We start from the raw sequence: 112,124 nt of genomic DNA, 5'->3' as shown, positions 1-112,124 counted from the left end.
GAAATAGGTCTGGATAGCGAATTGTCTTTTGATTCAATGAATGAAAAAGGTGTCATCGAATTATTTAATAAAGGAATAATCGAACCAATTAGAGGTGACTATATTAACGAGCCTAATTGCAGATATAGGATTACTAGAAATTACCTTAAAGATATAGAATACGCTCTAGTAAATAACACTAAAATACGTAAAGCATATGAAGAGGTAAGGTAAGCCCATCCGTGGGCTTTATCTCGCCGTAACCCCGAACTCACTGCTCGGCTGTTTTGTTTTAACTCCTGAAAATACTGCTACATTAGGTAAGCAACAGTTATCTACCGATGGTTTGAATTTAGGTTCAATATTTCTAGTAACTGGTATGTGACTTAATGACAGTGTTTTTTCTACTGATGTAAGTCTTTTCTCCTGAGGGAATACTGATTCTAATTTCAATTCAATATTCTTTTTTGCAATAGCTTCTGCTTTCCGTCTGGCGTGACGTCTATTTGCAGATGCTCCACGTAAAAACTCAGGCTTGCGTGACTTTTTAACTGTAATAGTTGCCATATATCCTCCAAACAGTTGGCTTTGGTGATTGGCATAGTCATGTGACTAATCATGATCCGCTATGCGAAAGTGGCTACGTCACGCCATCTTCTACACCAATCCCAAAACCTTCTGAGAAGGTTGACGCTTTATCAGCGTCACCGTTCTGATAGCTAATACACAGCTCGCCATCATCGTTGTTAAAGAACATCAACGTGCTGTGTTCCGTTGATGGATAGTATATTCACAAATTGTGATTTTAATGTCAACCACAAAATGTGTTTATTTATTTGTTTTTAAATTAAGTCGATGATTTGAAATATAAAATAAATGGTAAATAAACACGGAATGTGTTGTTTGTCACATAAGATTGGAATGGAGATCACTTCTTTGGAGGGGAGAGGGTACAAAAAAGCCCTCGCGGGGAGGGCTGGTACGGAATTACTGTTGTGAAAGAATAAACTGAACCTGAAAATCTCTTAAAAGCTCATTTGTCCGGATAGTTTTCACATTAAAATAGTCGCATATGTCAGGTATTTTAGGTTTGCATCCATTGTTTTTATCTCTAACCTCGTGAGTAACTACGGTGGCATTTGTTGTTTTTGCCTTAGCGATAATCCATGGGTCTGCTACTGATAAGAATTTTTGAATGTGTGGTAGGCTATTTTTATGTCTTGGGGCATATTCTTGTTGAACATAATTAGCTATAGCTCTAAAGTTCATTTGAGTTTCTTGATCATCAACACTTTGAAAACAATGCATTATACCTTTTGACCAAGTACATATTTCATCGTCCTGCTTTTGTAATTCATCAAAGACATTTCGAATGCTTATTAATTGTCCGTCCATGAATTTAGACCCCATAAACTCCCAAAATCCAGGGCATAAGTCAAAGCAGTAATAATCTTGTTGCGCTTGAATAAATATGTTTGCATCAATTAGATAGCTCAAAGCCCAAACTCCTTCTGAGCAAATTCATACAGTTTATTAGGTTGTATTCCTGTTAAGCTCTGAGCTTCTCTTAAAAGCATTTTTCCTTCCAATGCTTGAGTCACAACAGCAACAGTTAGCCTCTCACTACTTCTAACTTTCTGGTTTCGATTATAATCACCGCCACTAGAGGTGCTTTTCTCATTTATTAAACTTACGTACCGACTATATTCATGTTTGGATATTAGTTTTAAGTCTAAGGCTCGTCGCACTATCACCCAACTACTTACTCTGAAAATGCTTCTTAGATCATCAATGTTCTCTTCAATAGATAAGGATTCGTTCCATTTTTTTAAGAATATTACTTCAGGAGTTAAATACTCTGCCGCAGCTGCATTACAAATCATTTCCTCTTTCTCTCTGGAGTTTATAGATAGATCGGATATAGCGGATTGACCTAAAACCAGATGAGCAAGTTCATGAATCAGCGTAAATATTTGAGCTGCCTTTGCATCATTAGTGTTAATGAAGATAACAGGGGCTATCTTATCTGCTATACAGAACCCTCTAAAATCATCAACGCTAATCGGTCTTGTATTATTGTTTTTTACAACACCGCTTCTCATCACAAGGATCCCTTGAGATTCTATCTTTTTTACTAATGCAGAGAAAAAATCCTTCCACTTACCTTTTGTTGGTGGAATTTGAATATCAATATGCTCTTTAATTGTAGCTACAATTTGTTTGGGGTTACTATTAGGAGGAAGCTTTCCTACCAACTCTACTTCAGGAAGGCCGTTGGACAAGGCGTAGTCTTTGTACCAGTCTTGTTTAATTAACACATCACTAATAGTGTCTTTTAGTGCTACGCTTATCTCATTATTCCGGCTACCTACCGTTCTTCTATCTGGAATAGGTAGTTTTTCCTCTGGAGGTGTATTTAGGTATAAATAGCCAAATGGTATTTTTGTTATATTTGCATACCTTTGAGCTTGGGCAAAAGTAATTGGTTCCTTACCTTCTTCCCAAGCAATTATTGCATCGACAGGCTTTTTGAATTTTTCAGCAATATAATCCACAGAGAGAGATGCTCGGCATCTCGCCCATGTAAGTATATTATTGTTTATAAATGCCTGAGCCATTGCATGCCTTGATGTATTATTCGCTATGTTATTAAGATAAGTATGTGTTTGATTAAATAAAATATCAATTCGGTTATACCTATTATTCCAAGTGCATCACACCAACCACACTCTAAAACGTGTCGTCACCCAAAAAAGCAACCTCGCACATCATCTTCAACGAGCCTAATGGCGTCAGAGAAACTACCTAGCATTATTTCATCGTAGTTGTGCCAGTTACTATTTTTATCCATCCAAAGCAGAGACCATGAATTCGAATATCTATTATGTGTGATTTTTGCTATAGGTTCTTCTACTCTGCCATCACTCCATATTAGTTGCCTAATTTCAAAGATAATTACTGAGTCGTCCTCGATGCGATACTGTAAATCTAATTCATCCCTTAGGTGTTCTGCTGGGCGACGCTTTTCCATGAAAAATTCCATACACCGTCTAATATTTGCTATCTCAATATTACTAAACGCCATATTTCCTCCTAAAACGTGTCGTCAGGCCATTGTGATTTGATTACCTTACCTATGATTGTGCAATTCCCGTTAATAGGGATCAGATCGAAGCGAGGGTTTAATGGCTCTAGATACTCAATTCCACCATCTCTAATCAATCGTTTGAATGTGAATTCATCATTCAGTAAACGCGCGACGCAAAAATCTCCGAACTCAACTTCTTCCTCTGGATCAACCAAGATAAGCATTCCTTCTGGAAAGCTTGGCTTGCCTCCTGGTGGTGCTGTCATTGATTGACCTTCAACTTCTAACCAGAAAGAACGTTCACTAGCTTTCTTAGCTGTAGGTATCCACGACACAGCATCTTTCTGGGTGTATGAGTTAAATTCTGTTGAGAAAGCGCCGGCCTGTACCTTTGTGAATAGAGGGTATTCATAATTTTTGATCACTTGCTCACTTTGACTGCCAAACATTAATTCGGCAGGTGATATACCAAGAGCTTCACTTATAACAATCGCATCATCAGCGCTAATCTTGCGCTCTCCAAGCTCATAGTTTCCTATTCTGGACGCAGCAGAGTAGCCGCACAATTTAGCTAATTGAGCTTGACTTAGCCCTCTTGATTCACGAATGGATTTTAACCTTTCGCCAATAACTTCATTTACTTTTTTCATGTATACCTTTTAACACAAACCGTGATAAATGTATTTAAACGTTTTGTGGTTGACAGTTAATCACATATTGTGTGTAATATTGGAATAAACAAGGAGGATACACACATGAACAATATCGCAGAACAGCGAAAAAAACTGGGAATTTCTCAAGCTGTTTTAGCTTCATCAATAGGATGGGGGCAGTCACGAATTGCTAACTATGAGTTAAACATTAGAACTCCTAGCTTAAATGACTGCCGAGCTATTGTTGAAGCATTACAAAAATTAGGGGCAAATTGTTCTTTAGACGACGTTTTCCCTCCAAAAGTAGCTTGATTTCACCACGTTCTTTAACAACCGCAGGGTTCTTGACTGCTACGGAGTCGCTGATAAAGCGACAACTCTTCCCCCAATATCAACTCATACGGAATGAGTCACGGATCATTATTGTCCCTTAGTTAACTCATAAGGACTTTAAACAATGGAATGCGCAAATACACGCAAACAATTCAATCAATTTATCTCTAACCACCTAATAGCTTCAGCATTACAAGCATTGAGAAATAAAACTCAGTCTGCCGTGGCTAGAACGTTAGGTGTTCATGATTCAACTATCCTACGTCGAACTGAAAAATATCCTGAAATATGCGAAACGCTTGTCGCATCGGGAATTATTGATTTTGTGATGGAAGGAGAACGAAAAATCTCAGAAGAAGAGTACCGATTTTTGTGGAAACAAATGGGTGAACTTTCTCAAATGAAAATAAAAGAAAACGCCTCGATTGCGGCAACAAACGAGGCGTGTTGTTCAATGGAATTCACCATTTAACGTACAAATACACTGTATCAATATCCAGTTTTTATCACAAGGGGAAACTTCGGTTTCCCTTTTTTGATACAGCTTTGGAATGGAGAAATTATACCATGAGACAAAGAATAAATCATGAATTTAATGGCTGTGATGAGCATAAAAACATCATGGAAAATAGGTTGTTACAAGAAATAACCCCACTGGGTTGTCAGCGTTTAAAGGAAGCATTGAAAGACGCAAAATTAAGGAAAGCACATCGGGATAAGTTATTAGGAGAGCGAAAATGAGTATGCTTCTCATGGCAAAAGCCATGCAATTACAGGTGGGGAGTACAGCACAAAAAATGGTGCTACTGAAACTTGCTGATAATGCCAATGATAAAGGTGAGTGTTTTCCTTCTTATGAAACTATTGCACGTCATTGCGAAATTAGCCGTCAAAGTGCGATAAACCACATTAAAAGTTTATGTAAAAAAGGGTTTGTTCGTAAAGTTACGCGAAAAACTGATAAGGTGCATACTTCCAATTTATATATTCTGGATTTGGAGGCTAAATCTCTTGATGACGGTAGTCAAAATACAGTACCACCTAGTCAAAATTCTGTACCAGAGGTAGTCAAAGAATTTGACCACGGTAGTCAAACGGTTGGACTAGGGGGTAGTCAAAAATTTTTACCCAGAACCAGTCAGTCTTTTAACCAGTCAATTAACCTTAAAAAACTATCGTCTGACGACTCGAAACCTGCAAAGCAGATTTCAATTAATCGACAAGCTAAAATTCCTTATCAGGAAATCATGCAAGCCTTCAACGAATCGGTAGGGGATAGATTACCCAATGCCGAATCACTGAATGACAAACGCAAACGAGCAATATCCAAATTCCTGAAAGAGCTCAAAGAACCCACAGTTGAATCAGCTAAAAATTATTTTGATTATTTTATGGAAACGGCGAGTGCTTGGTATTTTGGCGAAAATAATCGGGGTTGGCGAGCGAATTTTGATTATTTACTCAGACCTGAAACGGTACTCAAAACAAGGGAAGGAGCACTGTGATGAACCAAGTTCCGAATAATTTAATGGCGGAACAAAATGTTATTGGAGGACTACTGCTTGACCCGCAAAGTGATAATGCGCAATCAATTTTTTCACTGCTAAAACCTGAAGATTTTTATGCCCGACACCATCAAATTATTTATCTCACCCTGCGAGAAATGTATACCCAACGTATGCCAATAGACATCATGACGGTGACGGATTGTCTGGAGTCAAAAGGCCGAATTAATCAATCAGGTGGTTTTGCCTATCTTGCTGAGATGGCAAGAGAAACACCGAGTATTGCTAACATTATGGCTTATGCGAAAAAAATCCGAGAGTGTTCCGCACAGCGTTTTGTTATCGAAAAGACGGTTGAAATTCAAAAGCTCATGATGGCGCCAAGTGAGTTAGGTTTTACAGATAAAATTGAACAAGCACAACGCTTGCTTGATGAAGCCACTTCGTTTGGAAAAATGGGAAAAAAACAGGGTTGCGCCGAATTGATGATGTGTTGGATGATGTTTTTACCGACATTTGTGACCGACAAGATAACCCAGAGAAACATCGAGGATTAAAAACGGGATTTAAAGATTTTGACCGCCTATTAAGCCCGAAACAGATTGTTATCGGTTCACTGTTCGTGATTGGTGCTCGTCCAAAGATGGGGAAAACAACCGTTCTCACTGAAATGGCAAAGAATGTTTCACAACAAGGTAAGCCTGTATTGCTGTTCAGCATGGAGATGACAGATAAACAGCTTGTTGAACGGACACTAGCCCAACAAACCCAGATTAATTCAGATAAATTTTACCAAAAGTTAGAGGAGCATGAATGGGATAGGCTTTGCAGTGCCATCGGTCGCCTTAAAGATGAGCCCAATATTTGGGTGGATGATACACCCGGTATGTCCTTACAACACATTCGTTCTGAAAGTCGGAGAATTAAGCGCAAAGTCGGTGATATTGGGTTTATTGGTGTCGATTACCTCACTCTGATGCAAGCGGGAAAAGCTGACCGTAATGATATTGCCTATGGTGAAATCACTAAGGGGCTAAAGATATTGGCAAAAGAGCTCAATACGGTGGTTGTGTTGCTTGTACAATTGAATCGGGGATTGGAAAACAGGGCAGATAAACGCCCCGTACCAAGTGATTCAAGAGACACAGGACAAATCGAGCAAGATTGTGATTATTGGTTAGGCATTTATCGTGATGCGGTGTACCACGATAATGCGGATGAAACGCTGACCGAGATGATTTTAAGGCTCAATCGACACGGTAAAACAGGCACCGTGTATGTTGATCAACAAGGATTGAGTATTACACCGGTTGATCAATATATGGCTGCTTATCGCGCTCAACCGAAACGAGAACCCAAAAAATATTGTGAAAAATCGTTTTAATTCGATAGAGGGATTTTAGATATGACAATAAAACAACTACAGAAAAAAATTCATCAACAAAACATTGAGGCTGGATGGTGGGATATCCCAAGGGAAAAAGGAACCTTACTTTGCTTGATCCATTCTGAAATTAGTGAAGCAATGGAGGGAGAGCGTAAAGATCTAATGGATTACCATTTACCACATAGAAAAATGGCAGAAGTTGAACTTGCTGATGCTGTTATTCGTATTTTGGATTATGCGGAAGAGTTCGGTTACGACATCGAAAGCGCTATTACAGAGAAACTCGAATACAACAAACATCGAGTAGATCATCAGCGAGAAAATAGAGTTAAAAAAGGAGGTAAACGATTTTAATTTAGCAATTTCCGAGATGAAACTAGGTGTTTGTATATTTAAAAAATAATGATGGAGAGGTTGTTTAGTGACAGATGATATCTGTCTCCATAAATCCAATCTCAACAGTATTTTCAAAGTGCTCTCCGAAATCGTGACAACAGGTAAACGCTATCGCATCAAAATCACCGAGTGGCGTGATTTAAGAACCATACCCATGAATAAAACATGGCGTATGTGGATGGAAACCACAGGCGAGTGGTTACGTGCGCGTGGCGTTGTTATCGATATTAAAAATGGTGTTGGTGAAATCGTTTTATCAAAGCCCATCACTAATGAGGAAACTCATGAATATTTCGTTGGACATTGGCTAGGGCGCAATGAAAACGGTGAGCGTGAAAAAACCAGCAAGATGGATAAAGCAAGGATGCTTTACATGATGGAGAAACATGAACAATGGTGCATTGAGAAGGGAATTCCGATCATCATTCCTCGTAATTCTGAATATATGAGTTTGAAAAGAAAGCAAGAAGAATAGGAAATAGTGATGATTATTTCAGTTAATAACATGATCGTTTTTATTTTAAAGTGATAAAAAATAGTAATCAGGAGGCTCATGATGAATTTACGCAATGAGGCAAAAGGGCGTGAATGTCAGATTAGAATACCTTCAGTTTGTAATGGTAACTCTGAAACGGTTGTTTTAGCCCATTACAGAATGTCAGGTCTTTGTGGCGTCGGAATAAAATCGCATGACTTATTTGGCGCTTGGGCTTGTAGTGCATGTCACGATGAAGTTGATAGACGAACACGATTTACGGATATGGAGTATGCAAAACAATGTCACCTAGAAGGTGTTTTGAGAACGCAAGCCATATTGATCCAAGAAGGGAAGTTGAACGTGTGAAGGTCTTTAATATCGAACCAGTACCTAAACCAAGGATGACTCAGGCTGATAAATGGAAAAAACGTCCCCCAGTTTTAAAGTATTTTGCGTTTAAGGACGAAGTAAAGTTAAACAAAATCACCCTACCTGAATCACATTACCACATTACATTCATTCTACCCATGCCGAAGAGTTGGAGTAAAACTAAACGCTCCGAAATGAACGGTAAACCCCATCAACAAAAACCGGATAAAGATAATCTCGAAAAAGCATTACTTGATGCTATTTTTGACGATGATTCACGTGTATGGGATGGGCGGGTAACAAAAGTGTGGGGAAAAAGGGGGCAGATAATTATCCAAGAGGTGCGATAGTGAATATTGAGTGGATACGCGAGCGAGTAAGTACAGCGTTGATGAATGTTTGTATTATAGAAAATGGGCCGTTAAGTGCCATGGAGGAACAAGCAATACTTGTAACCGATAGGTTTAAAAGGAACCCAATACGCTATGCGGGTGAAAGAAAGTCTCGATACAGACTCCCCTCACATCCACTCAAAATTAAGCAAAAACATGCCAAAGGAAAATCAAAACCATTAATTAATGAAGTTACTTATCGCACTTCATCATGGCGCAGAGGTATTCATCAATTGCCTAACGAAATGCGCTTATGGTTACTCTATTGCTATGGTGATTATCAATATTATCGTGAGCAAATACTCATTGTTCCCTATATTTGGCATGAGTTTCAGCGATTAAATAGTAAAAAAAGGATAACGAAAAAAGTTAAGCAACGACTTCAATCTCTTACCTTACTAGCCATTCAGGCGGTAAAAGCAGAAATTAATCAAACAGCAAAAAAATATACGGATGTTAAGCTCGCTGGATTGTTGGGCGTCAGTGCTGATGCTTGGCGAAAGAGCTATAAACTGTATTGGATTTGTTTATTAGATTGTTGCTATCAATTAGATAGAGATTCGCTATTCAAAATTAGCGCTTTAAGCTGATTAAAAAAGTTGCAAAACTCCGTTTTTTTCTATAAATTAAATGCAATATTTATATAATATTATAAATGTAAGTATTTCAAACCTCGCTTCGGCGGGGTTTTGTTTTTTTTTAAAATATATTTATAATTATTAATTAAAAAATTTGTTGGAAGTTTTTCGTTTTCATTGATTGTTTGTTTATATTTAAGATGAAATTTATTGTTATCCTATAAGAATAAACCTGCAGTGTTTAACTAATAATTAAAATAATAAACAGGTATTCTTATCTCTACTATACTCATAATATTCAATTTATAGAGCGAGTATATATAATGATTGATTTGTTTAAGTTAACGAAAAAAAGTTCTAGGCATATTGGTATAGCAATATATGTTGGTATTATAGCGGGTATCTTTTCAGCTTTAGTTAAATCTGGTTTTGAAGACCTAATTCCCCCGAGAACACTTGAAACGACACCCCCGCCAGTCGTCTTACTCGAAAAGCTTGGATTAAATATAGATACTATGACTTATCATTGGATGGGATATAGTATTAATTGGGGCGGTAATGGTGTTCATATATTATTCTCAATAGTTATCGCTGTGATATATTGTGTTATTGCTGAATTCTTGCCAAAGGTTAAATTATTACACGGTATTTGTTTTGGTATTGGCGTTTCTGTTTTTGCTCATGGTTTAGTCGTACCTCTACTAGGATTGTCTGGCTGGCTTTGGACAGCAGGTTATCAAGCATTAATTTCTGAGTTTGTTGGAACCGCTTTTTGGATCTGGTCAATTGAAGCGATTAGACAAAATTTGCGTTATTGTTTAACTAAAGAAAATGATGCTGAGTAGATAAGGAAGTTCAACCTTAATCTGTTATAAATTTCTTAAAGATCGCTTAGGCGGTCTTTTTTCGTATATGCCGACCACAGAATCAATCACCCTCGTTATCACGTTCACACAAGAGCTGTGAGTCGGCACCTTATTAACTAAATAAATTGGTAAATGTTATGTCAAAAGAGATAAGCGAATTACAGTTTAGTCTTCACTATGCCTCAGAAACAGACAGTGAAAAGAATACCTCCATCATTTTAACGGCGAATATCCATACGGCTGATGGTGAAACTCAACAACTGACACAATTAATTTGCACGACATCTTCCGCAGGTAAAAAGCAATATCGAATCGGCTTGCAAAAAATTAGTGATGCTGGTGCTCCATTGCTGGTGGCGATTGAATCCTATTGGCGCAAAAACACACAAGAGAGTTGTGTTTATTTGTTAGAGAAAGCGAAGCAATTTATTCAAGGACACTTACAACAAACGAATACATGGATATCTATGTATGGTCTTGTGATTGTTTCTAATGCGTCACTGGAAGAACAGTTGCCTGAAGGTTTATTAAAGGCACTTAAAGTATCAATCCCCGCCTAATTTTTTTAACACTTTCACACTAATCATCAACGGACACTCCTCTGGGGGTGACTATGCGTATGGAAAAATTAACCAATGTAACTTATGGAACAGCAGGCCTAACGGCCTTTTTTGCCAGTCTTTCGTTATATGAATGGGGATTTGTTATCGGGATGGCGTTCAGCATGGTTCTCGGTTTAGCCACTTACTTTATGACTCGTCGAGAACAACGAAAACACACTCAATTATTTGAAAAGCTTGTTCGTCATGTTGACCCACAAAACCCGACCGAAACCTTAAAAAAGCTTGCTGAATTAATGGTGAAAGCGCCAAAGGATATTTAATGTCTCTCAAACAGAAAATAGCGGTGATAACAACAGCAGGAGCAACAGCCATCGCGTTAGTAGTAATAGCCCATTTTGAAGGTGTACGTTATGAACCTTATCGTGATGTGGCAGGTGTTCTAACTGTTTGTTATGGACATACAGGCAAAGACATTATTCAAGGCAAGAGATACACACAACAAGAATGTGATGAGTTACTGCAGAAAGACTTTATCAGAACGCAACAGCAAGTTGATATCCTGGTTAAAGTGCCGGTCGATGATAAAACAAAAGCTTCTCTATATTCCTTTGCCTTTAATGTGGGTACAACCGCATTTGCTCGCTCAACATTACTCAAGAAGCTAAACGCTGGTGATAGAGCGGGTGCCTGTGAAGAAATGAAACGTTGGATATATGCAGGCGGAAAGGTCTGGCGAGGGCTTGTCAGTCGTCGAGAGGCGGAGTCAGCACTATGTCATGGAAAACTTTAATCATCATTATCGGCTTTATTCTTGCATTACTCATTACAGTCGCTGGTGGCATTTATCTCTTGATTGATAACTCATGTACTAAAGACCAAGTGAGTTTAGAAAAGCGCTGTCAGATTGCACTCTCATATCATCGGTACTAATCATGAAATACGGAAAACTCTATGCCGTCATTGCGATGGTAGGCATTATCGTGGGTAGTTATTGGGTGATTAACTGGCAAGCTAATAGGATTAATTCACTGACAGATATCAACAAAAAACTGGCCGTGGCTCTCGAAGAACAGAAGTCTATTAATACTGACTATCAAGCACGCATAATGCGATTAAATCAGTTGGATATTCAATATACGCAGGAGCTAGCGAATGCTAAGAATGAAATTAGTCACTTGCGTGATATTAGTGAGCGTCATCCAGAGCGGGTGTACATCAAAGCCGAGTGCCCCAAAGTCAAAACCACTCCCTCCACCAGCTTGGCTTATGCAACCACCGCCCGACCTACTGACACCGCTATCCGAAATTATTGGTTACTCAGAGAGCGAATTGCAGAGTCAGAACAGATGATTAAAGGGTTGCAGGATTATATCAAACAAGAATGCATGGAATAAAAAAAGCCCAGCATGGGTGCATGGGCAAACTAACAGGATATTAATCAAAGTATAGTGATAATTACTTAGTATAGCTTAAGTAAATATATATATCAGCAATTAGATAAGTCGTTTATCCATTAAGGAGAGTGATCATATCTTGACTGCTAGGAACAGACTAGAAGTGGCTTGGCAGTGTATCGCTAAGCTGCGAACTCTACGCATTTCATTCTGTGCATTCACCGCGCAATTAAAAACACTCACAGAACCTTACAGAAAGTCGAACCTGAGAAAAACCGTTAATGGTGTTTTCTGTGGGGCGGTTATTTCTGGTGAACAGGTTCGCTTTTCTATAAGGATTTACACCATGAGCAAATCATTAGTTTTCAAAGGTAATGAAATTACTCCATTTGATAATGGTGATAATAAGATTTGGTTTACCAGCTCTCAGATGGCTAAGCTACTCGAATACAAAAATGAGAAGTCAGTAACCAATCTATATAACGCCAACAAAGACGAGTTTTCTGATGATATGACAATGGTCACTGAAACAATGACCAATGGAATAAACAACAACTTACGTAAGAAAAAGGTCAGGATCTTCTCTGTTAGAGGTGCACATCTAATCGGAATGTTAGCTAATACAGATGTAGCGAAATCCTTGCGTCGATGGTTACTTGATCTAGCTGAAAAAGAGTCAAAACCACAAACAGGGTTAGCAAACCTTGACATGAATGAGCTTAAAACCCTGACTATCAATGAGATGCAAAATAGATTAGTAGCAGCCGATAACTGGTCGTTCGAGAACTTTGGCAGGAAAGGTAGTGACTTAATGAATTTACGCAAGCGTCACTTAAAGAAAATACGCAAAGCGAAGAAGGCAATTAAAGAACTATCACAATTAACCTTGCCTGATATGGGCGAATTTCCAGATGGAGAAGAGCCAGCATGAACCACGAACAATTCATAGAGCAGAACGTACTAGCCGAGTTAAAAAAGCTCGGCTTTTCTTTACCTGTTTGTCGTAGAGCAAGTTACATGGCGGTAGATCATTATCGCCGAAGCTCTCAAGCAAGTAGAAAAGGGCGAATGTTTGACGACTGCTTACATATTGCCAAAGTGTGGGCGAGTAAGTTCGCTAAGGAGAAAGTATGACCAAACAAGAAAAAGCAAACTTATCCATTCTCTATCGTCAATTACAGCAATCACTTGAATACTTACACTGTGGAAGAGTTGATGATGGGAGAATAGTTGCTGAAATCGTCGAGCGCGAGTTAGGCAAGTTAGTCAACAAACAGAAAACCAAATAGGCCCTAGCGGCCTTTTTTATTTAAGGAATGGATATGGTTAAAAGACCAGATTGGGAGGCCATCGAGTCGGCTTACCGAGCTGGCGTGATGTCCATAAGGGAAATAGCCTCTCAATACGAGATAACCCATCAGGCGATAAGTAAGCGTGCCAAGAAAGAAGGATGGGAGCGAGATTTAAAGGCAAAGGTTAAGGCTAGGGCTGAAAACTTGGTTGCCAAAAGGGAGGTTGCCAGTCTGGTTGCCACCGAAAAGGCTATTTCAGAACGGCAACTTATTGAGGCTAATGCCGAGGTTATCGCTAATGTCCGCATGGAGCATAGAGGCGATATTCGAAGGGCTAGAGAATTAACCAACAACTTATTTGATGAACTATCTGCTGAATGTGCTGATGTGCCAGCCTTAAGAAAACTTGGCGAGTTAATGTTTAGTCCTGATGATAACGGACGCGATAAACTCAATGAAATTTATCATTCAATCATATCTCTCCCTGAGCGCGTTAAGTCAGCCAAAGCATTAAGTGAAACACTCAAAAACTTGGTTGGGCTTGAGCGTCAAGCATACGGCCTTGATGATGTTCAGCCGAATAAGACAGCTAGTCAGCTATCAGAACTAATGGACGACTTATCTAAGGAATAATCATGAAGCCAGAACATCTTGCATTATTAAGAGATAAGCTCTGGCGATTGAATCACCTCTACTGGATCACAAACAAAGAAGGTAAGCCAGTTCGATTTAAAATGACGCCTGAGCAACTCGAATATTTTGAAGGGATGCACACGCGAAACATTATCCTGAAAGCTCGTCAGCTTGGCTTTACTACAGAAGTCTGCATTATCCAATTAGACGCAGCGTTATTTGAGGCGGCTAAATGTGCATTGATAGCCCACACACTTAACGATGCTAAGCGACTATTCAGGGAAAAGATAAAGTATGCCTATGACAAGCTACCCGATGAAATCAAAGCGGCTAACCCAGCGAGTAATGATGCGGTTGGTGAGTTGGTGTTTAGCAAAGGCGGCTCGCTTTATATCAGCACGTCATTTCGTGGCGGTACACTCCGTTATTTGCACGTTTCTGAGTTCGGTAAGATATGTGCTAAGTATCCAGAGAAAGCCCGTGAGATTGTCACTGGCGCATTTGAGGCGGTATCAAGCGATTGTTTTACGACGATTGAAAGCACAGCGGAGGGTCGAGCAGGTTATTTCTTCGATTATTGCCAGTCTGCTGAGAAAGCGCAAATTCAGAATAAGACTCTCTCTAACCTAGACTGGAAGTTCTTTTTCTTCTCATGGTGGAAGAATCCAGAGTATGCCATTAATCCTGTTGAGCCATTACCCCAGCGGTTAGTTGATTACTTTGATGAAATAGCCAGCAAACATGGTGTTCAATTAAATGAGCGCCAGAAAGCATGGTATTACGCCAAAGAGAAAACGCTTGGCGACGATATGAAACGGGAATATCCGTCAATACCGTCTGAGGCATTCCAACAATCGGTTGAAGGCGCTTACTACGCCAAGCAGTTCCGCTTCCTGTACGAAAATAAACGCATTGGCACACTTCCTGATAACTCGCACTTACCGGTTCACACGTACTGGGATATTGGTGTGGGTGACTCAACGTCAATTTGGTTTATTCGTGAAGTGGGCGAGGAGTTCCACATTATAGACCACTACTCAAACAGTGGTGAAGGTCTACGGCACTACATGAAAGTACTGAAAGACAAAGGCTACACATATGCAAGTCACAATGGCCCTCATGATATCGATAACCGTGAGTTTGGCTCGGATGCGAAATCTCGGCGTGAATTAGCGCGTGAGGGGTACGAAATCGACGGACAAATTTACTCAATCCGATTTGAAGTAGTGCCGAAGCTTTCAGTTGATGAAGGTATCGAGGCAGTACGTGAAATTCTGCCACTTTGCGTGTTTGATGAGCATAAATGTAGTGAAGGCATTGCTCATCTAGAAGCTTATCGTAAAGAGTGGGATGACAAGCGAGGCTGTTGGAAAGATAAACCGCTTCACGATTACACGTCACATGATGCTGATGGATTTAGATATTTTGCAGTGAGTCGAAGAAATACTAAACGGTTGACTAAGAAAATAGAATTTAACTGGAACTAACATGAATACAAACGTTGATTACAAGCATCCAGCTTACAATGAGTTTTTGCCTGAATGGGACATGGTTGGCGATTGTGTTGATGGCGAACGAGTTGTTAAAAGCAAGAAAGAGAAATACCTCCCTCATCCGGCAGATAACAAAGATGAAGATGATAAGGGTAATGAGCGTTATAAGCGCTATTTAGCTAGAGCATCCTTTCTGAATGCCACGGGTAGGACACTTAGTGGTTTACTTGGTATTGCTTTCAGTAAGCCAGTAAAGATTAGTATTAGTGGTGATGTTGAGTATTTAGAAACTGATATTGACGGTCAAGGTCAGCCACTTACTCAAATGATAAGGGATGCGTTATCGCAAAACTTACAGCGTGGTCGAGCAGGTTTATTAAGTGATTTTAGTGGTTCAGGTATTCAGTCAGAGGCTAATAAAGGTCGCTCCTATATTCGGTTGTTTACAGCAAAAGAAATTATCAATTGGCGTGTAACGAACGGGAAAACATCCCTCGTTGTCCTCAAATATCAGGAGCCAGTAGATACAGATGATTTTGAACTGCAAATGCAGAATAACTGGATTGAATTAAGGCTTGTTAACAATGTAGCTTGCTCTCGTCGCTGGTATGAAGATGGAGATATAAAAGTTACAGAGTGGGTTGTATTAAAGGATGCACACGGCATTCCATTAAGGGAGTTGCCGTGGTCATGGATTGGTTCAATGAACAATGATCACACCCCTGATGCTCCTCCTCTTGCAGATATTGCGTACTTAAATATCAAACATTATCAAGTTGAGGCTGATATCGCAGAGTCTGCACATACTGTCGGTCAGCCGATGATTGCACTAACTGGCCTTACTGATGATTGGGTTGAAAGACACGTGTCTGAAGGGTTTACTGTTGGTTCACGCAAAGGGGTGTTGCTGCCACAGGGTGGTGATATGAAATTTGCGCAGCCAGAAGACAGAAACATTCAAATAAACCTAGCTGAGCGCAGAGAAAAGCAGATGGCAATGCTAGGAGCTAAGCTAGTTGAACGCGGGACATCAGCAAGAACAGCGACTCAGGCACAGGATGAGGCTCAAACAGATAATTCAGTGCTTTCGTTGTGTTCAGGAAACGTCGAAAAGGCCGTTAACCGAGCACTTAATTTCTGCATTCAGTTTGAGGGGAGTGGTGAGGCAACTATTGAGATAAACAAAGTTTACGATATTGCTCAACTGGATTCGCAAGCAATCACAGCTCTCCTTGCTTCTCTCCAATCTGGGGCTATGCGATTGATTGATTTTGTTAAGTACCTGCAAAGTATCAATATCATCCCTCAAGATGAGAAAGCTGAGGATGTTATCGAAGAGATAGAATTATCGCGAGCTAACTCAATGATGTAGAGGTGAATATGCAATCGCAGTTGATGTTAGATAATTCAATGATGATCCAAATTCTCCTAGAACGACTCAAAGCTGGCATTGTTGATAGAGAGGAAATGCAAAGAGAGCTAAGGGCGGCTGTTGCTAAGGCGTTAGCTAATTTCTCAGGTCAGATAACATCGAGGTCAAAACTAAACGCCATAATTGCTGAGTTAAAGCGAGAGCTATCACCAGTTCTGACCAGTTACTCTGAGCATTTACTGCAATCTGTTCTCGATATCGGTGTTGAGTCAAGCCAACTTGAAGTTGATAGCTTATCGCAGATAGTAACAAATGAAGTAAGCAAGCCTGATGCTGAGAAAGTTAAAAAAGCCATTTTAAATGTGCCGCTGATATTAACCGCTTGGGGCGGCTCTTTATTTCTCAAGAAATTTATATCATCTTGGGTGACTAGCTCTATCCAGCAAGTAGAGAATCAGACTGTTTTGGCTATGGCTGCTCAAAGTAACATTCAAGTTCTACAGTCCACTATTAATGGGGCTGCAATTGATAAAACACAGGTCTCTACATCGACGATATCTCGAATTACTTACAACTACAGAACAATTGCAAATACGGCAATTCAGCATGCTCATACATGTGCGGCTCAGGAATTTTATAAGGAGAATGACGATTTAATTAAAGAGGAAGAATTCAGCGCAATACTGGACAACAAAACATCATCGACGTGTAGGGCTTTATCAGGAAACCGATATCCTGTTGGGGCTGGCCCAATGCCACCATTACACCCAAACTGCCGAAGTCAGCGATTGCCAATACTTAATGATAAATTTGCTAATTTGATAATAACTAAACCAATAGGAAGATCTGAATGGGGAGAAGAAAGCTATTATGAATGGCTATCTAGGCAACCGGCCAAAAGACAGGATTTAATATTGGGTCCGACTAGAGGGAAGTTGTTTCGTGATGGTGGTTTATCTCCAGAGCGATTCGCACAGTTGCAGTTACATAAAAACTTTAAACCAATGACACTTAAAGATATGCAAAAGTTTGCGCCTAAAGCGTTTGAGCGAGCAGGAATTGAATTGAAATAACACAAACCCACCACTGAGTGGGTTTTTTATTATCCGCAGTTAGAGACTGCACCATCTAAACCAGAGGTTTTACGATGTTTAAATATTTATTAACGAAAGAAGAATTTGACGCATTAACTGATGAGCAAAAGGCTCTTTACAAAGAGTCTGGTGGTAATTACCAACTTCAAATCGAAGGTATGCCAGAAATTCCAGATGTGTCAGGTCTTCAAAAGAAAGTTGATGAATTACTTTCTGAGAAAAAATCAGAGCAGGAGAAACGCCGGCAAGCTGAAGAGGCTGCAAAAAAAGCAGCAGAAGATCAAGCGCGTAAAAATGGCGATATCGAATCACTAGAAAAAAGCTGGGCTGAAAAGTTAAAGACGCGTGAAAACGAGTTATTAGCACAGCTGCAGGAGAAAGACGCGAGTCTACATACGCTATTAGTTGATAACGTTGCTCAAACTGTGGCTACAAAGCTTGCTGGTGACGCTGCTCCGTTAATCATGCCACACATTAAATCTCGATTATCAGTAGAAGACGGTAAAACGCGAGTGGTTGATGCTAACGGTCATCCTTCTGCATTTACCATTGATGATTTAGAAAAAGAATTTCGTAGTAACCCGTTATTTGCTCCAGTAATTATTGGTAGTAAAGCCACCGGAACCGGAGGGGAAGGCGGTAAAGGGAAATCACCAGCCGGAGGCAGTGAAAAACCCAAAAGCGCGAATCCGTTAGTGGACAGCGCACGTGAAATCATTGCTAATATCCAAGAGGATTAATTTATATGTCTTTATATATTTTTCAAAAACAAGTGTCTCTAGCGGCAACAGAGTTGGTTGCTCAGGCTGTCCGTCAATTTAACGAAGCATCTGGTGGTGCTTTAGTTATTGGCGATGGTGATCATATCGGTGATTACATTGAGCAAACATCATGGCAGTTGCTTGGTGGTCTGGCTCAGCGACGCAATGCATATGGTTCAGGTAATCTAACGCCACAAGAATTGGGGCAAATCCTTGACCGTATGATTAAGATTGATGGTCGTATTGGCCCTGTCTCAGTTACCCCGACAATGATGAAGCGACTAGGTAAGGACGTATCAGAAGCGGCTGCGGTAGTTGCTGCTCAATCAGCAGAAGCCATGTTACAAGATTACCTGAATACTACTGGCGCGGCATTAAAAGCAGCTATTTCTGGTAATAAAACAGCCGTTACTGTTGGAGGTGAAACACCATCATTAAGAGGTTTAAATAAAGCAACACGTCCATTCGGTGATGCATATTCGCGTATTGTTGCTTGGTTGATGGATGGTGCAACATTCAACGACTTTATGGATGAGACATTAACCAACGCAAATAACCTATTCCAAATTGGCAACGTCGCCATTAAACAAGATAACCTTGGCCGTCGTTTTGTTATCTCTGATATTCCAGCTTTATCAGATGCAGACAAACAACATTCGCTAGGTTTAGTGACTGGTGCTGCTGCGGTTCAAACATCACCACTAATCATGAAGGCTCAGGATGTATTAGGGCAAGAAAATATTAAGGCACTAATGCAAGGTGAGTACGACTTTACTATTGGTTTGCGTGGTTACCAGTGGAGCAAAGATAGCATCAAATCCCCAACTAACGAACAGATTGCCGCGGTAGCTAACTGGAAGCAAATTGCTACGGATATTAAAGATACTGCTGGTGTTATGGTTTCATTTGGCAAAGATACTAGCGTTGGTGGGTAACGTGAGGGGCCGCCGCCCCTTATTTATCCATGAGGAGTGAGCATGTCTATTGCGATTACGGTTGAGCAAGTTAATGAGCAATTAGAGGTGATGGGGTTTGAGGCAACAAGTCTTGTCATAAACTCTGCTATATCTATAGTGGACACTATTGATACTTGCCTTGATAGCGCAGGGTATTCAGATGCGGTAATTGCTTTAATTAAACTGTATTCGGTTATCCTTATATTATCATCTGCTGATGTTCGTAAAATCGCGTCAGAGCACGCACCTTCTGGCGCTTCTGTTTCATATCAGTATTTTTCTGATGGCAGAAAAACGTTGCTAAAAATGCTGTCTTCCCTAGATACCAATGGATGTACTAATAGCCTTCCTATTGAACGCCCCGTAGGTGTCATTCAGTTTGATGTAGTTCGGGGGTGATATGGGGAAAATCCTGCGACGATTTTGCAAAGGGTGGGCAACCATCTGGAAAGTTGAGGGGAAAGATAAATACGGGAAGCCTATATTTTCAGAGCCAATCCATATCCGGTGTGATTACGGAAGTAGCTTTAAAGATGGTAGTAAAACTATTGGTACTGAAATAATTATTAAGAATGTCATTTGGACTGAGTATAGCGAAGCTTCTCAAGAAGACTATATCGCCATCGGTAAGTATGAAGACAGAGAGCCATTTTTGCATGGTGCTAGTAGGATTAAGTCTATCGATAGAGACCGTGATATTAATGGCGGTCTAGATGATTACACACTAACAACGGCGGTGTAACTATGGGGGCAAAAGTAAAAGGAATAAGTAATGCGATATCTAACTTAAACTCTCTGGTTGGAAGCATAGCATCAAAGAAGATAGCTCGAGCCATGCATAGAGCGCTAGATATTGGTGGCAGGCAAGCTGCTGTATACACGCCAATTGACACTAAAACGCTCATTAATTCACAATTTAGAGATGTAAAAGTAAAAGGTGCTCTATTTACTGGTCGCGTTGGTTATTCTGCTTCATATGCTGTTTTTGTTCATGATCCTAATGTTAAACAAACTTTCCGCAGACCTACTGCTAAGAAAGAATTCCTCCTGAAGGGGTTTAAGGAAACGAAGCAAATGATTGATCAGGCTGTTGCTGAGGAACTTAAAATATGACGACCTTTGAGAGACTGAAAAACTATTTTTCTGAATCAGGGTTATCTGATGGTTTCATTCAGCAGGATTATATTTGGAATGAAAAAGAAGGTAATGATTCAGATTCATATATCGTATTTCAGCAACTAAATGGAACTGGTCGTATTGATGATTTAAGTGGCGATGATTTCTTCACCGTTTCACTCATATCTGGCAAGGCGTGGATTGATTTTATTGTTCAGAGAGCTAACGAAATACTAGAGTATGTAAGGTGTCACTCTAGAAGTCATAACATTGGTTTTATTATCAATACATCTGGTTTTGTTAATCCAATTCAAACGACAGAAGGTAGGTTTATTATCCCGCTTTCTTTCCGCTGTACATCTTAAATTAAACACATCTCAACAGGTCGCTTATGCGGCCTTTTTTATTTGCAAATAAAGAGGTTATAACATGGCACAATGCCCTGATGATAAAGGCCTAGTGATGGGTAACGCAGGTATTCTGCGCATTGCAAAAGGCTGCCCTGACCAAGTACCAGCACAAGATCAATTCTTGCGCTTAGGTGCATTAACAAGCAAGTCATTCGATTTCGGCATGGAGACCGTGACATCTAATGCTGATGACACTAAAGGCTTAACTGAGTCAATTGTTACTGGCGCTGACTTTACGATTAGTTTTGATGGTGAACTAAAGAAAGCTGGCGTAACCGGTTCTACTTCCGCGTTTGATATTGCCAAAGAAATCCTTGATGAAATCAAAGCAAGTCGTCAACCAACATATTGGGTTCAACTTGATATGAAAGGCGATGGCTCTGATGTTGTTCAGGGCTATATGGCTTTCACGTCTTGGTCAATGGAGTTTCCAACAAAAGAAATTTCCACTTATTCAGGTGAATTGAAAGTCTATGACTCAGACACCGTTGAGTGGTTGCAAGAAGAAGTTGTTGTTGAAAGTGTCGCAGTAGATCCAGCCACTCTGTCTGTAAAAGTGGGTGAAACTAAGACATTTACTGTCAAATTTACCCCAACAGATGCGACTAACAAAAACTACACCGCTGTAAGCGATAAGCCGAATTTTGCAACAGTTACCCAGCTTGTTAATGTGGTCACTGTGCGTGGTGTTGCTGAAGGTACTGCAAACGTTACTGTCACATCCGAAGATGGTAGTAAAACAGCAAAATGCGTGGTTACTGTTACCGCAGCTTAATATTACAAAGGGTGCTTTCGAGTGCCCTTGATAATATTCAGGAGGGATTATGACACCTATTTTAGAAATCGGGGAGATGGTTATCTCTACTGATAAAAAGGATTACTTATTTAGACCATCGTTCATCAATATGACAAGAATCGGTGAGCCTAAACAGATTGTGAAAGCCTACGGTCAATTAAATGGTGCTGAGGTGCAAGAGTTAATTGCACGCGCCGTAATGAGCTACAGGGTTATTCCTGAGTGGTTAATAAAAGCCATTAGCAAGCCAACATATGGGCGTAATATCCTACAAACTGCAATGATGGTTATGCAGGCGTGCTGTGATGATGATTGTTCAGAAATCATTGGTGAATGGAAATCAGGTAAACGCGGCATTGTCTACAAAAACGGCAAGATGCCAATCGCTGACATTATCGTTATTGCTAGAGAACTATTTACTCACGGAATTATCGGTAAAGCTAAGATCCGCAAACTTCAACGCAATGAAGGCAAAAACGAATTCTCAGATGAGTTTATGGCAATTGATTATATCAGTTCAGCTCGTGCGCACTTTGGTATGAATCGAGAGGAAGCCGAACAGTTAACCATGACTGAATTTCAGATGATGCTCAAAGCTAAATACCCTGATGAGAAAGGCTTCACTAAAGAAGAATATGACAACATCATGAAGCAAGATGATAGGCGTAATAATGAGTTAATCAGTGGTAAGCGCAGATTGGTGAGCAGAAAGAGAAAGTAGCCAATTATCAGACTTGAGATATTTTATAGTAAAGGTAGGAATATGAACAAAATCCTAAGGCAGTATCGACATATGAAGGTGCCTTTATTTGAATCTGGATATATTATCTATTGTGGCTCTTGGGATGATTGGCGCGCTCTACATGAAAAACTAGGCATTGATGGTGGGGATAGTTTTGTTAACGGTGCAAGTCATACAGTTACTAACACTCAGTGTGTACTCCATATTATTGGTGTGTTTAACGGTAAATTATCTACTCTAGCTCACGAATGCGCACATATAGCGTTCGACATTTGTTACCGCGTCGGTGTGAGCGTTGAAACAGGGGCCGCGAATGAAACATTTTGTCATCTTATTAGTAGGATGGTGGATTTCTGTGTTAAACCCAAAAAAGCCGACGTAGGCCGGCTTTAATTATTACAACAGGTTAAGGACGCTTACTGTTTGGTGTTCTTTTTTCAAGAACCCATGTGTTGCCAGATTGCGTTGTTGGTGGTAGCTTTTCGTTGTCTCTCACTGTGGCATAATTGTTTTTTAAACCGCCACGAGGTCCAACTTCTCGATAGATACCGCCATCTTTACCTGTGTTTTCACCGGGTTTTTTACCCATAATAAAAACTCCTTGTAATGCTCGTTATTGAGCAGAACAAATATTAGACGTGAATTTAATTAAGTCAAATATCCGTACAAAGGAAATGGGGCTGCTACTAACCTGATGACGTTTGGTCCTTTGTTCGTTTTCTGAAAGCGGTAATCCCAACCTTGTCCGAAGATAGCCGAACGGTGGATTTGAGTCGTTTTGTGGGTGATGTATACTGGTTATATAAACAGTTTTTAATGTATAACATTTAAAAAAATTGGCGTTAGGTACTGGTATACTTTGGATTACGTTGCTATAACAAATTAAATAATAAGGTAAAAAAATAAACCGTAGGATTTAAAGAGCATAATTATATTTTTATAATTGATAAATTTATATAAATAAAGATAATGAATATAACAACAATATGATTGTGTGCTTTTTATACTCCTGTGATATATTTAATGACCAAATGGGAGGATAACTATGATGGCTAAAAACTTAAAACATAAAAAACACCAATGTGAGACATCAGACAATGGTGAGTATCAGGTGTTTATGGAGCAGGTGGAGGCCCAGATAGAAAGCGCTCAATTATCCATAGCTGAGAAAAAAGCTGAATTCAAAAGGATTAAAGAGAATGGCGCTAGACTCACAAAACACCGTTTCACTATATGATTTTATATATCTAGATAAACCAAGAATTCTTACTCTTCTCGCCCAGCTTTCTAGTAATGGGGTACAGCAATCCCTAAAATTAATTAATGGCGAAAAAACCTCAATTTCTGTTGAGAAAAAAATGGGAGCAAAAGCTGGAATTCTGGGGTCAGGAGTTTCTGGGGACGGAGGTAAAAAGACACAAGATGATTCCACAGAGTCAATTGAATCTATTCATGATGTGTCTTGGTCATCACCTATACAACTGTTAGATTTGCTAAGTGAGTTGGGAGTAATACACAATGGAACTGAAGGATCTAGCCTTGGGTCTATCGTAATTGCTAAAGGTGGTGTGAGAATATTTGACGTTATGAGCTTAAAAAAAAGCACTTCCAGTTATTGGTGCAATGTTTAACGCCGGTCTTGATCAGCCATCCCTTCCTCCAAAAGCAAAGCAAAAAAAATCAAAAAATATTGAAGATATTGTGATTGAAGGTGGTTTAACTATTGGCATGGTTGGCAGCATGCTTGATTTTGTTAACGATTCATTACAGATGGATTTATTTGAAGAAAACGGCAATGCTACATGGATGACTCTATCCATAGATGGTCTAACAATAAATTCTGCTGATTTAGCTCTGAAATATGGCTCACGAATACCAGGGGAATGGATTGTAATCGGAATAATAGACTCATTACCAGATCATTACTCAGAGCAGTACATTGAGATACCAGATGACAATAACCCCATGAAGAGTGGATTATCTGGAATGCTAGATGCAATTAGAGATAACATGGGAAGGAAAAGTACCAGTTACAGTCTTACCCCGTTAATGGTATTCAGAAAAGCAATTACCTCAGAAATAGAAAGCTGAATTAGTTATTATTGCCACTAACCCGCTTCGGTGGGTTTTTTATTGCCTGAAATCTACAACCTATTGATATAGTTTGATTATAGCGAATCGCGAGAATTGATAGCCCATCCTTGGGCTGTAGTTATTTTTTTTCGGTAAGAGCATTTAGTAAATTTTCAATTCTCTGTAGCTTGGATTCCATAGTGTTTAGTTTTTCTTGTAAATTGTTATCATTACCTATTTTCGTACCAGTTGGGCTAAATTTGTTATTCGCCTTGACCCTATCAGATGTTAAGGGTAGTTGAGCCTGTAGCGCAACCCCGATTACTTGGCGTATATCTCCAATAACGCATGATGGATAGTCATCATTTAATGAGTAAAGATACCAGTCGCCTTGGTCAAATATTAATTGTTTAAAGCTACAAAACCCATCAATGTAATGAAGCACATAATCCATATGGTTAGGCTCTAAAGACGGATCTATGATAACAATAGTACCTGATGGAAAGCTGACTCCATAAGAAGAGGTCATTGAATCACCTATGACTTCATAAGCAAATGCTTTATCACTAGCTTCAGGGATTGAAGGGACAAACCTTGAAAAACTAGCAGGATTATTCAAGTCGAAAACTGAGTCAGAATAAGAGAGGACTGGAATAAGAGGTAGAGTTATAGTTTTAACAACCTTACTTAAATCTGGGGCTTCTCCAGTTCCTTCTGCTAGCCATTCTGATGTTGTACCAAGTGCAGCAGCCAAATTAGTTAAAACATTTTTTCTTGGTTTGGAGTTTCCAGCCTCATAAGCTGCAATCTGTCTGCGCACTACACCAACTTTCTCCGCTAATTCACCTTGTGTTAATTCAGCAGCTTGTCTGGCGGCGCTAATTCTATTTTTAAAACCATCATCTATTTTCATATGTGAACTCTTTAAAATTCATATTGACACAATGTGAGTCATGATATATAACTAATAATACATCATGAAGATGTGATATTGAAATACTTCACAGGAGATAAAATGGAAAAGAAAAACAGAATTATGCCGTACCCATTTCGAATGAAGCCAGATATGAGGCAATGGATTGATAATGTTGCGGAGAATAGACGGCGCTCTACTCAAGTTCAGCTTGAATATATTTTAGAGGTATTTAGAGAGAAAGTGGAAAATGGTGAACTTGAGATGCCGTAAAAAAGAAGAAACCCCAATTGTTCGAGCAATTGAGGTTTCATTATCAAATAAACTCTTGGGCGAGAATAAGTGACATGACTAATTTAGCAAATATTAACGACATGAGCAATTCAGTTAAATCCATCCCAGCAATTATGCATAACGGAATACCTGTAGTTACGACTGAACTGTTAGCTGAGTTATATGATACTAAAAGTAACAACATAAAAGTAAACCACTCCCGTAATGCAGGTCGCTTTATTGAGGGTAAGCATTACTTCAAAGTTATTGGAAATGCTCTAAAAAATTTGCGAGTTACTTTAAGTAACCTACAAATTTCACCAAAAGCGAGAAGTTTAATTCTGTGGACAGAAAGAGGTGCGGCTCGCCATGCGAAAATGTTAGACACAGACAAAGCATGGGATGTGTTCGAATTAATGGAAGATCACTATTTTAATAAAGGAAAAAATGAGGTTGTTGTTAGCACGCGCCCAATAACCCAAAGGGAAAAAGATGCTCACAACATTAACGCTCTATTTAATCACTACGATGTTTTTTATTCAGCATGGAAGTCAGAAATATATCCAATACTAAGACAACTTGAATCACCACTTGCTGGAAGGTTGGTTGATAGATTTCAAGATGGTTATGCGTTTCTGATGAATTTAAGGAGAGATATTAACGGGAGATTACAAGAAGGTGAGTTGCCAAGAATATGCAGGTAAAAACAGAAAAGCCAATAGTTGCGATCTATTGGCTAATCCCAAACAAAACCCAGAAGGAAATGTTTCATGAGTGAGATCACTTTAACAAATAGTTTTAACACTGTCACGAACAAAACTATCGATACCCAGAAGTTATTATCAATGATTAACGTGGCTCGTAAGTCATGTGGTGAAAATCAAATTCGTAATAACGTATTGATTGAAAGAGTAAAAGACGAATTAGATGGCGAGACCTACAAAATTTTTGTAGGTCATAAAAATGGCGCTCAAATTGAAATAATTGAAATGGATATCAAACAAGCGCTTCGTGTAGCCGCTAGAGAATCAAAAGCTGTTCGTCGTGTTCTGGTTGACAAGCTGGAATCAATGCATGTAGCTTCTCAAAAAAGTGGCAAAAGCCAATCAGGTTTACCTGAATACCGCCAAGCTAGAACGCTTAAAATGTCGGTTGATGCCATTACTAACTTATTCGACTTAATGCCGAACCTGAGTGATGAGGCAAAACAGTGTGCAGCAGCTAATATCGTCAATCCGATTGTTGGGTTTGAAGCCGTTCCTTTGCCGGCACTTGAACAAAAATATTATACAGCTGGTGAAGTTGGAGAAATGCTTGAAGTATCTGCCAATAAAATTGGTCGCATGGCTAATAAGCATGGGTTAAAAACAGAGGAATATGGGAAATATTTCTTAGATAAATCTGCTTATTCTTCAAAACAGGTTGAAGCATTCAGATATAACGACAATGGAGTAAAAGCATTACGACACGCCATTCATGGTGTTGAAGTAGCTTAAACACCCAAGCCAAGGACGGCTTGCTTGAGATCACATATCACGCCTCTTAACTGAGGTATTTTGTATTAATAGGTGAAACCGAATTTACTAGATATAAAATCAATCTATACTGTGTTTTTATACAGTTATTGGTTGGTGCGGGTTGTGATCATAAAACCAGTGTTTTTTTTCACAGATGTATAAATTTAATTTATGTCATAAAATCAGTGCAATTTTTATTTTTAGGAAAATGAAAAATGACGGTTGTTGCTGATGGTGAAGGAAATGATTTAATCGAGTGCCCATTATGTGGAAACCAGCATGATGATAATGAACTTTGCACTTGTGGTTATGACCCAAAATTAAAAGAAAAAAGTAAGTCTAATTATCGTGCTATTCATGCCCTTACAGCTACTCTTGATTTTGTTGTTGGAGATAAAGGTCGGGATATTAATGTAGAAATCGGCAAAGAATGGGGATTGGATTCCGATGATGTAGTGCAGTTTATATCTAGTGCGGATAAAAGGTTCATGGCGAAAAGAAAGAGCCACGGTGTCATGAAAGAAGATGCTATGCCGCACAATACCCCAAAAACATTTTCAAGATATTTAGATAAAGACCTTTCATTTGTTGATTTCGTTACAGGTATTATGAAGTTAATGAAAAGAGAGGCTTATGAAGATAGATCTACCCTATCAGGAGGTGCTTTAGTCTTTATTCATTATCAAGTAGATTTAGATGAGAGTAGTGATGGTAGGTTATTGATTATAATGGTAAATAAGAAAGGTGTTTTTGACTTCAATGAAAGCCTTGTGCCTAAAAAAATACCGTCTGTAAATTTAGACGCTTTAAGGCAGGCGGTGTTGATTGACCTAACGTTATTTAAGTCAAGTTACCCAAACAATGAGGGCGACCCATATTTACACTTTATTACAGGCATGTCAAAAAGTGGTTTTTTTAAAAGGGCGCTTGGTTGTAACCCTAAAATTGACAACAAAAGAAGTATAGAGCAGTTACATGAAGCCTTAGATGGATTCTCTAACAATATATCACTAACAACAGAGCAAAGAATCAAGGTAAGGGAATCAGTAAAAGCCTTTATTTACGTTAAAGCCAGAAGTGTTGATAAGAAAATGACCATTAGTGATGTTGGAAAAGTTATAGAGAAGTGTATACCTGAAATACAGAATGTAGCGGGTAAATTTGAACAGTATGTTGATATAAATGAGTACACAATTGATCAGTACTTCGAGCCTCATTACACATCATCGAAACCATTTGGAGAGATAAAAATCTCAGATGATGATGACGAGTATGAAGTAACGTGTAATGTTAATACAATCGGTTCCAGTAATAAATCAGACAAGAAAATAATTTACGATAAAGCAAATTCTCGCTTAATTATCCGCTTAACAGATTCGGGTATAACAGAAATAGAGAAAATTATTAAGGGGGCTTAAATGCTCAACGTTGATGAGTTTGAAAATTTTGTAAAAATAATGAAGGGCTCATCTACATCAGTTGTCAAAGGGCATTGTATAATTAAATTCGGATGCCCTCTTGATAACATTGAATATTTTGAGACTTTGTTAAATAAATACGGCGTCACTTCAATTTCTGAAAAAAGACAGGATGAATTTGTCATTAGCACTGATTTTTTAGATGAGTCCATCCTGTATCTTTCTATGGATAAGCTATGGTATAAATCTTGCTCAATAGGTAGAGTACCTGAGTTTTTTTATATTCTAAAAGGGAATCAGTCTTCATTAGAGGAATCAAAAGAAACACTATCAATATCTTTGTTTTTAAAGTGGAAAGCTATAGTAGGAAAGGTTTCAAATCATGTTATTAATGATAAATGTATTCTATATATGCCAAATGATGATGGCGGGAAAGAGTTGGTTATAACCATAAATGAGAGTTTGGATTTTGTAAAAAAAATAAACTATAAAATAGACTCAAATCTTTCTGCTGACAACATACTGAAAGTTTTAGATATAAATGACGCTCAATCTACTGAGCGTGAATCAATAATGAGAACGGCGATATTTGAATTAATAAAAGACAATGAAACCAAAAGCTTAGTTTCAGTTATAGATGTTGGAGATAAGATATATGTTCGTTATTTAAACCTACTTGAGTTATATACAAAAAGATTTTCAGTAAACAAAATACTTTCTGAACTAGAGCAAAAGCAACTTGAGTATACAACTAAAATTAATGATTTTGTCTCATCTAGCCAGAATAAAGCATTTGCCATTCCGGGGGCTTTGATTGCGGTTGGCGGGCTAGCAAAATCAGGAGGTCTTGTCGACTCAGTTCTCATATTTTTCGGTCTATATTTGATATATAGGGTCACTTATATCTCAAATGAGATATTGATTAACTCTTATGACTCATTGAAAAGTAGTCTAAATGATTTAATAAAAAGATATTCTAAGTTCGATGAAGGTGTCGAGGTGCGAGATGCTGCATCTAAAATAGATTCAGATATAAGTGGAAAAATAGAAAAGGCCAAAGAACGTATTGGTAAGATTAATGACATGGGTGTGATCATGTTAGTTGTAGGTGCTATCTACTTAATTATGAAGTGGCTGACGTCCCCATAGTATGCTTATTAATTTTGAACCTGCTTCGGCAGGTTTTTGTTTGCTTCAATTTGCACCACAAACAGCTAAACTAATAACAAATTAACTAACGAGGATGGTGTTGTGAGGAAACTATTAATTGCATCTATTGGGGTGTTATCTTCCTTGGCTATTTTATTTAGTGCTAACTCTACTGCTAAAGAAAATATAAAAATATCAGATGTTGCAAAAGCAGTTTGTATTAATCATAAAGATAAAGAACCGTGTGAAGGCCTTGTTATCGCATCAATGGGGCATGCTTTCGATCAGGGGAGGATTAGCATGGTTTGCGATTTAATGCGTGAATCTGGGGATGAGATACCAGAAGAGCAAAAGGATAGATGTGATGAAGCAAATGAAATGTTGTTAGATGTGCGAAGTGTAAAATATTAACCTGATATATTAACAATCTCAACCCTGCCAACTGGCGGGGTTTTTCATTTTAAGGAGCCGATAAATGGCACAAGTAGGCGAAATTGTTTATCAAGTTCAAATGGATGTTGAGCAATTGCTAACATCTCAGCGTCAGTTAGAGCAACGTCTTAATCGAATGGATAGCAGCTTTAACAGAACGTCTCAGTCGGTGAATAACACTGAACGTTCAATGTTATCTTTATCCAAAGTTGCCGCATCACTTGCCGGCTATCTATCAGCTTCAATGGTTGCTAGTTACTCCGAAGCATGGACTGAGTTAAACAACAAATTATCTAACTCTGTTCGTGCAAGTGAGTCACTTATTGATGTTACTCAACGAGTATTTGATATCTCTCAAGCAACGCGATCTAGTCTTGATGCCACAGCAACACTCTACGCACGATTAGAACGAGGAACGAGAGAGTACAATACATCAGCAGAAGACTTAGCAAAATTAACATCCATCATTAACCAAGGTTTTATCGTATCTGGTGCTACTGCGCAGGAAGCAGAAAACGCCATTATTCAGCTATCGCAGGGTATCGCGTCTGGCGTTCTCCGTGGTGAGGAATTTAACTCAGTAGCAGAGCAGGGTAGCCGCTTGATGGTTGCGCTTGCTGACTCAATGGGTGTTGGTATTGGTCAGCTGCGCAAGATGGCTGCGGAAGGTAAACTAACTACAGATGTTGTTGTGAAAGGATTGCTTTCTCAAGGTGATGCGATCGGTAAAGAGTTCGCTAAAACTACTCGAACAATGTCACAGGCATTTCAAGAGGCAGGGAACAACTTAACCAAGTTTCTTGGTGAAAACACAACAATAAAGACATCTATTAACGTATTCAGTGATGCTGTTATCGCCGTCAGTAGGAATTTAGATGCCATGGCTGACGTTTTAACTTTTGCAGCTGGGGTTATAGGGTCTAGATTTCTTGCTGCACTATCTCTTGCTGGTGTTGCACAATTAAAGAAAGCAAAAGATACCATAACGGCTAGTATAGCGACAAGAAACTCAGCCAAAGCAGAGGTAATTGCTGCAAAAGAGACGCTAACTAGGGTGCAGGCAGAAAAGGCATTTGCTTTAACGACTCAACAATCATTATCAGCTCAGCTTTCAGCCGCTCAGACTGAACAACAACGCTCAAGAATAAGAAATGAATTATCGGCAAATTCAGCAAGAATAGCAGCACTGACCAGACAGGAAACCCTAGAAACAAATAGATTAGCTGCGGCCCAAGCAAGAGTTGCATCAACAAGTATTACTATGGCTAGTGCAATGAAAGCTCTCAATATTGCCACGGCTCCTTTGGGTGGACCTATGGGGGCACTAATGCTTGCTGGTGCCGCAATGTATTACTTCCATCAAAAAACGGAGCAGGCGAAGCAAGAGGCTCGAGATTTTGCTGATAGTGTCGATCAGTTAACAGCTAAATTAAAAGAGCTTTCATATCAAGAGATTGCTCGTGACGCTCAGGATGCTGCTGATAAGCAAAAAGTTCTAAATGCAGAAATGAAAGAGCAAGAAAAGCAACTAGCTAGGCTAGAAGCTCGATTAAATATGCAACAAGAAGCTCTTGGTGATAATCCTGAATTAATTGAAAGAAACACTATAAATATATTAAGAGAAAAAATAAAACTAGAAGGTGATCTAGCTGAAAACAAAAAACGCTCAGAATTAATAACTAAATATCTAACAGATGCACAAAATGAGTACGATAAAAAACTGAAGGAGGCTATTGATTTAAGCGTTAAAAGCGCAACAACTCTTGATATTGAAAAATCAGCATTAGGCAGGCTCACCCAACAAATAAGAGATGCAACAGGCGCTAAAAGTGAATTTAATGCCACACAATTGGAAGTTAAATTATCAGAGAAGGCCTTGGATTTGCGTAAGACTTTAGAGAGAGAAATAAAGTTAGCAAATTCAAAAAGTGAGGTAGATAAGAGATTATTGCAAGTTCAATTTTATGCAGAAGATAATAATCTATCCAAAGAGGAGGTTTTGGTATTAAATCAGGTAGCAATTGCGGCCCAAGATGCCAAAGATGCCGCAGCCGAACGCAACAAAACGACCAAGGAATCAACCAAAGCCACAGACGCAGCATATGAGGCACTAAAGCGCCAGAGAGAAGAAATTGAGCTTTTAAACAAAGGTTACAAAGACGGATCTCTTGAAATGGCTAAGTATGATGCTGTTAAAGCATTGGGTGACAATGCATCTCCTAAGCAGATTGAAAAAGCGGAGCAACTCGCAGAAGAAAAATACAACATTGAGTGTAATCTAGCTGATAAGAAAGCTGCGCTTGAGCTTGATTTAGTCGCCAAGGCTAAGGAATCTCACGATAAGCAGTTGGCAGACTTAGAGCGGATAACAAAAGATGATGTATCTCTCACTGAACAGGCAGCAAGGCGTAAAGCTGAAATTGAGGCGGAATATCAGCAAAAGATAGCCGAAATAAAGGCTAATAACACTGTATCACCGCAAGATGACATCAAAGGGAAAGTAGATCCTGTTCAGCAACTAAAAAACGAACACGAGCGTAAACTTGCACTTATTCGTGAGTTTGAAACAGAAAAAGGCGCTATTACTCAGCGTGGCTTAGAGTTAATGAATGCCGCCAATACTCAATATGAGCAAGAACGGTTAAATGCTCAATGGGAGATATGGCGTAATCAGAGCCAAGCTAATCAATTCTTAGCTGATGGGTTGGACGCATTAGGGCAACGCTCTACCAACGTACTCACAGGGCTATTAACAGGCACGCAATCCCTTAACGATGCTTTCCGTAATGTCGCATTAACCATCGTAGACCAAGCCGTTGGCGCTCTGGTTCAAATGGGTATGCAGCAGGTTAAGAATATGGTTACTGAAAGTGCCATGCGTAAGGCTTCCAATGCACAAGCTATAGCTGAGGCTACAACTACTGGCGCAGCAATTACAAATGCTATGGCTCCGGCGGCAGCGACAACCAGTATTGCCACTATGGGCTCTGCTGCTACATGGGGTATGGCAGCAATGGCAACAGCTATTCCCGCTATGATTGCGCTTGCTGGTGCTCGTAAAAATGGTGGGCCCGTAAATGCTGGCTCTATGTATCGAGTGGGTGAGGGTGGTAAGCCTGAGATATTCAAGGCATCTAACGGTAGTCAGTACATGATACCGGGTGATAATGGTCGAGTTATTAGTAATCGACAAATGGGTAAAGGTGGTAATGGTGTCAGCATGGGTGATATGCACTTTACATTCCAAGTTCAAGCACCTAATGGCATCACTCAAAAGGAAGCACAACAGATACAGCAAATGGTGAGAGGTACGGTTTATGACGTACTTGGTAACGAAATGCGTAGCGGTGGTGCTTTGGAAAAAGTAAGAAGTTGGTAATTAAGAGAGGTGGTTATGAGTAATCAAAATTTAGAAGCGTTAGTTAGTACGTTATCAGCACAAGTGGTACAGCAAGGGCAACAAATTGCAGAGTTACAAAAACAGCTCGCGGATATGCAATTAACGAGCTGTGATTTTCAGGTGTTGCGAAAGATGACTAGTGATAATTTTGCGTATGCGGTATCTCGACTAAAATATTCCGCATCTCGTAGCTAAATTACCTCTGGAATATATAATCGAGGTATTCAATCATATCTTTTTCATAGCTATTGTGTTGTTCAGTTTTTGGGGGCGTTTTAGTGGATTCTAATAGATAGTTATAAGCTTTTTCTTTATCTTCGGGATTTAATGATAACTCAACTAAAAACCTTAGCACTTTACTATTCATTGAGCTATAGGCTAGTAATTTAGAGGTAGAGTTTGCATTTATTTCAATAGCATCGGAGTGCTCCTTAATTGTATCAGCCATTTTGTTAATAGCTTCACTTAATTTAATCGGTTTTTCGATTGGATTATTATTTTCTGACATTTCATTCCCTCACACCGAAGTAATCAGCCATTCCTTCGGCAAGTTTCTCTGGGCTGAATATATAAAATAACCTAATGGATATTTATTAATATCCTGATATTTGATCAGGCGGCTTTGTGTCGCCTTTTTTATTGGAGTAACCAATGGAAGAGTTTAAATGGCGACCTGAAACAGCTTATCAGGTGGGTAATGAGCCTAAAGTGAAAGTAGCTAAGTTTGGTAACGGTTACGAACAAAGAGTCAAAGACGGGATCAACAACCAACTAAAGACTTATCAACTCTCATTTGTTAAGCGTACTGATATTGGGAAACAGATTGATGAGTTCCTTAAGGCTCGAGGTGCAGTTGAATCATTCTTATGGCTAACCAGTGATGATAACTCTAAACGTAAATTTGTTTGCCGTGGCTGGCAGGTAACGCCAAGGGCGACGGTATGGCAGATAGATTGCACATTTGAGGAGGTTGTTGCATGAGGGATATACCTCAAGAGATGCGCATAAATGTTGCAGATTTACAGCAAAATGCAATGTTAGATTTGTATGAGGTCGATTTAAGTCGTTTTGGTGGTGATGTTTACCGGTTTCATGACGGCATGAATGGCTTATTAAAACCTATTGTCTGGCAGGGTTTACGATATGAACCTTATCCTGTTCAGGTTACAGGGTTTAGTGTAACGACTCAGGGTGCATCAGACAGACCAAAAATGACGTTTGCTAACTTTGACGGAATGTTAACTGCGATTAACAACGACTATGATGATGCGCTAGGCGCTATCGTTACTCGCAGGCAGGTTTTAGAGCAATATCTCGATGCTGTTAATTTTCCCAACGGAAACCCACAAGCAGATCCAACCAGAGAAGCCGTTCAAAAATACGTTGTCGAACAGCGAGAAAGTTCAGACTCTGATTTTGTGACGTATATATTAGCACTTCCAACAGAAACAGATAACGCCCTGATACCTAGACGGGTTATTCAGGCTGATATCTGCTCGTGGCGATACCGAGGATTTGATTGTGGTTATGATGGACCACCTGTTGCAGATGAAAAAGACCAACCAACAACCGATTCCTTAAAAGACAAATGCTCTCATAAATACAGCGGGTGCAAATTAAGACACAAAGGAAAGATGCCATTCGGCGGGTTTTTAGGTTCAAATAAATTAGGTTAATCCATGATTGAGAAAGACATTATCGCTCACGCGAAAGCAGAAGGAGTGAGGGAGTCTTGCGGCTTAATTTCGGGTGATAGGTATTTCCCTTGCAGAAACATACATCCCGATCCGCAAAACTATTTTGAAATTAACCCAGACGATTGGATGACGGCAGAGTGTTACTCAGACGTCAAAGCTATTGTTCATAGTCACCCTGATGGAAAGCCTTTCCTGAGTTCTGGTGATAGAACAATACAAAGGAAAACAAATCTGCCTTGGTGGTTGGTATGTGATGGAGTGATCCATAAGTTCAGGCCAATAGCGCCACTGTTAGGTAGAGAGTTTAAACATGGTGAGCAGGATTGTTATTCCATTATACGTGATGCCTATCATCTGTCAGGCATTCAGCTAGATGATTTTATTCGTCCCGATGAATGGTGGTACACAGAACAAAATCTCTATCTTGATAACACGGACAAGCAGGGATTTTATCAAGTAGAAGAGGCTCAAGAAGGCGATATGATATTGATTTGCTTAGGAACATCAAAACCTTGTCACGCTGCGTTGTACTTAGGTAATCAAGAGATATTGCATCACAGGCCAGACAGATTGAGTAAGCGAGATACTTACGGTGGTTACTGGTTTAAATACACTCACAGCATTTGGAGGCATAAACAATGGTCAAATTACAGTTTGCAGGCTATTTACGCAGATTTGGACGCAGGTTCGAGCTTGAGGTAAGTAATGCAGGTGAGGCCTTACGCTGTCTTTGCTATCAAATTGATGGGTTGAAAAAAGAGATTAACCAAGGTCAGTTTCGCGTTCGTATCGCAGGTAATGATATGACCGAGGATAGTATTTCCACGGGATTAAGTACGCCATTAAATGAAGGTGATGTTATTACGATCGTCCCCATAGTTGGTGGTGCTAAATCTGGCGGGTGGCTAGGCATTATTGGTGGAGCTGCTTTAATTGGCGTATCGTTTTTAATACCGGGCGGATTTTTGGCAACGATGACATCGACCGCATTATTTGCCGCTGGTGTAGGTGTGGCCGCCGCGGGATTGGCAACCATGTTAACTAAAACACCGCCAGCGCCAAGCATAGAGGGGCGAAACTCAGAAAGTAACCAGTATTTCAGTTCGTTAGCAAATAGAGTGGGGCAAGGTTATCCGGTTCCTATCTGTTATGGCGAGATGGTTGTGGGTTCAAATGTAATATCACAAGGTTTGGAGACTGTTTAATGGGCAAAGGTGGCGGTGGAGGAATCACTCCAAGGTTGCTCGATGACAACTTAAAAAACAAACAATTTCTTAATGTCATCGATTTAGTTTCAGAAGGGCCAATAGAAGGGCCTGTGGGTGGTATGTCAGGTTTTCTATTGAATGGAACTCCTGTTGTAGATGCAGATGGCAATCCAAATATTCATGGTGTTGAAGTTCAGTGGCGAGCAGGAACGCAAACGCAAGAACCATTAGAGGACTTTCCTTTTGTAGAAAAAGAAATTCCTGTCAATGTAGAGGTAAAAAAAAGCACACCAATCTTACGCACTATTTCAGATCAGGAAACTGACCGCGTTAGATTCACTTTGGGGGTTTCTGCTCTTGTTAGTCAAGATGACAAGGGAAATCAGCACGATGCTACGGTAGAAATGCTTATTGAAGTTAATGATGGTTCTGGTTGGACACATGCAGAAACAGCAAAAATAACCGGAAAAATCAGTGGCCAATATTTAGAATCATATATCATTGATGCGCCTAAAAAGAAACCTTTCCAAATTAGAGTTTCACGATTAACAGATGATAGTAAAAGTGATCTACTGAAAAACGGAACGGTATGGGCAAGCTACACAGAAATAACTGACGCTAAATTCTCTTACCCTAATTCTGCCGTCGTCGGGATGAAAATCGATAAATCCCAATACGGTGATACACCCAATCGCACCTATCATATTAAAGGGATGATTATCCAAGTTCCTGATAACTATGATCCGGAGTCTCGTACTTACACTGGCATCTGGACTGGTCGCTTCAAGCCCGCATGGACTAATAACCCTGCATGGGTTTTTTACGATTTAGTCACTAATGAACGATACGGTATAGGAGAGATGATCGGCTCGTTTGGCGTTGATAAATTCGCGCTATATGCCATTGCTCGTTACTGTGATGAATTGGTTGATGATGGGTTTGGCAACAAAGAGCCGCGCTTTACTTTTAATGCCTACATTACCTCTCAACGAAAAGCCAAAGAAGTGCTTGATGACTTAGCGTCCGTATTTCGCGGTATGCCTTTATGGGACGGACAGCAATTAACGTGCTTTCAAGATAGACCATCAGATCCAGTATGGACGTACACAAACTCAAATGTTATTGATGGAAAATTTAAATATACATCAACAGCGAAATCAGCTCGTCATAATGCTATCGAGGTGTCATGGATAAACCCGAGTAATGGATGGAGTGAAGAAAGAGAATTTATCCAAGATGATGATCTCATTCAGCGATTCGGCGGTGTAAATGTTAAGAAAGTTACTGCTTTTGGTTGCACTAGTCGCGGACAGGCTCACAGAGTGGGTAAGTGGATATTACAGACAGAAAAGCTGGAGAAAGATAGCGTTACATTCTCAACAGGAAGAGAGGGGATTAACTGCATCTCTGGCGATATTATTGAGGTAGCAGACGATAGCTTTGCAGGAGTGAAGGTAGGTGGTCGGGTTCTATCAGTTAATGGTAGCGCTATTACTATTGATGCGCCTATAGATTGGAAATATGACGATAAAGGTACTTTCTCATTTTTAGGGACATCAGGCAGGTTCGAGAAAATAGAAATTCAATCTATCGATGGTGATATTGTCACTTTGCGTGAGGTTCCTCGTGGACTGAAACAATATGGTGTATTTTCTATTACCAAAAGCATGCTAATAACAAGATTGTTTCGAGTTATTACCATTTCAGAAAATAATGATGGAAATTACTTATACAACTGTATTCAGCATGAACCTCAAAAGGAAAGCATTGTTGATAATGGAGTTGATTTTACTGGGAACCCGCCAACGCAGAATGTTATTCGCATTCCTAATATAGAGCGTCTTTCTATTGCTTACGTTGATGATAGCCCTCAAGTTCAAGCTAGGGCTATGTGGGTAACAACAGCCATTAATAGAAATATTTCATTTAATGTCACTCTTTATAAAAACAGCAAGGTTGTATCTACTGGTAATACCACAGATTTAGAGTACTACTTTAATGGGCTTGAAGCCGGTGACTATCTTGTTGGGGTGAGAGGTCAAGACGCTAATGGAATGCTTGGTAATGAATCAAAAGTCCAGATGGTTATTGGTACGCCAAGTGCACCTAGCTCAATAATTGTTGAGTCTGGTTTTTTTGAAATAAAATTAATCCCTCATATCGCTGCGCCACACACTCTAAATACCGAGTTTGAGTTCTGGTTTTCTGGTGAAATAAAAATAAATAATATCAATGAGATAGAGTCAAAAGCTGATTTCTTAAGTCGCGCTAAGTTCTGGACAAAAGGGCAATTAAAGCCGGGGCGTGATTACTGGTTTTATGTAAGAAGCGTAAATGAATATGGGAAGTCTCATTTTGTAGAAGCTAAAGGACAAGTTGACGGTAACATAGACGCTATTCTTGAAGAATTAGCGGGGCAAATCAGCCGAGACCAACTCGCACAAGACTTATTGGGTGAAATTAACAGTAAAGCTAACCAAATCGATATTACTGAATTACATGAGTTGATGAGGATAAATCATGACAAGATTTTATCTGAGTTGATGAGGCATGGAGCAACGATTGAAGAAAGTGAAAAAAAATGGGAGGAGGCAGGAAAATTACTGGCTGAGCGGATAAATCAAGTTTCAACGGCAACAGAAGCACAGGCAGCCGCAATTAAACAAGAGCAACAAGCACGTATTGAGACTGATAAAACCGAAGCACAACAACGCCAATTCTTAGCCACTCAACTTCGTGGTGATTATACCGGTAATGATTTATCGAAAGTCACCGCAGGACTCATTTCCGCAGAGAAACAAGCACGTGTTACAGGCGACCAAGCAGAAGCGAAAGCCCGACAATCACTGGAAACACGGATGAATGGGAATGTTTCAGCGATTAATAAATCATTAGAAACCCTCACCTCGAAACAGCAAGCACAAACGCAAGAGATTTCAACGCTCAATTCAACTCTAAAAGGGAAAGCCGATAGCAGTGCAGTAAATGCGTTAAATACGCGAGTAACTAATCTCGATGGCAAAGTGACGTCCGCAACCTCTCAGGTACAAACGTTATCCAGCAAATTAGAGACGGTAAAAGCTGATTTAACGGGATCTGTGGTGGTGGATTTAGATTTATCTAAACTCAATGAAAACACCTATTATCCGATTATTTTGCCATTAGTAACTTCTCGACGTTATGCCTTTAAGGTTTTTAGGACCTTAGGGCAATATAGAGACAATAAACCGAGCTATGCGACTCACAATACCAAAGGTTTTGCCATGATTGTGGAATGGCAAGTGAGTGGTTCCGGATGGGGAACCCAGTCTGAAAACCGCATCATTGATAATTTTGATTGGCGATGGACAAATCAATCCCCTGTGATGGGGCCAGCTCAATTAACGAATGGTTCTGTGGAATATATCTATTTGCGAGGAGGTGCTAAATATCAGCTCACTAAGCATAAAAGTGTTAACCATCAAATTATCACCCGCACTTATACCAATAACAAACAATCGGTGGCACCGAAAGGATTTGTGGCGAATGAAGTACCTAAGTCCAGCGAACAGAAAGCCAATGCAACGGCGAATGCGGTAAACCAACTTGAAACTAAGGTGACTGAGGTCTCAGGTAAAGTGACCTCTACCGCCCAGCAAGTCACTCGCCTTGAAAGCCAAGTGGGTACAAGTTCAGCCAAAATTGAACAAACGTCGAAAGTGGTCACCGACATAAATGGCAAAATTTCCGCATCATGGACAATGAAAGTTCAGCAAGATAGCAAAGGGAATAAAGTCATTACCGGCATTGGCTTAGGATTTAATGCGCAAGGAAATAGCCAATTTCTGGTTAATGCCCAAAACTTTGCGGTGATATCGTCATTAAACGGCAAAGTGGTGACACCGTTTGTCGTGAAGAATGGACAGGTGGTTATTCATGAAGCCTTAATGGATAAAGCGTGGATACAGAAACTAGTGGTACTCGATTATTTTAAATCATCGGGATTTGATAAAGGGAATGGCTTTTTATTGGATGCAAAAAACAATATTTTCCGCTTTACGGGTGGTAATGGGGCATTAAATATCACCAATAATCAATTGGTCGTCAAAGATGAGAAAAAACGCCTTGTGATGAAAATCGGTTACCTAGGGAATTGATTTATGTATGGTCTTGAAATTTTTCCTGTTGAAGGCGGTAAACCTTACCGTTTAACGCGTGATACGCAAATTCTCTGTTATTTAACCTCTTATCAGATAGGGCCAGAAGATTGGCCCCATTATCGACAACCGAAAAAAACACGGAGCAAAGTCATCCATGAAGCCATGGGGTATGAGGCGTTCGCCATCCCGAGAGTGGCTTCTGTGTATATGGCGGTGAATGATTATGCGTATTTTCAGGGAATAACGCATATCCGAATGGAAGGGCCTGTATTACGTTATGAGTATGTTTATGACAATGTTCAGGTTCAAGACCCACAGATGGCCAAAAGAGCCAATATGGTGGTCGATATTTATGGTATCCCGTTACCGGATAGTACAAAACCAACGTATGGTGTGGAGTGGTATGGGGCCTTTCAGGGATTTCGAAGTGCGATTACACGTAATACACAAATGACTTATTGTGTGTCTCGACAAAAAATCCACCTTGAAGGTGGGCGCTATTGGTCTTTGCCAACAACATTACCGCATTTAGATAAGTGTGTTGTGTTTTATCATGCCACCAACCCTCAAGCGGAAGTGAGCTATTTAGCGCATAAAAAGCAATTATACAGTTCAGCCCAAACAGACATTTATGTGTGTGTTTTCGTTTCAGGAATGGTTTTGACCCCGAAGAGACGTTGGGGGTTATCACTGTACAGTGAAGATGGAACACTGGTCTTTAATACGGACTATTTGCCTTTTACCCGAGGAAAATCAATGGAATTGTTATTACGGGAGGGGAGTGTAGAGACTCCATATAGCTTGCCTTTAGTCTGTGCAACCAGTCAGTTTGTGAATGCGTCTTATCAGGATGACCCTATTGATTGGGCCAAGCGCAATACGGGGATATGTTTTCGGGGAAAACAGATTTTTGTGAGCGAACGAATACGTGATGCTCATCGGCAACATCATGTAGAGCAACGTATTCCCTTTTATGTCCTTAATGGTTCACATTATTTTTAATAAAATGAATACCTGTCTATATTTATGTGGGATACATGTCGCTTTTCTTTATTGGCATAATGCTTTCTGCTGATAATGATTGTTTTACTTTAATCATTTCTTTTTCATTTGAAAATTTATAATTAGGCAATAGTTCTTTAGGTTTGACACCTAAAATAAACGCGATAGAGAATAAATGTTCTACTGTTATTTTGGTATATCCATTCTCTATACGTGAATAGTGCTGTTGACTTATTTCCAATGAATGGGCTATTTCCCTCCCTGTCATCCCTAATTCTTTTCTTTTTTGCTTTATTCTATAAGCAATAATGGAATTAATTGTACTCATGAACTTCATTCTCCAACAATAAACAGATTTTTAAGTTTAACAGAGTAAAAAGCATTTGTTATAAAAGCATTTTACTCTACTTATAAAACTCAATTAATTTTTATTGATATGAAAAAGTAATCGTTGCTACTGCTTTTACACTTCCTGGCGTAATAGTATTTTCTGTTTTTATATAATTAGCTTTTAATTTTATACGTGGATTTATCTCTCCTCTATAATTTGAAAAATGCCATTGATTTTGATTTCCTTTGTTAGGAGTGTCTGAACCATAACTAATCGCAGTTACTTCATTATTTTTATATAATCTTAGCCCAACGCCTTTTGCCGTAGAATCCGTTGCTAATGTTAATATATCAGAACGATTCCCATGTTGGGTCGCATCATTTAATGTAGCATAAACATCAATACCGTCTTGGCATTGAAGTTGTATATTAACTTCCCCTCCTTGCACTTCTTTATACAAAGACGTGAACTGGGATTGATAGACAGTATTTAATGGAACAACATAATTCTTTTGATTCATCGAGCATGTTTGGCTTTGCACTTGGATGCGCCCTCCATTTAACATAACAGGAGCTGTTAATCTTTTATTATTCAAACTTGCCCGATTAGATTCCAATAAAAGATGGCCCAGTTGTTTGGTTGGTATCGTTACATACCCATTAGGTAATCGTCCTGTTGCGACAAAAGCAACATATAAACGAGCACCAAAACTTCCAGTTGCACCATTATAAGCATTTGGATTTGTATTGGCGGCAACAGGATCAATATATATACTTGAGCTGTTTATGGGAACCAATGGCGTTGCAGGCCAATAGCCCGCCATACCAATAATGATACCTAGCCCTGGAACTCCAGTATCAAATATATCGAAATCGGAAGATTGAGTGTTATTTCCTTGGCGAAAGTTATATGTGATTTTGCCTATTTTAGGTAATGTAGGAGTAAATTTTCCACGCATTAATGCTATTAAACTACCGCCGTTAAATATATATTGATTACTTGTTCCGGTGAGTTCCCCTATCACTCGTGGGTAAGTATGGGCATCAGCAGGACCAATAACAACAACAGGGAGGGTAGATGTGTTGATTGTTATTGGAGACGGTACGTAGTCATCTGCACCAGCAACAGCTAGACTAGGGAATAGAGTTAAAAGAAATAATATGACAAAGATTCTTTTCATGGTTTGTTCCTAATTAGAGTGCGGTATACACTGAACAGGAATGGTTTGAGGTCGCATGTCAGTTTCATTGCGTGTCGCATGATATGTAAATGAGCATTTATCGTCATGATTTGGTCCCCATATCACATCAAGTTGACCTTGTTTAGGAAGACCGCGGGTAAATAAGCGTCCAGCTTGAGCCACATATCCGACTAACTGCTTATGCTCATCCAAAACCTCGGAAGCCATTGGAGGAGTACTACCATCTGGCATTCGAATATCAAATAGTAGGCTTCTCCCTGTTTGAGTATTAAATGTCACTAACGTGGCACTATTAGCGCGAGGAATGATTTCTTGTTCTGTTGCTGATAACTCAACATTCAAATCCAAATTAGTGGGGTCGATGCTAATTTGATTTTTTTCATAAGGCGTGACATAAGGCACAATACCATTTCCCCAAAAATCTAATCGGCTACCTGGTGCATTATTAATGACCGCACCTTGTGCTCCTTTTGCATGGATAATGGTAAAAGTATCACTTAAATCATTACTTAACGTCACTCCATAAGGATGTACGACAACGGCCCCCGACGCACCCAATGACATTTGACGATTATGTTGAGTATCTTGCCCGACGGTTGCGGTTACATTTACATAAGGTGAACGATAGCCTCCATTCATCGCATAGCCGGAAGGTCCACTTTCCTGACTATTACCTGAAATACCATAAGAGAATTGATTATCTTCCCCAGCGATACCGCTGATGGATGTTTGAATGCTGTTTTTCTCGCCTTTATTATAATTTAAGACAGTAGAAAAAATGGGGCTTTGAACACGCTCTCCCAAAGGAAGCGTAAAGTTCACATAAAATCTGTCATCTCGGCGTTGTTGCTCATTATCTCGTGATTGAGAAAAGCCAATCTGATAACCAAGTTTTTTCCAAAAATGGCTATATCCCATCTGATACTCATTACGACTTCCTTTATGCTCCCAGTAATTATAAGTGGTACCAGTTAAAAATATATTTCCCCATTTTTCACCTAATTCTTGATTAATTGAAACTTGGAATTGATTTTTAGGGCGATAAAATGCGGCACTTTTTATGGAAACATCATCAATAAATTCACTGTGATTAGCCAATAGCGCATCTTTCAAATGGTAAAAATCTTTAGATGAATAACGATAGGCTGCTAACGTGATATTTGTACTCGTGGTCGGAATATTGACGCTATAGCTAGTATGTAAACTGTAGCCTTTACGCGTTACGTTAGAGTGATTAAATGTTGTTCTGGACAATGTAATGTCAGATGCAATTGCCCCAATCGGCGTGTTAAAAGCAACACCAGCCAATCCTGCGGTATATTTTGAGCTTGTGGTCAGTCCACTATTTAAAGTGATATCATTTGTCAAACCATATTGATATGTGCCTTGTGCAATTAAATCATGATATGTCTCATTTGCATAACGATAGCGTCCCACTGACATTTGCCAACGGCTAAATCCGGGACGAATAAGTTGGGCAACAGAAGCAAAAGGAACCGTAAATGTTCTTGTTTGTCCATTAGATTCGGTTATTTGCACAAGAAGGTCGCCAGCATATCCACTGGGATACAAATCATTAATGACAAAGGGGCCAGCAGGCACAGTTGTTTCATAAAGGATGTGAGCATTTTGATAAATCGTAACTTTAGCATTACTATTAGCAATGCCTCGCACGATCGGAGCGTAGCCACGTAAAGAGTTGGGTAACATTCGTTCATCCGATGCTAATCGAATTCCCCGTAAGCTAAGGCTATCCATTAACTCGCCATTCGTATAAAAATCACCTAATGTGAATTGTGCCCGTAACCGAGCAATATCATGCGTCACATTTGTTTCGATATTCTGATACCCAGTAGAATGACCATTATTCCAGCTTTCACCACCACGGTGACGAAAAGCCCATCCCCATAAATTGAGTCCCGCTTTTAACCCAAGGTAAGTCTGCTCATTATTTATATCCGGAGTATTGTATTGATAATAGTTAACATCATAGTTGACAAATGCGGCAGGGACTCCACTTTGCCACTGTGCAGGGGCAATATATCCTCGAGGTCGAGTATTCACTTGTGCCTGAGGAATTTCTATATTCAGCTTTAAAGTGGATAAATCAAAATGAAATTTTGCTGAGGGGAGTCCTTCTGAGGCGGGATAACAAGTGGCTTTATAACTGTTTTCAGGAACAGTGCCTTTGACGACATCAATTAATGAAAGTAATTCCGGCGTTAGACATAACGTCGACGTATTCGCATTGTCAGTATATAAATACTGTACATTAGCTTTTCCTTTCCATTCATTATTGAGATAGATATCAGCGTAATACTTGCCCTCAGGAATAGGGGTGCCATAATTAAAGCGACGTATATCAATCGCATTTTTTCCTTGCACAGAATGCAAAAAGCTAGGGTCAAATTCAGCCTCTTCAGCAGCGAATGAAGAAATTGTTATCACCCCAATCCCCAAAGCAACACAAAACGGAAGAGAATAACGATAAGAAATGAGGTGTAACCGATTATTAAAATTCATTATATTACCTTATTCCAAAGTAGATTCACCTTGTTGGTATCCACCATAATCATTAACAACAACCCAAGTGACTTTATTTGTTAATGTTGGCTTCTCTTTAAGTGAAAATATTTTTGAAGAAAAAGGAGCTATCATCCCACTTTGTTCAACAGGCGTTAGCTGTTTATCCTGACCCACTGAGATTTTGTTGTAAGTGATGTAATAAGGTGTTGGGTTAATCGCTTTAATGCGTAGTGCTCCTTCCTGATGCCAAGTCACTTTTTGGTAAGCATCATCAGGCGTTACGTTGAGATTATCAGGGCGAAAGAAAAACTTAATGCGACTACGAACGGCTAATTGTAAGTAATTGTTATTTCCCTCTGAGTTTTCCGAATTTTCTTCCACTTTAGGTTTTGCTGGAATGTCTAAGACATTTAGATAGAAAAGAGACTCTCTATCTTGTGGTAATGATTCACCGGTATAGACAATCCGGATGGTTTGCCCTGATTTCGGCTCCATACGAAATATGGGAGGAGTAATGATAAAAGGAACGTGAATTGAATCTGGTGCTGCAGCTGCGTTTCCGGTATCTAACCAAGACTGAATTAATGCGGGGGATTCATCGTTATTATTTAATTGAACATTAATGCTTTTTTGCGTTGCGGGATAAACAACACGGGTCCCCATAATAACCACACTGGCTTGAGCCACTGTGGATACAAACAGAGTCAAGAAAATAAGAATGAACTTTAACATAATACCTCTAGAAGGAAATGGGGCAGTTTTTTCTGCCCCGTAAAATAAAAGCAATCCAATAAACCTTACTCATAGGCAATGGTGTAATGAACGGTTGCTTTTACATCCCCAGCGGTAGATTGTCCGGTTGCATAATATTGAGCAAAATATGGGAGGTTTACATTAGCATTGTCGATTTGTACTGGATGGACATCTTGTGTTGCAGAATCAGTACCTAACTGGATTGTTGTTGCTGCATCTGAGTTAAGTAATTGAACTTGAACATTATCAGCTTTAGTTTGTGCAGTATTTTTTAAGTTGTGTGTGGTTACATCAACGTCACTTGAAGGTTCAAAATATGTTTTGACACTTTGTGCACCATCCATACCAATAGCGCAACCAGTTAAATGAATAGTAAATGGAGTAAGACCTGCAGTAGCCGCATTTTCATTTAATGTAGTGGTGGATACTGTAGGTAATGTTACCGCTAAATTCTTATCATTTGTATTGACAGAGCAGGTTTGCGCAACAACTTTACCTGTAAATGTAATTGTTCCGTCATACGCCATAGATGAGCCAGCAAATGCAGCAGAAAGAATAGTAGCTAGTGCTATAACTTTTCTTTTCATATATTTATGATTCCTATTTTAAATTAAAGTTAAGTTATTTTTTGTTTTTCAAAAAAATGAAAAGTATTATTGAATAATAAAATATATATAATCCTATTAAATAGAGTTTATAGTGAGGTTTATATTTGTAGATTATATAAATAATAAAGATATTAAGTTTTTTAATGGTGATGTAGCAAATATAAAAATAAATAATTGAAATTATTATTTCAAATATCACTTAAGTAAAGATGGTTTTTTCGATCGATGGCGTTGATTTTGATAGTTACGACCTATTAATGGTTGGTGAAATGATCGTTAAAATCGATCTTGTTATTGTTGTTCAATGTGTTATATCAATGATTGATGATATATATATGAGAAGGTTATTAGTCAAAACTTGAGTTTTAATATAAATCAAATTGCTTAGCTCTTTCAGATATGGTGCAGAATTCCCATGTAGCAACTTCTTATTTTTTCACTATAAAACACTAACCCTTTATTAAAATACATTCATAAATGTGCTGGTTGTTGTCGTTCAACTTCGGACGCAACAATTGGCATGTTGAGCCGTTCTTTATATGCGACACCTGAAGCAGCCAAATCGACATTGATTTTGTCTTTTTCTTCTTGAGATAAGTTTGCGAGGTTCATAACGGATCCGGTTAGTTTTTGGAGAGTATAGCAGGGTGGGAGAATTTAACAGAAAACACACTCACTAAAACTTGTAATATATTGATTTATTTGTCTGGTATTGTCATGTTTTGTCGTGTTTTTTCTTATTAATTATATCATGGTTAAATTGTAAATAATTGATTTTAAAACAATAGCTTGATTTAAGTCTGCTTATTGGATTATAGTAGGTCAATATGCGTTTTGCTTTGAGGAAAAAATGACCATGAATGAGGCAGATGCCCGCCCAACGAACTTTATTCGTCAAATTATTGACAAAGATCTGGCTACCGGGAAACATAATAGTGTCCATACCCGTTTCCCTCCTGAACCTAATGGCTATCTTCATATTGGCCATGCAAAATCAATTTGCTTAAATTTTGGTATTGCACAAGATTATCAAGGTAAATGTAATTTACGTTTTGATGATACGAATCCAGTAAAAGAAGATGTTGAATATATCAACTCGATTCAAAAAGACGTTCAGTGGTTAGGTTTCCAATGGGATGGTAACGTTCATTACTCCTCTGACTATTTTGATCAACTGTATCAATATGCGATTGAGCTGATTAACAAAGGCTTGGCTTATGTTGATGAGTTGAGTGCTGAAGAAATTCGTGAATATCGTGGCACACTCAAAGAGCCAGGAAAAAATAGCCCTTATCGCTCTCGTAGTGTAGAAGAAAACTTAGCGCTATTTGAAAAAATGCGTGCGGGTGGCTTTGAAGAGGGGAAAGCATGCCTACGTGCGAAAATTGACATGGCATCACCATTTATTGTCATGCGTGATCCTGTTCTTTACCGGATCAAATTCGCTGAACACCATCAAACCGGTAACAAATGGTGCATTTATCCAATGTATGATTTTACCCATTGTATTTCTGATGCATTGGAAAATATCACACATTCTTTATGTACTTTGGAATTCCAAGATAACCGTCGTTTATATGATTGGGTGTTGGATAATATCACTATTCCTTGCCACCCTCGTCAATATGAGTTCTCACGTCTTAATCTTGAATATACCGTCATGTCTAAGCGCAAGCTAAATCAGCTTGTGACAGAAAATATTGTTGATGGTTGGGATGATCCGCGTATGCCGACAATTTCTGGCTTACGTCGTCGTGGTTATACGGCTGAGTCAATCCGCGAATTCTGTCAACGTATTGGTGTGACCAAACAAGATAACAACGTGGAAATGGCATCATTAGAAGCTTGTATTCGTGATGATTTAAACGAAAACGCACCTCGTGCAATGGCTGTTATCGATCCGGTACGTTTAGTGATTGAAAATATGCCAGAAGGTGAAGAGATTTTAACTGCGCCAAATCACCCAAATAAACCAGAAATGGGAACTCGTGAAGTACCATTTAGCCGTGAAATTTATATTGATCGTGCAGACTTTAAAGAAGAAGCCAATCGTCAATATAAACGTCTGGTATTAGGTAAAGAAGTCCGTCTGCGTAATGCTTATGTCATTAAAGCAGAACGAGTTGAAAAAGATGAACAAGGTGAAATAACCACCATTTATTGTACTTACGATCCACAGACGTTAAATAAAGATCCGGCTGATGGTCGTAAAGTAAAAGGGGTGATCCACTGGGTAAGCATTCCACATGCTATTCCAGCAGAAATTCGTCTTTATGATCGTTTATTTAGCGTACCGAATCCTGGTGCTGAAGAGGATTTCTTATCAACCATTAACCCTGAATCATTAGTGATCCGTCAAGGTTTTGTGGAAGCAAGCTTAAAAGATGCGGCTATTGAAAAAGCGTATCAATTTGAGCGTGAAGGTTACTTCTGTGCTGATAAGCTTTCGACAGCGGATAAACTGGTCTTTAACCGTACTGTTGGTTTACGTGATACTTGGGCGAAGATTTCGAAACAAGGTTAATACGCTCTGTTTTAGTGGCGTGTAATATCACTAAACTCACATCTTAATAAAATGCTCGATAATAATTTATCGAGCATTTTTTATTTATCAAATAAGTTTGTTTTTATCGACCAATAATTATTATTTTTTATTTTGTAATGTGAGTTTCTATAGCTATTATTTGTATCAATTCTTATTTACGTTGTGTTAAATTATTAACTTTTGTCATCATCTTCTTCTTTTATTTCATATGATTATATTGAATTTGTCTATAATAATAAAAATGTGAACCATGACACATATTTTTCTTTTCTAAAAAAGTTTATTAATTAATACGACTAATAATTCTTTTCTATAAAAACGAAACATTATCATATTAGGTGTGATAATTTTCTTTTTTAATATCAATATATTAAAAAATATTTACGTTCTACTTGTCCCTCATTGACTAAAGAAAAAATATGAAACTGTAATTAAGTAATGTGCCCTTGGTCATATTTTGATAAAAATTCTTTTTTTTAGGTTGATAATTCGCGTCGCGAAAAATAAGCTGTTGTTAACCTAATTTTAGGTTTTTTCCCCATTTGGGGTTTTATATTTGGAAATAGGCGTTGGTGCTTATTTCTTTTTTAGTCAAAGTCAAAGAGGAAACAATGCTATGGTTATGCAACATGCTAAACCAGGCAGGGTGGCACTTGCCGTTATGGGCGCATTGCTTGTAACTGCACTACCTGCGAAAATGTCTTATGCTGAAGGATTTATTGATGACTCAACCCTGACAGGGGGGATCTATTACTGGCAACGTGACCGTGATAGAAAAGAGTTAACACCAAACAGTCCTGATTACGGCAAATATAAAGCAAATTTACACCACTCTACCTTTAACGCTAATCTTGATTTTTCTTCTGGTTATCTGGGTGATTTTTTTGGTATTGATTTAGCTGCTTTTGGTGCTGTTGAACTTAACAACAGTGGGCCAGCTGCACCTAATGAAATAGGATTTAGTGATGCAAAAAGTCGCTGGGATGAAAAATGGACAGGTGATCGCAGTGGCGTGAGTATTTATAAAGCTGCTGCTAAATTTAAATTAGGCCATTTCTGGGCTCAAGGTGGATATATTCAACCTAAAGGGCAAACATTATTACGTCCTCATTGGAGTTTCTTACCTGGTACTTATCGCGGTGCAGAAGCGGGCGCTGTATTTGATTTCGATAAAAATGGTGAACTCTCTTTCTCATATATGTGGACTGATGAATATAAAGCGCCGTGGTATCGGAATATGTACAATTTCCGTAAGGCAGACTTAGAGACAAATATCAGTTATTTACACTCTTTTGGTGCCAAATATGATTTTAAAAATAGCTTAGTATTAGAAGCCGCATTTGGCCAAGCTGATGGTTATATTGATCAATATTTTGGCAAAGTTTCTTACGATTTCCCTATCGCAAATAATACATTAAAAACCTCTTATCAATTCTACGGTGCAAAAGATAAAGTCACTGGAGGGGGAATTAACGATGTTTATGATGGTTTGGCATGGTTACAAGCATTCACTTTAGGCTATACCTACAATGTATTTGATTTTAAAGTTGAAGGTACTTGGGTTAAAGCAGAAGGTAACCAAGGTTACTTTTTACAACGTATGACGCCGGGATGGGCAACCTCGAATGGTCGTTTAGATATCTGGTGGGATGGTCGTTCTGATTTTAACGCCAATGGTGAAAAAGCATTATACGCGGGAGTGATGTATGATCTAAAAAATTGGGATCTACCGGGCTGGGCGATTGGTACTTCCTATGTGTATGCTTGGGATGCAAAACCGAGTAGTAACCCTATTTATGACCAAAGTAAACGTATTAGAGAAAGCGCATGGAATGCCGACATCATGTATACCGTTCAAGAGGGGAGAGCGAAAGGTACGTTATTTAAACTCCACTACACTCGTTATGATAACCATTCCGATATACCAAGCTATGAAGGTGGTTTTGGTAATATCTTCCAAGATGAAAAAGACGTTAAATTCAATGTGATCATGCCATTTACGATTTTCTAAATAACAATAAGGATAAAGTGTATTTATTACGCTTTATCCTTAATAGTTTGAGAGTGTGATAGGAGTAAAACATGATTAAAAGCACAAATATCATGATAATAAATGGTCACCCTGCATCTGTTGTTTATGGATCAGAAATAAGTGCATTCCGAGGACAATTTTTAGATGTCAATGGGTATTGTGACTTTGTTGCTGATAGTATTGAAGGGTTGCAAAAAGAAGGCGCAATTTCCTTAGCTGAATTTATTGAGACTTGTACTGAAGAGGAGATCGCACCTTTTAAAAGTAGAAGATAAGCTGAAAGTATTTACACTACGCTATCCTGCTTGGTTAGAGGCGAGATTGAATGCTACGGTTGCTGCCCATGATATTTCAAAATGTAGTAAATCTTTACCAATAAAAAAGGAACTGCAGGCAGTTCCTTTTTTTACTGAGATATTATCCAGAATGATTACTTCTCATCATGTGCGTGGCTATCTTCTTTACAATTACCTGCGGCGCAGTGACCATATAAATACAGGCTATGATTGGAAAGTTTGATGCCATGGCGTTCAGCGATATTTCTTTGACGAACTTCGATAGCATCGTCAGTAAACTCGATAACTTTACCACAATCCAGGCAAATTAAGTGATCATGGTGATGTTGTTGAGTTAATTCAAATACTGATTTACCACCTTCAAAATTATGTCGGGTAACAATACCAGCATCATCAAATTGGTTTAAGACGCGATAGACTGTTGCCAGACCAATCTCTTCGCCGATATCGATCAGTTTTTTATAGAGATCTTCAGCACTGACATGATGGCACTCAGGATCCTGGAGCACTTCCAAGATCTTTAAGCGAGGAAGTGTAACTTTTAACCCAGCATTTTTTAACGCTTTATTATTGTCGGTCATGCGGATTTAATCCTGTTGCTAATGGTGAATTTAATATGTGCTCACAAAATACTGTATATATTCATTAATACATAGGGTATTTAATAACCTTAATGATTATAGGCATGATATTAAAAAATAAACACCCCACCTATCACACTATCTTAGCACACCATTGAATAATTATCATTCTCAATATTAAGAATTTATATTATCCCAGAATTTCGTCAAGGCTCATCTCTTCTTTGATCTGAGCAACCCAAGCGTCAACACGCTCTTCAGTTAATTCTGGTTGGCGATCTTCATCAATCGCAAGGCCGATAAAGTGATTATCATCAGCAAGACCTTTAGATGCTTCAAAATGATAACCTTCAGTAGGCCAATGACCCACAATGACTGCGCCACGAGGTTCAATGATATCACGAATAGTTCCCATTGCGTCACAGAAGTATTCTGCATAGTCTTCTTGGTCACCACAACCAAATAGAGCAACAAGTTTACCGTTGAAATCAATATCTTCTAATGTTGGGAAAAAGTCATCCCAATCGCATTGTGCTTCACCATAATACCAGGTAGGAATACCTAGTAATAGAATATCAAATGCTTCGATGTCTTCTTGACTGGATTTTGCGATATCATGAACTTCGGCATTATCCGCGCCTAATCTTTCTTGAAGCATTTTGGCAATATTTTCAGTGTTGCCGGTATCACTGCCGAAGAATATTCCTATGATTGCCATAAAGTGAGATAACCTCTTTTATTCTCTTTGTCTGTATTTTTGAACAATTACCAGTAAAAGATAAACATCATGTTTTCATAATTGAAAACTAAAGCACTATTTTGACGAAAAGAGCAGGGTAATTCTGTCGAATTTGTGTGATTTTCCTGCTGATTTTTTTAGCTTTGATGTTTTTTTAACGCATAAGTTTGTGCGAGTTGTTCTAGTAATATTTCTTCAATAAGCTCACTACGACTGACATTTTTTGCGCTCGCAAGCTCATTAAGCGCATTGACAGCATCCTCATTTAATTTCAACTCAACCCGACGTAATCCATTGACGCGATCGCGTCGTAATTGGTTTCGTTTATTAATTCTAAGCTGTTCATCCCGAGAAAGCGGGTTTGTTTTAGGTCGCCCAGGTCTGCGTTCATTTGCGAACAAATCCAGTGTGGTGCGATCAGTTTGTTCTTTTGCCATAAATTTTGCTGTGAAAGGGCGTATACCAATGACTCAATATGAAGCGCCCAATAATACCCCACATATCGGCGTATCGCTACTGCTTCCTGTGTTTAACCTATTGTCATTTGGTCTTTTTATCAACAATGACAGATTTAAGAGCAATAATTGTACGCTATAAAATAGTATTGCTGGTGATTTATAACCAACAAAGGAACATTATACTGTTTTGGCTAAGAAGCGACGAATGGCCTTAATTACTGTTTCTGGTTTTTCAGAATGCACCCAATGTCCTGTATTGGCGACAACAAAGGCGGTTGCTTGTGGAAATTGGCGAGCAATATTATCGCGATACTCATCTAAAATATATGGGGATAGTCCACCACGTATAAACAAAACAGGATGATGCCAAGCTGGCACCTCTTGCCAACCAATAATATCGGGGTAATCCTGTTTGATTGCGGGTAAATTAAATAACCATTCACCTTTTTTAAATGATTTAAGCAGGAACTGGATAACGCTGTCTTCCTCAATAAAAGGGCGCATAATAGCAATAGCTTCTGTACGTTGTGTGACGTGAGCTTTAGTGACAGCTTCAAGGGCTGCAAAAATTTTATCATGACGACGAACATTATAAGCAACAGGAGACATATCAATAACTACGATACGTTCAAGGCGAAGAGGTGCGAGAGCGGTCATTGCCATTGCAATTTTCCCTCCCATTGAATGACCTATAACGATTGCTTTTGCGATATTTAAGCTATCAAGCAGGGTTAATACATCTTGTGCCATATCGTGATAGTGCATACTTTCACTATGAGGAGAATGCCCATGGTTGCGCACATCAATTTGTATCACGGTGTGGTCTTGACGTAGATCGCGACCTAGTACGCCTAGATTATTGAGATCACCAAAAAGCCCATGGATCAACACAATAGGTAAATTGTTTATCGTTGCTGTTTCTGGTTGATGTATTTGATAGTTTAATAATGCATTGAGTTTCATATTGATGACCAAAATTAAGTCTATTTTTTCCTTATGATGACATGTGCAATCATATTAGCCAACTTGTTGTCTTTTTCGGAATATGAGATAAAGTTAATCTAACAAGAGATAGTTTAATTTATTATATTCTGAGAAAATAGAATAATATAGATTATTATTCCAAATGTAATGGAAAAAATAAAATTTTGATATAGCTCAATAAGGATAAGTCAGAGTTTTATATTATTTTAATTGCTGATGTGAAAGGGCATTGAAGAAGATGTCAACTCTATTCTATGGCAATAAATTCAAAGAATAGAAGATGATACAGATAGAAACAATAGGATAAATACCCAGCTTAAAGTTTAAAAAGATTAATTCTTTAATGAATACGCTTTAAGTTATTGAAATTTTACCTATTTTGTTTTTAAAGATTATATCTTATAATCCTAGTCACTTTTTTTTTGAAAATAGTACTGGGTAGCAATGAAAAAGATAGAAATTGATGACGAACTTTACCGCTATATCGCTAGCGAAACTAGACATATCGGTGAAAGCGCTTCAGATATTTTAAGGCGTCTATTGAAGCTTGATGCCAAACAGCCCGTACAGCCAGTCGTTGTCACTGAGTCAGTACAAGCGCCTGTCGTTAAACAGGATGCTGATCTTAAGCCTGTCGCACCAGCAAAAAATCCGGTCCGTGAAATGCGTGAACTGCTGTTATCTGATAGTTATGCAGAGAAAACAAAATCAGTTGATCGTTTTTTACAGATCCTGTCTACATTATATAGCTTAGATAGTGCTACTTTTACTCAATCTGCTGAAACAGTACATGGACGCACGCGAATTTATTTTGCCGGTGATGAAAAAACATTGCTCGACAGTGGACGTCATACAAAACCTCGCCATATTCCCGGTACGCCATTTTGGGTTATTACCAACTCAAATACTGAGCGTAAAAGAACTATGGTACAAAGCATCATGCAGGATATGCAATTCCCTGCCAATGAGATTGATAAAGTGTGTGGAACTATCTAAACACTATTGTTAATTGATGCATTGCAAAGGCTTTCGTTTAAAGCATGATTGTGATGTAAAATAGGAGAAGATTTGTGGCAATCCATTCAAGAGCTGGGCAACATACTCGTCAAAGCGATCTGATTAATGTAGCGCAATTAACCGCACAATATTATTCACTAAAACCACAAGCAAATCAGAATGCTCATCGTGTGAAATTTGGTACATCGGGTCACCGAGGCAGTGCCAAACGTCATAGCTTTAATGAAGCACATATTCTAGCAATTGCTCAAGCTATTGCTGAAGTCCGAGCTAATAATGGTGTAACGGGGCCTTGCTATGTAGGTAAAGATACCCATGCATTATCTGAGCCTGCTTTTATTTCGGTTTTAGAAGTGCTTGCTGCAAATAAAGTTAACGTGATTATTCAAGAGAATAATGGTTATACCCCAACGCCTAGCGTTTCCTTCTCTATTTTAACTTACAATCAAGGGCACCAAGACATTGCTGATGGTATCGTCATTACACCATCACATAATCCTCCAGAAGATGGGGGGATAAAATACAATCCATCAAATGGTGGGCCTGCTGATACTGATTTAACCTCTGTGATTGAAAAACGCGCCAATGAATTATTGGAAAATAATTTATCGGGGGTTAAACGTCTTTCTTATGATGATGCATTAGCGAGTGGTTATATTCACGAGCAAGATTTAATTATGCCTTATGTTAAAGCGTTAGGTGACGTTGTTGATATGAAGGCAATTAAAAAAGCGGGTTTGAAATTAGGTGTCGATCCACTGGGTGGTTCAGGAATTGAATACTGGAAACGCATAGGTGAATATTACGAACTTGATCTTGAGTTGGTAAACGAGCAGGTGGATCAAACTTTCCGCTTTATGACATTAGACCATGATGGTGTGATCCGTATGGATTGCTCATCACCTTGGGCAATGGAAGGTTTATTGCAACTGCGTGATAAATTTGACTTAGCTTTCGCCAATGACCCTGATTACGATCGCCATGGTATTGTCACCCCTTCGGGCTTGATGAATCCTAACCACTATTTAGCGGCAGCGATTAATTATCTTTTTCGCCATCGTCCTCAGTGGTCAAATGAGGTAAAAGTGGGTAAAACACTCGTCTCTAGCGCGATGATTGACCGAGTCGTGGCTGATTTAGGTCGTGAACTTGTTGAAGTACCTGTCGGCTTTAAATGGTTTGTGCAAGGTCTATTCAGTGGCGAGTTTGGTTTTGGTGGTGAAGAGAGTGCGGGAGCATCATTCTTACGTTTTAATGGTAAACCGTGGTCAACAGATAAAGATGGTATTATCTTATGTTTACTGGCTGCTGAAATAAAAGCGGTAACAGGTAAAGATCCACAACAACATTATAATGAGTTAGCGCAACGTTTTGGCTCTCCAAGCTATAATCGTATACAAGCATCTGCAACTCATGAGCAAAAAGCGTTATTGTCACGATTATCACCAGAAATGGTCACCGCAAATACCTTAGCTGGTGATCCTATTACTGCGCGTTTAACTCACGCATCTGGTAATGGTGCTGCTATTGGTGGTTTAAAAGTGATGACCGATTATGGTTGGTTTGCCGCTCGTCCTTCTGGAACCGAAGAAGCGTACAAAATTTATTGTGAAAGCTTCCGTGGCTCTGAGCATCGCGAATTAATTGAAAAAGAAGCCATTGAAATTGTTAATAATGTTTTTGCCAGTAAACAATAAACTAAATAACTTAGTCGTATAATTTATTTATCACCAAATAGAATACACTCTACCTATAGGTGGAGTGTATTTTTTTAATCATAATAACTTTTAGATCACAACATTGATATCCATCATTGATGATTGATTTAGAATTGAATAAAGAGCGGATAATCAATGCAAAATAATTATGTGTTACGCAGTGTGCGTTATATGTTAGATCTTAGCGATGGACATATTGTTGATATAATGAAACTGGCAGATTTCACCGCGACTAAAGAGCAAGTCAATCAGTGGTTAAAAAAAGACGATGATCCTGCCTTTGTTGAGTGTGATGATATGGCCTTGGGGCATTTTTTAAATGGGCTTATCTTTTATCGTCGTGGTAAAGATGAAAAATATCCTACTCCAGAAGTCGAAAAACGGATAACCAACAATATTATTTTAAAGAAATTACGTGTTGCCTTTGAATTAAAAGACATGGATATGATTAACATTTATGAACTAGCGGATTTTCGCGTTTCTAAGCCTGAACTTAGCGCGATATTTCGTAAGCCAGGACATAAAAACTACCGTAACTGTGGCGATCAACTGGTGAGATACTTTCTGAAAGGGTTAACTGAAACCTTACGTGGCAAAGGTAAAGCGGTGAAGAAATAAATATGTCTTAATTCAAATTATTCCCTCTTAATAGAAATAGAAGAATTTTTTCAAGAAAATTCTTTATAGTATGAGAACTCGTATTTAATCTTGAATTTTGATGGTGTACATTGTACACTTTCAAATGATGGATTAGAAAGGGAACTTAATGAGTCATGCTATAGAATTTATTGAAACCTCAATATTTACTCAGCAAATCAAACTATTGGCTACAGATAAAGAAATAAGAATACTTCAAAATGAACTTATCAGTAAACCTGATAAAGGCGACTTAATTAAAGGAACAGGTGGATTACGCAAAATAAGAATGGCTGTAGGTAACAAAGGTAAAAGTGGGGGGACTAGAGTTATTTATTTTTTAGCGACTAAAGAAGTTATCTATTTAGTTATGGCGTATCCAAAAACAATAAAAATTAGTTTAACTGATTCAGAAAAGATTGAGTTAAAAAAACTAACAAAAAAACTTAAAGGTGAACGGTGATATGAGTTTCTTCAATGATCTAAAAGCCTCTTTAGAAGAAGCCGTAGAAATTAAAAATGGCGATAAAAAAGCATCGAAAGTGACTCGGTTTGAAGTTGCTGATGTAAAAGCGATTAGGGAGCAACTTAACGTTTCACAAAGTGAATTTGCACATGCATTAGGGACAAGTATCGATACTGTAAAAAGTTGGGAATTAAAAAGACGTAATCCGACAGGGCTTACAGCGAAAGTACTTATTGCTATTTATAAAAACCCTAATTTATTTAAAGAGTTAGCCAATATCTAATTTCTTGTTTACTGCTAAACTTATTTTGTTTAGCAGTAAATCTCATTCTCTGATTTTCTCTTTTTTATCATTCACTCGCGAAATTATTTACTATAACCGTAATTCAATAAAGTATTAGTTTGCTTTGTTAATAGGTTTTTTGTTTTTGTTTCAATTTTGTTTTATTTTTATTTCTATTGTGAAATTTAATTACACTACAAGCAAAATAAAGGTGATTTTTCGCACAAAATAAGTGGTCTGATCAGTAGTAAAATTTCATCAAATGAGGTAAAATTTCAGCATCAATTCATTTTATGCAGGAGAACACTATGCCAGCTTATAACGAATACACTAAAAAACATGTTTTAGCCCGTCGTACTGGTGCGGTAGCGCTAGGTATTGTGGCATTTCCTGTTATGGTTTTTCATCCTAAACGCGCTCAGTTTTATAGCTATTTACATCGTGTATGGTCTAAAACAAGCAATAAGCCAGTTTGGTTAGCTAAATCAGAAATGGCATTAACTAGCCATAAATAACAGAAAATTCCATTTAACGCCTGTTGAAACAGGCGTTATTTTTTCCCCTTCTTCAAACCCTTTTTAACGTGTTATCACGTGTATTTTTCACTGTTCTATTTATTCTCTTATTTTAAGTTACAATAAAGGTTATTCACTTTGAGAAGTGCTAATTAATCTATTGTTATTTATCACATATGTACACTACGCACTGTGGCGCCGTGATAACAAGGAGAAACAGGATATGAAAAATACTGATCTAGAATTAATTATTAATGAAAAGCTAAGTATTGAGAATTTTCACGACTACGCACCTAGTGGTCTTCAAGTAGAAGGGCGCCCTCATATTCAAAAAATAGTGACAGGAGTAACGGCTTGCCAAGCTTTACTTGATGAAGCGGTACGTTTAAATGCAGATGCTGTATTAGTTCACCATGGTTATTTTTGGAAGAATGAGCCAGTTGTTATCCGTTCAATGAAACGCAATCGCTTAAAAACCCTACTATGTAATGATCTCAATCTATATGGTTATCACTTACCTTTAGATGCCCATCCTATTTTAGGTAACAACGCTCAATTAGCGTTAAAAATAGGCGTAAAAGTTGAGGGTGAGATCGAGCCTTTAGTGCCGAAAGGGATTTTTGATCTACCTGTCACAGCCAATGAATTAAAAATACGACTCGAAAAAGCCTTACAGCGTAATGTGCTTCACTGTGGTGACAATGCACCAGATGTTATTCGCCATATTGCTTGGTGTACTGGTGGAGGACAAGGATTTATTCAACAGGCGGCAGAGCAAGGTGTTGATGCATTTGTAACAGGAGAAGTCTCAGAGCAGACGATTCATATAGCAAGAGAAATGGGCGTGCATTTTTTCGCTGCTGGGCATCATGCTACCGAGCGTTATGGTATTAAAGCATTAGGTGAATGGTTAGCACAAACTCACCATTTAGATGTTACTTTTGTCGATATCGATAATCCTGCCTAAACCCAGTTATTGCTATTCTATAAGCTATCTCTCTTATTAACTAAGTGAGATAGCTTTTTATTTAACAACAACCTTGAAATTTATTCATTAAGTTGAATGGGTAGCGGGCTTTGTAATTGTTGCAGATTATCACATAGCCAAATTAACTGTAATAAAGCTTGAGAGTCACGAGCAGTTAAAGCGAGATAACGAGTTAATTGGTTAGCTATTAATGTCATACCTAAATCGTCAGCAATTTGTTTGCTTCTCTCTAATTGCTCTTTTTGCATTGCAGAAAGTTGTTCTCGCCCTGTACATGCTTGGGCTTCCAATACGGATAAAATGGGGCGACAAAATTTTTGTGCAAGGGTAGGTTCACTGTGATGCATTGCCGTTTGTCGCTTACGTTTAGCCATATATTCTTGAATATGACTAATAAAACCAGACTGTTTTTTCTTACGTGGAAATTGGTCAAAATCGAGATAAAACATTTCAATGCCTTGCTCTGTTTTGATCCAAATGGTGGTGGGTAATAAATCGATATTGAAATCACGTCGAACAGGTTGCACGGTGATCGCAACGATTTCTAATTCTCGTTTAGTGAGAAAACGTAATTCTTCTAAATTATTTTGCGTTTCGCCTTCCCAATAAAGGCGCAAAAAGGCCGAATTTCCATTATTATCTACCACTTCCCAAATAACACACTGCTCTACTTCATGCCAAATTAAGGGATTATAGCTTTTGATATGTAAAACCAGAGGGGAAAGAAATCCTTCTGGTTGATCCGTAAAATAATTGGGTAAATCTTGCCAGTTATGAATACCTAATTCTGTTTGTAGTTGATGATAATCTGTGACATCAAGAAAATCGGTTTGATTTTGCGCAAAGCTATCGCCAATAGTAGCTAGTTTCCCTTCATCAGAAATACGAGGCGCTTGTAATAAGAAAGGTCGGCGCATGAGCTTATCTGCAGTTTGTTTCCATAACGATAAACTATGCCAAACACTATAGCGATTAAATAGGGTATCAAGTTGATTAGGGCGAGCTTGTGTCGCTTGTAAAAATTGTTTTGCTTCTTTATCCCAGAAAGTAAAAGTTGTGCCTAATGCGCCACTTTGTGCTGTCCACCAATGTGCATCAATAGGAATAAGCGCGAGACTGGTTTTTTTATCATCATATTGACGGCGAAGTTGTCCTCGTAATGTTTTTAATTGTTCAGGTGTCGCATAAGATAGCTGGAAAAGATAGGCTGAGATATGAGCTAATAGACGTAAGACATTACTTTCATCCATAGTGAAATGTCTTTCTGCTAACCGCTTGACTTGAGTACTTAATGTTCGTAAATAAGAGGCTAAACGAGGTAAACCCTCGGCACGAGCAGACATATTAAGTAAATGTAATTGCGTTGCGCTACTTAAACTAATGTGTGATAGCCCTTGACGTAATAGATCATCAATAAATTGTTCAATAGTATTAATAAGGGCAATTTCTTCATCATTTAGTGGGCGTTTTGAAGATTTTAAGGGAATTAAATCTTCAGGCCACGTCCAAGGCTGTGTATTTTGCTCAAATATTTTCGCGACAATAGCAAGATGAAAAGCTTTTTTCTGAGAGCTAGAAAAAGGGGATAACATGCCATCGAAACCACTTGCTTGTAAGAAAATGACCGGTTCATCAACATCAGGGAGTTGAATTTTTAGCTGGGTTCCTGTGTCTTCTAGAACTAAAGTTTTATCTTCCCATTGTTCAATTAAGTTAATCGCAGTCCGACAGGCGGGTTTACCTGCTTTTTTGATGAGTAACTCGGGATCAAGCGTAAATAAAGAGGGTAATAAAGGCGGCGTTTCAACAGGTGCTATAATTTTTTCTGCTGATGTTTCAATGGGATTATCAGTATTAATATCATCAGTCGAATTGTTGTTGGCTTGTAACCATAAAATGGCGGCTAAAATATGTTTGCAACAACCTGATGCGGAACAATCACAACTGGCTTGCTGAATGCCTGCTTCATGTAAAACGACTTTTTGCCCATCACTGCTAAATTGCCCTGTATTTGCATCAGTAACAGAGACTTTTTCGTTATCAACATCTTTTCTTGCGCGTCTTAATAATCCGGCATTAGCAAAGACGGTAAGCGCATCTTCATCATAATGAAAATAAACGGTCTGCCAACTCATTGCATTACCTCTGCTAGCCACTGTGCGAAATGTTCTGGGGTTAAAGCTGCAACTTGCATACCTCTATCGGCGAGTTTTTGTGCGATAGTTGAGTCATAAACCGGTTGAGCCTCATCATCTAGTGCTGCCAGTCCTAATAATTTAACTTGTTGGCTATTGAGACGTTGTGTGCAATCTAATAATCGGGTTAATGATCCCCCTTCTTCAAAGTCACTGATAAGCGAAATAACAGTACGCTTAGGGTTGTTAACTAAGCTTTCGCAATATTGCATGGCACTAGCAATATCCGTACCTCCTCCTAATTGGACTGTCATTAACACTTCAACGGGATTGTCGGCTAAGTGTGATAAATCGACAACTTGAGTATCAAACACGATTAAGGAGACATTAACAGCAGGTAATGAAGCTAAAATACTCGCACACACAGCTGCATACATAATGGAACTAGACATTGATGCACTTTGGTCAACACAGAGAATGACATCCCATGGAAAATGCTGTTGCATTCGTGAATTAAAGTAAGGGGTTTCAATCACTAAACGACGATTTTGGGTATCGTAATGTTTTAAATTGGCGGCAATAGTGGCACGCCAATCAAAGTTACGACTATTTGGTACTAACGAGCGTCTAAAGCGATTACGACGGCCGGTTAATGATTGGCGAAAGTTATTACGAATTTGACGCAAAATATCTTCAACCACTTTATGAATAATGGTTTTTACTGCATCTCGCGTTTCTTCGCTCATTCGTCCGCGTAAGCTTAATAGTGTTTTAGCTAACGCTTTAGTCGGCTCCATGGCTTTTAGCGTATTGGGATCTTTAAGAAAGCTACTGATTTGATAACGTTCAATAGCTTGTGATTGCATACGTTCAAATGTGCTATTGGGAAAAAGTTTGCGAGCTTGATTTAGCCAGTTTACGGCAGTAAGTTGCGATGCATCGAGAGAGCCATGGCGACCGCGCTCTTGACGTAATCCTCGGCGCTGATATTCACGGCGATAAAGAAAATCGAGTGTACGTTCAATTTTAAGATCATCAGCATTAAACGTGGCTTGCCCTAAAGCATCATCAGCGTATTGGCCTAAAATCAAGCGCCAACGTTTGGCTTGTTGTATTTTATCTTTAGGCATATCATCATCATGCTTCTCCATGAGTATGGTCTCCTTTCTCTGTTTTCTTCGCCTCAAACCAAGAAATCATGCCTTGTGTCTTAATGCGCTGTTGCAATTTTTGATTGAGTTTAGTGGCTTCAAGCATTTGCTTGGCACTAAATTCTGATTGCCATAGTGATAAGGCTTGCGTATCTAAACCAATATCATTAGCAATATATTGTGCAAGCTCTGCATTTTGTTTGGGATTAAGTTGGCTAAAGGCAAAACGCAGATCAGGTAAAATCTGAATAAAGCGTTCTTCATCCCATTGCTGTAATAAGCTATTTAAGTGATTGACTAACAACGGCAGGTGAATGACTAGCTCTGGTGCAGTGCGCATTATACCGACAAAATAACCAATGGCATGTTCGGGAGCGCTGCCTGTACTAAAGGTCGCATTTAGCACGGCCGCTAAGGTCTTTTCGTCAATATACGAACCTAGATAACGTAATGCATCTACCGCACCTTTTAATAAAGGAACGGTATCTAACTGTCCATCAAGGCGATTAAGTTGCTGATAAAAATCACTTTTATAATCATATTGATGATCCAGTGATGGCATAAACTCAATAAGTTCACGTAAAGAGAGTAGGGCTTGCAGATTGCTTTCTTGTTGTTGCTCATCACCTTGAGCCAATTGCTCTAAGCAAAAGAAGGCTTGAGGGATCACTTGATGTAGCCTATTTTCCAATGTCAGCTCATCGGTAATATCAAGATATTGACGACCTCGCCATAAATGGATCAATTTATGTCCACATTGTGTTAATGACTCAAGGCGAAAATCTTGCTGAATATAGCTATCTAGCAGTTTAAATAGCGTAGGGATACGCTGGTGGAGCCCAATTAATGCCGCTTGAATTAACAAAGTGACCGCACTTTGGCTTGAACGGCTTTGTCCTTGTTCTGCAAGCTGTTTTTCCATTGCTAACAGTTTATTTAAGGCGATAGTTTCAAGTTGAGAGCCTTTTTCTGATAATGAGATCAGTTCACCTTCAACATTGGGGGTCCATGCATATTGCCATTCTTCAAATAATAGATCTAACTGGTGACCAGAAAGAAAATCAGGTCCATTGACACGGTGGGCAAAATGGATTTCTAAAAATGCCAATAAATGTAAAAAACGACTTCTTAAGCGATGTTGGGGGTTACGATAAACATCACATTTTGTAGTTTTTGCTAATGTATCATCAAGTTTAAAGCGAAATGCTTTGGCGCGTTCATAGGTTTCATTGACTAAAGGGGGCGTTGCTGTACCTAATGGAATTTGTCCTAATAGATAACCTGAAAAACAGGTTTTGATTTCGTCCCATAATTCGTTTTGACTGTCATCTAAACTGCCTTTAATAAAGGCGCTTTGTAACCCATCAAGCAAATCATAACGCCCCATACCAGTGTGCTCTCTTAGTAAAGCGAGGCGTAAACTCTGCTCGGCTGCTAGTTTTACGGTTAAATAACTGGGTGGATTATCAAATTGTTGTTTTCTGATAGTCTGAGCCACTGAGCTTAAAAAGGCGATGCCCATTTTATTGCGATAAACTTGCGTTGGCTGTTTTGCCGCCTCATTGTTTTCTAATTTATCATGATGTTGTTGCATTAAGCTTTGCCAAGCTTGTTGGTAAAAAGCCGGAGATGGCATACCAGATGCATAGCCATTAAGTGCATCTAATCTGTCAAAGCTATAGCGAATAAGCCAAGCTTGCTCTTTTTCGCCCATTTTTTGCATTTTAGTAAAGTGCTTTTGTTCTGAGCTAGAAATAGCGAAAGAGTGGGGTTGTGAAGAAGCTAAGCCTTCGATTAGCGCAAGGGTGTGGGCTCCCCCTGTGACGATTAATATTTTGGCATTAGGCTCGTGCTGTTTGATGGTTTTTATATGAGTGAGCATATGTGCTTCACGTTCTGAAGAGCCTTCAGATGCAAGTACTTCAGGTTCATAGTCAAGGCGTGCAAGTGCACACCAAATAAAAATGTCATTAAACAGAGTTTGCCAATCTGCTAATGCCTCAATACTGCGTAACTCAAAAAGATGCTCCCAAACATCATCATGATCACGGCAATGACATTGTTTAGCTAATTGTGCAATAAATTGGCTATGGGCTAAATAACGTTCTTTTTGTAAGCTACGGCTTTGTAGATCGCTATACTCTTCGTTATTGACTTGAGCCGCCCAAGGTAAATCGATAAAACGTGTTGTTGCATTGATGCGTAAACCACCTCGCAAAGCTTGCCACTCAGGGGAATATTCACAAAATGGGAAATAGGCAGAGTGTAGCGATTTTTCACGCTCTTCTAGGCCACTATCATGATGACAATATTCGGCTTGCCCCATAATAGCAATAGGAGGGAGAGTATCTTTATCCGTTAGGCTAGGAATAAGCGAATTAAAGGTATCCGGACCTTCAATTAAGATATAATCAGGTTTTACAGAATCAATTAATGATAAAACTGCATAAGCACAAGCTGGGCTATGGTGGCGTACAGGGGCAAAATAGAGATGTTGTTGCTGTAACGACGTCCATTTCAGTCGGGCTTGGTCAATTCTTGTTGGTAAAGATATTGAAGGTAGCGTCACCGTGTTGATCCCTTTTTTGGGTGAAAAAGCAGAGTAAGTTAACTCTGCCTTTGATAGATAAATAAATAGACTTTAATGCCTCGCTATAGCTCTTTACGTTTTATTGCCAAAAGTCTTTTGATGCATCAAAGAACGCTTTCCACTCTTTACTATTTCTGGCCCTTTCTCTGGCGACGTTGTCCATGTAATAACGAATACGCTTAATATCATCAGGATTATCTTTTAATACAACGCCGATTAATTGACGTGCAATCGCACCGGCATTCATCACGCCATCACCTAAATAATGCGCTTCTAACGCACAAGCATAAGCGATATTTACGGCTTCTGCTGTTGACATAACCGCATCAGGTGTTTTGATATTGCCACCATCTTGCGTATTACCTGAACGTAATTCTTGGAATGTGGTAACCAGTAATTCCACCACATCCATAGGAACGGTGATTTCTGTCGCTAAAGTACCTAACTCATTTTCAAGCTGTGATTGGATCAAACTGATTTCAAAAGCTGGATCACGAATAGGTTTTACTGTTTCAAAATTAAAACGTCGCTTTAATGCGGCAGACATCTCATGTACACCTCGGTCACGCAAGTTTGCGGTACCAATCAAGTTAAATCCGGGTTTTGCACTAATACGCGCACCGTCGCCCATTTCAGGGATCATTAACTGCTTTTCGGGCATTAAAGAAACCAGTACATCTTGAATTTCAGGAGGACAGCGAGTTATCTCTTCAAAACGAACAATTTTACCTTGTAACATGCCTTGATAAATCGGTGAGCCGACTAATGCTCGTTCTGTTGGGCCTTCTGCTAATAGTAACGCATAGTTCCATGAGTATTTGATATGATCTTCTGTCGTCCCTGCAGTACCTTGGATGGTTAATCCTGAATCACCACTGATAGCAGCCGCAAAAAGTTCTGAGAGCATTGATTTTGCTGTACCTGGCTCACCAACCAGCATTAAGCCCTGTTTGCCTAATAATGTAACAATTGCACGATCAACTAAGGCATCATCACCGAAAAACTTAGGTGTGATACCTAAAGTATCATCACCTAAAATAAATTGGCGCACAGCTCGAGGAGAGCGAAGCCATCCTTGGGGCTTCGGATTATTAGCATCCGCTTTTGTTAAGCGTTCTAATTCTTCAGCAAATCGAACCTCGGCACTTTCCCTAATTGCTTGTTGTTCTTTGGGTGCTTTTTTAGCCATATTCTTTCCTAATTATCCCTAAATTTTACCAAGGTGTTTTCTTTTCCCATTCAGGATCAAATCCTGCACAAGCTTCAGCGACTTTTAGATAATCCGCGTAGCTTTCTGCTAATAAAATCGGTGGTACTTGCTTTAACTCAATATTATTGCGATCCCAGTAATTTTGCTGATCCTTCTCAAAACTTAAATCGAATAAAACCGCTGGAATATTTTCTTCTGGTACATAGCTACCACTAAAACCGATATTGACGTAGTAGTTTAAGCTAGAGAAGAATTTGTAATAGTGAGAGAACGAGCCTCCATCTTCAGCAGGGCCTCGCTGATAGCCCATTTTGGTTAAAATACCCCGTAAGGTGAAGGTGTCTGTGATCCAACCTTTTCGGTCTTCAACTTCTGTTTGTGTCAGATCTAAATCAGGGATCTTATGTTCCATTTGTGAAAATAAGAATTTCACTTTGTAATCTTTGAAGTGTGCAATCCATGCTTTACGCTCATCTTCATTAACTAGGGCGGCGTGAGCTAATTGAATCAAAGAATCATTTTGTAAGGTGACTTCGTCATCTTCAAGGTTAAGTAAAGCACCATCATCAGAAGGGCGGAAGGTATTGATAACTTCACCCTCTTTTACTTCTAGCCAAACTAATTGTTCAATCAATTTATGCATAATAGGGTGAGCTAAAATATACTCTTGCCAATCAGCGCTTAGCCATTGGCGTTGCGCGCACATCGCTTCATATAAACGCACACTTTGTAATTCAATAACTTGTTTAAGTTCTTTTTTACTTGAAGTGAAAAGTTTTTTCGCTTCTTTAATCAGCTCTGGATCGTCATTTTTGCGTGCTGCAGGTAATGACTTAACTTCCTTACCTTCAGGATTAAACAGAACAATTTTTTGTTTTGCATCCATTTTGGCGGTGAAAGTACGCTCACCATATTCCAGTACTAATGTTCCTGAATCATCAAAGCCGGCGGTTGGAATGGTTCTATCGGCTAATTCATCAGCACTCCAACCATTGCGTTCAGCTATTTGCGTAACTAAATTACGCGCTTTTTCCTGCACAGATGCTGTGCGATAACGACGTGATAATGAAAGCAGAAGTTGAATGATAATAGGATCATTACTTGAAGCTACCGCATCAATCATCGCTTCGATTTGCGCACGACGCTGATAGTGATCACGCATATAGTTACGTAATACTGATACTGCAATATGCCCCTCAATTCCACAAATAAGCGCGAGCATTCCTTTATCGCTGATTGCCGAACCTAAATAACGACGTAGTACCTCGTTTTTAATTTCTTCGACGACTTGCTCTAAAGTATAGGTTTCATATTTAGCATAATATTCAGGATAACGTTTGGCCCAATCTTTGTATTGTGTTAATCGAGAAGGGGCATTTTGTTGCGCTTCAGCCATCGCTTCTTCAAGTGTTGGTCCTTTAATATCTTGAGCGACAAAAGTGTGCAGGATAAAGCTTGAAAGTTTATGTTGGCTATCAACGCAAAGTAGGCTGATATAACGTTGTAATAACGCATTACCCCCTGGCATTTTTAATTTGACGGCGAGAATAATCCACCAACGAATAATCGCGGGATCAACCGCTTTTTTGTTTTCCCATGTTAATGCAGGGATCGCCTCGAAGTTAAACCAAGCAAGGCTTGCGGGTGGTTTGGCTTTGAGACCTTTTTCAGCTTCTGCTAATAATGTCTTTGGCGATAAATAGCTTGAAATATCCTCACCTAATTGTTCTAACGCAGTGAGCAGAGCGGCTCGTACTACTTCGCGTTTCTCTTTTTTCAGTAAGGCATTAAGGGCAGGTAATGAGTCAGGGTTATTTAAACGTGCTAACCATTCAATCGCGGTGACTCGAATTTCTTGTTTACTTGAAGTTAAGCCTTCTTGTGCACTTAAGTGAATATTCGGTAAGGTTTCTAATAATTTCTGAGCTGAAACTCGGTGTGTTTTATTTTCACCTAGAGCCAATTCCATGATACGCGGAACGAATTGTGCAGGAATGGTTGGAAAACGGCTTAATACTTCAATACCTTGTGAAGTTTCAAATTGGCGATAGCGGTGTTCACTTTGATTTGGCATTAAGTTTAGCGCTTCTGCAATATAATCAGTATGTTGAGAGAAGAAAGGCCAAACTTGTTCTGGTTTACGGAAACGACGTAAGCCATCTTGATAAGATTCTAAGCACAGCGCCGCTGTGATACGCGTTGCACGTTTGAAATGACATCGTTCTAATACATTTTCAACGTGTCGTAATTCAATATCACTCAATAAACGTTCAGGAATATCACTATTAAAATAGTGAGAGGAAAAGTGATCCGCATGTTGGCGGTTATTGGTGATCACGCGCACGGCATGGAAAAAGGTGTATTCAGGTAAATTAGGAATACGGTTTTTGTGTTTAATTATTTGGATCTCATTGACTTGAATAGTGCCTTGTCCGCTATTGAGTTTATCCACTAATGCGCGACACTGTTTTTCATCAATTTTAGAGAGATCTTTATAATGGCGTTGTGCCCAATTATAAGAGTGTTTAGACGTTTTATTTTCTTCAATTTCACGTTCAGCATTTTCTTTTGCTTTTATTAACATTTCATTGAAGTTATTGACCAGAATATCGCGGGCACTATCGGGTAATGGTGTGTCTTCTAAGGGAGTAAAATCAGGCGCTTTAATGGCTTCAACGGTATTTGCATTATCAGCAACACAAAAACGTTGTAGCGCACTTTCAATGCTCTTGATAACTGCTTTTGAGGTTTCATGTTTTAATGCTTCTGCCAGCACATCACGGTTTTCACCTTGGCGCGCGAATAAATCAGCGGCTTGTGTACGTTGTTTGGGAGTACCATTCATTAAAACATGGGTTAAATTTTCTTTTACGATTTCAGCAGGTAAGGTATTTAAAATAGGTTCAGCCGTTTTTTTGACGGTTCTTAAACTGCTAGTGGCAAGTAAAACAATAATATCTGCAAAAGTATCGCGTAATATCGTATTTTTATTTAGATAATTTATTAGCTCGACTAAGCCATTCGCTGAAAGTTTTTCAACTAATTCTTTTCTAACAAATTCTTGATGTGAAAGTAGATAGTCTTTTAAATCACACAGTTCATAAATACGCTTAAGATTAGCGGCATAATATTCAGAGACATCTTTTCTATCAAAAATTGCAAATAACGCATTTTCACCGGCAATATTGGCCTCTGCTTCGACCATATTGGCGATAAACTCCATACTCCAATGTTTACGATGTTCTAAATTAAGGTTACGTGCATTATCGTAAGTGGTATAAAACGCATCAACTAACAGGTAGATAACCCAAGTGGGGACTTGCGTTGTTGTTACTTTAATATTGATATCTTGACATGCGGCAGCGATGACTTTGGCAAAACGGGCCACTTGCTCTAAGGAAAAACTTTCACCAACCTTTGAGTAGAGTTTATGGCGGGCATTAAGGCCTTGGGTGATAACCTTACCGTACTTTCCTGTATCAACATTACTGGCATACCACCACTCTAATGTTCCCGCACGATGAAAATAAACGGCGGCTTTCGCTGCATCTAGTTTATTTAATTCAAATAGAATTTCAGGGTTTGTACCTGTAAGTACATAATCTAATGCACGCTTAGGTAAACTTTCATCAAATATAGCCAGTAGGACAAGAGAGCCTTGAAGATATTGTTCAGTAATATCGACGTCTTTTTTCCCAAAAATAGGGAGAATATCTAATATTTTTTTTATCACGCCAGTTCCTTAAGCCATGTATGGATAAACAGTTTTTTTTTACCATGAAACAGTAAAACGAACAATTTTATTATTACTGGCGAAAATAAAGTCAAGGCATAACATTTGTTAAATATATGGATATAAACACTGAAAAAGCCAATCTAACTTTATTAATATTCAATTCATCATTATATAAAATGCAATCTCAGGAAAAAGTACTAAAAGTTAAGAAGTGATAATAAAGGCGTTTTTTGTGGATTTTAAAAAGATTAAGAATTGTCTGTTTAATTTGCTAAGTATTAACACTTAGTCCTGTAGACAAGTTAATCTTTCTATTCTTGATTTTTTCGAAATGTTACAAAATAAAAAGAGCTTCTTATAAATATAACAAGCTCTTTTAAATATATTATTTTGCTGTTTGGCGAGAGAAAGAGAGTAACAAAGCACCTATACTACAAATCAGCAAGGTAATCGCTAAACTTTGTCCCCATCCAGCCAGTGCTAAACCACCACCAATAAGTAAATAGTAGAATAAACCTAATAGTGCACCCGCTGTGCCTAAGCGATCTTTATATTGCGCTAAAGCCGTCGCTAAGATATTTGGAATAGCAATGCCATAGGCAACGACACTTGTCATCATTGGAATAATAAAACTAATGTGATTGCGTAATAAATAAACACCTACAGCACTAATTACTGCAATAATACTTGCAAGTAATACTAATTTCTCACATTGCCAATGATGGCTTAATAATGCTTTATTAATGTAAGAACCAATACCGACACCTATTGCTAATACAATACCACTATAGCCAAAAGTACTTGCACTATAACCTTGATTATCAAACATAAAAGGTGCTAGTTGGTAATAAGCAAATAGACTGATATTAAAAAAAGCAATTAAAAGTATAGTCTTGGCAATTTGCTTATCTTTCAGCATTTTTATCGCTGTTTCCGCTAGTGGTGCGGTTTTTATTGTTGCAGGGCGACTTTCTGGTAATGCAATAGTACTCCACAGCAATAAAACGACGGCGAGAAGAGCAAGGCCACTAAATACCCCTTGATAACCTGCATAGCTCACCAGTAAAGAACCACTTAACATACCAATAGCCGGACTTAATGCGATTGCCGCTCCCATAACGGAAAATACTTTGGCTAATTCTTCACCACTATAAACATCACGCATAATAGTTTGTGTTCCTACAGAGCCAACTGCGGCACCAAAAGCAGAAAGCATACGTAATATCAGTAATACAGAAAAATTATCGGTCATAAAGACACCAATACAAGCAATGGCATAAATAAATAACCCTGCTAACATTGTTGGGCGCCGGCCAATGACATCACATAAACGACCCCATATAATGACACCGAGTGCAAAAGCAAAAAAGTAGAGCGAAAGTGTTTGCCCTGCTTCATTGGCACTGACTCTAAAACCATTTGAAATATCAGTAAGTGCTGGGCTATAAATGGTTTCTGCAATTTGTGGAAACATCATTAACGCAATTGCTAACCATAGAGAGAGTTTTCTGTTCATTCTTTGTTTTCCTAAAGCTTGATACTTTGATGACAGAATACAGTGATAATAATTGTCTTGTTATATATATAAAGACATAATATTTACCAAATAGGACAAGTGATGGCTTGGCTTAATCAATACGACCACTTTGTGCCAGAAGAACACCTTGCATCAGTTGTGGGTATTGCCGCAGAGATGGGAAAACATGATTCAGGTTTTCACTCACATGATAGGGGGCAGTTACTGTTTACTCAATCGGGTTGTATGAGAATTACTTTAGCCTCTCGTGTATCTGTTTTGCCACCCATGAGAATTGCTTGGATCCCGCCAAAACTGGAACATCGAGTTGAGATGTATGCGGCTGTAGGTTATCGTTCAGTTTATATTGCCGATAAATTTCATCATCGTTTCCCAACTGAAAGCGAAATACTGACTATTTCACCTTTACTTAGAGAGATATTAGAGCGTATTGCCATTGCTGATTTTGACACCCAGTGGGAAGTAGGGCGTTATGCAAATTTATTAGCTGTTTTTTTAGATGAAATTCAGCAAGCTAAACGTCAACCTAATCATTTATCAATGCCCAATGATAGACGGTTAAGAAAATTATCTTTCGATGAATTACCTCCGCCACTACAAGAATTAGCGCAATATATTGGTGCTAGTGAAAAAACCATTACTCGATTATTTTATAAAGAAACAGGATTAAGCTATCAACAATGGCGTCAGCAATGGCGATTAATGAAAGCGATAGAGTTATTAGCCACACATCATCGTTATTTAGAAATTAGTCAATTATTAGGGTTTGCCAGCGATAGTGCCTTTATCACTTTTTTTAAAAAAATGACCGGGCAAACACCACAAGAGTATTTAAGAAATTGATCCATACTAATAGCATAAAGCCCCGCAAAAACGGGGCTTAGCCAGTCAATAAATCGTGTTTAAATCGATTTATTTATTTTTAAGTTCACTATGGAATTTACGCTCGTTATAGCCAGTATATAACTGACGAGGACGTGCAATTTTCAGTCCATCTTCATGCATTTCATTCCAGTGAGCAATCCAACCGATAGTACGTGCAATAGCGAAAATGACCGTAAACATATTTGATGGAATACCTAGCGCTTTTAGAATAATACCTGAGTAGAAATCGACGTTAGGATAGAGTTTTTTCTCAATAAAATACGGGTCATTTAAGGCGATGCGTTCTAATTCCATTGCCACTTCAAGTAAACTGTCATTGAGATTCAGTTCTTTTAATACTTCGTGACAAGTTTCGCGCATGACTGTTGCACGCGGATCGTAGTTTTTATATACACGGTGACCAAAGCCCATTAAACGGAAAGAGTCATTCTTGTCTTTTGCGCGTTTAATAAATTCAGGAATATGTTCAACGGTTTTGATCTCTTCCAACATACGTAAACAAGCTTCGTTAGCACCACCATGAGCAGGTCCCCATAGTGAAGCAATACCCGCAGCAATACAGGCAAATGGATTTGCACCTGAAGAGCCTGCAGTACGTACAGTAGATGTTGAAGCATTTTGTTCATGGTCGGCATGAAGAATAAAGATCCTATCCATCGCACGTTCAAGAACTGGGTTAACCACATACTCTTCACAAGGTGTGGCAAACATCATATGTAGGAAGTTACCTGCATAAGACAGATCGTTTCTTGGATAAACAAAAGGTTGTCCTATGGAGTACTTGTAACACATTGCGGCTACAGTAGGCATCTTAGACAGTAAACGATATGCTGTGATATCACGGTGAACTGGATTAGAGACATCAAGCGCATCATGGTAAAAGGCAGCTAAAGCTCCTGTCACACCACAAAGTACAGCCATCGGGTGTGAGTCACGACGGAAACCATGGAACAGGCGGGTGATTTGCTCATGGATCATGGTATGGCGAGTGACGGTTGTTTTAAATTTATCGTATTGCTCTTGGGTCGGTGCTTCGCCATAAAGCAGGATATAACATACTTCTAAGTAGGTTGACTCAGTAGCCAATTGCCCAATTGGGAAACCGCGGTGCAGTAAAATCCCGTTATTACCGTCGATATAGGTAATTTTCGATTCACAAGATGCCGTTGAGGTAAAGCCTGGATCATAGGTGTAATAACCTTTGGAGCCGAGAGTACGAATATCAATGACTTTGGAACCGAGTGTAGGGGAGAGAACGTCCAAGTCCACAGAAGTTTCACCAATCGTTAACTTAGCTTTGTTATCAGCCATTTATAATCTCCTTAGCGCTTATTATGTCTCCTAACAAAGTCGAGGGTATCTTCATAAAGATGCACTTCGATAGTGAAACTATAGTTGATAAAAAGTACCTAGCGAGTTTTATTTTATGGCTTAACACGAGTAAAACCGTAGGTCTATAGTGTGTCACTTTTGTTAAGGAGCTTTTGATGTTATGTTTTTTAGGTGCTTTTTTATGCAAGGCACTTAGAATGTGTTCTGCTTACACTTTTACATAAGTTTTCGATTTCTGGAAGCGTGTTTGCGCACAAAAAAAACATAAACATTAAAAATATGCACCAAATGTAAGAAAAATGTTGTACATGTGTCAAAAATGATAACGATTATTACATTGGATGTTTGAAAAAGTGATCCCTCTCACTGTTCGAACCAAATGTCTAGCACACAAGTTGTGTGGTAATTGTAATAAGTTTGTGAAGCACTTATACTGCGCCCAGGTCTCCGGAACCTTTGTTGTATGGAGAACCAGCGTAACGAATCCACAATTTTTGTAAAATAGACGGATTTAACATTTTACTTAAAGTGTGCCTTTGTACCCCATTCGCTGCTTAATTTCCATCCAGGTCCGGAGGAAGGAAAAATTATAAAAGCTGTGTGGGCATAAATTGTGAAAAAACAAAGACCTGTCAATCTGGATTTACAGACGATACAGTTTCCACTCCCTGCTATCGCATCGATCTTGCATCGTGTCTCAGGGGTTATCATGTTAGTCGCAGTTGGTATTTTACTGTGGTTACTTGGCACCTCTCTCTCATCTCCCGAAGGTTTTCAGCAAGCCGCTGATATCATGACTGGCTTCTTCGCGAAGTTTATTTTATGGGGCATCCTAACAGCATTGGCATACCACATTTGTGGTGGTATTCGTCATATGTTAATGGACTTCGGCTTTATTGATGAAACATTGGTTGTTGGTCGTCGTTCTGCGGCAATTTCAATGATTATTACCGTTATTTTATCAATATTGGCGGGGGTATTAGTATGGTAAGTAATTCTTCTACTTTAGGCCGTACAGGCATACAGGATTGGTTATTCCTACGTGCAACTGCCATCATTATTTTCTTATATGTTTTATATTTTGTCGGTTTTGTTGCAACAACTGATATTACCTATGAAGTTTGGCGTGGATTCTTTAGCTCCTCTCTAACCAAAGTTTTTACCCTATTAACGCTACTTTCTATTCTAATTCATGCATGGATTGGAATGTGGCAAGTGTTAACGGACTATATTAAGCCAATAGCATTACGCTTGACGTTACAACTTATTATTGTCGTTGCGCTGTTGGTTTATCTTATTTATGGAACAATTGTGGTGTGGGGTGTGTAATGAATCTGCCAGTTAGAGAATTTGACGCAGTTGTAATTGGTGCTGGTGGTGCAGGTATGCGCGCCGCTTTACAGATTTCTCAAATGGGTCTGTCATGTGCACTAATCTCAAAAGTTTTTCCTACTCGTTCTCATACTGTTTCCGCTCAAGGTGGTATTACAGTTGCTTTAGGCAATACCCATGAGGATAACTGGGAATGGCATATGTACGATACTGTTAAAGGTTCCGACTATATCGGTGACCAAGATGCTATCGAATATATGTGTAAAACCGGTCCAGAAGCTATTTTAGAGCTGGAACATATGGGACTTCCTTTCTCTCGTCTTGATGATGGACGGATATACCAACGCCCATTTGGTGGTCAGTCGAAAAATTTTGGTGGTGAACAAGCTGCCCGTACTGCTGCCGCTGCTGACCGTACAGGCCATGCACTATTACATACTTTGTATCAACAAAATTTAAAAAATCATACCACTATCTTTTCTGAATGGTATTCGCTGGATTTAGTTAAAAACCAAGACGGTGATGTTGTTGGTTGTACCGCTATTTGCATTGAAACAGGTGAAGTTGTTTATTTTAAAGCTAATGCCACCATTTTAGCGACAGGTGGTGCGGGGCGTATTTACCAATCAACAACCAATGCACATATCAATACGGGTGATGGTGTTGGTATGGCAGTTCGTGCGGGTGTGCCTTTACAAGATATGGAAATGTGGCAATTCCACCCAACAGGTATCGCAGGGGCTGGGGTGTTAGTGACGGAAGGTTGCCGTGGTGAAGGTGGCTATTTACTGAATAAAGACGGTGAACGCTTTATGGAACGTTATGCACCAAATGCTAAAGACTTAGCAGGTCGTGACGTAGTTGCACGTTCTATTATGATTGAAATCCGTGAAGGCCGTGGTTGCGATGGACCATGGGGACCTCATGCCAAACTGAAACTCGACCACTTAGGTAAAGAAGTATTGGAATCTCGTCTACCGGGTATCCTTGATCTCTCTCGTACCTTTGCTCATGTTGACCCAGTTAAAGAACCTATTCCAGTTATTCCTACTTGTCACTATATGATGGGGGGGATCCCAACTAAAGTTACCGGACAAGCTATTCGCATGAATGAGAAAGGCGAAGATGAAGTGATCCCAGGATTATTTGCTGTGGGTGAAATTGCTTGTGTATCTGTCCATGGTGCTAACCGATTAGGTGGTAACTCACTGCTTGACCTTGTGGTATTTGGTCGTTCTGCGGGTGTTCACTTAAAAGAGTCTTTGATGGAGCAGGGCACGATGCGTGATGCCAGCGATTCTGATGTTGAAGCTGCATTAACACGCTTACATCGTTGGGAAAATAATCGTTCAGGCGAAGATCCGGTTGAGATCCGTAAAGCATTACAATCTTGTATGCAACATAACTTCTCGGTCTTCCGTGAAGGGGATGCAATGGCGAAGGGCTTAGAAGAGCTGAAAGTGATCCGTGAACGCCTGCAAAATGCCCGACTCGATGATAATTCAAGTGAATTTAATACACAGCGTATTGAGTGCTTAGAGTTAGATAACTTGATGGAAACAGCTTATGCCACAGCGGTATCTGCTAATTTCCGTACGGAAAGTCGTGGTGCACATAGCCGTTTCGATTTCCCTGATCGTGATGATGAAAACTGGTTATGCCATACATTATATCAACCGCAAACCGAAACAATGACACGACGTAAAGTCAATATGCAGCCGAAACTGCGTGAGGCTTTCCCTCCAAAAGTGCGTACATATTAATTAGCGGTGTTATTGAAGTTGCGGAGACTGAATTATGAAACTTGAATTTTCAATTTATCGTTATAATCCCGACGTTGATAATGCGCCGCGTATGCAAGATTACACGCTTGAAGTACCCGAAGGGCGTGACATGATGTTGCTAGATGCATTAATTCAATTAAAGGAAAAAGATCCTACATTATCATTCCGTCGTTCTTGCCGTGAAGGTGTATGTGGCTCCGATGGAGTGAACATGAATGGTAAAAATGGTTTGGCATGTATCACACCTATTTCATCTTTACAGAAAGGAAGTAAGAAAATTGTGATCAGACCGTTACCAGGTCTACCGGTTATTCGTGATTTAATAGTGGATATGACTCAATTCTATACGCAGTACGAGAAGATCCGTCCATATGTGATTAACGACGACAAAAATCCTCCGGCTCGTGAGAATCTACAGTCACCAGAACAACGTGAAAAACTTGACGGACTTTATGAGTGTATTCTTTGTGCTTGTTGTTCAACATCTTGCCCGTCATTCTGGTGGAATCCAGATAAGTTTATCGGACCTGCTGGACTGTTAGCAGCGTATCGTTTCTTGATTGATAGTCGTGATACTGAAACAGAATCTCGTCTTGATGATTTAAGTGATGCGTTTAGTGTATTCCGTTGTCACGGTATTATGAACTGTGTCAGCGTATGTCCAAAAGGGTTAAATCCGACTAAAGCAATTGGTCATATTAAATCAATGTTGCTAAAACATAGTGCATAAATTAATAACCGCCCTAAAATAGTTAGGGCGGTTAATGAAAAAATTAAGTTAGACGTTTGCAATAAGTAGTCTGTGTATTTGTATAAGTTTGTCTTGATAGCGGTTTTTGGAGGCACCTTTAAACACTGTTAGACAGTTTTTAAAGGTTCCTTGAGAGTGAAAAACTCCAATATTTTAAGAACCTGCGAGATAGCGGGTCATAAGAGAACCTTGCAATCGACACCGTTTAATAACGGTACTAGTTATCCACGGCGAACTAAAGCTGTATAGCTTAAGGGATCATAATGCAGAACGGCGCAATGAAGGACTGGCTAGATTCCACATTTCTAGCAGGAGAGAATCAGTCTTACATAGAAGAAATCTATGAAGATTACCTAACTGACCCAAACTCTGTTGACGAAAGTTGGAGAGAAATCTTTCAACAACTACCCGTAAGTCAAGGCGCAGAACAGTCGCATTCTCAAACCCGCGACTACTTCAGACGCCTCGCAAAAGAATCCACTCGATATCATACCTCGGTAAGCGATCCTGCAATGGACTCAAAACAAGTTAAAGTTTTGCAGCTCATTAATGCGTTTCGTTTTCGTGGTCACCAAAATGCTAATCTCGATCCGCTTGGTTTATGGAAAAGAGAATCTGTTCCAGATTTAGATCCTGCTTTCCATAATCTCACCAAAGAAGATTTTGAAGAAACCTTTAATGTTGGTTCTTTTGCTATCGGCAAAGAAACCATGAAACTCGGTGATATCTATGAAGCACTGAAACGTATTTACTGCGGTTCTATCGGTGCTGAATATATGCATATTACCAATACAGAAGAAAAACGTTGGATCCAACAACGTTTAGAATCTGTCAATGTTGCAGACCAATTTACTAAAGAAGAAAAAATTCGCTTTTTAGCAGAACTGACTGCAGCTGAAGGGTTAGAACGTTACTTAGGGGCTAAATTCCCAGGAGCAAAACGTTTCTCTTTAGAAGGTGGGGATGCTCTGATCCCAATGTTAAAAGACTTAATTCGTCATGCAGGGAAACAAGATACCCGTGAAGTGGTACTTGGCATGGCTCACCGCGGACGTTTAAACGTTCTGGTTAATATTTTAGGGAAAAAACCGGCAGATTTATTTGATGAATTTGCGGGTATACACAAAGAGCATTTGGGAACTGGTGACGTTAAATATCACCAAGGCTTTTCATCTGATTTTGCAACAGAGGGTGCTCAAGTTCACCTTGCTTTAGCCTTTAACCCATCTCACTTAGAAATTGTGAGTCCGGTTGTTATCGGTTCTGTCCGTGCTCGTCGTGACCGCTTAGATGAAGCGCGCAGTAATATGGTTCTTCCGATCACCATTCATGGTGACGCAGCAGTGACAGGGCAAGGTGTTGTTCAAGAAACACTGAACATGTCACAAGCTCGCGGTTATGAAGTTGGTGGTACGGTTCGTATCGTTATTAATAACCAAGTTGGTTTTACCACATCAAATCCTAAAGATGCCCGTTCAACAGAATACTGCACTGATATTGTGAAAATGGTTCAAGCACCTATTTTCCATGTAAATGCAGATGATCCTGAAGCGGTAGCTTTCGTCACCCGTTTAGCGTTGGATTTCCGTAATACCTTTAAACGTGATGTGATGATTGACCTTGTTTGTTATCGTCGTCATGGACATAACGAGGCGGATGAGCCAAATGCAACTCAGCCGTTGATGTATCAAAAAATCAAAAAACATCCAACACCTCGTAAGATCTATGCTGATAAGTTAGTAGAGCAAGGTTTAATCGAAGCTAATGATGTTACTGAGTTAGTTAATCTCTATCGTGATGCTCTCGATCGTGGTGATTGTGTCGTTGAAGAGTATCGTCCTATGGGGCTACATTCTTATACATGGGAACCTTACTTAAACCATGAATGGAATGAAGAGTATCCGCATAAAGTCGAAAAATCACGCTTACAAGATTTAGCGCGTCGTGTCAGCACAGTACCTTCTGAAATCGCAATGCAATCTCGCGTCGAGAAAATTTATGCCGATCGTGCTGTTATGGCTGAAGGCGAAAAATTACTCGATTGGGGGGCGGCTGAAACCTTAGCGTATGCCACTTTAGTGGATCAAGGTATTACTATTCGCCTCTCTGGTGAAGATGCAGGCCGTGGCACATTCTTCCATCGTCACGCGGTTATTCACAATCAAACCAATGGTTCAGTTTATGTACCATTAGCCAATATTCATAACGCCCAAGGTCAATTTAATGTTTGGGATTCTGTCTTAACAGAAGAAGCGGTATTAGCATTTGAATATGGTTATGCCACTACTGAGCCTCGCGGGCTGACTATTTGGGAAGCGCAATTTGGTGACTTTGCTAACGTAGCACAAGTGGTTATCGACCAATTTATTAGCTCTGGTGAGCAAAAATGGGGTCGTATGTGTGGCTTAGTCATGCTGTTACCTCATGGTTATGAAGGTCAAGGTCCAGAGCACTCATCTGCACGTTTGGAACGCTATCTGCAATTATGTGCAGAGCAAAACATGCAAGTTTGTGTGCCTTCCACACCGGCGCAGGTTTACCATATGTTACGTCGCCAAGCGTTACGTGGTATGCGTCGCCCATTAATCGTTATGTCACCTAAATCACTGTTACGTCATCCATTAGCGGTATCGAGCTTAGATGAATTAGCGGATGGTAAATTCTTACCTGTAATTGGTGAGTTAGATGAATTAAATCCAGCGGATGTGAAACGTGTCGTGATGTGTTCAGGGAAAGTTTACTACGATTTATTAGAACAACGTCGTGCTAATGGGCAAACAGATGTTGCGATTATTCGTATTGAACAGCTATATCCATTCCCTCATGATGATATGGCACAGATTTTGGCACCTTATGCTCATGTGAAAGATTTTATTTGGTGTCAAGAAGAACCGCTAAATCAGGGCGCTTGGTATTGTAGTCAGCATAACTTCCGTGATGCTATTCCTACTGGCGCAACATTACGTTATGCAGGTCGTCCTGCATCAGCTTCTCCAGCTGTTGGTTATACCTCTGTTCATCAGGAGCAACAAAAAGCTCTGGTTGAAGATGCACTGAAAGTTGAATAAATAAGGATAGAAAATGAGTAGTGTAGATATTCTAGTACCGGATCTCCCTGAATCAGTTGCTGACGCGACAGTCGCAACTTGGCATAAAAAACCTGGTGATAGCATTCAACGCGATGAAGTGCTGGTTGAAATTGAAACAGATAAAGTTGTGTTAGAAGTACCGGCGAGTGAAGCTGGGGTGCTGGATAGCATTCTTGAAGAAGAAGGCGCTACGGTAGGTTCACGTCAATTATTAGGACGTATTCGTCTTGGTGATAGCACTGGTATTCCTGCGGATGTGAAACCTGCACAAGATACGACGCCTGCGCAACGTCAAAGTGCAGATATTGTTGCGAAAGAAAGCAATGATGCTCTTAGCCCGACAGCACGTCGTTTAGTCGCTGAACATGATATTAATCCAGCAGATGTAAAAGGCAGTGGTGTTGGTGGACGTTTAACTCGTCAAGATATTGAAAGCCATGTTGCTAATAATAAATCAGCAACAGCAGCCACCGCTGAAGTTTCTCAAGCTCCATTATCGCATCGTAGTGAGAAACGTGTACCAATGACACGTTTACGCAAACGTGTTGCAGAGCGTTTATTAGAAGCGAAAAATACTACCGCTATGTTGACAACGTTTAACGAAATCAACATGCAGCCTATTAAAAATTTACGTGCGCAATATGGTGAAGCATTCGAAAAACGCCACGGTGTACGTTTAGGCTTTATGTCTTTCTACATTAAAGCGGTAGTTGAAGCGTTAAAACGTTATCCAGAAGTCAATGCGTCTATTGATGGTACTGATGTGGTTTACCACAACTATTTTGATATCAGTATTGCCGTATCAACACCTCGTGGTCTAGTAACACCGGTATTACGTGATGCAGATGCGATGAGCATGGCGGATATTGAGAAAAATATCAAAGCATTAGCAGTGAAAGGTCGTGATGGTAAATTAACCGTTGAAGATTTAACGGGCGGTAATTTTACTATTACTAACGGTGGTGTTTTTGGCTCATTAATGTCAACACCGATTATCAACCCACCACAAAGTGCTATTTTGGGTATGCATGCGATTAAAGATCGCCCAATGGCAGTTGATGGTCAGGTTGTTATTCTACCTATGATGTATCTAGCACTTTCTTATGACCATCGTTTAATTGATGGCCGTGAGTCTGTCGGTTTCTTAGTGACCGTTAAAGAAATGCTAGAAGATCCTGCCCGTTTATTACTGGATGTGTAGGTAATAAATATCGCTTTTAGGCAGGAGATGCTCCTCCTGCCTCTACAGCAACATACACAAGCATCAAAGAAGTACAGTGTGTTCGTGAAGCCAGATTTTTCTGGCTTATAGTCAAAAAAATAAGAAAGTCCGACTTTCAACAAGATTATGGATAGAACATCATGAATTTACACGAGTATCAGGCAAAACAGCTTTTCTCACGGTATGGATTACCAGCACCTGCTGGTTTCGCCTGCTCCACGCCGCGCGAGGCAGAAGAAGCTGCATCAAAAATTGGCCAAGGCCCTTGGGTTGTTAAATGTCAAGTTCACGCGGGTGGACGTGGTAAAGCGGGTGGCGTAAAAGTCGTCAACTCAAAAGAAGAGATCCGCGCATTTGCTGAACAATGGTTAGGCAAACGTTTAGTAACTTATCAAACAGATGCTAATGGCCAACCAGTAACACAAATCTTGGTTGAAGCGGCAACAGATATTGCTAAAGAACTTTATCTTGGTGCTGTTGTTGACCGTGGTACCCGTCGTGTTGTCTTTATGGCTTCCACTGAAGGTGGCGTTGAAATTGAAAAAGTGGCGGAAGAAACGCCAGAGCTTATTCATCGTGCCATTATTGATCCGCTGACAGGACCTATGCCTTATCAGGGACGAGAATTAGCCTTCAAACTCGGTTTAAAAGGCAAACAAGTTAGTCAATTTGCTAAAATATTTATGGGATTAGCGACGATCTTCTTAGAGCGTGATTTAGCGCTTATTGAGATCAACCCATTGGTGATCACCAAAGATGATGATTTGATTTGTCTTGATGGTAAATTAGGTGTGGACAGTAATGCGTTATTCCGTCAACCGGAAATGCGTGAAATGCATGATCCATCACAAGAAGATCCACGTGAAGCGCAAGCGGCACAATGGGAATTAAATTATGTAGCACTCGATGGCAATATCGGTTGTATGGTTAATGGTGCTGGTTTAGCTATGGGAACCATGGATATCGTTAAACTGCATGGCGGTGAACCTGCTAACTTCCTTGATGTTGGGGGAGGGGTAACCAAAGAGCGTGTTACAGAAGCATTTAAGATTATTTTGTCAGATGAAAATGTCAGTGCTGTATTAGTCAACATTTTCGGTGGCATTGTACGTTGTGACCTTATTGCAGACGGTATTATTGGTGCAGTTGAAGAAGTCGGTGTTAACGTACCAGTTGTTGTTCGTCTTGAAGGAAACAATGCAGAGTTAGGCACTAAAAAATTAGCAGATAGCGGTTTAAATATTATTGCTGCTAAGAGCTTAACGGATGCCGCTAAACAAGTTGTTGCAGCAGCGGAGGCAAAATAATGTCTATTTTAATCGATAAAAACACTAAAGTTATTTGCCAAGGTTTCACTGGAAGCCAAGGAACTTTCCACTCCGAACAAGCTATTGCTTACGGTACTCAAATGGTGGGTGGTGTTACACCGGGTAAAGGTGGTACAACACATTTAGGCTTACCAGTATTTAATACTGTACGTGAAGCAGTGGAAGCAACGGGGGCGACGGCGACGGTTATTTATGTACCAGCACCATTTTGCAAAGACTCTATTTTAGAAGCTATTGATGCAGGTATTAAACTAATTATTACAATTACAGAAGGTATTCCTACGCTGGATATGCTGACTGTAAAAGTAAAATTAGATGAAGCTGGTGTTCGCATGATTGGCCCTAACTGTCCGGGTGTTATTACTCCAGGTGAGTGCAAAATTGGTATTATGCCTGGTCACATTCACTTACCTGGCAAAGTAGGTATTGTCTCTCGTTCAGGTACTTTAACTTATGAAGCAGTAAAACAAACTACTGACGTTGGTTTAGGTCAATCAACCTGTGTTGGTATCGGTGGTGACCCAATTCCGGGATCGAACTTTATTGATATTCTGAAGCTATTCCAAGAAGATCCGCAAACAGAAGCAATTGTTATGATTGGTGAAATTGGTGGTACAGCGGAAGAAGAAGCAGCTGCTTATATCAAAGATCACGTTACCAAACCTGTTGTAGGCTATATTGCTGGTGTTACAGCACCTAAAGGTAAGCGTATGGGGCATGCTGGCGCCATTATTGCGGGTGGTAAAGGTACTGCTGACGAGAAATTTGCCGCATTAGAAGCCGCTGGCGTTAAAACAGTACGTAGTTTAGCTGATATCGGTGATGCTGTTAAATCGCTATTAAATAAGTAACATTTTTGTTAATTACCTCTAGTTAAAACTACATATCATGCCAATCTCTGATCAAACTGGAGATTGGCATTTTTTATTGTTCTATTTTATGGCGCCTTTAGGTGCTGTCAGCAAGTAGTCACGTGTATCTTTGTTCGATTTTATCTCATCTTATTGTTTTTAAATATATTTTTATTTCATTTTTTGTGTGCTAAATAGTGATTTAAACACAGCAATAACGAAAATATGGCGCTAAACAAGAATACCTGAGCCCTGGTTTGCTAAAAAATGCGGAATTTATTTTGCTCAGCCTAACTGATATGAAGAGTAGGGGAAGGCAAAAAAAGGGATACTTTTAGTATAATTTTTATTCATTAATACTATGTGTATAAGATTTACTATAGTTAATTTATATTGTTTAACGATACCTTATTAGCAGATAACCCCCCTCAATTATTATCATTTGTTAGTATTATTGGAAGGGCACAATCTTGCCCTATTGCAGTATGGTGAAGGTTTCATAGTGAAAAATGTATTATAGATACAATAATGCTCGAAAGAGAAGTTTAATGAGTAGCAGAGCAACCATGCTAAAAAACCGACCTTCTAAAATAACATTAAACTATCAACTATCAGCTAAACTTTAGAGATAAAGCTTACAAATAATCATTCTTCAATACAGTTATGCCATTTGGCTATCCATGTTTTAAAAATAAAATGATTGTATATTGTTGTTTTACAAGGGAATATTATTTATTTTTATGGCTTAAGGTATGATTGCTATAGAGTGCATGAGTTATTTCTATTCAATGGATAGATACATTATTTATCCTAAATTAAACTTTGTATTAAAAAAAGATTATCATTATAAGAGTTTATTTATGTTTTAGGTTCGCTCGATAAAACTAAATTAAAAAAGATAAAAAATTAAAAATTTATTTTCAACTTATTAATTAATAGATTATTTTTTTTAAATATCCCTTTTTTACCTGAAAAAAAATGTTTTTAATATTAGAATTAATGAAATACAGCTAAATATGACTATTTAAATGTATTTATGAAAATAAAAAGTTAATTTTATTATGGAAATTAATGGGAGGTAAATTATACTTAAAAATAAAACCAACAGTAAATTAACATTACGGTAACTATTGGGTAATTTATTCGCAACTAGTTAACATTAAAGTGTTTTTTTGATGTGGGTCAAGTTATTAATTGTGGAAAAATTTTCTAAATATGCTTAAATTGGCACACGATCAAATATGCTGTTACTAACCTAAAAGTCGTATTGTTGACCTAAGCTCAGAATTCAAATCTGGGTCACGCAAAATATATTTATTATATGTAAATATAGGCGTACTATTTGTAAGGTATTGTGTTTTTGGTCTTTAATATTCGTTGTTGTTTTTAGAGGCATTTATTGCTGGTAGTTATGAGGCTTTATTTATTAATTAAAGTCGGGTTGCCGCAAGTCGGTGTCTTCCTGCTAGGAGCAAGGAGTCAAGATGTTTGATATTGTCGAACTGTCACGGTTACAGTTTGCCTTAACAGCGATGTATCACTTCCTGTTTGTCCCATTAACGCTCGGTATGGCGTTTATGTTGGCAATCATGGAAGCGATATATGTCCTGTCAGGTAAACAAGTTTACAAAGATATGACAAAGTTCTGGGGTAAGTTATTCGGTATTAACTTTGCTCTGGGTGTCGCAACTGGTTTGACCATGGAGTTCCAATTTGGTACTAACTGGTCATATTTCTCTCATTACGTTGGTGATATCTTCGGTGCGCCTTTAGCAATCGAAGGTCTGATGGCATTCTTCTTAGAATCAACTTTCGTCGGATTATTCTTCTTCGGTTGGGATCGTTTAGGCAAGAAGCAACACTTAATGGTAACTTGGTTAGTTGCCTTTGGTTCTAACTTCTCTGCGCTGTGGATCTTAGTCGCAAATGGTTGGATGCAAAACCCTGTTGCTGCAGACTTCAACTTTGAAACCATGCGAATGGAAATGTTGAGTTTTGCTGATCTGGTCTTAAACCCAGTCGCTCAGGTGAAATTTGTTCACACCGTTGCTGCAGGTTACTGTACTGGTGCATTCTTTGTTTTAGGTATCAGCTCTTACTACCTACTCAAAGGTCGTGATATCGGTTTTGCAAAACGTTCTTTCGCTGTTGCGGCAACCTTTGGTATCGCTGCGGTATTATCTGTTATCGTACTGGGTGATGAATCTGGTTATGAAATGGGTGACGTACAAAAAACCAAATTGACTGCTATTGAAGGTGAGTGGCATACAGAGCCAGCACCAGCTTCCTTTAACTTGATTGCATTCCCTAATCAAGAAAAAATGGAAAACACGTTTGCTCTACAAATTCCATATGTCATGGGTATTATAGCAACACGTTCTTTTGATACGCCGGTATTAGGTCTGCATGATCTGATGAGCCAGCATGAAGTGCGTATTCGTAATGGTATGAAAGCGTATGACCTGTTAACTGAACTACGTTCAGGTAACACTGATCCTGCCGTACGAGCTGCATTTAATGAGTCTAAAAAAGACTTAGGCTACGGTCTATTATTGAAGCGTTATACTGAAAATGTTTCTGATGCAACTGAAGAGCAAATTAAGTCAGCTGTAAAAGATTCTATTCCTAACGTCGCACCACTTTTCTGGTCATTCCGTATCATGGTCGCTGCCGGCTTCCTGATGTTATTGGTTGTTGCGATCTCCTTCTGGACTGTTCTGTCTAACCGTATCGGTAACTACAAATGGTTACTGCGTGCTGCGCTATTTAGTATTCCATTACCATGGATTGCTGTTGAAGCGGGCTGGTTTGTTGCAGAATATGGACGTCAACCATGGGCGATTGGTGAAATCTTGCCTACGGCTGTAGCAACTTCTTCACTGACACAGGCTGATATTCTCGTTTCTATGGGACTTATCTGCGGTCTGTATACTCTGTTCCTCGTTGCCGAAATGTTCCTGATGTTCAAATTTGGTCGCCTTGGCCCAAGTAGTCTGAAAACGGGTCGCTATCACTTTGAACAGAAGACAGCTTCTTCTGCACAAAGTAAGTAACACAGGAGTCCACTATGTTTGATTATGAAGTATTGCGGTTTGTTTGGTGGCTACTGATTGGTATCTTACTGATCGGCTTTGCGGTCACCGATGGTTTTGATATGGGTGTTGGTGTGTTATTGCGCGTCATTGCAAAAGATGACACAGAACGCCGTATTTTAATTAACTCCGTTGCACCTCACTGGGATGGTAACCAAGTTTGGTTAATCACTGCCGGTGGTGCATTATTCGCTGCATGGCCAATGGTATATGCTGCGGCATTTTCTGGTTTCTATTTTGGTATGATCTTCGTACTGGCGGCATTATTCTTCCGTCCAGTAGGTTTTGACTACCGTTCTAAATTAGAATCACCAAAATGGCGTGGTATGTGGGATTGGGGTATCTTTATTGGTAGCTTTGTTCCACCATTAGTTATCGGTGTTGCTTTTGGTAACCTGTTACAAGGTGTTCCATTAGAAGTCGATAGCATGCAACGTGTATCTTATAATGGTACAACTAACGCACTAATTAACCTGTTAAGCCTATTGAACCCATATGGTCTATTAGCAGGTGTTATTAGCTTAATGATGATTGTGGCACAGGGTGCTAGCTATCTTCAAATGCGTACTACCGGTGAGCTGCATGAGCGCACTCGTAAAGCAACTTACATTACCTCTTTAATCACTTTTATTGCTTTTGCATTAGCAGGCGTGTGGTTAATCTACGGTATTGATGGCTTTATTATCACTAGTGCGGTTGATACTGCGGGTCCTTCTTCTCCGTTGTTGAAAACAGTTTCTCACGAAGCTGGCGCTTGGATGACGAACTACAACAACTATCCTATTTTATGGATCTTACCGGCATTAGGTCTGTTAAGTCCTTTATTAGCGGTTGTTGCAACTAAAGCAAACAAAGGAGCTTGGGCATTCCTGTTCACTTCACTGACTATTGCTTGTGTTATCCTAACGTTTGGTGTAACCCTGTTCCCATTCATTATGCCATCAAGCACATTCCCTGATGTAAGCTTGACAATTTGGGATGCAACTTCAAGCCTGTTCACTTTACAAGTGATGACAGTAGTCGCGATTATCTTTGTACCTATCGTTCTCCTCTACACTATCTGGTGTTACTGGAAAATGCATGGTCGCCTCGATAAGAAATTTATCGAAGGCAATAATCATACTCTTTACTAAGGAGCATAGAGAATGTGGTATTTTGCATGGCTTCTCGGCACACTCTTCGCTTGTAGTATTGCGGTGATCGCAGGACTGGCTTATGAGCACGCTGAAGCGAAAAAAACTTCAGAAAGTGAAGAATAATGTTGGATAAAAGTTACCAACTACTTAACAAGGGCCCAATTAGGGCTCTTGTTTTAATCATGGCTCTAGCAATGGCATTTTGTGTTATGTGGGATCCGAGTCGATTCGCGGCTAATACAAGCTCATTAGCGATTTGGCAAGGAATATTACTGATTTGGGCTGTATGTGCAGGGGCAGTTTTTGGCTTAGCCTATCGTCCTAAACATGTTGTAGCGCAATATCTATTACATCCCATTCCCGCCATTATTATTTTAGTTGTAGGGCTATATTATTTCTTCTTCTAATCAAAATGCCTTATTTTAACCTCTAGTAAGTGGCGTAAAATAAGGCATTCACTTCTTGTATATGGGTTATGCAATATTCCCCCTCACCTTTTAGGGCATAGAATTAATTCTCTCTTTTAAAAAATCAATAAATAGACGGGTTTTTCTTGGCATATGTTCACCATGTGGAAAAATGACATTAATAGATTGATTTAATAAGGTAAGTTCAGGAATAGGGCTAACAAGTTCACCCTGTGTTATTTCTTGTTGAATGTACCACTCTGGTAATATAGTCATTCCCATTTGTTTGAGTGCCATCTGTTTTAATGCACTAATAGTATTCGTTTCGAAAAGTGCCATTGAGTGCAATTGTGAAAATAGTTGATTGATTTTATCTTGTTGGCTGAGTTTGCTATGGCGTAAATTGCTGTTTGCAAGATAGGGAACTGCCGCTAAATCTGCAATTTCTTGGATAGGATATTTTTTCAATAAATGTGGTGATACCACTAATTTGATTGTGTAATCTGCTAATTTGCGATAGCGATAATTACTGTCTTTTAATGCGCCAAGGCGTATCGCCAAATCTAACTTATGATTGATAAGATCATCAATAGAAGAATTGAATATATATTGCACTTTTAGTTGAGGGTGTAAACACATAAATTGATGTAAAAGTGGCAATATATAATGTTCACCAAATTCAGCCGTTGAAGTTAATCGTAAAGTTCCCTGTAAGTTTTGTTGTCCTAACCGTGCCTTATCTAATGTTTGTTCGAGTTGAACTAAAACTTGACGAAAATCTTGATAAAGGATTTCTCCCGTTTCAGTTAATGTGAAGCGCCGAGTATTCCGATTAAGAAGAGATACATTTAATTCCGTTTCTAATGCTTTAATATGAATACTCACCATTGATTTACTTAAGCGTAAATACTTTGCTGCTTGTGTAAAAGAGCCTGTATCTACTACGGCGATAAAAGAACGAATTCGGTCTATTTGATTTTGCATGATTGTTTACTCTGATTAAACAATAAGTTCTATTTTGTCAGATAGACGATATTCGTCAATCTTTCGTACCCTATAAGGCGGAGGATTGCTATGTCTTATCGTTATCAAATAGCCATTATTTTTTTACTGGGTTTTTTTATTGATTGTATAAATATTTTTATGTCGGCAATTGCATTACCAGCAATTGCAGCGGATATGAAGGTATCTATCGTCTCCATTACATGGGTATCAAATAGTTATATTTTAGGTTTAACACTGATTATTCCATTGAGTCACTGGTTATCTCAACGTTTTGGCGTGAGAGTATTAATGGTCAGCTCGATGTTGATATTTAGTGCTTCTGTGGCGTTGGTAGGCTATTCACACTCATTTTTTGAGCTGATTTTATGGCGTTTTATTCAAGGTCTTAGTGGTGGATTATTAATTCCCATCGGCCAAGCTCTAACATTTCAGTATTTTCAAGGGCATGAAAGAAGCAAAGTCTCAACTTTAATTATGGCTGTTGCTCTTATTGCACCTGCAATTTCTCCCACAATAGGTGGGTTTATCGTTGATGCTGTATCTTGGCGTTGGGTTTTTTATAGTAATGTGCCTTTTTCATTACTTACTGCGTTTTTGGCTTTTATTTGGGTAAAAGAGTCTAAATCACAAGAAAATATAATACCAGATCTTAAAGGGATCTTATTAATCAGTATTATTATCGTATCAGGGTTATGTGCATTATCTGCTTACGGTGAGTATCACTCTACACAATTAGCATTAGTCATCAGTTTTTTTGCTGCATTATTTTCTCTTCTTTATTATCGTCATTATAAACAGAGTTTATCACCGGTAATTAATCTAAATTTATTAAAAAATAGAAACTTATCACTTTCCATTTTTCTTTATTACTGTATTCCAGGTGTTTTTACTGGTGTAAATATTCTGGCGATTTTTTATTTACAACAATATCTCCATTTTTCGGGGCAGGGTACAGGCAGTTTTATGCTGCTATATGCTATAGGTGCATTTATTTCCATTATTGTTGGTGGTGCACTTTATAATAAATTGGGTATGAAGCGCTTAGCTATATTCGCTTTAATTCTGCACAGTATTGGTATTGTATTATTAGCATTAGTAAATAAAGAGAGCGATCTGCCTTTATTAATACTGGCTTATTTAATGATGGGAATTGGTGGAGGGATCGGTGCAAATACAGCACAAACAACGGCCCTTTATGACTTTGATAAACAAAGGCTTATTCAAGCTAGTGTTATTTGGAATATAAATCGTCAAGTTGTATTTAGTGTTGGCGCGACACTTGTTGCAATGATCTTCAACACATTATCTCTTTTTGTATCGTCACAAATGGCTTATAGCACGACATTTTTTATCTGTGCAACCATAGGATTATTTCCGCTATTTCTTTTCATATTGTTAAAGCAAAAAACAAACTTACAGGAAACAAATCATGAGCATTAAAATAGACCCATTAATAGAAAGTGTGCAAGTGTTGCATAATGAGATTGAAACTGTTTTTACTCAAACCCCTATTGCTACACAGGCATTAAAAAATATAGAAATGTTACTTGCCAACACGTTTTCTATGATTGGTATAACAGGAAAGAAAATAAATTATGATGATGTAATGGCAATGTTTTCTCGTAATGCAGGGAAAAGGCCAGAATTGAGGATTGAAACAGATAGCTATAACATTATTTACCAATCTGAACATTGGGCAACGGTGAGCTATCGTGAAACGCATTATGAAAATAAGAAGATTCTCACCCGTCAATCTGTGGTAGTTTTGAGACGCGCGTCTCTAGATTGTCAATGGCAGTGGTATTACTTGCATGAAACACCTGTATTAGATAATTAATTGATTTTAATAAAAAACCAGTAATAAGACTGGTTTTTTTATTGGTTGGGAAAAAATTTGAATCAGAGTGCTAAACTATTAATTGTTAATTAGCAAGCATTTTAATGCTGAACTAATAAAAATATTTTTTCTATTCAGGCGCTAAAGCATATTGCGTGTTGCAAAGAAGAGTTTATGATTGGCGTCTGAAAACGGTGTTTTCTATTCTTTACGTTACTATGATTCCCTTAGAGGCACCTCTTAAGTATAGTTAACAAATCTATAGCTTAATTATTTATGGGATTACTCAAGGAATGTAAGGACGGAATTATGCGGTTTCTTTGGCCAGTTCGTGTCTATTACGAAGATACTGATGCCGGTGGTGTGGTCTATCATGCCAGTTATTTAAAATATTTTGAACGTGCAAGAACAGAATTACTCAGAGAAAAAGGTTTTTATCAGCATGATTTACGGGAGTATGATCATGTTGCGTTTGTTGTGCGTAAATTAACCATTGACTATATTGCGCCAGCACGGCTCGATGAGCTTCTGAAAGTAGAAAGTGAAATTACTACATTACGTGGTGCATCAATGACATTTTCTCAAAAGCTTATCAATCAAGATGGTGTGGTACTGTGTAGGGCAGATGTATTAGTTGTCTGCGTTGATTCATTAAAAATGAAGCCTGTAGGGCTTCCTAAGTCCATTATCGCGGAGTTTAAGTAGTGGCTGACATGAATGTTATCGATCTCTTTCTAAAAGCGGGGCTTTTAGTTAAGTTGATCATGTTGTTATTAATCGGATTTTCTATTGCCTCATGGGCGATCATTATTCAACGTACGAAAGTATTGAATGCAGCAGATCGTGAAGCGGCAGATTTTGAAGATAAATTCTGGTCAGGCACTGATTTGGCTCGTCTATATAAAGAAAGCCAAGCTCGTCGTGACGAGTTATCAGGGGCAGAACAAATTTTTCATTCTGGTTTTAAAGAGTTTGCACGACTACATCAAGCGAATGTTCATGCACCCGATGCTGTTGTTAATGGGGCTTCCCGTGCAATGCGTGTTTCATTTAATCGTGAATTAGAGTCCTTAGAAACGCATATTCCTTTTTTAGGTACGGTGGGGTCAATTAGTCCTTATATTGGCTTATTCGGTACGGTATGGGGGATTATGCATGCATTTATCGCTTTAGGTAGTGTTAAACAGGCAACTTTACAGATGGTGGCACCCGGTATTGCTGAAGCGTTGATTGCAACAGCCATTGGTTTATTTGCGGCCATCCCCGCAGTTATGGCTTATAACCGCTTTACGCAACGTGTAAATAAGTTGGAACAAAGTTACGATAACTTTATGGAAGAGTTCCTGACGATTTTACATCGCCAAGCTTTTGTCTCCGCAGAAAAGAAATAGTTAACGCAAAAGGAGAGAGCTGATGGCACGAGGTCGCAGTAGCCGCCGAGGCGTAAAATCAGAAATTAATATAGTACCTTTGCTTGATGTGTTATTGGTGCTTTTGCTGATTTTTATGGCAACAGCGCCAATTATTTCACAAAGTGTTGAGGTTGATCTTCCACAAGCAACAGAAACACAGACTGTTTCAACCAGTGATAACCCGCCTGTAATTGTCGAAGTTGCTGGAGTGGGGCAATATAATATCCGTGTTGAACAAGAGGTTTTAGAGCTTTTACCTCAAGAACAGATTATGGCTGAAGCAAAACGACAATTAGAAAAAAACCCGAAAGCGGTCTTTCTTATTGGTGGCGCTAAAGATGTTCCTTATGATGAGATAATTAAAGCACTCAACATGTTACGTCAAGCGGGTGTTAAGTCTGTCGGTTTAATGACTCAGCCTCTTTAGTAGGCTGAAATAAGTTTGGATAATAGCGTGGGAAAGAAGACGAAACCAATCCGAAGTAAATTGAGCGGTTCAGTTATCTTGTCTACTGTCTTGCATTTACTGATCATCGCTTTGCTTATCTGGGGATCGTTAACTCAGAAATGGAATTTAGGCGGTGGCGGTGGATCTGATGGGCAAGTTATTGATGCTATTATGGTTGACCCTAATGCGGTAGTACAAGAGTATAATCAGCAAAAGGCGCAACAAGCTAATGTCCAAAAAGCAGAACAAGAACGTAAAGCGCGGGCGCAGCAACAAGAAGAAGAGCTACGCCAACAACAAATTAAAGAACAAGAACGTTTAAAAGCGTTAGAAGTGGAACGTTTGCAAGCAAAAGAGGCTGCAGAAGCTCAACGTCGTGAAGCGGCCACCGCCGCTGCTAAAGCGAAAGAAGAGCAAAAGCAGGCTGAAGAAGCTGCCGCACAAGCTAAAGCTGAACGCGATCGTATTTTAAAAGAGCAAGCTGATGCGAAAGCCAAAGCAGAGGCAGAAGCGAAGAAACAAGCAGAATTAGCAGCGAAACAGAAAGCAGAAGAAGCGAAGGCAAAAGCAGAAGCTGAGGCAAAAGCGAAGGCTGAAGCCGATGCGAAAGCGAAAGCAGAGGCTGATGCAAAAGCGAAAGCAGCCGCAGAAGCTAAAGCCAAAGCAGCAGCGGAAGCTAAAGCGAAAGCCGCTGCACAGCAACAAAGTAAAGCGGTTGATAGTCTACTCGATGGATTAGTTGCTCAAGGCGATAAACAATCGGGGGCTTCTGCAGCAGGTCAAGGTGGTGGTAATCGCTCTGGGGCAAATGCTGCGGGCATTGATCGCTATACTGGGCAAGTAAAAGTTGCCATCGAACAGAAGTTTTTTGATTCTGATTTATATAAAGGTCGTAAATGTGACCTTAAAATAAGTATTGCACCAGACGGTATGTTAGTAAGTGCAAAAGCGGTAGGTGGTGATCCGGCTTTATGCCAAGTTGCATTACAAGCGGCTAAAATGGCAACATTGCCTAAGCCACCGAAAGATATTTACGAACAAGTAAAATCACCAACAATTGAGTTTAAGCCATAAAACTGTCTGATAGTAGGAAAACATACATTAATTTATCTCTATTTTAGAATGTTATTGATGTGTTGTATGGTGTTGTTTAAAAGCGTTTGTTACTATTCTGTGCGTTATTGCGCAATAACCGCAATAATAAAAGGGAGACATGATGAAGCAGGCATTAAATGTTATTTTCGGACTTTTGATATTATGCGTTACAACGCTCGCTAATGCAGAAGTTCGCATTGAAATTACACAAGGGGTGAATACTGCACGCCCTATTGGTGTTGTTCCTTTTAAATGGGAAGGCACAGGTCAAATGCCAGAAGATATTGCTGGAGTGATTGCGGCTGATTTACGAAATAGTGGTAAATTTAACCCTATTGATATGAATCGTTTGCCTCAACAACCCGTTACCGCTTCTGAGGTTCAACCTGCACTCTGGACAGCATTAGGTATTGATTCAGTGGTTGTAGGGCGTGTTCAGCCCTCGGCAGATGGTCAATATGTTGTTAGCTATCAACTAGTTGATGTTGCTGGCTCTCCGGGAGCGGTTTTAGCGCAAAGTGAGTATAAAATCAGCAATAAATGGTTACGATATGCTGCTCATACCGCCAGTGATGAAATCTTTGAAAAATTAACTGGCATTCGTGGTGCGTTCCGTACCCGTATTGCTTATGTCGTTGTGACTAATGGTGGCGCTTATCCATATGAATTACGTGTATCTGACTATGATGGATTTAATCAAGATCGCGTTTATCGTTCATCACAGCCATTAATGTCACCCGCTTGGTCTCCTGATGGTGCTAAACTAGCATATGTCACATTTGAAAGTGGTCAATCTGCTTTAGTTGTACAGACATTAGCAACGGGGGAAGTGCGTCAAATCGCTTCTTTCCCTCGACATAATGGTGCACCTGCTTTTTCTCCAGATGGCTCTAAATTAGCCTTTGCACTGTCAAAAAGCGGTAGTCTAAATCTTTATGTAATGGATTTAGCCAGTGGCAATATGACACAGGTAACCAATGGTAGAAGTAATAATACAGAACCGACTTGGATGCCTGATGGACAGACTTTGGTCTATACTTCGGATCAAGGCGGACGTCCTCAAATTTATAAAATTAATATTAACGGAGGAACGCCAGAACGTATTACTTGGGAAGGAAAACAAAACCAAAATCCTGCAGTAAGTCCTGATGGTAGTTTCTTAGTTATGGTGAGTTCTGAAAGCGGTAGGCAACATATCGCTAAGCAGGATCTAGAAACGAATGCTGTTCAATATTTAACAGATACGTTTCTGGATGAAACGCCAAGCATCGCGCCTAACGGCACTATGGTTATTTATAGCTCCACTCAAGGCTTAGGAACCATTTTGCGACTAGTATCGACTGATGGACGTTTCAAAGCGCGTCTTCCGGCGACTGATGGTCAGGTTAAATCACCTGCCTGGTCTCCGTTTATGTGATGCATAAGAATTATGTATGGCAAACAAATAAAGGAACAATTAGAGATGCAATTAAACAAAGTGTTTAAAGGGTTGATGTTAGCATTACCACTCGTTGCTGTTGCAGCATGTAGCTCAAACAAAAACGATGATCAAACAGATACAAGCAACAATGTACCTGTTACTGAGCAAGGCCCTACTGCTGAAGAATTAGCACGTCAGCAATTAGAACAACTGAAACAAACTAACATTGTTTACTTCGGTTTTGATAAATATGACGTTACTTCAGAATATGCTCAACTGTTAGATGCTCACGCTGCATTCCTGCGTGCTAACCCTTCAGTACGCATTACTATCGAAGGTCATGCTGACGAACGTGGTACTCCAGAATACAACATCGCGTTAGGCGAACGTCGTGCAAACGCAGTTAAAATGTATCTGCAAGGTAAAGGCGTATCAGCTGATCAATTATCAATCGTATCTTACGGTAAAGAAAAACCTGCTGTACTGGGTCATGACGAAGCCGCTTATGCGAAAAACCGTCGTGCAGTACTGGTTTACTAAGAGAACGGCATGAACAACAGTAACTTCAGACCTTTATTGATGAGTCTGTTGTTACTGGTTGGCGTAGCGGCTCCTGTAGCCGCTATTGCCCAAGCGCCAATCAGTAATATCGGTTCAGGCTCTACTGATGAACGACTCGCCCAACTTGAGCGTATCTCTAATGCTCATAGTCAGCTTTTGACCCAATTACAGCAACAACTCGCAGATTCTCAACGCGATATTGATATGTTGCGTGGTCAAATTCAGGAAAATCAATACCAGTTAAACCAAGTTGTAGAGCGTCAACGTAATATCTATCAACAATTAGATAGCCTAAATGGTGGCAACTCAGCACCAACAACGGATGAGGCTTCAACGGGTGGCAATGTACCTTCAACATCTGATACAAGTACGAGTTCGTCGTCAACAGGTGATGAAAAAGCCGATTATAACGCGGCAATTGATATTGTATTGAATTCAAAAGATTACGATAAGGCAATTGTTGCATTAAACAACTTTATTAAAAGTTATCCGAAGTCTAGCTATCAATCAAATGCTCAATTTTGGTTGGGGCAAATGTATTATCTAAAAGGTAATAAAGATCAGGCTGCGAGTACTTTTGCTATTGTTGTGAAAAATTATCCAAAATCTCAAAAAGCAAGTGAGGCCTTTTATAAGATAGGGCTTATTATGCAAGAGAAAGGGCAAAAGGATAATGCGAAAGCTATTTATCAACAAGTGGTTAAGCAATATCCAAACAGTGCTGGTGCAAAATTAGCACAAAAGCAGTTAGCAGCACTATAATTATTGGCCCCGTAATGTGAATGTTACATTTTCGGGGTTAACTGATTGTTTTTTCAGCGTTTGAATGTTTTTTTGAAAAAAAACGTTGCACAATAACATTAAATCAGTATTATTACCCGCCGTTGCCACAGAGAATGTGGCGAGTTCGAAAAGGGTCGTTAGCTCAGTCGGTAGAGCAGTTGACTTTTAATCAATTGGTCGGGCGTTCGAGTCGCCCACGACCCACCATTTTCGAATTTACATACCATTTTATGAAATGGGTCGTTAGCTCAGTCGGTAGAGCAGTTGACTTTTAATCAATTGGTCGGGCGTTCGAGTCGCCCACGACCCACCATTTCAATATGCTTTTCTAGTCTTTTATCACACGCCATTCTCATTCTATCTAAAAATGCTCTCTATAACTCGTTTTTGTATTTATTACTCGAGTTACTCAAATAGAGGATGTAAATAGATAGCTTCTCCATTGCTGAAAAAACTATCTGATCTCACTTAAGTTGGATAATGACAAATAATGGAAGTGGTTATTTGGTAATATTCATTTTCAGTTAATAGTTCATTATCAATAAACCAATCGCTAATGAGTATTTGTGCTTGTGTTGCCTTTTCTATCGACAAACCAAAACGCTTTGATACATCAATAAAAAAAGCCATGATAATACTTAATGCAGCCGCTGCTTCATAAGGGGTACTCATAGCCAGTGTGCTTTCTAATGAACGTAATGAGTAAAACTTAGGTAACCACTCCCGTAAGTTTTTGCCTTGATACCAGACATCTTGTGTTGATGTTTGCAGAGCAACTTGCTCTAGTAAACGGATCAACCATTCCCTTATATCACTCATACGATATTCAGCGAACCAAAATTCATTACGTAAGATAGCTATAGCGATTTGTGTGGCTTCAAACCAAAACTCTTGAGCCAAGGCATCAGCTTGCTCTATGGAAAGGGCTGGGGGAGTCACAGTGCTAATTTCTGGAAGTTGGTCACATAAACCTGTTTTATCAAGTAAAACACGATAGCCTCGTTGATAAACTGGACTTAGACCATTTTGTTTCATATTGATAATTCTTTCAGGCTCTGCCATCAAAATATCCATTTTTCGGCCTTGAGCTAATACGTGCAAATAGATTGGCCAGCGAATGCCGTTCGGATCTTCACATTCTGTTGCTAAAGAGACGAGGTGTTTACCAAATTGTGATAGCCAATGTTGGTTTTTTGCTAGCTCGGTCGCACCGTGACCAATAAGCTCTATATCAATATCAGAATAGCTGTCTATCTTCTTATTACGACCCACTGAGCCTGTTAATACCACAGCCTCAATTCGAGGATCAAGTAATGCAAAAGATAACATGCGATCGATTAAGCGGGTGATTGGCTCCATATTTCTCTCTAGTTGTTATAGTAGATAAAGTTATTTGTTGTAAGTATGAATAAAAAAATAGCATATTTATTATATAAAACACTTTTTGTTTTTTATGGTAAATAAATGGCATTTTGTTTAATATTTTAAACTAAGTGCTATCATTGATAGGAATGTATATATATCTTTATCACTTTGCAACAATGTCGCAATAACCCATATTTTATTTGTTTTTTCTATGATTAAGTCGGGGTTGTCAAATGGATGTCATTAGTTGGTTTAGTATTAATAATATTTTAGTCAATATTCCATTAGGAAAAGAAGGCTATCCACTCTCATGGATTGAAGCTATAGGGACTATTGCTGGATTATTATGTATATGGCTTGCGAGCCAGGAAAAGATCATTAACTATTTATTTGGGTTAATTAATGTCACTTTATTCGCCATTATTTTTTTCCAGATCCAGTTATATGCCAGTCTACTGCTACAAATTTTCTTCTTTGCTGCCAATATTTATGGTTGGTATGCATGGAGTAGAGTGAATGATTTTGAACAAGCAGAATTGAAAATACGTTGGTTAAAGCCGGGCCAACAAATCGTATTAATCATTGTCTCCATTGCTGCCATTATTGCGCTAACGTTTAATATTGATACCGTTTTTGGCTATTTAGCAGTTATTGCTGTTGATATCTTAAATGTCTTCGGGGCAAATTTAGCCACACCTGCTATCGAGCCAGATGCTTACCCATTCTGGGATTCAACAATGACGGTACTCTCCATTGTGGCTATGATCTTAATGACACGCAAATTGGTAGAAAACTGGTTAATTTGGTCTGTTATTAATGTCATTAGTATTGTTATATTTTATAAACAGGGTGTTTATGCCATGTCTATTGAATATATCATCTTATTGGCTATCGCTATTAATGGCTCTCGTTTGTGGATCAAATCAGCAAAGCATTCAAACAAAAATAATTATCTCTCATAATAAAAAAGGCTGGTAGAGTTATATTTCTCTCCAGCCTTGCTATTCGTTGTGTTTATTCTTCTATTCTAGGCAATTTCAAATCATTATTTTACTTAATGGTGCTATTACTTGTTTTCGATATTTTTGTTATCTACCGTCATGGTCTGTTTAGACTCTTAAGGGTGTTTACAGAGAGAAAACGAATGGTTAGATTGAAGAAACAGAAATCATATTGACTAGATAATAATAGAGTGGAACACGGGAATGAATTACCAGAATGATGATCTTAAAATAACACAAATCAATGAACTTTTACCGCCAGTGGCATTATTGGAAAAGTTTCCAGCCACTGACAATGCGGCGTTTACAGTTCGTCATGCCCGTGAAGCTATTCATCAAATCCTTGCTGGAAAAGATGATCGCCTATTAGTGGTGATTGGGCCTTGCTCTATTCATGATCCTAACGCGGCACTGGAATATGCTCAGCGTTTAAATTTATTAAGAGAAGAGCTGAAAGATAAACTTGAAATTGTGATGCGAGTTTATTTTGAAAAACCACGTACCACAGTCGGTTGGAAAGGGCTGATAAATGATCCACATATGGACTGTACCTTTGATATTAATGAAGGATTACGCATTGCTCGTCGTTTGCTATTAACCATCAATGATAGTGGATTACCAACGGCTGGCGAGTTTTTAGATATGATAACCCCACAATATGTCGCTGATTTGATGAGTTGGGGAGCCATTGGTGCTCGAACAACAGAATCTCAAGTGCATAGAGAATTATCCTCCGGACTATCTTGTCCTGTTGGTTTTAAAAATGGCACAGATGGCACAATTAAAGTGGCGATTGATGCCATCAATGCTGCAGGCTCTCCACACTGTTTCTTATCAGTAACTAAATGGGGTCACTCAGCGATAGTTCGTACTACAGGGAATAAAGATTGCCATATTATTTTACGGGGCGGTAAAGAGCCTAATTACAGTGCAGAACATGTTGCTGCCGTAAAAGAAGGTCTGAAAAAAGCAGGATTACCCCAAAATGTTATGGTTGATTTTAGCCACGCCAATAGCTGTAAACAATTTAAGAAGCAAATGGAGGTTGGTGCCGATATTTGCCAACAAATTAGCGCAGGAGAAAAAGCTTTAATTGGTGTAATGGTTGAAAGTCATTTAGAAGAGGGCAATCAATCATTAGAAAGTGGTGAACCTTTGGTATACGGTAAAAGTGTCACAGATGCTTGTATTGGATGGGATGATACAGAAACGTTATTACGCCAATTAGCCGATGCAGTCGCTACTCGTCGTAATAAATCATAATAGTCTGTTTTTATTAATAAAAATGCCACTCAAAAGTGGCATTTTTTTTATCTAATTCAAAGTAAAAGTAAAATTATTTTGCTTTACCTTGGTTAGCAACAGCCGCGGCTTTTGCTGCGATTTCTTCTGCATTACCTAAGTAGTAACGTTTGATTGGTTTCATATTTTCATCAAATTCGTAAACTAAAGGTACTGCTGTTGGGATATTCAGTTCAAGAATTTCTTCTTCACTCATATTGTCTAGGTATTTAACCAGAGCGCGCAGTGAGTTACCGTGAGCGGCAATAATCACTTTATCACCTGAAGCAACGCGAGGTTTAATGACTTCTTCCCAATATGGTGTTACACGGTCGATAGTTAACGCTAAGCTTTCTGTTAATGGCAGTTCAGCTTCAGTTAAAGATGCATAACGTGGATCTTTACCTGGGAAGCGATCATCATCTTTAGTTAACTCTGGTGGGGTAACCGCAAAACCACGACGCCATTGTTTAACTTGCTCGTCACCGTATTTTTCAGCTGTTTCAGCTTTGTTTAAGCCTTGTAATGCACCGTAGTGACGTTCGTTTAGTTTCCAGCTTTTCTCTACTGGCAGCCATTGTTGATCAACTTCATCAAGAATGTTCCACAGAGTGTGGATTGCACGTTTTAGTACAGAAGTATATGCGTAGTCAAAAGTAAAACCTTCAGCCTTCAGCAGTTTACCTGCTTCTTGCGCTTCATTACGGCCTTTATCTGACAATTCAACGTCAGTCCAGCCTGTAAAACGGTTTTCTTTGTTCCATACACTTTCACCGTGTCGAACTAGCACAAGCTTAGTTACTGCCATAGTTTAGACTCCTATAATTACTTTCTTAATATAAGTTTAAAATCAGGACTGCAATCATTATATGGATCATCAACAAGAACGCCAAACATAACTAACAAAACTAGGGGGATTATGTCAAAAATGACGATTGTTTGATGAAATATTACACAGTTATTACACCTTTTGCTTAATCGATCAAGCTATTAATTTAACGGGATCGGTGAAAAGAAACGAAAAGCCGATTCTGGATAATTATCAGTAAAAAATATGCTCTCTAAATCTATCGTTAAAATCATCGCCATTTATCGATAACAAATACCCTTTTCTTCAGTGTGATGATGTATCTTACCTTAAAAATAGCCTATATCTAGTTAACAGGGTTGTTGTTGGTAACGATAGATATCTCCTTCTTTAATAAAAATCAGTCGATGGGTAATACAGTGAGGTGCATCTTCTTGATGATGACTGACAAACAGTAGTTGAGTATTGCTATGGCTCATCATGATATCAATAAAGCGCTGTACTAATAGTCTATTGGTTGTATCTAATCCTTGTAGTGGTTCATCGAGGATCAATAATGTCGGGTGTTTAACCAATGCTCTTACAATTAATACTAGACGCTGTTGTCCCCATGAAAGTGAGTGAAAAGGATGGTTAGCGAGTGCAGTTAAACCAATTAGTGTTAGCCATTCATCCGCTAATTTTTGCTGTTTATCGGTAACGGCTTGATAAATACCAATAGAGTCATGAAAACCAGAAATAATCACATTTTTCACACTTGAAGAGACGCGATAGCTTTGATGTAAGGCATTACTAACATAACCAATATGGCGTTTGATCTCCCAAATGGTTTCACCACTGCCTCTTTTACGACCAAATAGAGTTAAATCATTGCTATAGCCCTGAGGATGATCTCCTGTGATTAAGCTTAATAAGGTCGATTTTCCTGCGCCATTAGGACCTAATATTTGCCAATGTTGTTGTGGTTTAACTTCCCAGGTTAAGTGATGGAGCACAGGTTTATCATTATAACTGACCACGCCATCCTTAAGTATAATAGGGGAAAGCGTTGGTGATAAGGTAGGAACTGCATCAACGGAGTCTGTGGCGGGTAAGATCAGATTTTCAAGTGTTTCACTGTGAGATAATTGCGCAATTACTGAGTCTGATAAAATATCACTTTTTTTACCTTGTGCCACGAGTTTACAGTCAATCAATAAGCCAGCATTTTGCACAAAATCAGGAATATCATTAAAGCGATTTAAAATAAGAACAATCGTTAGCTTTTGTTGATGTAGTGATGAAAGTAACTCACTTAATGTACGACGAGAGTCAATATCTAAACCATCAAAAGGCTCATCTAAAATTAATAGATCAGGTTTATTCATCAATAACTGAATAAGCAGTACCTTACGAGACTCTCCCGTTGAAAGATATTTAAAACGCCTTGATAAAAGTGCATCAATACCAAATTGTTTTGCTAATAACAGGCAGCGATCATTATCTTTTACCTGCATTTGGATCACCTGAGCCACGGTTAATCCCGTATCATCCTCATCTTCACTTAATAAGTCTGTATTGTTACGCAGCCACTCTTCCTCTATCATTTTTTGTAATTTTTCAAAAGAGAGATTAATCGGACGAGTAAACCTATTAATAAGCTCACCCGATAATAAAATCCCCTCTTGGCATAATGTATTAGCGAGCGCCGTTTTACCACTACCATTGCTACCAACGAATGCCCAACTTTCTCCTTCATTGATAGTTAAATCATCGATATGCAAGCAGAGTGTATCACTTAAGCGAAACTGTGTTTTTGTGAGTTGCAAGTACTTCATTATTATTATCCTTATTTTTATTACAAGTAGAATACTTACCAATATCGGTTTAATTAAAACTTGTCAATATTTGTTGCTGATCGCTTAAGTAAAAATAGTGCAGAGAGAATAAAAAAGATAAAAGATGGGCAAGATTATTTATGTTATTTTAATAAAAACATAAGGACTCGTTTATATGAATAACATTAAAAGGGAATGTATTAACTATTTATTAGGATTAATGGCGCTATTTTTATTAACGATAAGTAAGATAACTTTTGCAGAAATAAATAATAATGTAAATAATTGCTTCTTAATTAATGAAATAAAAATAGAAAGGAATGGTTTATTAACTAATAAGGCACAAAAAGAATTAATATCTAAATATATAAATAAATGTTTAACATTAAGTGATATGCAACATATCATTAAATCAATGACTAATGCGTATATTGAAAAAGGCTATATTACTTCACAAGCTTTTATTGCCGATCAAGATCTCTCAAATCATCAATTAACCATTAACGTAATTGAAGGAAAGATAAAATCAATCTTTATTGATAACATGACTTCTCCCATGGTTGATATTCTATTTCCTTCATATCAAGATAAACGACTTAATTTACGTGAGTTAGAGCATGGGCTTGAACAACTTAATCGATTAACAACATCACAATATAGATTAGATATTCAACCTAGTGACAGGATAGGATACTCGACTATTTTTATTTATAAGAAAAACAAAACGCATCCTTTCAGAAATCAACTTACTATTGATAATTCAGGTTCAAAAGCAACAGGTGAAATTTTACTGACGAATACCACAACAATAGATTCGTTATTTGGATTTGGAGAGCAGTGGGATCTCTCCTTAAACAGTAATACAGATTTATTACATTCACATTATTATAGAGGCTATACAGCGAGTATAAACATTCCCTATGGCTATTGGTTTTATCAATATCAGTTATCTTATAACCGTTCTTCTCATTTTATTAAAAGTTATAGTAATCAATATATCTATAAAAGTATAAATACTAATCAGCAAGTTGATATTAGTCGTTTACTTTATCGGGATAGTAAGAAGAAGATAATATTAAAAGGCATATTAAAGCATAAAAAAGTAAGAACGGAATTAGCCAAACAGCCGATATTAATCAATAGCCCAACATTAACATCATTATCATTAGCCCCTCAATATCATTTTAATCTGACATCAGGTTATTTATCTATTAATCCATCAGCAGAAATTGGGTTGTCTTTTTTTGGGGCATCACCTGATTATATTGCTGAAAACTCACCCCGAAGCCACTATAGAAAATTGAGTCTAAATATACATTATCAATATTTATTTCCTTACTCTGTCTCCTATATTACGTCTTTTTATGGTCAATATACATCTGATAATCTTTATAGTGTGGAAAAAATAACCATAGATGGATTAAATGCAGTTCGTGGTGCTAAACAAAATAAGCTTAGTGCCAATAGAGGACTTTATTGGCGTAATGAAATTAATACACCATGGATAAATTCATTTTTAGGTCAATGGCGTTTTATTACAGCTGTTGATTATGGCGTTATCTATTCTGATCAATATGAAACAAAGCAGCAGTCTTTATTAGCTGGCGCTATGGGGCTTTCATTTTATCGTTCCCCTTTTTCTTCACAACTATTGATAAACAAACCATTCATTTATCCAAAGTGGTCAAATGCTAACCAATGGTCTTTATCTTGGTCAATTTCTTTTGCTCTTTAAATAAGGAATTTTTTATGCATAAAAAGGATATTTCGCGAAAACAGCGTTTAATAAGCTATTGTGTTATTTATTTAACCGCTATTTACCCATTGCATCCTGCTTGGGGCTCTGTCATTACTTCATCTGATAAAACGATAACAATAAACCAGCAAAATAATATTCCTATTATTAATATTGCAACACCTAATGACAGTGGTGTTTCTCATAATAGGTTTAATGTCTTTAATGTTAATAAACAGGGGGCAGTACTTAATAATTCGCAAGTTGATGCTAATAGTCAATTAGCAAAAAAAATAACTGCTAATAAAAATTTAAAAGGTAATACGGCTAATTTAATTATTAATGAAGTTGTCGGTAATAGTCGTTCACAGTTATTAGGTAAATTAGAAGTTGCAGGACAACAAGCGGATGTTTTAATTGCTAATCCTAATGGAATTAGTTGTGATGGTTGCTCATTTATTAATACTCCATCAATTACTCTCACGACGGGAAAGCCTCAATTTAGCCCTCAAGGTACCTATTCGGCACTAGAAGTAAAAAAAGGCAGTATTGTTATTGGTAAGCAAGGTATGAATGCCGATTTGCAAAATTATGCCGATATTATTAGTCGTAGTATTGAAATAAATGGAAAGATAAATGCTAAAAATCTCTCTTTAATGCAAGGGAATAACCATATTGATTTCGGCAAAGGGACAGTAAATAGCATTAATGGAGAAGGTGTAAAACCGACCGTCGCTATTGATACAAAAGCATTGGGTGGAATGTATGCCAATCAAATACGCTTAGTTAGCACAGAAAAGGGGGTCGGTGTTAATTTAACTGATATTCAAACAAAACAAAATAGTATCAATTTAACAGTTGATGGCAAAATTACCTTTAATGGCAATATTCAATCTGAGCAAGATATTAATGTTAGTAGCAAAGCGCTACAAATGAATAGTAATGCCAGCTTAAAAGCGCAAAGAGATATTACATTAGCAACTAATACGCTAACGAATCATAGTGATATTATCGCAGAAAAGGATATGCGTTTATTCGTAGATAAATTCACTAATAAAGGTGAAAAAGCGCTTATTCAAGCAAAAGATAATTTATGGATACAAAAAAATGCACAGGGTGAACCAAGTAGTTTAATTGAAAATCAATCAGCCACCATAAAAACAGAAAAGGGTGATTTGATTATTAGAACCAAGAAATTGGTTAATGAATCTATTACTCCTTTATTTAAAGAAATAAAGCAAGAGCCTGATTCTACATCGTCTATAAATATAGGTACTCATTTTCTTCATCCTTACAATAGTCCTACGAATAATTTCCTTATAATTATTTTACTTGCTGAATTAAAAGAACTCTCTGATAAAAAGTGGTTTGATATATTAGATTTAAAAAATAATGGAGGTGTTAATGTAGAACGCTCATTATTTGAAAAGAATAAAAAGTATGTTCCTAGTGTTATTTATTCTGGTAAAAATTTATATATACAATCTAACGAGTTTTTTAATACCCAATCTGATATTTTTGCAACTAATGATCTTATCGCAACGGGAAACAATGCAAAAGTATACTATTATCGGTTTGGACACCTTAATAAATGGGATCTTTATTCTCATGATAATGCTCATATTTTTTATCGAGATGATGTAAATAAATATAATATTGATGAAACTAAATTTCAAAAAATAGTTCATTTTATTCCCTTTACTAAAACTGGAAGTCATTATGAATTTATTGTAGATAGTGCTTCTGAATATATGATAAAAGCAGGTAATAATTTAGTTTTAGATTTTAAAGATAGTATAGCGTTAGAACGTAAATTTCCATTTTTAGAAAAAGAAATTAAAAAGTATAGAAGAATATCTGATTTTGAAAGTACTATATTAGCTAAAAATATACTATTAAATGCTAATAATTTAAATATCTCATTAAATTTAAAATCAAGTAACTCTTTATCTGTTATTGCTAATAAAAATATAAATATAAGTAATTCAAATTTATTATCTGGTGATATTATAAATTTAACAGCAATTGATAATGTTAATTCTGAAAATATAGATGTAACGGCAAAGCATTTTTCCATCATAACTAAGAATGGAGATATTAATTATTCATTTAGCCCTATAGCCTCTTATACTCTGAATAGCATTAAGGCACCATTTATTGATGTGTCTGAAAAAATAGACTTTTATTCAGGTAAAAACATTTACATTTCAAATGTAATAATTAATGAATCAAATGAAAAAAGTTTATCAGCATTAGAGAATATTAAAATAAAACGCGATGAGTCTTTATTTTTCAACCTAATGCCAAATTTTAGAGATGAACAATATATTTCAGCGTTTTTATTTAATATGGGGCTTTGGAAAAGTAAGAATAATATAAGCTTGATGGCTGGTAAAGATATTGTTAGTCAGGGAATAAAATATTATAGTAACAAAGAAATAACTTTTAATGCAGGACAAGATATTTTTCTTGCCTCCAAATTAATAAAAGAAGCCGCTCCTTTTTTCAGTGATATTCATTACCCCCAACTACAATCTAAATTATTTTCAGATAATAACCTTATTTTAAATGCCGCGCGTGATATTGATTTAAGTTCAACAGTATTAAATTCAAAAGATAAAATCATTGTATTAGCGGGTAGAAATATAAAACTGGGTGCAAATGCTTATTCCGCCATCAAAGATCCCCACGAAGATGCGCAAGACATTCAATATGCCACCACATCCATTATGGGAAATAAAGGTATTTCTATTGCATCATCAGGCTCACTCACAACAGAAGGAAGTTCACTTAAATCAGAGGGGGATATTGCTATTTCCAGTGGTGGCAATATCCAATTGGGATCAGTAAGAACACATTTTCGTAAAGAGTCGGACTCAGAGTTAGAAGAACTTCGTAAACAAGTCAGTACTGAAATTAATAGCGGTAATCATCTAACACTATTATCTGAGGGCAGTATTTTATTTCAGGCCTCTCAATTGGCTGCTAATAAAAAGATGGATATTGCTGCTAAAGGTGGATTTCTTTATGCACAGGCAATGGAAGAATCCAGTTACTATGAAGAAGAAAAGAAAAAATGTAATTGGTGGACACTGTGTGCGACTAAAAAGAAATATACCAAAACATTTAATAACACAACGAATAAAGTTACCGAGTTTATTGCTAATGACGATATTAATTTAATTGCTAAAGATGATATCACTTTAGAAGCAAGCAAATTAGAGACAGCAAAGAATGCCAAATTAACCAGTAAAACAGGAGGCATTAATTTTAAAGCGGTGAAAGATACTGCTTTTAAACAAGTTATTACTCGTTCAAAAGATATATATATCACTCAACGTAATCAGGGATACACCAAGGGAACATGGCTATTACCTGAACTCTATATTGGCGGAAAGCTGACTATTGATGCGCCAAAAGGCATATCTGCAGATATTAAAGCCAAAAAAGAGCAATCTTTAGAGCAGGCATTAACTGCCTTAAGTAACACACCAGAATATGCTTGGCTTAATGCGCTCCAACGTCAAGAAAATATTAATTGGAATTTAGTGAAAGACACTTATTCCAGTTGGGATGATAAAACCCAGCAGTTAAATCCAGTTGTTGGTGCGGTTATTGCCATCGCGGTAGGGGTTGCAACTTATGGTACGGCAACAGCTGCCTCAATAGGAGGAATGGCAAGTAATGCAACTATTGCTGCAGGAGCCTCTGCGGGGGTTGCGTCAACGGCATCAGTTGCGGCACAAGCCGGTTTTGCTTCTTTAGTTTCGCAAGCTGCGGTCTCTTTAGCCGAAAATCAAGGCAATATTTCTAAAACATTTGGCTCCTTAAGTCGCAGTGATACGGTGAAATCCATTGTCACCAGTATGGCCGTTGCAGGCACCTTGCAAGGTCTTGACCAATTTATGGGTTGGGATCAAGCAATACAGGGGGGAACATTACCGACAACAGGCAAGTTGCTTGCGACGGATAATGCCACATGGACTCAAGTTGCTCAACGCGTTGCCTCACAGTCAGTAGTGAGTTCTACACTGGGCACAGCCATTCAAGGTGGCAGTTTTATTGATAATTTTAAAACTGCGCTATTAAGCCATATCGGCAGTCAATTTCACGCTGAAGGTGCCAATCTCATTGGTGATAACGGTGCGATATTAGGGCATGCAGGAAAGGTTTTAAGCCATTCTGTTGTTGCAGGAGTGAGCGCTGAAATTGCAGGAGGCAGTGTAACAGGTGCAGTAGCCGGCGCCTTGGCAGCAGAAATAGCGGCAATATCGCTCAACGATAATTTAATTAAGACAGAACAGTGGCGAGAACAACAAGCTCAAAAAAGTCGTTTGGTGGGGGCTTTTGCTGGTTTAGTTGCAACAGGTAAAGCGGAGGGCGTTATAAGTGCGGCTAATTCGGCTGAATTAGTAGAACGTTATAATAGACAACTTCATTTAGAAGAAACAAAAGCAATTAATAAATTAGCCAATGGAGATAAAAATAAGTTAGAACGCTTATTAGCTGCATCTTGTCGGAAAGTTTATTGTATTGCTCAGGAATCATTAAATTCATCAGAAAGAAATTATTATGAATCTTTAATGAAAAAATACCCACATACACATGAGGAAGATTCATTACTTTCAGATTATTGGATAACAAAAGAAAGAACAAGGATTGGGGGAAACTATCCACTATTTAGTGGTTATGAAAATATTAAGTTATTCACTTATACAGAAATTGATAAATTAACAGATAGTGAAATTTTTGCAAGAAATCAATGGATTGAAAATGCGAGTGATTTTACAGGATGGGATAAAGTAACACTTGAAAATTTAACTTCAGTGATTGCACTAGGAGCGTCGATAACTAAGCGTAATGGTAATAGAATTTATGGACCTATTAGATTTAATGCCAATAAAACGCAATTTATACCAAGAAATGATATTTATTTTATTGACAAATCAGGAAATAAAATCACAATGAAATGGATGTACCAAGGTACAATAGCAGAGCAAGGAATGACATTTGAAAATTTTATTGGGCTATCAAATAAACGACTGAAACGATTACATCTTAACGCTAAAACATTTGACTATTATGATGATAAGACAGGTGAATATATTAGTGTAAAGACATTAAATACCCAAACTGAATCAAGGCTTAAAAATCCAAAATCATTAAAAAATACATTAAATACATATATTTCAACTATAGATAAATATAGTGGTGATGGACGAGGAACTGCAGAAATTTTTAAAAAAGATGTAAAATTAAAAACATTAGAATTGGGAGTTCCAGAAAAAACCACTAAAGAACAATGGGATGCTATTAATGATTCGATCAAAAATGCATCATCAAAAAATATAAAAGTTAATATTACGATTATTGAGGAATAGTTAATGTTTAAATTAAAAGGTAATAAATTAAGAGCAAGTGTTTATTATAATGATACTTATTAT

At 38.5% G+C, this 112,124-nt stretch carries 112 protein-coding genes, 2 tRNA genes and 2 pseudogenes; 87 read left to right on the top strand and 29 right to left on the bottom strand.

What is annotated here, in order from left to right; genetic code table 11:
- Positions 1 to 213, top strand: a 213-nt coding sequence (locus ACYUCW_RS06725; RefSeq protein WP_460408303.1) for a hypothetical protein, incomplete at its 5' end; no start/stop codon positions are given.
- A gap of 15 nt (positions 214 to 228) precedes the next feature.
- Here ACYUCW_RS06725 and ACYUCW_RS06720 read toward each other — a convergent pair.
- The 5 genes from ACYUCW_RS06720 to ACYUCW_RS06700 all read right to left on the bottom strand — a co-directional run bounded on the left by ACYUCW_RS06720 (position 229) and on the right by ACYUCW_RS06700 (position 3,717).
- On the bottom strand, positions 229 to 546 hold the full coding sequence (locus ACYUCW_RS06720) for a transcriptional antitermination N peptide (RefSeq protein WP_004245994.1): 318 nt from the start codon (positions 544 to 546) through the stop codon (positions 229 to 231).
- Between the two features lie 420 nt (positions 547 to 966).
- A complete protein-coding gene (locus ACYUCW_RS06715; RefSeq protein WP_004247474.1) occupies positions 967 to 1,476 on the bottom strand; it encodes a DUF4411 family protein in 510 nt (169 codons plus the stop codon).
- Positions 1,473 to 2,597: an ImmA/IrrE family metallo-endopeptidase gene (locus ACYUCW_RS06710; protein ID WP_004247475.1), complete on the bottom strand. Its 1,125-nt coding sequence runs from the start codon at positions 2,595 to 2,597 to the stop codon at positions 1,473 to 1,475. The genes ACYUCW_RS06715 and ACYUCW_RS06710 overlap by 4 nt, the downstream gene beginning before the upstream one ends.
- 125 nt (positions 2,598 to 2,722) lie before the next feature.
- Positions 2,723 to 3,064, bottom strand: coding sequence for a DUF3024 domain-containing protein (locus ACYUCW_RS06705; protein ID WP_004245991.1), 342 nt, complete (start codon positions 3,062 to 3,064; stop codon positions 2,723 to 2,725).
- 8 nt (positions 3,065 to 3,072) lie between these two features.
- Positions 3,073 to 3,717, bottom strand: a complete 645-nt coding sequence (locus tag ACYUCW_RS06700) for a LexA family protein (protein ID WP_004247476.1) — start codon at positions 3,715 to 3,717, stop codon at positions 3,073 to 3,075.
- 105 nt (positions 3,718 to 3,822) lie between these two features.
- Here ACYUCW_RS06700 and ACYUCW_RS06695 point away from each other — a divergent pair, with 105 nt between their 5' ends.
- The 31 genes and pseudogenes from ACYUCW_RS06695 (at position 3,823) to ACYUCW_RS06545 (ending at position 23,039) form a co-directional block, all read left to right on the top strand.
- On the top strand, positions 3,823 to 4,032 hold the full coding sequence (locus tag ACYUCW_RS06695) for a helix-turn-helix transcriptional regulator (protein ID WP_004247477.1): 210 nt from the start codon (positions 3,823 to 3,825) through the stop codon (positions 4,030 to 4,032).
- A 145-nt stretch (positions 4,033 to 4,177) separates the two neighbouring features.
- On the top strand, positions 4,178 to 4,525 hold the full coding sequence (locus ACYUCW_RS06690; RefSeq protein WP_004247478.1) for a hypothetical protein: 348 nt from the start codon (positions 4,178 to 4,180) through the stop codon (positions 4,523 to 4,525).
- 95 nt (positions 4,526 to 4,620) lie between these two features.
- Positions 4,621 to 4,794 carry a hypothetical protein gene (locus ACYUCW_RS06685; protein ID WP_004247479.1) on the top strand — a complete coding sequence of 58 codons (174 nt, stop codon included), beginning with the start codon at positions 4,621 to 4,623 and terminating at the stop codon, positions 4,792 to 4,794.
- Positions 4,791 to 5,558, top strand: coding sequence for a helix-turn-helix domain-containing protein (locus tag ACYUCW_RS06680; protein WP_012367617.1), 768 nt, complete (start codon positions 4,791 to 4,793; stop codon positions 5,556 to 5,558). Before ACYUCW_RS06685 ends, ACYUCW_RS06680 begins: the two co-directional genes overlap by 4 nt.
- Positions 5,558 to 6,942: pseudogene (locus ACYUCW_RS06675) on the top strand (replicative DNA helicase). Before ACYUCW_RS06680 ends, ACYUCW_RS06675 begins: the two are co-directional and overlap by 1 nt.
- Positions 6,943 to 6,963: 21 nt before the next feature.
- Complete coding sequence (locus ACYUCW_RS06670) at positions 6,964 to 7,299, top strand: nucleoside triphosphate pyrophosphohydrolase family protein (RefSeq protein ID WP_017628812.1); 336 nt, start codon at positions 6,964 to 6,966, stop codon at positions 7,297 to 7,299.
- A gap of 67 nt (positions 7,300 to 7,366) precedes the next feature.
- Positions 7,367 to 7,816, top strand: a complete 450-nt coding sequence (locus ACYUCW_RS06665) for a YbcN family protein (protein ID WP_049195179.1) — start codon at positions 7,367 to 7,369, stop codon at positions 7,814 to 7,816.
- 78 nt (positions 7,817 to 7,894) lie between these two features.
- Positions 7,895 to 8,185 (top strand): DUF1364 domain-containing protein, encoded by a 291-nt coding sequence (locus ACYUCW_RS06660; protein ID WP_004245984.1) that lies wholly within the window; start codon positions 7,895 to 7,897, stop codon positions 8,183 to 8,185.
- Complete coding sequence (locus tag ACYUCW_RS06655) at positions 8,182 to 8,538, top strand: RusA family crossover junction endodeoxyribonuclease (RefSeq protein ID WP_004245983.1); 357 nt, start codon at positions 8,182 to 8,184, stop codon at positions 8,536 to 8,538. Before ACYUCW_RS06660 ends, ACYUCW_RS06655 begins: the two co-directional genes overlap by 4 nt.
- Complete coding sequence (locus tag ACYUCW_RS06650; RefSeq protein WP_004245982.1) at positions 8,538 to 9,170, top strand: bacteriophage antitermination protein Q; 633 nt, start codon at positions 8,538 to 8,540, stop codon at positions 9,168 to 9,170. Before ACYUCW_RS06655 ends, ACYUCW_RS06650 begins: the two co-directional genes overlap by 1 nt.
- Before the next feature lie 311 nt (positions 9,171 to 9,481).
- On the top strand, positions 9,482 to 10,003 hold the full coding sequence (locus ACYUCW_RS06645) for a YagU family protein (protein WP_196563431.1): 522 nt from the start codon (positions 9,482 to 9,484) through the stop codon (positions 10,001 to 10,003).
- Positions 10,004 to 10,161: 158 nt separating this feature from the next.
- A complete protein-coding gene (locus tag ACYUCW_RS06640; protein ID WP_004247488.1) occupies positions 10,162 to 10,584 on the top strand; it encodes a hypothetical protein in 423 nt (140 codons plus the stop codon).
- 53 nt (positions 10,585 to 10,637) lie between these two features.
- On the top strand, positions 10,638 to 10,907 hold the full coding sequence (locus ACYUCW_RS06635) for a phage holin family protein (protein ID WP_460408302.1): 270 nt from the start codon (positions 10,638 to 10,640) through the stop codon (positions 10,905 to 10,907).
- Positions 10,907 to 11,377 carry a lysozyme gene (locus ACYUCW_RS06630; RefSeq protein ID WP_460408301.1) on the top strand — a complete coding sequence of 157 codons (471 nt, stop codon included), beginning with the start codon at positions 10,907 to 10,909 and terminating at the stop codon, positions 11,375 to 11,377. Before ACYUCW_RS06635 ends, ACYUCW_RS06630 begins: the two co-directional genes overlap by 1 nt.
- Entirely contained in the window at positions 11,359 to 11,517 is a 159-nt protein-coding gene (locus ACYUCW_RS06625; protein ID WP_012367623.1) for a hypothetical protein, read from the top strand. The genes ACYUCW_RS06630 and ACYUCW_RS06625 overlap by 19 nt, the downstream gene beginning before the upstream one ends.
- Before the next feature lie 2 nt (positions 11,518 to 11,519).
- Positions 11,520 to 11,981 (top strand): lysis protein, encoded by a 462-nt coding sequence (locus tag ACYUCW_RS06620; protein ID WP_012367624.1) that lies wholly within the window; start codon positions 11,520 to 11,522, stop codon positions 11,979 to 11,981.
- A gap of 346 nt (positions 11,982 to 12,327) precedes the next feature.
- On the top strand, positions 12,328 to 12,912 hold the full coding sequence (locus tag ACYUCW_RS06615; RefSeq protein WP_004247494.1) for a BRO-N domain-containing protein: 585 nt from the start codon (positions 12,328 to 12,330) through the stop codon (positions 12,910 to 12,912).
- Between the two features lie 199 nt (positions 12,913 to 13,111).
- Positions 13,112 to 13,270: a hypothetical protein gene (locus tag ACYUCW_RS06610; RefSeq protein WP_004245978.1), complete on the top strand. Its 159-nt coding sequence runs from the start codon at positions 13,112 to 13,114 to the stop codon at positions 13,268 to 13,270.
- A 33-nt stretch (positions 13,271 to 13,303) separates the two neighbouring features.
- Positions 13,304 to 13,906 (top strand): hypothetical protein, encoded by a 603-nt coding sequence (locus tag ACYUCW_RS06605; RefSeq protein WP_172409589.1) that lies wholly within the window; start codon positions 13,304 to 13,306, stop codon positions 13,904 to 13,906.
- A gap of 2 nt (positions 13,907 to 13,908) precedes the next feature.
- Positions 13,909 to 15,393 (top strand): hypothetical protein, encoded by a 1,485-nt coding sequence (locus ACYUCW_RS06600; protein WP_017628803.1) that lies wholly within the window; start codon positions 13,909 to 13,911, stop codon positions 15,391 to 15,393.
- A gap of 1 nt (position 15,394) precedes the next feature.
- Positions 15,395 to 16,771: a DUF4055 domain-containing protein gene (locus ACYUCW_RS06595; RefSeq protein WP_017628802.1), complete on the top strand. Its 1,377-nt coding sequence runs from the start codon at positions 15,395 to 15,397 to the stop codon at positions 16,769 to 16,771.
- Between the two features lie 8 nt (positions 16,772 to 16,779).
- Positions 16,780 to 17,844: a minor capsid protein gene (locus ACYUCW_RS06590; RefSeq protein WP_017628801.1), complete on the top strand. Its 1,065-nt coding sequence runs from the start codon at positions 16,780 to 16,782 to the stop codon at positions 17,842 to 17,844.
- 74 nt (positions 17,845 to 17,918) lie between these two features.
- Positions 17,919 to 18,605 carry a hypothetical protein gene (locus ACYUCW_RS06585; protein WP_017628800.1) on the top strand — a complete coding sequence of 229 codons (687 nt, stop codon included), beginning with the start codon at positions 17,919 to 17,921 and terminating at the stop codon, positions 18,603 to 18,605.
- Between the two features lie 5 nt (positions 18,606 to 18,610).
- Positions 18,611 to 19,561 carry a major capsid protein gene (locus ACYUCW_RS06580; RefSeq protein ID WP_017827430.1) on the top strand — a complete coding sequence of 317 codons (951 nt, stop codon included), beginning with the start codon at positions 18,611 to 18,613 and terminating at the stop codon, positions 19,559 to 19,561.
- 42 nt (positions 19,562 to 19,603) lie between these two features.
- Positions 19,604 to 19,981 carry a DUF7370 family protein gene (locus ACYUCW_RS06575; protein WP_017628798.1) on the top strand — a complete coding sequence of 126 codons (378 nt, stop codon included), beginning with the start codon at positions 19,604 to 19,606 and terminating at the stop codon, positions 19,979 to 19,981.
- Position 19,982: 1 nt separating this feature from the next.
- Positions 19,983 to 20,324, top strand: coding sequence for a hypothetical protein (locus tag ACYUCW_RS06570; protein ID WP_017628797.1), 342 nt, complete (start codon positions 19,983 to 19,985; stop codon positions 20,322 to 20,324).
- 2 nt (positions 20,325 to 20,326) lie between these two features.
- The gene (locus tag ACYUCW_RS06565; protein WP_017628796.1) at positions 20,327 to 20,695 is read left to right on the top strand and encodes a hypothetical protein; all 369 of its coding nucleotides are present in this window, start codon (positions 20,327 to 20,329) and stop codon (positions 20,693 to 20,695) included.
- Positions 20,692 to 21,063: a phage tail termination protein gene (locus tag ACYUCW_RS06560; RefSeq protein ID WP_017628795.1), complete on the top strand. Its 372-nt coding sequence runs from the start codon at positions 20,692 to 20,694 to the stop codon at positions 21,061 to 21,063. Before ACYUCW_RS06565 ends, ACYUCW_RS06560 begins: the two co-directional genes overlap by 4 nt.
- A 64-nt stretch (positions 21,064 to 21,127) precedes the next feature.
- Positions 21,128 to 21,883 (top strand): Ig-like domain-containing protein, encoded by a 756-nt coding sequence (locus ACYUCW_RS06555; protein ID WP_337240526.1) that lies wholly within the window; start codon positions 21,128 to 21,130, stop codon positions 21,881 to 21,883.
- A 49-nt stretch (positions 21,884 to 21,932) separates the two neighbouring features.
- Positions 21,933 to 22,625 carry a DUF6246 family protein gene (locus ACYUCW_RS06550; RefSeq protein ID WP_460408300.1) on the top strand — a complete coding sequence of 231 codons (693 nt, stop codon included), beginning with the start codon at positions 21,933 to 21,935 and terminating at the stop codon, positions 22,623 to 22,625.
- A gap of 42 nt (positions 22,626 to 22,667) precedes the next feature.
- The gene (locus ACYUCW_RS06545; RefSeq protein ID WP_017628792.1) at positions 22,668 to 23,039 is read left to right on the top strand and encodes a hypothetical protein; all 372 of its coding nucleotides are present in this window, start codon (positions 22,668 to 22,670) and stop codon (positions 23,037 to 23,039) included.
- 13 nt (positions 23,040 to 23,052) lie between these two features.
- Here the strand turns inward: ACYUCW_RS06545 and ACYUCW_RS06540 are convergent, their stop codons facing one another.
- Positions 23,053 to 23,235 (bottom strand): hypothetical protein, encoded by a 183-nt coding sequence (locus tag ACYUCW_RS06540; RefSeq protein WP_004247510.1) that lies wholly within the window; start codon positions 23,233 to 23,235, stop codon positions 23,053 to 23,055.
- 456 nt (positions 23,236 to 23,691) lie between these two features.
- Here ACYUCW_RS06540 and ACYUCW_RS06535 point away from each other — a divergent pair, with 456 nt between their 5' ends.
- The 3 genes from ACYUCW_RS06535 to ACYUCW_RS06525 are packed head-to-tail and all read left to right on the top strand — an operon-like array spanning position 23,692 to position 24,737.
- Complete coding sequence (locus ACYUCW_RS06535; RefSeq protein WP_026090520.1) at positions 23,692 to 23,883, top strand: hypothetical protein; 192 nt, start codon at positions 23,692 to 23,694, stop codon at positions 23,881 to 23,883.
- Positions 23,846 to 24,277: a hypothetical protein gene (locus tag ACYUCW_RS06530; protein ID WP_460408299.1), complete on the top strand. Its 432-nt coding sequence runs from the start codon at positions 23,846 to 23,848 to the stop codon at positions 24,275 to 24,277. The genes ACYUCW_RS06535 and ACYUCW_RS06530 overlap by 38 nt, the downstream gene beginning before the upstream one ends.
- Positions 24,270 to 24,737, top strand: a complete 468-nt coding sequence (locus tag ACYUCW_RS06525) for a hypothetical protein (RefSeq protein WP_460408298.1) — start codon at positions 24,270 to 24,272, stop codon at positions 24,735 to 24,737. The genes ACYUCW_RS06530 and ACYUCW_RS06525 overlap by 8 nt, the downstream gene beginning before the upstream one ends.
- A 121-nt stretch (positions 24,738 to 24,858) precedes the next feature.
- Here the strand turns inward: ACYUCW_RS06525 and ACYUCW_RS06520 are convergent, their stop codons facing one another.
- Positions 24,859 to 25,632: a LexA family protein gene (locus ACYUCW_RS06520; RefSeq protein ID WP_017827423.1), complete on the bottom strand. Its 774-nt coding sequence runs from the start codon at positions 25,630 to 25,632 to the stop codon at positions 24,859 to 24,861.
- Positions 25,633 to 25,734: 102 nt separating this feature from the next.
- Between ACYUCW_RS06520 and ACYUCW_RS06515 the strand changes: the two genes are divergently transcribed.
- From ACYUCW_RS06515 to ACYUCW_RS06480, 8 genes are all read left to right on the top strand, one after another.
- Positions 25,735 to 25,905, top strand: coding sequence for a hypothetical protein (locus tag ACYUCW_RS06515; RefSeq protein WP_017827422.1), 171 nt, complete (start codon positions 25,735 to 25,737; stop codon positions 25,903 to 25,905).
- Positions 25,906 to 25,979: 74 nt separating this feature from the next.
- On the top strand, positions 25,980 to 26,609 hold the full coding sequence (locus ACYUCW_RS06510; RefSeq protein ID WP_017827421.1) for an ORF6N domain-containing protein: 630 nt from the start codon (positions 25,980 to 25,982) through the stop codon (positions 26,607 to 26,609).
- 66 nt (positions 26,610 to 26,675) lie between these two features.
- On the top strand, positions 26,676 to 27,401 hold the full coding sequence (locus ACYUCW_RS06505) for a hypothetical protein (RefSeq protein WP_017827420.1): 726 nt from the start codon (positions 26,676 to 26,678) through the stop codon (positions 27,399 to 27,401).
- Between the two features lie 236 nt (positions 27,402 to 27,637).
- On the top strand, positions 27,638 to 28,840 hold the full coding sequence (locus tag ACYUCW_RS06500; protein WP_017827419.1) for a nucleoid-associated protein: 1,203 nt from the start codon (positions 27,638 to 27,640) through the stop codon (positions 28,838 to 28,840).
- Positions 28,841 to 29,989, top strand: a complete 1,149-nt coding sequence (locus ACYUCW_RS06495; RefSeq protein WP_017827418.1) for a hypothetical protein — start codon at positions 28,841 to 28,843, stop codon at positions 29,987 to 29,989.
- A 102-nt stretch (positions 29,990 to 30,091) separates the two neighbouring features.
- Positions 30,092 to 30,400: a hypothetical protein gene (locus ACYUCW_RS06490; RefSeq protein ID WP_017827417.1), complete on the top strand. Its 309-nt coding sequence runs from the start codon at positions 30,092 to 30,094 to the stop codon at positions 30,398 to 30,400.
- A gap of 64 nt (positions 30,401 to 30,464) precedes the next feature.
- A complete protein-coding gene (locus ACYUCW_RS06485) occupies positions 30,465 to 33,800 on the top strand; it encodes a tape measure protein (protein ID WP_460408297.1) in 3,336 nt (1,111 codons plus the stop codon).
- Positions 33,801 to 33,815: 15 nt separating this feature from the next.
- Positions 33,816 to 34,016, top strand: coding sequence for a hypothetical protein (locus tag ACYUCW_RS06480; protein WP_017827415.1), 201 nt, complete (start codon positions 33,816 to 33,818; stop codon positions 34,014 to 34,016).
- Position 34,017: 1 nt separating this feature from the next.
- Here the strand turns inward: ACYUCW_RS06480 and ACYUCW_RS06475 are convergent, their stop codons facing one another.
- Positions 34,018 to 34,329 carry a hypothetical protein gene (locus ACYUCW_RS06475; RefSeq protein WP_017827414.1) on the bottom strand — a complete coding sequence of 104 codons (312 nt, stop codon included), beginning with the start codon at positions 34,327 to 34,329 and terminating at the stop codon, positions 34,018 to 34,020.
- 143 nt (positions 34,330 to 34,472) lie between these two features.
- Here ACYUCW_RS06475 and ACYUCW_RS06470 point away from each other — a divergent pair, with 143 nt between their 5' ends.
- The 6 genes from ACYUCW_RS06470 to ACYUCW_RS06445 are packed head-to-tail and all read left to right on the top strand — an operon-like array spanning position 34,473 to position 41,867.
- Complete coding sequence (locus ACYUCW_RS06470; protein WP_017628783.1) at positions 34,473 to 34,802, top strand: phage tail protein; 330 nt, start codon at positions 34,473 to 34,475, stop codon at positions 34,800 to 34,802.
- Complete coding sequence (locus ACYUCW_RS06465; RefSeq protein ID WP_017827413.1) at positions 34,799 to 35,497, top strand: phage minor tail protein L; 699 nt, start codon at positions 34,799 to 34,801, stop codon at positions 35,495 to 35,497. The genes ACYUCW_RS06470 and ACYUCW_RS06465 overlap by 4 nt, the downstream gene beginning before the upstream one ends.
- A 3-nt stretch (positions 35,498 to 35,500) precedes the next feature.
- On the top strand, positions 35,501 to 36,220 hold the full coding sequence (locus tag ACYUCW_RS06460) for a C40 family peptidase (protein WP_017628781.1): 720 nt from the start codon (positions 35,501 to 35,503) through the stop codon (positions 36,218 to 36,220).
- Positions 36,157 to 36,723, top strand: a complete 567-nt coding sequence (locus ACYUCW_RS06455) for a MoaD/ThiS family protein (RefSeq protein ID WP_460408295.1) — start codon at positions 36,157 to 36,159, stop codon at positions 36,721 to 36,723. Before ACYUCW_RS06460 ends, ACYUCW_RS06455 begins: the two co-directional genes overlap by 64 nt.
- Positions 36,723 to 40,862, top strand: coding sequence for a TipJ family phage tail tip protein (locus ACYUCW_RS06450; RefSeq protein WP_460408294.1), 4,140 nt, complete (start codon positions 36,723 to 36,725; stop codon positions 40,860 to 40,862). Before ACYUCW_RS06455 ends, ACYUCW_RS06450 begins: the two co-directional genes overlap by 1 nt.
- Positions 40,863 to 40,865: 3 nt before the next feature.
- Positions 40,866 to 41,867 carry a hypothetical protein gene (locus ACYUCW_RS06445; RefSeq protein ID WP_196549292.1) on the top strand — a complete coding sequence of 334 codons (1,002 nt, stop codon included), beginning with the start codon at positions 40,866 to 40,868 and terminating at the stop codon, positions 41,865 to 41,867.
- Positions 41,868 to 41,889: 22 nt separating this feature from the next.
- On the opposite strand, the gene ACYUCW_RS06440 is transcribed toward ACYUCW_RS06445, so the two are convergent.
- The 6 genes and pseudogenes from ACYUCW_RS06440 to ACYUCW_RS06415 all read right to left on the bottom strand — a co-directional run.
- Positions 41,890 to 42,195, bottom strand: coding sequence for a helix-turn-helix domain-containing protein (locus tag ACYUCW_RS06440; RefSeq protein WP_036908259.1), 306 nt, complete (start codon positions 42,193 to 42,195; stop codon positions 41,890 to 41,892).
- A 100-nt stretch (positions 42,196 to 42,295) separates the two neighbouring features.
- A complete protein-coding gene (locus ACYUCW_RS06435) occupies positions 42,296 to 43,378 on the bottom strand; it encodes a fimbrial protein (protein ID WP_049218041.1) in 1,083 nt (360 codons plus the stop codon).
- 9 nt (positions 43,379 to 43,387) lie between these two features.
- Entirely contained in the window at positions 43,388 to 45,922 is a 2,535-nt protein-coding gene (locus ACYUCW_RS06430; RefSeq protein ID WP_460408293.1) for a fimbria/pilus outer membrane usher protein, read from the bottom strand.
- A gap of 9 nt (positions 45,923 to 45,931) precedes the next feature.
- Positions 45,932 to 46,657: a fimbrial biogenesis chaperone gene (locus ACYUCW_RS06425; RefSeq protein ID WP_012367650.1), complete on the bottom strand. Its 726-nt coding sequence runs from the start codon at positions 46,655 to 46,657 to the stop codon at positions 45,932 to 45,934.
- Positions 46,658 to 46,722: 65 nt separating this feature from the next.
- Complete coding sequence (gene ucaA, locus ACYUCW_RS06420; protein WP_062814375.1) at positions 46,723 to 47,265, bottom strand: uroepithelial cell adherence major pilin UcaA; 543 nt, start codon at positions 47,263 to 47,265, stop codon at positions 46,723 to 46,725.
- 495 nt (positions 47,266 to 47,760) lie between these two features.
- A pseudogene (locus tag ACYUCW_RS06415) lies at positions 47,761 to 47,898 on the bottom strand (DNA polymerase III subunit theta); the annotation flags it as partial.
- Between the two features lie 244 nt (positions 47,899 to 48,142).
- On the opposite strand from ACYUCW_RS06415, the gene glnS reads away from it, so the two are divergent.
- The 3 genes from glnS (at position 48,143) to ACYUCW_RS06400 (ending at position 52,138) form a co-directional block, all read left to right on the top strand.
- Positions 48,143 to 49,810, top strand: a complete 1,668-nt coding sequence (glnS, locus tag ACYUCW_RS06410) for a glutamine--tRNA ligase (RefSeq protein WP_460408292.1) — start codon at positions 48,143 to 48,145, stop codon at positions 49,808 to 49,810.
- Between the two features lie 637 nt (positions 49,811 to 50,447).
- Positions 50,448 to 51,842 carry a chitoporin ChiP gene (chiP, locus tag ACYUCW_RS06405; RefSeq protein WP_004247531.1) on the top strand — a complete coding sequence of 465 codons (1,395 nt, stop codon included), beginning with the start codon at positions 50,448 to 50,450 and terminating at the stop codon, positions 51,840 to 51,842.
- 71 nt (positions 51,843 to 51,913) lie between these two features.
- Positions 51,914 to 52,138 (top strand): type II toxin-antitoxin system HicB family antitoxin, encoded by a 225-nt coding sequence (locus tag ACYUCW_RS06400; protein WP_049236268.1) that lies wholly within the window; start codon positions 51,914 to 51,916, stop codon positions 52,136 to 52,138.
- Between the two features lie 155 nt (positions 52,139 to 52,293).
- Here ACYUCW_RS06400 and fur read toward each other — a convergent pair whose 3' ends face one another.
- The 4 genes from fur to ybfF form a co-directional block, all read right to left on the bottom strand.
- Positions 52,294 to 52,740 (bottom strand): ferric iron uptake transcriptional regulator, encoded by a 447-nt coding sequence (gene fur / locus ACYUCW_RS06395; protein ID WP_004244382.1) that lies wholly within the window; start codon positions 52,738 to 52,740, stop codon positions 52,294 to 52,296.
- A gap of 190 nt (positions 52,741 to 52,930) precedes the next feature.
- Positions 52,931 to 53,458, bottom strand: coding sequence for a flavodoxin FldA (fldA, locus tag ACYUCW_RS06390; RefSeq protein WP_004244384.1), 528 nt, complete (start codon positions 53,456 to 53,458; stop codon positions 52,931 to 52,933).
- Between the two features lie 158 nt (positions 53,459 to 53,616).
- Complete coding sequence (ybfE, locus tag ACYUCW_RS06385) at positions 53,617 to 53,916, bottom strand: LexA regulated protein (protein WP_004244385.1); 300 nt, start codon at positions 53,914 to 53,916, stop codon at positions 53,617 to 53,619.
- 198 nt (positions 53,917 to 54,114) lie between these two features.
- Positions 54,115 to 54,900 (bottom strand): esterase, encoded by a 786-nt coding sequence (ybfF, locus tag ACYUCW_RS06380; protein ID WP_036894445.1) that lies wholly within the window; start codon positions 54,898 to 54,900, stop codon positions 54,115 to 54,117.
- Between the two features lie 465 nt (positions 54,901 to 55,365).
- On the opposite strand from ybfF, the gene seqA reads away from it, so the two are divergent.
- The 7 genes from seqA to ACYUCW_RS06345 all read left to right on the top strand — a co-directional run bounded on the left by seqA (position 55,366) and on the right by ACYUCW_RS06345 (position 60,523).
- The gene (gene seqA, locus ACYUCW_RS06375) at positions 55,366 to 55,917 is read left to right on the top strand and encodes a replication initiation negative regulator SeqA (protein WP_004244392.1); all 552 of its coding nucleotides are present in this window, start codon (positions 55,366 to 55,368) and stop codon (positions 55,915 to 55,917) included.
- Positions 55,918 to 55,991: 74 nt separating this feature from the next.
- Positions 55,992 to 57,635 carry a phosphoglucomutase (alpha-D-glucose-1,6-bisphosphate-dependent) gene (gene pgm / locus ACYUCW_RS06370; RefSeq protein ID WP_163748759.1) on the top strand — a complete coding sequence of 548 codons (1,644 nt, stop codon included), beginning with the start codon at positions 55,992 to 55,994 and terminating at the stop codon, positions 57,633 to 57,635.
- 156 nt (positions 57,636 to 57,791) lie between these two features.
- On the top strand, positions 57,792 to 58,274 hold the full coding sequence (locus ACYUCW_RS06365; protein ID WP_012367657.1) for a YehS family protein: 483 nt from the start codon (positions 57,792 to 57,794) through the stop codon (positions 58,272 to 58,274).
- A 148-nt stretch (positions 58,275 to 58,422) separates the two neighbouring features.
- Positions 58,423 to 58,755 carry a type II toxin-antitoxin system RelE/ParE family toxin gene (locus tag ACYUCW_RS06360; RefSeq protein WP_004247537.1) on the top strand — a complete coding sequence of 111 codons (333 nt, stop codon included), beginning with the start codon at positions 58,423 to 58,425 and terminating at the stop codon, positions 58,753 to 58,755.
- Position 58,756: 1 nt separating this feature from the next.
- Positions 58,757 to 59,041, top strand: coding sequence for a NadS family protein (nadS, locus tag ACYUCW_RS06355; RefSeq protein ID WP_004247538.1), 285 nt, complete (start codon positions 58,757 to 58,759; stop codon positions 59,039 to 59,041).
- 308 nt (positions 59,042 to 59,349) lie between these two features.
- Positions 59,350 to 59,556 carry a YbfA family protein gene (locus ACYUCW_RS06350; protein WP_004247539.1) on the top strand — a complete coding sequence of 69 codons (207 nt, stop codon included), beginning with the start codon at positions 59,350 to 59,352 and terminating at the stop codon, positions 59,554 to 59,556.
- Between the two features lie 223 nt (positions 59,557 to 59,779).
- Positions 59,780 to 60,523 carry a type 2 GTP cyclohydrolase I gene (locus ACYUCW_RS06345; RefSeq protein WP_460408289.1) on the top strand — a complete coding sequence of 248 codons (744 nt, stop codon included), beginning with the start codon at positions 59,780 to 59,782 and terminating at the stop codon, positions 60,521 to 60,523.
- 80 nt (positions 60,524 to 60,603) lie between these two features.
- On the opposite strand, the gene ACYUCW_RS06340 is transcribed toward ACYUCW_RS06345, so the two are convergent.
- The 6 genes from ACYUCW_RS06340 to ACYUCW_RS06315 form a co-directional block, all read right to left on the bottom strand.
- Positions 60,604 to 62,679 carry an SWIM zinc finger family protein gene (locus ACYUCW_RS06340; protein ID WP_163748761.1) on the bottom strand — a complete coding sequence of 692 codons (2,076 nt, stop codon included), beginning with the start codon at positions 62,677 to 62,679 and terminating at the stop codon, positions 60,604 to 60,606.
- Positions 62,676 to 63,830 carry a VWA domain-containing protein gene (locus tag ACYUCW_RS06335; RefSeq protein ID WP_460408288.1) on the bottom strand — a complete coding sequence of 385 codons (1,155 nt, stop codon included), beginning with the start codon at positions 63,828 to 63,830 and terminating at the stop codon, positions 62,676 to 62,678. The genes ACYUCW_RS06340 and ACYUCW_RS06335 overlap by 4 nt, the downstream gene beginning before the upstream one ends.
- Positions 63,817 to 66,399, bottom strand: a complete 2,583-nt coding sequence (locus ACYUCW_RS06330; protein ID WP_460408287.1) for a DUF5682 family protein — start codon at positions 66,397 to 66,399, stop codon at positions 63,817 to 63,819. Before ACYUCW_RS06330 ends, ACYUCW_RS06335 begins: the two co-directional genes overlap by 14 nt.
- 100 nt (positions 66,400 to 66,499) lie before the next feature.
- A complete protein-coding gene (locus ACYUCW_RS06325; RefSeq protein ID WP_460408286.1) occupies positions 66,500 to 67,609 on the bottom strand; it encodes an ATP-binding protein in 1,110 nt (369 codons plus the stop codon).
- A gap of 25 nt (positions 67,610 to 67,634) precedes the next feature.
- The gene (locus tag ACYUCW_RS06320) at positions 67,635 to 71,363 is read right to left on the bottom strand and encodes a DUF4132 domain-containing protein (protein ID WP_460408285.1); all 3,729 of its coding nucleotides are present in this window, start codon (positions 71,361 to 71,363) and stop codon (positions 67,635 to 67,637) included.
- Positions 71,364 to 71,751: 388 nt separating this feature from the next.
- A complete protein-coding gene (locus ACYUCW_RS06315) occupies positions 71,752 to 72,882 on the bottom strand; it encodes a multidrug effflux MFS transporter (protein WP_004244407.1) in 1,131 nt (376 codons plus the stop codon).
- Between the two features lie 102 nt (positions 72,883 to 72,984).
- Between ACYUCW_RS06315 and ACYUCW_RS06310 the strand changes: the two genes are divergently transcribed.
- On the top strand, positions 72,985 to 73,746 hold the full coding sequence (locus ACYUCW_RS06310) for an AraC family transcriptional regulator (RefSeq protein ID WP_004247546.1): 762 nt from the start codon (positions 72,985 to 72,987) through the stop codon (positions 73,744 to 73,746).
- A gap of 69 nt (positions 73,747 to 73,815) precedes the next feature.
- Here the strand turns inward: ACYUCW_RS06310 and ACYUCW_RS06305 are convergent, their stop codons facing one another.
- The gene (locus ACYUCW_RS06305) at positions 73,816 to 75,099 is read right to left on the bottom strand and encodes a citrate synthase (protein WP_004244410.1); all 1,284 of its coding nucleotides are present in this window, start codon (positions 75,097 to 75,099) and stop codon (positions 73,816 to 73,818) included.
- Between the two features lie 631 nt (positions 75,100 to 75,730).
- On the opposite strand from ACYUCW_RS06305, the gene sdhC reads away from it, so the two are divergent.
- The 12 genes from sdhC to ybgE all read left to right on the top strand — a co-directional run bounded on the left by sdhC (position 75,731) and on the right by ybgE (position 90,112).
- Positions 75,731 to 76,111: a succinate dehydrogenase cytochrome b556 subunit gene (sdhC, locus tag ACYUCW_RS06300; RefSeq protein WP_123059542.1), complete on the top strand. Its 381-nt coding sequence runs from the start codon at positions 75,731 to 75,733 to the stop codon at positions 76,109 to 76,111.
- On the top strand, positions 76,105 to 76,449 hold the full coding sequence (gene sdhD / locus ACYUCW_RS06295; protein ID WP_004244415.1) for a succinate dehydrogenase membrane anchor subunit: 345 nt from the start codon (positions 76,105 to 76,107) through the stop codon (positions 76,447 to 76,449). Before sdhC ends, sdhD begins: the two co-directional genes overlap by 7 nt.
- Positions 76,449 to 78,215, top strand: coding sequence for a succinate dehydrogenase flavoprotein subunit (gene sdhA, locus ACYUCW_RS06290; RefSeq protein ID WP_004244416.1), 1,767 nt, complete (start codon positions 76,449 to 76,451; stop codon positions 78,213 to 78,215). Before sdhD ends, sdhA begins: the two co-directional genes overlap by 1 nt.
- Positions 78,216 to 78,249: 34 nt before the next feature.
- On the top strand, positions 78,250 to 78,966 hold the full coding sequence (locus tag ACYUCW_RS06285) for a succinate dehydrogenase iron-sulfur subunit (RefSeq protein WP_004244417.1): 717 nt from the start codon (positions 78,250 to 78,252) through the stop codon (positions 78,964 to 78,966).
- A 284-nt stretch (positions 78,967 to 79,250) separates the two neighbouring features.
- Entirely contained in the window at positions 79,251 to 82,055 is a 2,805-nt protein-coding gene (gene sucA, locus ACYUCW_RS06280; protein WP_004244418.1) for a 2-oxoglutarate dehydrogenase E1 component, read from the top strand.
- A gap of 13 nt (positions 82,056 to 82,068) precedes the next feature.
- A complete protein-coding gene (gene odhB, locus ACYUCW_RS06275; protein ID WP_004244419.1) occupies positions 82,069 to 83,277 on the top strand; it encodes a 2-oxoglutarate dehydrogenase complex dihydrolipoyllysine-residue succinyltransferase in 1,209 nt (402 codons plus the stop codon).
- Between the two features lie 161 nt (positions 83,278 to 83,438).
- Entirely contained in the window at positions 83,439 to 84,605 is a 1,167-nt protein-coding gene (gene sucC / locus ACYUCW_RS06270) for an ADP-forming succinate--CoA ligase subunit beta (protein ID WP_460408284.1), read from the top strand.
- A complete protein-coding gene (gene sucD, locus ACYUCW_RS06265; protein ID WP_004244421.1) occupies positions 84,605 to 85,477 on the top strand; it encodes a succinate--CoA ligase subunit alpha in 873 nt (290 codons plus the stop codon). The genes sucC and sucD overlap by 1 nt, the downstream gene beginning before the upstream one ends.
- A gap of 1,484 nt (positions 85,478 to 86,961) precedes the next feature.
- Entirely contained in the window at positions 86,962 to 88,530 is a 1,569-nt protein-coding gene (gene cydA, locus ACYUCW_RS06260; RefSeq protein ID WP_460408283.1) for a cytochrome ubiquinol oxidase subunit I, read from the top strand.
- 14 nt (positions 88,531 to 88,544) lie between these two features.
- Positions 88,545 to 89,702, top strand: a complete 1,158-nt coding sequence (gene cydB, locus ACYUCW_RS06255; protein WP_004244423.1) for a cytochrome d ubiquinol oxidase subunit II — start codon at positions 88,545 to 88,547, stop codon at positions 89,700 to 89,702.
- 12 nt (positions 89,703 to 89,714) lie between these two features.
- Positions 89,715 to 89,828, top strand: a complete 114-nt coding sequence (cydX, locus tag ACYUCW_RS06250; protein ID WP_004244425.1) for a cytochrome bd-I oxidase subunit CydX — start codon at positions 89,715 to 89,717, stop codon at positions 89,826 to 89,828.
- A complete protein-coding gene (gene ybgE / locus ACYUCW_RS06245; RefSeq protein WP_004244426.1) occupies positions 89,828 to 90,112 on the top strand; it encodes a cyd operon protein YbgE in 285 nt (94 codons plus the stop codon). The genes cydX and ybgE overlap by 1 nt, the downstream gene beginning before the upstream one ends.
- A 90-nt stretch (positions 90,113 to 90,202) precedes the next feature.
- Here ybgE and ACYUCW_RS06240 read toward each other — a convergent pair whose 3' ends face one another.
- Positions 90,203 to 91,096 (bottom strand): LysR family transcriptional regulator, encoded by an 894-nt coding sequence (locus ACYUCW_RS06240; RefSeq protein ID WP_012367668.1) that lies wholly within the window; start codon positions 91,094 to 91,096, stop codon positions 90,203 to 90,205.
- 90 nt (positions 91,097 to 91,186) lie between these two features.
- Between ACYUCW_RS06240 and ACYUCW_RS06235 the strand changes: the two genes are divergently transcribed.
- The 11 genes from ACYUCW_RS06235 to ACYUCW_RS06185 all read left to right on the top strand — a co-directional run bounded on the left by ACYUCW_RS06235 (position 91,187) and on the right by ACYUCW_RS06185 (position 98,986).
- Positions 91,187 to 92,557 (top strand): MFS transporter, encoded by a 1,371-nt coding sequence (locus ACYUCW_RS06235; protein ID WP_004244429.1) that lies wholly within the window; start codon positions 91,187 to 91,189, stop codon positions 92,555 to 92,557.
- Positions 92,547 to 92,954, top strand: a complete 408-nt coding sequence (locus ACYUCW_RS06230) for a hypothetical protein (RefSeq protein ID WP_020945357.1) — start codon at positions 92,547 to 92,549, stop codon at positions 92,952 to 92,954. The genes ACYUCW_RS06235 and ACYUCW_RS06230 overlap by 11 nt, the downstream gene beginning before the upstream one ends.
- A gap of 309 nt (positions 92,955 to 93,263) precedes the next feature.
- Complete coding sequence (ybgC, locus tag ACYUCW_RS06225; protein ID WP_004247549.1) at positions 93,264 to 93,659, top strand: tol-pal system-associated acyl-CoA thioesterase; 396 nt, start codon at positions 93,264 to 93,266, stop codon at positions 93,657 to 93,659.
- Entirely contained in the window at positions 93,659 to 94,345 is a 687-nt protein-coding gene (tolQ, locus tag ACYUCW_RS06220) for a Tol-Pal system protein TolQ (RefSeq protein WP_004244434.1), read from the top strand. The genes ybgC and tolQ overlap by 1 nt, the downstream gene beginning before the upstream one ends.
- A gap of 22 nt (positions 94,346 to 94,367) precedes the next feature.
- On the top strand, positions 94,368 to 94,793 hold the full coding sequence (tolR, locus tag ACYUCW_RS06215; protein ID WP_004244435.1) for a colicin uptake protein TolR: 426 nt from the start codon (positions 94,368 to 94,370) through the stop codon (positions 94,791 to 94,793).
- Between the two features lie 27 nt (positions 94,794 to 94,820).
- Positions 94,821 to 95,888 carry a cell envelope integrity protein TolA gene (tolA, locus tag ACYUCW_RS06210; protein WP_004244436.1) on the top strand — a complete coding sequence of 356 codons (1,068 nt, stop codon included), beginning with the start codon at positions 94,821 to 94,823 and terminating at the stop codon, positions 95,886 to 95,888.
- 142 nt (positions 95,889 to 96,030) lie between these two features.
- Positions 96,031 to 97,326: a Tol-Pal system beta propeller repeat protein TolB gene (gene tolB, locus ACYUCW_RS06205; RefSeq protein WP_004244437.1), complete on the top strand. Its 1,296-nt coding sequence runs from the start codon at positions 96,031 to 96,033 to the stop codon at positions 97,324 to 97,326.
- Positions 97,327 to 97,371: 45 nt separating this feature from the next.
- The gene (gene pal / locus ACYUCW_RS06200) at positions 97,372 to 97,869 is read left to right on the top strand and encodes a peptidoglycan-associated lipoprotein Pal (protein ID WP_004247551.1); all 498 of its coding nucleotides are present in this window, start codon (positions 97,372 to 97,374) and stop codon (positions 97,867 to 97,869) included.
- A gap of 9 nt (positions 97,870 to 97,878) precedes the next feature.
- A complete protein-coding gene (gene cpoB / locus ACYUCW_RS06195; protein WP_004247552.1) occupies positions 97,879 to 98,652 on the top strand; it encodes a cell division protein CpoB in 774 nt (257 codons plus the stop codon).
- Between the two features lie 152 nt (positions 98,653 to 98,804).
- Positions 98,805 to 98,880: transfer RNA gene (locus ACYUCW_RS06190), tRNA-Lys, on the top strand.
- Between the two features lie 30 nt (positions 98,881 to 98,910).
- Positions 98,911 to 98,986 (top strand) — tRNA-Lys (locus tag ACYUCW_RS06185).
- A gap of 155 nt (positions 98,987 to 99,141) precedes the next feature.
- On the opposite strand, the gene ACYUCW_RS06180 is transcribed toward ACYUCW_RS06185, so the two are convergent.
- Positions 99,142 to 100,032 (bottom strand): aminoglycoside 6-adenylyltransferase, encoded by an 891-nt coding sequence (locus tag ACYUCW_RS06180; protein WP_460408282.1) that lies wholly within the window; start codon positions 100,030 to 100,032, stop codon positions 99,142 to 99,144.
- Between the two features lie 239 nt (positions 100,033 to 100,271).
- Here ACYUCW_RS06180 and pnuC point away from each other — a divergent pair, with 239 nt between their 5' ends.
- Positions 100,272 to 101,000 carry a nicotinamide riboside transporter PnuC gene (pnuC, locus tag ACYUCW_RS06175; RefSeq protein WP_004244441.1) on the top strand — a complete coding sequence of 243 codons (729 nt, stop codon included), beginning with the start codon at positions 100,272 to 100,274 and terminating at the stop codon, positions 100,998 to 101,000.
- 243 nt (positions 101,001 to 101,243) lie between these two features.
- The gene (aroG, locus tag ACYUCW_RS06170) at positions 101,244 to 102,302 is read left to right on the top strand and encodes a 3-deoxy-7-phosphoheptulonate synthase AroG (protein ID WP_460408280.1); all 1,059 of its coding nucleotides are present in this window, start codon (positions 101,244 to 101,246) and stop codon (positions 102,300 to 102,302) included.
- A 73-nt stretch (positions 102,303 to 102,375) separates the two neighbouring features.
- On the opposite strand, the gene gpmA is transcribed toward aroG, so the two are convergent.
- On the bottom strand, positions 102,376 to 103,128 hold the full coding sequence (gene gpmA, locus ACYUCW_RS06165) for a 2,3-diphosphoglycerate-dependent phosphoglycerate mutase (RefSeq protein WP_004244443.1): 753 nt from the start codon (positions 103,126 to 103,128) through the stop codon (positions 102,376 to 102,378).
- Positions 103,129 to 103,478: 350 nt separating this feature from the next.
- Positions 103,479 to 104,945 carry a molybdate ABC transporter ATP-binding protein ModF gene (modF, locus tag ACYUCW_RS06160; protein WP_460408279.1) on the bottom strand — a complete coding sequence of 489 codons (1,467 nt, stop codon included), beginning with the start codon at positions 104,943 to 104,945 and terminating at the stop codon, positions 103,479 to 103,481.
- A 175-nt stretch (positions 104,946 to 105,120) separates the two neighbouring features.
- On the opposite strand from modF, the gene ACYUCW_RS06155 reads away from it, so the two are divergent.
- Complete coding sequence (locus ACYUCW_RS06155) at positions 105,121 to 106,680, top strand: ShlB/FhaC/HecB family hemolysin secretion/activation protein (protein WP_004252179.1); 1,560 nt, start codon at positions 105,121 to 105,123, stop codon at positions 106,678 to 106,680.
- A gap of 14 nt (positions 106,681 to 106,694) precedes the next feature.
- The gene (locus tag ACYUCW_RS06150; protein ID WP_163823097.1) at positions 106,695 to 112,061 is read left to right on the top strand and encodes a two-partner secretion domain-containing protein; all 5,367 of its coding nucleotides are present in this window, start codon (positions 106,695 to 106,697) and stop codon (positions 112,059 to 112,061) included.
- The last annotated feature ends 63 nt before the right edge of the window (positions 112,062 to 112,124 follow it).

This window comes from Proteus sp. MB838 (assembly GCF_054767435.1).
The sequence above is the reverse complement of the archived record's forward strand: the minus strand, read 5'-3'. Positions and strand labels throughout refer to the sequence as shown.

Coding starts and splice junctions, on each gene's coding strand:
- ACYUCW_RS06720 (WP_004245994.1), bottom strand. CDS start 546: ATGGCAACTATTACAGTTAAAAAGTCACGCAAGCCTGAGTTTTTACGT.
- ACYUCW_RS06710 (WP_004247475.1), bottom strand. CDS start 2,597: ATGGCTCAGGCATTTATAAACAATAATATACTTACATGGGCGAGATGC.
- ACYUCW_RS06705 (WP_004245991.1), bottom strand. CDS start 3,064: ATGGCGTTTAGTAATATTGAGATAGCAAATATTAGACGGTGTATGGAA.
- ACYUCW_RS06700 (WP_004247476.1), bottom strand. CDS start 3,717: ATGAAAAAAGTAAATGAAGTTATTGGCGAAAGGTTAAAATCCATTCGT.
- ACYUCW_RS06695 (WP_004247477.1), top strand. CDS start 3,823: ATGAACAATATCGCAGAACAGCGAAAAAAACTGGGAATTTCTCAAGCT.
- ACYUCW_RS06690 (WP_004247478.1), top strand. CDS start 4,178: ATGGAATGCGCAAATACACGCAAACAATTCAATCAATTTATCTCTAAC.
- ACYUCW_RS06685 (WP_004247479.1), top strand. CDS start 4,621: ATGAGACAAAGAATAAATCATGAATTTAATGGCTGTGATGAGCATAAA.
- ACYUCW_RS06680 (WP_012367617.1), top strand. CDS start 4,791: ATGAGTATGCTTCTCATGGCAAAAGCCATGCAATTACAGGTGGGGAGT.
- ACYUCW_RS06670 (WP_017628812.1), top strand. CDS start 6,964: ATGACAATAAAACAACTACAGAAAAAAATTCATCAACAAAACATTGAG.
- ACYUCW_RS06660 (WP_004245984.1), top strand. CDS start 7,895: ATGATGAATTTACGCAATGAGGCAAAAGGGCGTGAATGTCAGATTAGA.
- ACYUCW_RS06645 (WP_196563431.1), top strand. CDS start 9,482: ATGATTGATTTGTTTAAGTTAACGAAAAAAAGTTCTAGGCATATTGGT.
- ACYUCW_RS06640 (WP_004247488.1), top strand. CDS start 10,162: ATGTCAAAAGAGATAAGCGAATTACAGTTTAGTCTTCACTATGCCTCA.
- ACYUCW_RS06635 (WP_460408302.1), top strand. CDS start 10,638: ATGCGTATGGAAAAATTAACCAATGTAACTTATGGAACAGCAGGCCTA.
- ACYUCW_RS06630 (WP_460408301.1), top strand. CDS start 10,907: ATGTCTCTCAAACAGAAAATAGCGGTGATAACAACAGCAGGAGCAACA.
- ACYUCW_RS06625 (WP_012367623.1), top strand. CDS start 11,359: ATGTCATGGAAAACTTTAATCATCATTATCGGCTTTATTCTTGCATTA.
- ACYUCW_RS06620 (WP_012367624.1), top strand. CDS start 11,520: ATGAAATACGGAAAACTCTATGCCGTCATTGCGATGGTAGGCATTATC.
- ACYUCW_RS06615 (WP_004247494.1), top strand. CDS start 12,328: ATGAGCAAATCATTAGTTTTCAAAGGTAATGAAATTACTCCATTTGAT.
- ACYUCW_RS06610 (WP_004245978.1), top strand. CDS start 13,112: ATGACCAAACAAGAAAAAGCAAACTTATCCATTCTCTATCGTCAATTA.
- ACYUCW_RS06605 (WP_172409589.1), top strand. CDS start 13,304: ATGGTTAAAAGACCAGATTGGGAGGCCATCGAGTCGGCTTACCGAGCT.
- ACYUCW_RS06600 (WP_017628803.1), top strand. CDS start 13,909: ATGAAGCCAGAACATCTTGCATTATTAAGAGATAAGCTCTGGCGATTG.
- ACYUCW_RS06595 (WP_017628802.1), top strand. CDS start 15,395: ATGAATACAAACGTTGATTACAAGCATCCAGCTTACAATGAGTTTTTG.
- ACYUCW_RS06590 (WP_017628801.1), top strand. CDS start 16,780: ATGCAATCGCAGTTGATGTTAGATAATTCAATGATGATCCAAATTCTC.
- ACYUCW_RS06585 (WP_017628800.1), top strand. CDS start 17,919: ATGTTTAAATATTTATTAACGAAAGAAGAATTTGACGCATTAACTGAT.
- ACYUCW_RS06580 (WP_017827430.1), top strand. CDS start 18,611: ATGTCTTTATATATTTTTCAAAAACAAGTGTCTCTAGCGGCAACAGAG.
- ACYUCW_RS06575 (WP_017628798.1), top strand. CDS start 19,604: ATGTCTATTGCGATTACGGTTGAGCAAGTTAATGAGCAATTAGAGGTG.
- ACYUCW_RS06570 (WP_017628797.1), top strand. CDS start 19,983: ATGGGGAAAATCCTGCGACGATTTTGCAAAGGGTGGGCAACCATCTGG.
- ACYUCW_RS06565 (WP_017628796.1), top strand. CDS start 20,327: ATGGGGGCAAAAGTAAAAGGAATAAGTAATGCGATATCTAACTTAAAC.
- ACYUCW_RS06560 (WP_017628795.1), top strand. CDS start 20,692: ATGACGACCTTTGAGAGACTGAAAAACTATTTTTCTGAATCAGGGTTA.
- ACYUCW_RS06555 (WP_337240526.1), top strand. CDS start 21,128: ATGGCACAATGCCCTGATGATAAAGGCCTAGTGATGGGTAACGCAGGT.
- ACYUCW_RS06550 (WP_460408300.1), top strand. CDS start 21,933: ATGACACCTATTTTAGAAATCGGGGAGATGGTTATCTCTACTGATAAA.
- ACYUCW_RS06545 (WP_017628792.1), top strand. CDS start 22,668: ATGAACAAAATCCTAAGGCAGTATCGACATATGAAGGTGCCTTTATTT.
- ACYUCW_RS06540 (WP_004247510.1), bottom strand. CDS start 23,235: ATGGGTAAAAAACCCGGTGAAAACACAGGTAAAGATGGCGGTATCTAT.
- ACYUCW_RS06535 (WP_026090520.1), top strand. CDS start 23,692: ATGATGGCTAAAAACTTAAAACATAAAAAACACCAATGTGAGACATCA.
- ACYUCW_RS06530 (WP_460408299.1), top strand. CDS start 23,846: ATGGCGCTAGACTCACAAAACACCGTTTCACTATATGATTTTATATAT.
- ACYUCW_RS06525 (WP_460408298.1), top strand. CDS start 24,270: ATGTTTAACGCCGGTCTTGATCAGCCATCCCTTCCTCCAAAAGCAAAG.
- ACYUCW_RS06520 (WP_017827423.1), bottom strand. CDS start 25,632: ATGAAAATAGATGATGGTTTTAAAAATAGAATTAGCGCCGCCAGACAA.
- ACYUCW_RS06515 (WP_017827422.1), top strand. CDS start 25,735: ATGGAAAAGAAAAACAGAATTATGCCGTACCCATTTCGAATGAAGCCA.
- ACYUCW_RS06510 (WP_017827421.1), top strand. CDS start 25,980: ATGACTAATTTAGCAAATATTAACGACATGAGCAATTCAGTTAAATCC.
- ACYUCW_RS06505 (WP_017827420.1), top strand. CDS start 26,676: ATGAGTGAGATCACTTTAACAAATAGTTTTAACACTGTCACGAACAAA.
- ACYUCW_RS06500 (WP_017827419.1), top strand. CDS start 27,638: ATGACGGTTGTTGCTGATGGTGAAGGAAATGATTTAATCGAGTGCCCA.
- ACYUCW_RS06495 (WP_017827418.1), top strand. CDS start 28,841: ATGCTCAACGTTGATGAGTTTGAAAATTTTGTAAAAATAATGAAGGGC.
- ACYUCW_RS06485 (WP_460408297.1), top strand. CDS start 30,465: ATGGCACAAGTAGGCGAAATTGTTTATCAAGTTCAAATGGATGTTGAG.
- ACYUCW_RS06480 (WP_017827415.1), top strand. CDS start 33,816: ATGAGTAATCAAAATTTAGAAGCGTTAGTTAGTACGTTATCAGCACAA.
- ACYUCW_RS06475 (WP_017827414.1), bottom strand. CDS start 34,329: ATGTCAGAAAATAATAATCCAATCGAAAAACCGATTAAATTAAGTGAA.
- ACYUCW_RS06470 (WP_017628783.1), top strand. CDS start 34,473: ATGGAAGAGTTTAAATGGCGACCTGAAACAGCTTATCAGGTGGGTAAT.
- ACYUCW_RS06465 (WP_017827413.1), top strand. CDS start 34,799: ATGAGGGATATACCTCAAGAGATGCGCATAAATGTTGCAGATTTACAG.
- ACYUCW_RS06460 (WP_017628781.1), top strand. CDS start 35,501: ATGATTGAGAAAGACATTATCGCTCACGCGAAAGCAGAAGGAGTGAGG.
- ACYUCW_RS06455 (WP_460408295.1), top strand. CDS start 36,157: ATGGTCAAATTACAGTTTGCAGGCTATTTACGCAGATTTGGACGCAGG.
- ACYUCW_RS06450 (WP_460408294.1), top strand. CDS start 36,723: ATGGGCAAAGGTGGCGGTGGAGGAATCACTCCAAGGTTGCTCGATGAC.
- ACYUCW_RS06445 (WP_196549292.1), top strand. CDS start 40,866: ATGTATGGTCTTGAAATTTTTCCTGTTGAAGGCGGTAAACCTTACCGT.
- ACYUCW_RS06440 (WP_036908259.1), bottom strand. CDS start 42,195: ATGAGTACAATTAATTCCATTATTGCTTATAGAATAAAGCAAAAAAGA.
- ACYUCW_RS06435 (WP_049218041.1), bottom strand. CDS start 43,378: ATGAAAAGAATCTTTGTCATATTATTTCTTTTAACTCTATTCCCTAGT.
- ACYUCW_RS06430 (WP_460408293.1), bottom strand. CDS start 45,922: ATGAATTTTAATAATCGGTTACACCTCATTTCTTATCGTTATTCTCTT.
- ACYUCW_RS06425 (WP_012367650.1), bottom strand. CDS start 46,657: ATGTTAAAGTTCATTCTTATTTTCTTGACTCTGTTTGTATCCACAGTG.
- ucaA (WP_062814375.1), bottom strand. CDS start 47,265: ATGAAAAGAAAAGTTATAGCACTAGCTACTATTCTTTCTGCTGCATTT.
- glnS (WP_460408292.1), top strand. CDS start 48,143: ATGAATGAGGCAGATGCCCGCCCAACGAACTTTATTCGTCAAATTATT.
- chiP (WP_004247531.1), top strand. CDS start 50,448: ATGGTTATGCAACATGCTAAACCAGGCAGGGTGGCACTTGCCGTTATG.
- ACYUCW_RS06400 (WP_049236268.1), top strand. CDS start 51,914: ATGATTAAAAGCACAAATATCATGATAATAAATGGTCACCCTGCATCT.
- fur (WP_004244382.1), bottom strand. CDS start 52,740: ATGACCGACAATAATAAAGCGTTAAAAAATGCTGGGTTAAAAGTTACA.
- fldA (WP_004244384.1), bottom strand. CDS start 53,458: ATGGCAATCATAGGAATATTCTTCGGCAGTGATACCGGCAACACTGAA.
- ybfE (WP_004244385.1), bottom strand. CDS start 53,916: ATGGCAAAAGAACAAACTGATCGCACCACACTGGATTTGTTCGCAAAT.
- ybfF (WP_036894445.1), bottom strand. CDS start 54,900: ATGAAACTCAATGCATTATTAAACTATCAAATACATCAACCAGAAACA.
- seqA (WP_004244392.1), top strand. CDS start 55,366: ATGAAAAAGATAGAAATTGATGACGAACTTTACCGCTATATCGCTAGC.
- ACYUCW_RS06365 (WP_012367657.1), top strand. CDS start 57,792: ATGCAAAATAATTATGTGTTACGCAGTGTGCGTTATATGTTAGATCTT.
- ACYUCW_RS06360 (WP_004247537.1), top strand. CDS start 58,423: ATGAGTCATGCTATAGAATTTATTGAAACCTCAATATTTACTCAGCAA.
- nadS (WP_004247538.1), top strand. CDS start 58,757: ATGAGTTTCTTCAATGATCTAAAAGCCTCTTTAGAAGAAGCCGTAGAA.
- ACYUCW_RS06350 (WP_004247539.1), top strand. CDS start 59,350: ATGCCAGCTTATAACGAATACACTAAAAAACATGTTTTAGCCCGTCGT.
- ACYUCW_RS06345 (WP_460408289.1), top strand. CDS start 59,780: ATGAAAAATACTGATCTAGAATTAATTATTAATGAAAAGCTAAGTATT.
- ACYUCW_RS06340 (WP_163748761.1), bottom strand. CDS start 62,679: ATGAGTTGGCAGACCGTTTATTTTCATTATGATGAAGATGCGCTTACC.
- ACYUCW_RS06335 (WP_460408288.1), bottom strand. CDS start 63,830: ATGGAGAAGCATGATGATGATATGCCTAAAGATAAAATACAACAAGCC.
- ACYUCW_RS06325 (WP_460408286.1), bottom strand. CDS start 67,609: ATGGCTAAAAAAGCACCCAAAGAACAACAAGCAATTAGGGAAAGTGCC.
- ACYUCW_RS06315 (WP_004244407.1), bottom strand. CDS start 72,882: ATGAACAGAAAACTCTCTCTATGGTTAGCAATTGCGTTAATGATGTTT.
- ACYUCW_RS06310 (WP_004247546.1), top strand. CDS start 72,985: ATGGCTTGGCTTAATCAATACGACCACTTTGTGCCAGAAGAACACCTT.
- ACYUCW_RS06305 (WP_004244410.1), bottom strand. CDS start 75,099: ATGGCTGATAACAAAGCTAAGTTAACGATTGGTGAAACTTCTGTGGAC.
- sdhD (WP_004244415.1), top strand. CDS start 76,105: ATGGTAAGTAATTCTTCTACTTTAGGCCGTACAGGCATACAGGATTGG.
- sdhA (WP_004244416.1), top strand. CDS start 76,449: ATGAATCTGCCAGTTAGAGAATTTGACGCAGTTGTAATTGGTGCTGGT.
- ACYUCW_RS06285 (WP_004244417.1), top strand. CDS start 78,250: ATGAAACTTGAATTTTCAATTTATCGTTATAATCCCGACGTTGATAAT.
- sucA (WP_004244418.1), top strand. CDS start 79,251: ATGCAGAACGGCGCAATGAAGGACTGGCTAGATTCCACATTTCTAGCA.
- odhB (WP_004244419.1), top strand. CDS start 82,069: ATGAGTAGTGTAGATATTCTAGTACCGGATCTCCCTGAATCAGTTGCT.
- sucC (WP_460408284.1), top strand. CDS start 83,439: ATGAATTTACACGAGTATCAGGCAAAACAGCTTTTCTCACGGTATGGA.
- sucD (WP_004244421.1), top strand. CDS start 84,605: ATGTCTATTTTAATCGATAAAAACACTAAAGTTATTTGCCAAGGTTTC.
- cydA (WP_460408283.1), top strand. CDS start 86,962: ATGTTTGATATTGTCGAACTGTCACGGTTACAGTTTGCCTTAACAGCG.
- cydB (WP_004244423.1), top strand. CDS start 88,545: ATGTTTGATTATGAAGTATTGCGGTTTGTTTGGTGGCTACTGATTGGT.
- cydX (WP_004244425.1), top strand. CDS start 89,715: ATGTGGTATTTTGCATGGCTTCTCGGCACACTCTTCGCTTGTAGTATT.
- ybgE (WP_004244426.1), top strand. CDS start 89,828: ATGTTGGATAAAAGTTACCAACTACTTAACAAGGGCCCAATTAGGGCT.
- ACYUCW_RS06240 (WP_012367668.1), bottom strand. CDS start 91,096: ATGCAAAATCAAATAGACCGAATTCGTTCTTTTATCGCCGTAGTAGAT.
- ACYUCW_RS06235 (WP_004244429.1), top strand. CDS start 91,187: ATGTCTTATCGTTATCAAATAGCCATTATTTTTTTACTGGGTTTTTTT.
- ACYUCW_RS06230 (WP_020945357.1), top strand. CDS start 92,547: ATGAGCATTAAAATAGACCCATTAATAGAAAGTGTGCAAGTGTTGCAT.
- ybgC (WP_004247549.1), top strand. CDS start 93,264: ATGCGGTTTCTTTGGCCAGTTCGTGTCTATTACGAAGATACTGATGCC.
- tolR (WP_004244435.1), top strand. CDS start 94,368: ATGGCACGAGGTCGCAGTAGCCGCCGAGGCGTAAAATCAGAAATTAAT.
- tolB (WP_004244437.1), top strand. CDS start 96,031: ATGAAGCAGGCATTAAATGTTATTTTCGGACTTTTGATATTATGCGTT.
- pal (WP_004247551.1), top strand. CDS start 97,372: ATGCAATTAAACAAAGTGTTTAAAGGGTTGATGTTAGCATTACCACTC.
- cpoB (WP_004247552.1), top strand. CDS start 97,879: ATGAACAACAGTAACTTCAGACCTTTATTGATGAGTCTGTTGTTACTG.
- ACYUCW_RS06180 (WP_460408282.1), bottom strand. CDS start 100,032: ATGGAGCCAATCACCCGCTTAATCGATCGCATGTTATCTTTTGCATTA.
- pnuC (WP_004244441.1), top strand. CDS start 100,272: ATGGATGTCATTAGTTGGTTTAGTATTAATAATATTTTAGTCAATATT.
- aroG (WP_460408280.1), top strand. CDS start 101,244: ATGAATTACCAGAATGATGATCTTAAAATAACACAAATCAATGAACTT.
- gpmA (WP_004244443.1), bottom strand. CDS start 103,128: ATGGCAGTAACTAAGCTTGTGCTAGTTCGACACGGTGAAAGTGTATGG.
- modF (WP_460408279.1), bottom strand. CDS start 104,945: ATGAAGTACTTGCAACTCACAAAAACACAGTTTCGCTTAAGTGATACA.
- ACYUCW_RS06155 (WP_004252179.1), top strand. CDS start 105,121: ATGAATAACATTAAAAGGGAATGTATTAACTATTTATTAGGATTAATG.
- ACYUCW_RS06150 (WP_163823097.1), top strand. CDS start 106,695: ATGCATAAAAAGGATATTTCGCGAAAACAGCGTTTAATAAGCTATTGT.